Annotated in this window: 111 protein-coding genes (2 of these 111 running past the window's edge); 49 read left to right on the top strand and 62 right to left on the bottom strand. The window is 56.3% G+C overall.

Features of this window, described 5'->3' with window-relative positions; all coding sequences use genetic code 11:
• The 4 genes in view from BJ885_RS07685 to BJ885_RS07670 are tightly spaced (each overlapping or abutting the next) and all read right to left on the bottom strand, a layout consistent with a single transcriptional unit that may run on beyond the window.
• Positions 1–1,169: the 5' portion of a DUF3131 domain-containing protein gene (locus tag BJ885_RS07685; protein ID WP_121931586.1), read on the bottom strand. 226 nt of this gene lie to the left of the window's left edge; 1,169 of the gene's 1,395 nt are visible here — the first part of the coding sequence; the start codon lies at positions 1,167–1,169; its stop codon lies beyond the left edge, outside the window.
• Complete coding sequence (locus BJ885_RS07680) at positions 1,154–2,701, bottom strand: DUF3131 domain-containing protein (RefSeq protein ID WP_121931585.1); 1,548 nt, start codon at positions 2,699–2,701, stop codon at positions 1,154–1,156. Before BJ885_RS07680 ends, BJ885_RS07685 begins: the two co-directional genes overlap by 16 nt.
• Complete coding sequence (locus BJ885_RS07675) at positions 2,698–4,029, bottom strand: DUF3131 domain-containing protein (RefSeq protein ID WP_121931584.1); 1,332 nt, start codon at positions 4,027–4,029, stop codon at positions 2,698–2,700. Before BJ885_RS07675 ends, BJ885_RS07680 begins: the two co-directional genes overlap by 4 nt.
• On the bottom strand, positions 4,026–5,843 hold the full coding sequence (locus BJ885_RS07670) for a glycosyltransferase (RefSeq protein WP_121931583.1): 1,818 nt from the start codon (positions 5,841–5,843) through the stop codon (positions 4,026–4,028). The genes BJ885_RS07675 and BJ885_RS07670 overlap by 4 nt, the downstream gene beginning before the upstream one ends.
• A 281-nt stretch (positions 5,844–6,124) precedes the next feature.
• Between BJ885_RS07670 and opgC the strand changes: the two genes are divergently transcribed.
• Genes opgC through BJ885_RS07645 form a run of 5 tightly spaced genes read left to right on the top strand, consistent with a single transcriptional unit; the run spans position 6,125 to position 10,231 of the window.
• Positions 6,125–7,342, top strand: a complete 1,218-nt coding sequence (gene opgC / locus BJ885_RS07665; protein WP_121931582.1) for an OpgC domain-containing protein — start codon at positions 6,125–6,127, stop codon at positions 7,340–7,342.
• An 11-nt stretch (positions 7,343–7,353) separates the two neighbouring features.
• Positions 7,354–8,253 carry a hypothetical protein gene (locus BJ885_RS07660; RefSeq protein WP_121931797.1) on the top strand — a complete coding sequence of 300 codons (900 nt, stop codon included), beginning with the start codon at positions 7,354–7,356 and terminating at the stop codon, positions 8,251–8,253.
• Between the two features lie 9 nt (positions 8,254–8,262).
• Positions 8,263–9,477, top strand: a complete 1,215-nt coding sequence (locus BJ885_RS07655) for a PP2C family protein-serine/threonine phosphatase (protein ID WP_121931581.1) — start codon at positions 8,263–8,265, stop codon at positions 9,475–9,477.
• A complete protein-coding gene (locus BJ885_RS07650) occupies positions 9,467–9,805 on the top strand; it encodes an STAS domain-containing protein (protein WP_059346775.1) in 339 nt (112 codons plus the stop codon). The genes BJ885_RS07655 and BJ885_RS07650 overlap by 11 nt, the downstream gene beginning before the upstream one ends.
• The gene (locus tag BJ885_RS07645) at positions 9,806–10,231 is read left to right on the top strand and encodes an ATP-binding protein (protein ID WP_121931580.1); all 426 of its coding nucleotides are present in this window, start codon (positions 9,806–9,808) and stop codon (positions 10,229–10,231) included. It abuts the gene before it with no gap.
• A gap of 26 nt (positions 10,232–10,257) precedes the next feature.
• On the opposite strand, the gene BJ885_RS07640 is transcribed toward BJ885_RS07645, so the two are convergent.
• A complete protein-coding gene (locus BJ885_RS07640; RefSeq protein WP_121931579.1) occupies positions 10,258–11,745 on the bottom strand; it encodes a UbiD family decarboxylase in 1,488 nt (495 codons plus the stop codon).
• A gap of 112 nt (positions 11,746–11,857) precedes the next feature.
• On the opposite strand from BJ885_RS07640, the gene BJ885_RS07635 reads away from it, so the two are divergent.
• On the top strand, positions 11,858–12,742 hold the full coding sequence (locus BJ885_RS07635) for a LysR substrate-binding domain-containing protein (RefSeq protein ID WP_121931578.1): 885 nt from the start codon (positions 11,858–11,860) through the stop codon (positions 12,740–12,742).
• Here the strand turns inward: BJ885_RS07635 and BJ885_RS07630 are convergent.
• From BJ885_RS07630 to BJ885_RS07615, 4 genes are all read right to left on the bottom strand, one after another.
• The gene (locus BJ885_RS07630) at positions 12,733–13,644 is read right to left on the bottom strand and encodes a LysR family transcriptional regulator (RefSeq protein ID WP_121931577.1); all 912 of its coding nucleotides are present in this window, start codon (positions 13,642–13,644) and stop codon (positions 12,733–12,735) included. The two genes, BJ885_RS07635 and BJ885_RS07630, sit on opposite strands and share 10 nt — an antisense overlap.
• 1 nt (position 13,645) lies before the next feature.
• A complete protein-coding gene (locus tag BJ885_RS07625) occupies positions 13,646–14,632 on the bottom strand; it encodes an MBL fold metallo-hydrolase (protein WP_121931576.1) in 987 nt (328 codons plus the stop codon).
• 141 nt (positions 14,633–14,773) lie between these two features.
• Entirely contained in the window at positions 14,774–15,523 is a 750-nt protein-coding gene (locus BJ885_RS07620; RefSeq protein ID WP_375714065.1) for a 5'-nucleotidase, lipoprotein e(P4) family, read from the bottom strand.
• Positions 15,524–15,609: 86 nt separating this feature from the next.
• Entirely contained in the window at positions 15,610–16,137 is a 528-nt protein-coding gene (locus tag BJ885_RS07615; RefSeq protein ID WP_029741295.1) for a GNAT family N-acetyltransferase, read from the bottom strand.
• Between the two features lie 132 nt (positions 16,138–16,269).
• Between BJ885_RS07615 and treZ the strand changes: the two genes are divergently transcribed.
• The 3 genes from treZ to glgX are packed head-to-tail and all read left to right on the top strand — an operon-like array spanning position 16,270 to position 22,613.
• Complete coding sequence (gene treZ / locus BJ885_RS07610; protein WP_121931574.1) at positions 16,270–18,057, top strand: malto-oligosyltrehalose trehalohydrolase; 1,788 nt, start codon at positions 16,270–16,272, stop codon at positions 18,055–18,057.
• Complete coding sequence (treY, locus tag BJ885_RS07605) at positions 18,054–20,522, top strand: malto-oligosyltrehalose synthase (RefSeq protein WP_121931573.1); 2,469 nt, start codon at positions 18,054–18,056, stop codon at positions 20,520–20,522. The genes treZ and treY overlap by 4 nt, the downstream gene beginning before the upstream one ends.
• A 15-nt stretch (positions 20,523–20,537) precedes the next feature.
• Positions 20,538–22,613, top strand: a complete 2,076-nt coding sequence (gene glgX / locus BJ885_RS07600) for a glycogen debranching protein GlgX (RefSeq protein WP_121931572.1) — start codon at positions 20,538–20,540, stop codon at positions 22,611–22,613.
• Between the two features lie 2 nt (positions 22,614–22,615).
• Here the strand turns inward: glgX and BJ885_RS07595 are convergent, their stop codons facing one another.
• A complete protein-coding gene (locus BJ885_RS07595; protein WP_023335754.1) occupies positions 22,616–23,161 on the bottom strand; it encodes a winged helix DNA-binding protein in 546 nt (181 codons plus the stop codon).
• A 199-nt stretch (positions 23,162–23,360) separates the two neighbouring features.
• Here BJ885_RS07595 and BJ885_RS07590 point away from each other — a divergent pair, with 199 nt between their 5' ends.
• The 3 genes from BJ885_RS07590 to BJ885_RS07580 are packed head-to-tail and all read left to right on the top strand — an operon-like array spanning position 23,361 to position 26,071.
• Positions 23,361–24,083 carry a DUF969 domain-containing protein gene (locus BJ885_RS07590; protein WP_047647698.1) on the top strand — a complete coding sequence of 241 codons (723 nt, stop codon included), beginning with the start codon at positions 23,361–23,363 and terminating at the stop codon, positions 24,081–24,083.
• Positions 24,080–25,066 (top strand): DUF979 domain-containing protein, encoded by a 987-nt coding sequence (locus BJ885_RS07585; protein WP_121931571.1) that lies wholly within the window; start codon positions 24,080–24,082, stop codon positions 25,064–25,066. Before BJ885_RS07590 ends, BJ885_RS07585 begins: the two co-directional genes overlap by 4 nt.
• Before the next feature lie 9 nt (positions 25,067–25,075).
• On the top strand, positions 25,076–26,071 hold the full coding sequence (locus BJ885_RS07580) for a DUF2891 domain-containing protein (protein WP_121931570.1): 996 nt from the start codon (positions 25,076–25,078) through the stop codon (positions 26,069–26,071).
• A gap of 32 nt (positions 26,072–26,103) precedes the next feature.
• On the opposite strand, the gene BJ885_RS07575 is transcribed toward BJ885_RS07580, so the two are convergent.
• On the bottom strand, positions 26,104–27,507 hold the full coding sequence (locus BJ885_RS07575) for an MFS transporter (protein ID WP_121931569.1): 1,404 nt from the start codon (positions 27,505–27,507) through the stop codon (positions 26,104–26,106).
• Positions 27,508–27,624: 117 nt separating this feature from the next.
• Between BJ885_RS07575 and BJ885_RS07570 the strand changes: the two genes are divergently transcribed.
• A complete protein-coding gene (locus tag BJ885_RS07570; protein WP_121931568.1) occupies positions 27,625–28,530 on the top strand; it encodes a LysR family transcriptional regulator in 906 nt (301 codons plus the stop codon).
• Between the two features lie 3 nt (positions 28,531–28,533).
• On the opposite strand, the gene BJ885_RS07565 is transcribed toward BJ885_RS07570, so the two are convergent.
• Both BJ885_RS07565 and BJ885_RS07560 read right to left on the bottom strand, forming a co-directional pair.
• Positions 28,534–29,988 carry a Cu(+)/Ag(+) sensor histidine kinase gene (locus BJ885_RS07565; RefSeq protein ID WP_121931567.1) on the bottom strand — a complete coding sequence of 485 codons (1,455 nt, stop codon included), beginning with the start codon at positions 29,986–29,988 and terminating at the stop codon, positions 28,534–28,536.
• Positions 29,978–30,661: a copper/silver response regulator transcription factor gene (locus BJ885_RS07560; RefSeq protein WP_032657026.1), complete on the bottom strand. Its 684-nt coding sequence runs from the start codon at positions 30,659–30,661 to the stop codon at positions 29,978–29,980. The genes BJ885_RS07565 and BJ885_RS07560 overlap by 11 nt, the downstream gene beginning before the upstream one ends.
• Positions 30,662–30,823: 162 nt before the next feature.
• Here BJ885_RS07560 and BJ885_RS07555 point away from each other — a divergent pair, with 162 nt between their 5' ends.
• From BJ885_RS07555 to silA, 4 genes are read left to right on the top strand one after another with little or no spacing between them, the layout of a single operon-like run.
• Positions 30,824–32,209, top strand: coding sequence for an efflux transporter outer membrane subunit (locus tag BJ885_RS07555; protein WP_121931566.1), 1,386 nt, complete (start codon positions 30,824–30,826; stop codon positions 32,207–32,209).
• Positions 32,210–32,237: 28 nt separating this feature from the next.
• Positions 32,238–32,579: a cation efflux system protein CusF gene (gene cusF / locus BJ885_RS07550; RefSeq protein WP_121931565.1), complete on the top strand. Its 342-nt coding sequence runs from the start codon at positions 32,238–32,240 to the stop codon at positions 32,577–32,579.
• A gap of 11 nt (positions 32,580–32,590) precedes the next feature.
• A complete protein-coding gene (locus BJ885_RS07545; RefSeq protein WP_121931564.1) occupies positions 32,591–33,841 on the top strand; it encodes an efflux RND transporter periplasmic adaptor subunit in 1,251 nt (416 codons plus the stop codon).
• Positions 33,842–33,851: 10 nt separating this feature from the next.
• Positions 33,852–36,992, top strand: a complete 3,141-nt coding sequence (silA, locus tag BJ885_RS07540; RefSeq protein ID WP_121931563.1) for a Cu(+)/Ag(+) efflux RND transporter permease subunit SilA — start codon at positions 33,852–33,854, stop codon at positions 36,990–36,992.
• A gap of 42 nt (positions 36,993–37,034) precedes the next feature.
• On the opposite strand, the gene BJ885_RS07535 is transcribed toward silA, so the two are convergent.
• Both BJ885_RS07535 and BJ885_RS07530 read right to left on the bottom strand, forming a co-directional pair.
• Complete coding sequence (locus tag BJ885_RS07535; RefSeq protein ID WP_121931796.1) at positions 37,035–37,619, bottom strand: hypothetical protein; 585 nt, start codon at positions 37,617–37,619, stop codon at positions 37,035–37,037.
• Positions 37,620–37,743: 124 nt separating this feature from the next.
• Positions 37,744–38,658: an AraC family transcriptional regulator gene (locus BJ885_RS07530; RefSeq protein WP_121931562.1), complete on the bottom strand. Its 915-nt coding sequence runs from the start codon at positions 38,656–38,658 to the stop codon at positions 37,744–37,746.
• 160 nt (positions 38,659–38,818) lie between these two features.
• Between BJ885_RS07530 and BJ885_RS07525 the strand changes: the two genes are divergently transcribed.
• Positions 38,819–39,919, top strand: a complete 1,101-nt coding sequence (locus BJ885_RS07525) for an alpha/beta hydrolase (protein WP_121931561.1) — start codon at positions 38,819–38,821, stop codon at positions 39,917–39,919.
• A gap of 268 nt (positions 39,920–40,187) precedes the next feature.
• Here the strand turns inward: BJ885_RS07525 and BJ885_RS07520 are convergent, their stop codons facing one another.
• The gene (locus BJ885_RS07520) at positions 40,188–41,096 is read right to left on the bottom strand and encodes a LysR family transcriptional regulator (RefSeq protein ID WP_121931560.1); all 909 of its coding nucleotides are present in this window, start codon (positions 41,094–41,096) and stop codon (positions 40,188–40,190) included.
• Between the two features lie 94 nt (positions 41,097–41,190).
• Between BJ885_RS07520 and BJ885_RS07515 the strand changes: the two genes are divergently transcribed.
• From BJ885_RS07515 to BJ885_RS07495, 5 genes are all read left to right on the top strand, one after another.
• A complete protein-coding gene (locus BJ885_RS07515; protein ID WP_121931559.1) occupies positions 41,191–42,153 on the top strand; it encodes an NAD-dependent epimerase/dehydratase family protein in 963 nt (320 codons plus the stop codon).
• A gap of 76 nt (positions 42,154–42,229) precedes the next feature.
• Complete coding sequence (locus BJ885_RS07510; protein ID WP_121931795.1) at positions 42,230–42,673, top strand: PACE efflux transporter; 444 nt, start codon at positions 42,230–42,232, stop codon at positions 42,671–42,673.
• A gap of 38 nt (positions 42,674–42,711) precedes the next feature.
• Entirely contained in the window at positions 42,712–43,140 is a 429-nt protein-coding gene (locus BJ885_RS07505; protein WP_121931558.1) for a DUF4354 family protein, read from the top strand.
• Between the two features lie 88 nt (positions 43,141–43,228).
• On the top strand, positions 43,229–43,600 hold the full coding sequence (locus tag BJ885_RS07500; protein ID WP_029741274.1) for a VOC family protein: 372 nt from the start codon (positions 43,229–43,231) through the stop codon (positions 43,598–43,600).
• Between the two features lie 149 nt (positions 43,601–43,749).
• Positions 43,750–44,112 carry a DUF4406 domain-containing protein gene (locus BJ885_RS07495; RefSeq protein ID WP_029741273.1) on the top strand — a complete coding sequence of 121 codons (363 nt, stop codon included), beginning with the start codon at positions 43,750–43,752 and terminating at the stop codon, positions 44,110–44,112.
• A gap of 38 nt (positions 44,113–44,150) precedes the next feature.
• Here BJ885_RS07495 and BJ885_RS07490 read toward each other — a convergent pair whose 3' ends face one another.
• Positions 44,151–44,924: a DeoR/GlpR family DNA-binding transcription regulator gene (locus tag BJ885_RS07490; protein WP_121931557.1), complete on the bottom strand. Its 774-nt coding sequence runs from the start codon at positions 44,922–44,924 to the stop codon at positions 44,151–44,153.
• A gap of 86 nt (positions 44,925–45,010) precedes the next feature.
• Between BJ885_RS07490 and BJ885_RS07485 the strand changes: the two genes are divergently transcribed.
• Both BJ885_RS07485 and BJ885_RS07480 read left to right on the top strand, forming a co-directional pair.
• Entirely contained in the window at positions 45,011–45,595 is a 585-nt protein-coding gene (locus tag BJ885_RS07485; RefSeq protein ID WP_121931556.1) for a GDP-mannose pyrophosphatase, read from the top strand.
• A 302-nt stretch (positions 45,596–45,897) separates the two neighbouring features.
• A complete protein-coding gene (locus BJ885_RS07480) occupies positions 45,898–46,590 on the top strand; it encodes a LuxR family transcriptional regulator (RefSeq protein WP_029741270.1) in 693 nt (230 codons plus the stop codon).
• Between the two features lie 14 nt (positions 46,591–46,604).
• On the opposite strand, the gene BJ885_RS07475 is transcribed toward BJ885_RS07480, so the two are convergent.
• Complete coding sequence (locus BJ885_RS07475; RefSeq protein WP_121931555.1) at positions 46,605–47,243, bottom strand: acyl-homoserine-lactone synthase; 639 nt, start codon at positions 47,241–47,243, stop codon at positions 46,605–46,607.
• Between the two features lie 383 nt (positions 47,244–47,626).
• Here BJ885_RS07475 and tam point away from each other — a divergent pair, with 383 nt between their 5' ends.
• Positions 47,627–48,385: a trans-aconitate 2-methyltransferase gene (gene tam, locus BJ885_RS07470; RefSeq protein WP_121931554.1), complete on the top strand. Its 759-nt coding sequence runs from the start codon at positions 47,627–47,629 to the stop codon at positions 48,383–48,385.
• 4 nt (positions 48,386–48,389) lie between these two features.
• Here tam and BJ885_RS07465 read toward each other — a convergent pair whose 3' ends face one another.
• The 6 genes from BJ885_RS07465 to BJ885_RS07440 form a co-directional block, all read right to left on the bottom strand.
• On the bottom strand, positions 48,390–49,580 hold the full coding sequence (locus tag BJ885_RS07465) for a cytochrome c biogenesis protein/redoxin (RefSeq protein ID WP_121931553.1): 1,191 nt from the start codon (positions 49,578–49,580) through the stop codon (positions 48,390–48,392).
• 135 nt (positions 49,581–49,715) lie between these two features.
• Positions 49,716–51,014: an ATP-binding protein gene (locus BJ885_RS07460; protein ID WP_121931552.1), complete on the bottom strand. Its 1,299-nt coding sequence runs from the start codon at positions 51,012–51,014 to the stop codon at positions 49,716–49,718.
• Entirely contained in the window at positions 51,011–51,751 is a 741-nt protein-coding gene (locus BJ885_RS07455) for a response regulator (RefSeq protein ID WP_121931551.1), read from the bottom strand. The genes BJ885_RS07460 and BJ885_RS07455 overlap by 4 nt, the downstream gene beginning before the upstream one ends.
• A gap of 44 nt (positions 51,752–51,795) precedes the next feature.
• The gene (locus BJ885_RS07450; protein ID WP_029741264.1) at positions 51,796–52,791 is read right to left on the bottom strand and encodes an alpha/beta fold hydrolase; all 996 of its coding nucleotides are present in this window, start codon (positions 52,789–52,791) and stop codon (positions 51,796–51,798) included.
• 145 nt (positions 52,792–52,936) lie between these two features.
• Positions 52,937–53,377 carry a GNAT family N-acetyltransferase gene (locus BJ885_RS07445; protein ID WP_121931550.1) on the bottom strand — a complete coding sequence of 147 codons (441 nt, stop codon included), beginning with the start codon at positions 53,375–53,377 and terminating at the stop codon, positions 52,937–52,939.
• A 12-nt stretch (positions 53,378–53,389) separates the two neighbouring features.
• Positions 53,390–53,860, bottom strand: coding sequence for a GNAT family N-acetyltransferase (locus BJ885_RS07440; protein WP_121931549.1), 471 nt, complete (start codon positions 53,858–53,860; stop codon positions 53,390–53,392).
• Between the two features lie 106 nt (positions 53,861–53,966).
• Here BJ885_RS07440 and BJ885_RS07435 point away from each other — a divergent pair, with 106 nt between their 5' ends.
• Positions 53,967–54,515, top strand: a complete 549-nt coding sequence (locus tag BJ885_RS07435) for a GNAT family N-acetyltransferase (protein ID WP_121931548.1) — start codon at positions 53,967–53,969, stop codon at positions 54,513–54,515.
• Here the strand turns inward: BJ885_RS07435 and BJ885_RS07430 are convergent.
• From BJ885_RS07430 to sad, 9 genes are all read right to left on the bottom strand, one after another.
• Positions 54,503–55,417 (bottom strand): bestrophin family protein, encoded by a 915-nt coding sequence (locus BJ885_RS07430; protein ID WP_063142779.1) that lies wholly within the window; start codon positions 55,415–55,417, stop codon positions 54,503–54,505. The genes BJ885_RS07435 and BJ885_RS07430 overlap by 13 nt on opposite strands.
• Before the next feature lie 201 nt (positions 55,418–55,618).
• Positions 55,619–57,070, bottom strand: a complete 1,452-nt coding sequence (locus tag BJ885_RS07425) for a tagaturonate reductase (RefSeq protein ID WP_121931547.1) — start codon at positions 57,068–57,070, stop codon at positions 55,619–55,621.
• A 116-nt stretch (positions 57,071–57,186) separates the two neighbouring features.
• Positions 57,187–57,714, bottom strand: coding sequence for a GNAT family N-acetyltransferase (locus BJ885_RS07420; RefSeq protein WP_047647721.1), 528 nt, complete (start codon positions 57,712–57,714; stop codon positions 57,187–57,189).
• Positions 57,715–57,796: 82 nt separating this feature from the next.
• Entirely contained in the window at positions 57,797–58,762 is a 966-nt protein-coding gene (locus BJ885_RS07415; protein ID WP_047647722.1) for a sensor domain-containing diguanylate cyclase, read from the bottom strand.
• Positions 58,763–58,881: 119 nt separating this feature from the next.
• Entirely contained in the window at positions 58,882–60,321 is a 1,440-nt protein-coding gene (locus tag BJ885_RS07410; RefSeq protein ID WP_121931546.1) for a GGDEF domain-containing protein, read from the bottom strand.
• 113 nt (positions 60,322–60,434) lie between these two features.
• Entirely contained in the window at positions 60,435–60,791 is a 357-nt protein-coding gene (locus tag BJ885_RS07405) for a DUF4186 domain-containing protein (RefSeq protein ID WP_047060875.1), read from the bottom strand.
• On the bottom strand, positions 60,791–61,717 hold the full coding sequence (gene glsB, locus BJ885_RS07400; RefSeq protein ID WP_023311792.1) for a glutaminase B: 927 nt from the start codon (positions 61,715–61,717) through the stop codon (positions 60,791–60,793). Before glsB ends, BJ885_RS07405 begins: the two co-directional genes overlap by 1 nt.
• A gap of 62 nt (positions 61,718–61,779) precedes the next feature.
• Positions 61,780–63,369, bottom strand: a complete 1,590-nt coding sequence (locus tag BJ885_RS07395; protein ID WP_121931545.1) for a methyl-accepting chemotaxis protein — start codon at positions 63,367–63,369, stop codon at positions 61,780–61,782.
• Positions 63,370–63,491: 122 nt separating this feature from the next.
• On the bottom strand, positions 63,492–64,880 hold the full coding sequence (gene sad / locus BJ885_RS07390; RefSeq protein ID WP_121931544.1) for a succinate-semialdehyde dehydrogenase: 1,389 nt from the start codon (positions 64,878–64,880) through the stop codon (positions 63,492–63,494).
• A gap of 98 nt (positions 64,881–64,978) precedes the next feature.
• Between sad and BJ885_RS07385 the strand changes: the two genes are divergently transcribed.
• On the top strand, positions 64,979–65,857 hold the full coding sequence (locus tag BJ885_RS07385; protein ID WP_029741251.1) for a putrescine utilization regulator PtrR: 879 nt from the start codon (positions 64,979–64,981) through the stop codon (positions 65,855–65,857).
• On the opposite strand, the gene BJ885_RS07380 is transcribed toward BJ885_RS07385, so the two are convergent.
• The 3 genes from BJ885_RS07380 to BJ885_RS07370 all read right to left on the bottom strand — a co-directional run bounded on the left by BJ885_RS07380 (position 65,811) and on the right by BJ885_RS07370 (position 67,985).
• On the bottom strand, positions 65,811–66,293 hold the full coding sequence (locus tag BJ885_RS07380) for a GNAT family N-acetyltransferase (RefSeq protein ID WP_029741250.1): 483 nt from the start codon (positions 66,291–66,293) through the stop codon (positions 65,811–65,813). The two genes, BJ885_RS07385 and BJ885_RS07380, sit on opposite strands and share 47 nt — an antisense overlap.
• Before the next feature lie 84 nt (positions 66,294–66,377).
• Positions 66,378–67,169, bottom strand: coding sequence for a PhzF family phenazine biosynthesis protein (locus BJ885_RS07375; RefSeq protein ID WP_121931543.1), 792 nt, complete (start codon positions 67,167–67,169; stop codon positions 66,378–66,380).
• A gap of 27 nt (positions 67,170–67,196) precedes the next feature.
• Positions 67,197–67,985, bottom strand: a complete 789-nt coding sequence (locus BJ885_RS07370; protein WP_047647727.1) for a PhzF family phenazine biosynthesis protein — start codon at positions 67,983–67,985, stop codon at positions 67,197–67,199.
• A gap of 177 nt (positions 67,986–68,162) precedes the next feature.
• On the opposite strand from BJ885_RS07370, the gene BJ885_RS07365 reads away from it, so the two are divergent.
• Complete coding sequence (locus tag BJ885_RS07365) at positions 68,163–69,359, top strand: sugar transporter (RefSeq protein WP_121931542.1); 1,197 nt, start codon at positions 68,163–68,165, stop codon at positions 69,357–69,359.
• A gap of 85 nt (positions 69,360–69,444) precedes the next feature.
• Here the strand turns inward: BJ885_RS07365 and BJ885_RS07360 are convergent, their stop codons facing one another.
• Entirely contained in the window at positions 69,445–70,110 is a 666-nt protein-coding gene (locus BJ885_RS07360; RefSeq protein ID WP_023311775.1) for a MarC family NAAT transporter, read from the bottom strand.
• A gap of 255 nt (positions 70,111–70,365) precedes the next feature.
• Here BJ885_RS07360 and marR point away from each other — a divergent pair, with 255 nt between their 5' ends.
• The 3 genes from marR to marB are packed head-to-tail and all read left to right on the top strand — an operon-like array spanning position 70,366 to position 71,453.
• A complete protein-coding gene (gene marR / locus BJ885_RS07355; protein ID WP_008502236.1) occupies positions 70,366–70,800 on the top strand; it encodes a multiple antibiotic resistance transcriptional regulator MarR in 435 nt (144 codons plus the stop codon).
• 20 nt (positions 70,801–70,820) lie between these two features.
• Positions 70,821–71,201: an MDR efflux pump AcrAB transcriptional activator MarA gene (gene marA, locus BJ885_RS07350; RefSeq protein WP_008502237.1), complete on the top strand. Its 381-nt coding sequence runs from the start codon at positions 70,821–70,823 to the stop codon at positions 71,199–71,201.
• A gap of 33 nt (positions 71,202–71,234) precedes the next feature.
• The gene (gene marB / locus BJ885_RS07345) at positions 71,235–71,453 is read left to right on the top strand and encodes a multiple antibiotic resistance protein MarB (protein ID WP_029741246.1); all 219 of its coding nucleotides are present in this window, start codon (positions 71,235–71,237) and stop codon (positions 71,451–71,453) included.
• 33 nt (positions 71,454–71,486) lie between these two features.
• On the opposite strand, the gene eamA is transcribed toward marB, so the two are convergent.
• Complete coding sequence (gene eamA / locus BJ885_RS07340; RefSeq protein WP_121931541.1) at positions 71,487–72,389, bottom strand: O-acetylserine/cysteine exporter; 903 nt, start codon at positions 72,387–72,389, stop codon at positions 71,487–71,489.
• Between the two features lie 193 nt (positions 72,390–72,582).
• Between eamA and ydeE the strand changes: the two genes are divergently transcribed.
• Positions 72,583–73,776: an efflux MFS transporter YdeE gene (gene ydeE / locus BJ885_RS07335; protein WP_121931540.1), complete on the top strand. Its 1,194-nt coding sequence runs from the start codon at positions 72,583–72,585 to the stop codon at positions 73,774–73,776.
• A gap of 46 nt (positions 73,777–73,822) precedes the next feature.
• On the opposite strand, the gene zinT is transcribed toward ydeE, so the two are convergent.
• The 8 genes from zinT to BJ885_RS07295 all read right to left on the bottom strand — a co-directional run bounded on the left by zinT (position 73,823) and on the right by BJ885_RS07295 (position 81,840).
• Entirely contained in the window at positions 73,823–74,464 is a 642-nt protein-coding gene (zinT, locus tag BJ885_RS07330) for a metal-binding protein ZinT (RefSeq protein ID WP_029741243.1), read from the bottom strand.
• 52 nt (positions 74,465–74,516) lie between these two features.
• On the bottom strand, positions 74,517–75,215 hold the full coding sequence (urtE, locus tag BJ885_RS07325; protein WP_045399259.1) for an urea ABC transporter ATP-binding subunit UrtE: 699 nt from the start codon (positions 75,213–75,215) through the stop codon (positions 74,517–74,519).
• 9 nt (positions 75,216–75,224) lie between these two features.
• A complete protein-coding gene (gene urtD, locus BJ885_RS07320) occupies positions 75,225–76,022 on the bottom strand; it encodes an urea ABC transporter ATP-binding protein UrtD (RefSeq protein ID WP_059346728.1) in 798 nt (265 codons plus the stop codon).
• Positions 76,022–77,095, bottom strand: coding sequence for an urea ABC transporter permease subunit UrtC (urtC, locus tag BJ885_RS07315; protein ID WP_121931539.1), 1,074 nt, complete (start codon positions 77,093–77,095; stop codon positions 76,022–76,024). The genes urtD and urtC overlap by 1 nt, the downstream gene beginning before the upstream one ends.
• Positions 77,095–78,669 carry an urea ABC transporter permease subunit UrtB gene (gene urtB / locus BJ885_RS07310; RefSeq protein WP_059346726.1) on the bottom strand — a complete coding sequence of 525 codons (1,575 nt, stop codon included), beginning with the start codon at positions 78,667–78,669 and terminating at the stop codon, positions 77,095–77,097. The genes urtC and urtB overlap by 1 nt, the downstream gene beginning before the upstream one ends.
• 22 nt (positions 78,670–78,691) lie before the next feature.
• Positions 78,692–79,963 (bottom strand): urea ABC transporter substrate-binding protein, encoded by a 1,272-nt coding sequence (gene urtA, locus BJ885_RS07305; RefSeq protein ID WP_121931538.1) that lies wholly within the window; start codon positions 79,961–79,963, stop codon positions 78,692–78,694.
• 203 nt (positions 79,964–80,166) lie between these two features.
• A complete protein-coding gene (locus BJ885_RS07300) occupies positions 80,167–81,270 on the bottom strand; it encodes a cobalamin-independent methionine synthase II family protein (RefSeq protein ID WP_029739575.1) in 1,104 nt (367 codons plus the stop codon).
• Between the two features lie 156 nt (positions 81,271–81,426).
• Complete coding sequence (locus tag BJ885_RS07295) at positions 81,427–81,840, bottom strand: rhodanese-like domain-containing protein (protein WP_121931537.1); 414 nt, start codon at positions 81,838–81,840, stop codon at positions 81,427–81,429.
• A gap of 73 nt (positions 81,841–81,913) precedes the next feature.
• On the opposite strand from BJ885_RS07295, the gene ftrA reads away from it, so the two are divergent.
• Both ftrA and BJ885_RS07285 read left to right on the top strand, forming a co-directional pair.
• A complete protein-coding gene (ftrA, locus tag BJ885_RS07290; RefSeq protein WP_121931536.1) occupies positions 81,914–82,921 on the top strand; it encodes a transcriptional regulator FtrA in 1,008 nt (335 codons plus the stop codon).
• Between the two features lie 477 nt (positions 82,922–83,398).
• Positions 83,399–83,935, top strand: a complete 537-nt coding sequence (locus tag BJ885_RS07285) for a dihydrofolate reductase family protein (RefSeq protein ID WP_147449213.1) — start codon at positions 83,399–83,401, stop codon at positions 83,933–83,935.
• Between the two features lie 163 nt (positions 83,936–84,098).
• Here BJ885_RS07285 and BJ885_RS07280 read toward each other — a convergent pair whose 3' ends face one another.
• Positions 84,099–84,461: a hypothetical protein gene (locus BJ885_RS07280; protein WP_047647739.1), complete on the bottom strand. Its 363-nt coding sequence runs from the start codon at positions 84,459–84,461 to the stop codon at positions 84,099–84,101.
• Positions 84,462–84,704: 243 nt separating this feature from the next.
• On the opposite strand from BJ885_RS07280, the gene BJ885_RS07275 reads away from it, so the two are divergent.
• Positions 84,705–84,935, top strand: a complete 231-nt coding sequence (locus tag BJ885_RS07275; RefSeq protein WP_121931794.1) for a DUF2554 family protein — start codon at positions 84,705–84,707, stop codon at positions 84,933–84,935.
• Here BJ885_RS07275 and BJ885_RS07270 read toward each other — a convergent pair whose 3' ends face one another.
• Entirely contained in the window at positions 84,936–86,900 is a 1,965-nt protein-coding gene (locus BJ885_RS07270) for a U32 family peptidase (protein ID WP_121931534.1), read from the bottom strand. It abuts the gene before it with no gap.
• A gap of 80 nt (positions 86,901–86,980) precedes the next feature.
• A complete protein-coding gene (locus BJ885_RS07265) occupies positions 86,981–87,508 on the bottom strand; it encodes a helix-turn-helix domain-containing protein (protein WP_121931533.1) in 528 nt (175 codons plus the stop codon).
• Positions 87,509–87,600: 92 nt separating this feature from the next.
• Here BJ885_RS07265 and BJ885_RS07260 point away from each other — a divergent pair, with 92 nt between their 5' ends.
• Positions 87,601–88,767, top strand: coding sequence for a benzoate/H(+) symporter BenE family transporter (locus BJ885_RS07260; RefSeq protein WP_121931532.1), 1,167 nt, complete (start codon positions 87,601–87,603; stop codon positions 88,765–88,767).
• Here BJ885_RS07260 and BJ885_RS07255 read toward each other — a convergent pair.
• Positions 88,747–89,619: a helix-turn-helix transcriptional regulator gene (locus BJ885_RS07255; RefSeq protein ID WP_032657103.1), complete on the bottom strand. Its 873-nt coding sequence runs from the start codon at positions 89,617–89,619 to the stop codon at positions 88,747–88,749. The two genes, BJ885_RS07260 and BJ885_RS07255, sit on opposite strands and share 21 nt — an antisense overlap.
• 174 nt (positions 89,620–89,793) lie before the next feature.
• Between BJ885_RS07255 and BJ885_RS07250 the strand changes: the two genes are divergently transcribed.
• The gene (locus BJ885_RS07250) at positions 89,794–90,690 is read left to right on the top strand and encodes a DMT family transporter (protein WP_121931531.1); all 897 of its coding nucleotides are present in this window, start codon (positions 89,794–89,796) and stop codon (positions 90,688–90,690) included.
• 34 nt (positions 90,691–90,724) lie between these two features.
• On the opposite strand, the gene BJ885_RS07245 is transcribed toward BJ885_RS07250, so the two are convergent.
• A complete protein-coding gene (locus BJ885_RS07245) occupies positions 90,725–91,399 on the bottom strand; it encodes a DUF3313 domain-containing protein (RefSeq protein ID WP_033145514.1) in 675 nt (224 codons plus the stop codon).
• 135 nt (positions 91,400–91,534) lie between these two features.
• Positions 91,535–93,130: an ABC transporter substrate-binding protein gene (locus BJ885_RS07240; protein WP_121931530.1), complete on the bottom strand. Its 1,596-nt coding sequence runs from the start codon at positions 93,128–93,130 to the stop codon at positions 91,535–91,537.
• Positions 93,131–93,241: 111 nt separating this feature from the next.
• On the opposite strand from BJ885_RS07240, the gene pepT reads away from it, so the two are divergent.
• On the top strand, positions 93,242–94,471 hold the full coding sequence (gene pepT / locus BJ885_RS07235) for a peptidase T (protein WP_121931529.1): 1,230 nt from the start codon (positions 93,242–93,244) through the stop codon (positions 94,469–94,471).
• On the opposite strand, the gene tehB is transcribed toward pepT, so the two are convergent.
• Positions 94,468–95,064: a tellurite resistance methyltransferase TehB gene (tehB, locus tag BJ885_RS07230; RefSeq protein WP_121931793.1), complete on the bottom strand. Its 597-nt coding sequence runs from the start codon at positions 95,062–95,064 to the stop codon at positions 94,468–94,470. The two genes, pepT and tehB, sit on opposite strands and share 4 nt — an antisense overlap.
• A 132-nt stretch (positions 95,065–95,196) precedes the next feature.
• On the opposite strand from tehB, the gene ydcK reads away from it, so the two are divergent.
• A complete protein-coding gene (ydcK, locus tag BJ885_RS07225; RefSeq protein ID WP_121931528.1) occupies positions 95,197–96,177 on the top strand; it encodes a YdcK family protein in 981 nt (326 codons plus the stop codon).
• Here the strand turns inward: ydcK and rimL are convergent.
• From rimL to BJ885_RS07205, 4 genes are all read right to left on the bottom strand, one after another.
• Positions 96,172–96,720: a 50S ribosomal protein L7/L12-serine acetyltransferase gene (gene rimL, locus BJ885_RS07220; RefSeq protein WP_121931527.1), complete on the bottom strand. Its 549-nt coding sequence runs from the start codon at positions 96,718–96,720 to the stop codon at positions 96,172–96,174. The genes ydcK and rimL overlap by 6 nt on opposite strands.
• Positions 96,721–96,765: 45 nt before the next feature.
• Positions 96,766–98,421, bottom strand: coding sequence for a glucan biosynthesis protein D (locus BJ885_RS07215; RefSeq protein ID WP_029739590.1), 1,656 nt, complete (start codon positions 98,419–98,421; stop codon positions 96,766–96,768).
• A gap of 242 nt (positions 98,422–98,663) precedes the next feature.
• Entirely contained in the window at positions 98,664–99,437 is a 774-nt protein-coding gene (locus BJ885_RS07210; protein ID WP_025756391.1) for a transporter substrate-binding domain-containing protein, read from the bottom strand.
• 10 nt (positions 99,438–99,447) lie between these two features.
• Positions 99,448–100,617 carry a pyridoxal phosphate-dependent aminotransferase gene (locus tag BJ885_RS07205; RefSeq protein ID WP_121931526.1) on the bottom strand — a complete coding sequence of 390 codons (1,170 nt, stop codon included), beginning with the start codon at positions 100,615–100,617 and terminating at the stop codon, positions 99,448–99,450.
• A 114-nt stretch (positions 100,618–100,731) separates the two neighbouring features.
• On the opposite strand from BJ885_RS07205, the gene BJ885_RS07200 reads away from it, so the two are divergent.
• Positions 100,732–101,574 carry a LysR family transcriptional regulator gene (locus BJ885_RS07200; protein ID WP_059346716.1) on the top strand — a complete coding sequence of 281 codons (843 nt, stop codon included), beginning with the start codon at positions 100,732–100,734 and terminating at the stop codon, positions 101,572–101,574.
• On the opposite strand, the gene BJ885_RS07195 is transcribed toward BJ885_RS07200, so the two are convergent.
• Positions 101,561–103,066, bottom strand: coding sequence for a carboxylesterase/lipase family protein (locus BJ885_RS07195; RefSeq protein WP_121931525.1), 1,506 nt, complete (start codon positions 103,064–103,066; stop codon positions 101,561–101,563). The two genes, BJ885_RS07200 and BJ885_RS07195, sit on opposite strands and share 14 nt — an antisense overlap.
• A gap of 43 nt (positions 103,067–103,109) precedes the next feature.
• Positions 103,110–104,453 (bottom strand): VOC family protein, encoded by a 1,344-nt coding sequence (locus tag BJ885_RS07190; protein ID WP_121931524.1) that lies wholly within the window; start codon positions 104,451–104,453, stop codon positions 103,110–103,112.
• A gap of 529 nt (positions 104,454–104,982) precedes the next feature.
• On the opposite strand from BJ885_RS07190, the gene BJ885_RS07185 reads away from it, so the two are divergent.
• The 8 genes from BJ885_RS07185 (at position 104,983) to BJ885_RS07150 (ending at position 111,518) form a co-directional block, all read left to right on the top strand.
• Positions 104,983–105,168: a general stress protein gene (locus BJ885_RS07185; protein ID WP_063142815.1), complete on the top strand. Its 186-nt coding sequence runs from the start codon at positions 104,983–104,985 to the stop codon at positions 105,166–105,168.
• A gap of 94 nt (positions 105,169–105,262) precedes the next feature.
• Entirely contained in the window at positions 105,263–105,757 is a 495-nt protein-coding gene (locus tag BJ885_RS07180; RefSeq protein ID WP_121931523.1) for a ferritin-like domain-containing protein, read from the top strand.
• 43 nt (positions 105,758–105,800) lie between these two features.
• Positions 105,801–105,983 (top strand): hypothetical protein, encoded by a 183-nt coding sequence (locus tag BJ885_RS07175; RefSeq protein WP_121931522.1) that lies wholly within the window; start codon positions 105,801–105,803, stop codon positions 105,981–105,983.
• Positions 105,984–106,007: 24 nt separating this feature from the next.
• Positions 106,008–106,514 (top strand): ferritin-like domain-containing protein, encoded by a 507-nt coding sequence (locus BJ885_RS07170; RefSeq protein ID WP_024908416.1) that lies wholly within the window; start codon positions 106,008–106,010, stop codon positions 106,512–106,514.
• 15 nt (positions 106,515–106,529) lie between these two features.
• Positions 106,530–107,402: a manganese catalase family protein gene (locus tag BJ885_RS07165; protein WP_063142817.1), complete on the top strand. Its 873-nt coding sequence runs from the start codon at positions 106,530–106,532 to the stop codon at positions 107,400–107,402.
• A gap of 68 nt (positions 107,403–107,470) precedes the next feature.
• The gene (locus BJ885_RS07160; protein WP_121931521.1) at positions 107,471–108,874 is read left to right on the top strand and encodes a cytochrome ubiquinol oxidase subunit I; all 1,404 of its coding nucleotides are present in this window, start codon (positions 107,471–107,473) and stop codon (positions 108,872–108,874) included.
• A complete protein-coding gene (gene cydB, locus BJ885_RS07155) occupies positions 108,874–109,884 on the top strand; it encodes a cytochrome d ubiquinol oxidase subunit II (protein WP_121931520.1) in 1,011 nt (336 codons plus the stop codon). Before BJ885_RS07160 ends, cydB begins: the two co-directional genes overlap by 1 nt.
• A gap of 8 nt (positions 109,885–109,892) precedes the next feature.
• Positions 109,893–111,518: an alpha-amylase family protein gene (locus BJ885_RS07150; RefSeq protein ID WP_121931519.1), complete on the top strand. Its 1,626-nt coding sequence runs from the start codon at positions 109,893–109,895 to the stop codon at positions 111,516–111,518.
• On the opposite strand, the gene BJ885_RS07145 is transcribed toward BJ885_RS07150, so the two are convergent.
• The 3 genes in view from BJ885_RS07145 to BJ885_RS07135 are tightly spaced (at most 17 nt apart) and all read right to left on the bottom strand, a layout consistent with a single transcriptional unit that may run on beyond the window.
• Positions 111,519–112,505, bottom strand: a complete 987-nt coding sequence (locus BJ885_RS07145) for an SDR family oxidoreductase (RefSeq protein WP_121931518.1) — start codon at positions 112,503–112,505, stop codon at positions 111,519–111,521.
• Between the two features lie 17 nt (positions 112,506–112,522).
• The gene (locus tag BJ885_RS07140) at positions 112,523–113,041 is read right to left on the bottom strand and encodes a 2-oxo-tetronate isomerase (protein ID WP_054830210.1); all 519 of its coding nucleotides are present in this window, start codon (positions 113,039–113,041) and stop codon (positions 112,523–112,525) included.
• 11 nt (positions 113,042–113,052) lie between these two features.
• Positions 113,053–113,218 carry the 3' end of a DUF421 domain-containing protein gene (locus BJ885_RS07135; RefSeq protein ID WP_047060810.1) on the bottom strand. 281 nt of this gene lie beyond the right edge of the window, so the window shows 166 of its 447 coding nt (coding positions 282–447); its start codon lies beyond the right edge, outside the window — the gene reads right to left on this strand; its stop codon occupies positions 113,053–113,055.

Here is a 113,218-nt window from a genome sequence, read left to right as displayed (position 1 = left end):
CCTCTCTGCGGATCGTTAAGGTGCTCGGTGACCGACATCAGCACGTCAGTATAAGAGGTATCCCACAAGGCCCACAGAGCAAAAACCGCTTTTGTCGACACCTGCGCGAAGCGGGTGTAATCCCGGCCATCATCGCCAACAGAGTTCCAGGCATAGCCATTTCCCCAGACCGTATCCTGTATATGCCAGGGGGCCTGAGGCAGTGAAAAATCCGCTCTGGCCGTCAGGATCTTATCGGTCTCCCAGCGGCTTTTCTGACTGAGCCAGACGTTTTCCGCCTGCTTGCGCAGGCGCTTTTGCAGATCGGCCGCAACGCCTTCCGGCTCCCAGCCAAACTCCAGGCCCGGCAGCATATAGGGAAGGGTGGTTATCAGGGAGGGCTGCCACGTGGTGCGCGGATCGCGGGCATCCACGGCAAGGCGCCGCTGGGCAATGATGACGTGGTGCATCGGTGGCGTAAACGCTTTATCCGGGGAAAATCCCCACAGATGAAATGCCGTCGCGGCATATTCGCTTTCGCCCAGGCGCAGCTCCTCACGGACCACCGGCTGGCCGTTTTGCAGGGAAGAGGACCACAGTTCGCCTTCACCATCGATGACCGGGCAGAAGTTCCAGCGCAAAATGATTTTATCAAGATACTCGCTGTACTGCGGCTCCCGCTCAGCGGTGAGGCGCAGGGCGAGCATCAGGCGAGCCATGTCGCGTGCGGACCAGCCATTTTTAGCGGGCTTGCCGCTAAAGTCGATCGGCGCCGCCGTCTGGCTGGAATAGAGCCGTCCTGGCGTTCGGGTCTCGGTCAGCATCAGGCGGTTGAGAGTGCCCATCAGCCGCGTCAGGCGGGCGTCATACTCGGCCTCATCAATCAGCCCCAGCTCTTTTGCCGCCAGCAGGGCGATAAGCGTATCGCCCATTTGCCAGAGCGTGACGCGGGGCTGTTTGTCGCTTCCGTTGACCAGGCCCGTTTGCGGCTGGGTATTATTGACGAAATAGCGCCAGGCGATCGCCGCCCATTTCTGTTCTTCCTGCGTCAGGGCAGCGATACGCGCGCTGGAGTGCCAGCCGCCATTGATTAGCCAGCGCCAGCCAGCCCCCTGATGGCCAAACAGAGCAAAGATGACCACACCTGCGAGGATTAATCCCGCGAGCCCTCTGGCTAAGGTTTTAAGCATTGCGCAGTCACCGGAGGCAGTTTAACCGGCTCGTCCGCGCTGCATGACGCGCACTGACAGGCCTGGCAGGCGGGTTTGGTGCGCTGCGTGACGCCGGTCCGGTCGCACCAGCTTTTTACGGCCGGCGTGCTGGCAAGGAACGGGCGGCTGCGCAGGGCGTTGTTCTCTTCAAACTGATCGAGCAGCTTTTGATCCCACAGCGACGGAGCAAAATCCTTGCTTTTCGGGTTGTCGGTATTGAAGGCCAGCAGTTTTCCCTCTTTTTTGAACAGCAGGGCTTCCAGCATGATGCCGTTATTGTTCGCGGTGAACTCCTTGATCGGCCCGTCGCCGTTTTCATACAGCCCTTCGTAATAGCCTTTTCCCTCTTCGTTCGCATTCTCAATGGTGTTCAGCAGGCGGTCGGTATAAGGCGAGTTCCACAGGACCCACATCCCCAGCGCCGCCTTCAGTGAAATGGCGGCAGCGTTAGGGACGAATTGTCCTTTGTCGGTAATGGTGTTCCAGTTGTACCCGTCGCTGAAGACGGTGTCATAGACGAAGTATGGCGCTTTATCGAGCTGGTGCTCAGAGCGCGCGGTGAGGACACCGGTGATGGTATAGCGGTTCTCCTGAGCCTGATAAACCCGATCGGCAAAGTTTTTCATCCACGTCAGGGAGTAGTCGCGCGGGGCGTTATCCTGGTCGGTCGGCTTATCGAAGCCGAACTCCAGACCGTAGAGCAGGTAGGATTCCGTCACAACATAGTTATGCTGCGACGTATTGCGCGGGTCGCGTGAATCATACGGAACCAGCACGCAGTAAATCTCGGCCAGCTCGTACGGCTGCGGACGGCTGGCTTTACAGGTATTAAACCCCCACAGCTGAAAACCTGCCGCTCCGTACTCTTCATAGCCCAGGCGGCCTTCCTGAACATACTTCGGCTGGCCGTTCTCAAGATAGGCCCCGTACAGCGTGCCGCAGGGGTCGATCGCGTGGCTGAAATCCCAGCCCAGCACCACGTTATCAACGCTGTTGCCGTATTCCGGGTAACGCTCTTTGATGATTTTCAGCCAGACCAGCATTCGCCCGATATCCAGGGCCGAGAAGCCAATTTCGCCGGGCTTGTTGGTGTAATCCACCTTCTGGCCGCTGATGGTGTTATAGGCTTTGTTGGGCAGCTCGTTGCGAAACAGCACCAGGGTGTTAAGCGTGGCGAGGAATTTCAGCATCCGGCGGTCGAACTCTGCTTTATCTATGATCCCGAGCTCGCGCGCTGCGGTCATGGCGGCCAGATAGGATGCGCTGTCCCACATGGTGGTGGAGGGATATTTGTTGACCGCATTTACCAGCCCCGTCGTGGGCTGATAGTTGGAGACGAAATACTGCCAGGCGTTTTTCGCAATGGTCATCTCTCGGGCCGTCAGCTCGCCGCTGCGCGGCGAGTAACTTGATGCAGGCAGCTCGGTTTCCGCACGCGCGGTCGATATCGCCAGCCAGCAGATCGTTATTCCCGTGAGCAGGTGGAAAAGGATCGGGGATCTTAGCTTCATGGCGTTGCTCCTGCGGGAGTGGATGAATGGGGGGCCGTGTTAAGGCAGGCCAGACAGAGCATCTGGCCGTGCGCGATGTAGGACAGACTTTCAAGCACGATGGCGTTGGTGTCGGCGTCCACGACGCTATTAACGCTGTTATTAAGATTGAAGCCGCGCTGCCAGCCTTTACCCGGCACCAGAAGCGGCAGAACCTGCTGGCGCAGCGCCTCGCTCCAGCCATTGCGGAACAGGGCATACCAGGCAAACGCGGTGCGGGTGGAGGCGATCGCGACCTTCTCCGGGACCTCTTCGCGCAGGGCGCGCGCCTGAACCGGCTGCCTGTTGGGCAGATCGGTAACGTAATCCGGTGCCGGTTCGGCGTAATCGGTGCTGACAGGTGGTTTTGGGCTGCGCAGACCGTGGCGCCGCTGCTGGAACTGCATAATCCGCCATGCAATTTCAGCGCTCTGTGCGTCAAAACCCAGTTCGAGTCCGGTTAGCAGATAGGGCAGACTGATCAGGGAGGTCTGCTTGCCCCAGGGCGTGCGCAGCCCTTCATCGGGAACCATGATCCCGTCCAGGTCGATCATCTTTTGCCCTTCGGGCGGATTGGTGACCGCCAGTCCCGCCGCACTGTCAATCAAGCGCAGCGTATGGCTGGCATAGAGCCGGTAGCCAAAGCTGTCTCGCTGCTCGTCGGCAGCCAGCGTCCAGTGATGGAGCGGTACCGCCGCCTGGCTTTGGGTGCTGTTTTCCATCAGCGCGCCGGTGCGCCAGACGCTAAACAGATCGCGGATGGCCGCCGCGTGCTGAGGATAGCGCCACAGAATGGTCTGCAGCGCCGTCAGCAGGCGGCTCAGGCCTATTGCGGAGGCGTCAGGTTTTCCCAGAATTTTGAGGGTGTCCGCATGGTAATACGCGGCAGGGAGGCCTTTCTCATTAAGCGGCAGCTGCTCCAGCGTAAACAGGGCCGCGCTGACCCTCTCGTCAAACTCATCGGTGGAAATGATATTGAGCTGCTCTGCGGCAGCGGCCGCAAACAGATAGCTCCCTACGCTCCAGAGGCTCAGCCAGGGCTCACCGTCGCTGGCATTCGCCAGACCATTTGGCTGGGTATTGTTCACATAGTATTGCCAGGCCACCCGCGCCCAGATGGCCTCGTCATAGGTCAGCCCGCGTTTCGCGGGCAGCGGAGGGAAATCTTTACTGAGCGCGATGCCGCCGCTGCTTTCCACGCGCGAAGGCATTTGTTTCTCAACCCATACCACAATGGCAAAACCGAGCAGGAACCCCAGCAGAATAGTGAGATAACTGCGCGCGGAAAGCAGGGCATCACGTATTCTCATTGGGTGACCTCATCGTCTCCGGCGGGCGTCCACATGGCTGCGAATATCAGCGGCAGCATGGCGGCGATGTTCACTCCTCCCCAGAAAATATTGATGACGTAGCCAGAAGGATCGTCGACCTGTCCGCGTGCAACCTGAATGCCTCCCCAGACAAGCCCTGCCAGGGTCAGCACCACAATGGCAATCTGCGGCTTCACCAGATAGAGAAAACGGCCCGTCTGCCTCTCTTTTGGCGTAACGTGAAACTTGATCTGTTCGCCCCGCAGCACCGTATTAAGCGCGCGCAGATTCATGGAAAAGAAGGAGAGGTAGGAGGCCCTGCCGTCCCAGGCCGAAACCCCCCATGTCCCGAACATAAAGGCCAGTTCGGAGAAAATAAAAAAGGGGAGAAAATGGAGATAGAACGGCGTCGACCAGGCCGATACCGGCGGAATGCCGGTGAACAGATAAATAATGGGTGAAATCAAAAATACCGTGTTCCACACGCAGGCCATATAGGACCAGAAGGTCGTGGCATACATCAGCGTCTGGGGAAGTGAAAGCCTGAAGCGACGACGGCTGAAGATGTTGTCATGGAATAAAATATCCAGCGAACCTGCGGCATATTTAAAGCGCTGGATCATCCAGGTCAGCATATCCTGCGGAGAGAGCATCTTCGACTCAACGCGCGGATGCATGACCGAACGCCAGCGTCTTGCGGCGTCACCGTGCAGCAGTACCGAGGTGTAAATATCTTCGGAGACGTGAAACTTGTAGGGCGTGAGTTCGGTGTCAAATGCCACGTGCGGGCGCATCGCCTCCTGGAGCGCGCTCCGCGTTTCGTCATCGCGGATGTCGCGGGTATGGCGATGGATCTCCTCTTCGACGGACCAGACGTAGCTTCTCAGCGCGGCCTGCATGACCGCCTCGCGACGGTGGATGGACGCCGCGCCGCAGCAGAACGCAGCGTTCGCCCAGTTGCGCCGCCGCAGGATCACGTCATAGAACATGCGCGGATCGTTAAAAAACGGGTCGCGGCCAACCGTGACCGGGCCGACACACTTTTGAATCAGCCAGCCCAGGCCATAGCCCACTTTTCCCGCTTTCCGCTTGCCCCAGCGCGACAAACTTTCTCCTTCCGGAAGATCGAAAAACCACTGCGGCGTCTGCACCCAGGCCACGTCCGGGTCGCGGAAATAGCCCAGCGTATGGCTGAGAAGGGTGGGAAAGACCCGGGTGTCGGCGTCGCAGATGACAATAAAATCGCCGTCGGTTTGCTCAAGACCATTGCGCAGGTTACCGGCCTTAAAGCCGATGTTGGTCTGTCGACTGATGTAATTGACGCCTTCCTCATCGCAAACGGCTTTCATCTCCGGGCGACGGCCGTCATCGAGGACGTGGATCCGGTAGTCAATCGGGTACGGGTAATCCATCTTCAGGGCGTCGCGAATGGACAGCCTCACCAGCTCGGTGTCTTCGGAGTAGGTGGCAATGAACAGATCCACCTTAACGGGACGGGGCTCTACGGCCTCCTCCGATAACAGGCAGTCGTTAATCTCGCTCGGAGGTGGACTCTGGGGAGGATCCTGTTCTTTCCATAAGTTGATGGTAAACAGCACGGTACCGATCCAGGCCAGGGTTTCGGCGAGTACCAGCGGTATGGCGTACCATAGCGCGTCCGTATTCAGGGAGGCGGTCCAGCGCCAGTAAATATAATTTGCGCCCAGAATAAGCGCCGCGACCGCTAACACCTGCCAGGTCATCATTACCCAGCGCGGCGTTTTTAACGGTTCCGGAGGTCGACGATGTTCAAAACGGGAAAAATAAAAATCCATAGTTCCGGCGTTCCTGATTCCGTGAAAATGCAGAGCCATTCTGCTGCGCAGGCAGTTGCCCAAAAGCGAAAGAAAATAGCGATTAAACAAGATTTAAGATAAGTGTAGAACGCCGAATAAAAGTGTCCAGCCACGTTTGTGACTATTATTTAGTGGGGGTTAATTAAGATTAAATTCTGCTTAATTCGTCTCATCTGTCCGTGATAAATTGCGGTTACTATTCCTTTAGGCTATCTACTTTATTTAGGCGTTAATTTTCGTTTCCAGGCAAAGGACATCCTATGAGCCATATTGCGCCGTCTATCGCGCAAGAAGATCTAGCCAAATCAACATCATGGCGGTATGCCATTGCAGGGGTCAGGGACCTGAGAATTGACTTTATGCGCGGCATTGCCCTCGTCATGATGGTCGTGGCGCATACGGAGGTTATGTCGGTATTTAATATATTCTCCTGGGAGCGCTTTGGGTTAACAACCGGCGCAGAAGGTTTTGTCATTCTCTCGGGATTTATGTTGGGGATGTTGAATCGCGCTCGCCTGCAAAAAGTGGTATTACTCACGGTTTCGTGGGGGCTTTATCTTAGAGCGTGGAAAATATATCGTGTAAATATCATTATCATAGTGTCTTTTATTCTCCTGGCATATATCCCACATATTAATATTTTCGAGGTCACTCATTTTACCGACCGCTTTTCGGGTGAAAGCTGGTCGCTTTATCCGGTCACGCCGCAAATAAAAGAGACCTGGTTCAACATTATCCTCTATTTGCAGATTGGCCCTCATCAGACCCAAATTCTGGGGCTGTATATCTTTTTGCTGCTCTTCAGCCCACTATTTTTGGGGATGCTACAGAAGGGTAACGTCTGGTGGCTGCTGGGGGCGTCTCTGCTGGTGTACGGCCTGTGGCAGCGGTGGCCGCTCCGGCTGACGCCGTCGGAGTTCGAATTTGCCTTTCCGCTTCTGGCCTGGCAATTCATCTTTGTTCTGGGCATGGCCAGCGGCTGGTATAAAGCCGAACTGATCTCTTTCGCACGCACGCCTGCTGGTAAAGTGGTGGTGGTTGCGCTGGTGATAGTGGCGCTCATTCTGGGGTTCATAGCACAGAACCATACCAACCCGTTTATGCCCCCCGCGCTGCTGATGCACGTGATCCCGCCTGACAGCTTCAACACCCTTTATCACACCTGGGCGGCGAAAAATGGGCTGGGCCCGGTGCGGGTGTTAAACGATATCGCCCTGATGGTTACCGTCTATCTGGTGCTGACATACTGCTGGACGCCGCTCAACCGCCTGCTGGGATGGTTTCTTATTCCATTAGGCCAGCACTCGCTTTATACCTTCATTTTGCATGTGTACGTGGTGCTGCTGGTCAGTCAGTTCATCACCTTCGATTTGTGGCGTCATGCCTGGATAGAAAATACATTAGTGCATGCTGCGGCTCTGGGCATTTTGTGGCTCATGGCAAAATACAACGTCGCCGCACGCTGGATACCTAACTAAGGATGGCGGTTATGCGCGAAAAATGGCTCCTGGCGGGCGTCTTACTCGCCGCAATACCCGCGGCGGATGCGGCGCAAAGCAGTGAGAAAGAGACGTTGCGCGATAAGAACGGCGAACCCGTTCAGGCAGGCGTGTTTACCAGCCGGTGGGGGCGTCTGTTCTCAGGCAATGACAAGAAATTTTCAGGCGCCCTGAGCTTCAGTTCAGGGCTGAAAGAGCAGATGGTGAGCGTGCCCAACAGCTCGGACAGCGCCGCGCAGGCGAAAAAAATTAACCAGACGCTGAATCTTAGTCTGCAGTATTCCCCCTACAGCTTCTGGTTTGCCAACATCACCTCCCGGTTGCCGGTCAGAGATACCAACCGCTATACCGCCGATTTTCGCTACAGTTTTGGCTATGACGACTGGCATGCCAATACGTTCAGCCTGGTCTACGGCAACTACGGCGATAACCACTTCTGGACGTCGGGTAGCCGGAGACACACCTATTTCGAACAGGGCGCCTTTACCCTGGCCTACAAGTTTTCGCTACCGAAACCGGTTGAAAACACGCTCCTGATTAATAAAGGCGACTCTATCATTTGTCAGGTCGGGTACAGCTGGGTTCCGCGCTACTACGACCTCAGCAGCGATGACATCCGTAAAAATAAAAACGTCATGCTCGGCGGCTGCGGCTATACCTTCAAACAACATTTCTTCGTTCGCGCAACGGCGTTCTGGTTCCCGGACAGCAGCCAGCAGCAGCCCTGGAACGGCGATTACAGCTACAGCTTTGGCTATGCGGGCTATACGCCAGGTTCGTTCTCCATCCAGTACGCGAACTATGCGGGGACGCGCTATCCGGGGCACGGCAACGGTAACGCAAAATTCAGGGAAGGGACCGTGAGTCTCATCTGGTTCTTACCGCTATAGGAGGGATACATGTCAGCGCTGCACGTGTTAATCGTTGAAGATTCGCTGATTTATCGTCGGTTACTCTCCCGAATGCTCACCCAGTGGGGGTATATCGTGAGCGAGGCGGAAAATGGTGTCGCCGCGCTGGAAATATTGTCCAGCCAGCCGATCAGTATGGTGATAAGCGACTGGGAGATGCCGGAAATGGACGGGCTTACGCTCTGTCAGACGATCCGCAGCCGTCAGTTTGGCCACTATGTGTATATCATTCTGCTCACGGCCCGCGAGAATGCAGGAGATTTAACGCAGGGTTTTGATGCCGGGGCGGATGATTTTTTAAGCAAGCCCGTCGAACAGGCTGAGTTACGGGCGCGACTCCATGCCGGGGTACGTATTTTGACGCTGGAAGCGACCCTTGCGGCGCATAATAAGCGCCTGAGTGAAGCGTTACGCCAGATTGAACAGGATCTTGAGCTGGCGGCGCGCGTTCAGCACTCGGTTCTGCCATCACACCGGCTGCGCTTCGGGAACTACTTTTCCGACTGGCTTTTCTTACCGTCTGCCTGGGTATCGGGCGATGTCTTCAATATTTTTCCTCTGGACTCTCATCTGGGGTTCTACTGCGTTGACGTGTCCGGTCACGGCGTAGGGGCAGCAATGATGTCCCTCGCCGTGGCACGTCAGTTCCTGCACGGCCGGGTTGTGGACCGTTTTTTGTTTACCGCAGAGGGCGGAATTCAGTCGCCTGCTGAGGTCATCAGGATACTGAACAGCCGCTTTTGCAGTGAAGAAAACGACATCACCAGCTATTTCACCATCGTCTACGGCGTGATCGACCCCGTCAGTGGTCAGGGGTTGTTGTGTCAGGCGGGGCATCCTACTCCCGTGATTGTGAACGCAGAGAGTGCCGTCACTTACGTTGGCGAGGGTGGGCCGCCTGTCGGACTGATGCCCGACCTCAGCTGGGAGGACGTCGCTTTTACCCTCAATCCAGGGGATCGCTTATGCTTATTCAGTGACGGCATCACGGAGTGTGAGAATCGCGAGGGCGAGCAGTTTGGCCCGCAACGTCTGGAACGCTGGCTTCATGAGCATGCCCATCTGCCGGTTGACGAGCTCCTGCCGCGGTTCGGCCAACATCTGACCGGCTGGCGCAATGAAAATAGACATGAACCGACCGCCTTAACCGATGACGTTTCACTGTTAGTTATTGAGCGTCAGGGAGAACAGAATGATTATTAACACTGAACGATTACCGCATGCCAACATTCTCACGCCAGCGGTCCGGCGGCTGGATGCGTCCATTGCCGCGACGTTTAAGGCCTCTGTGACGGAAGAAATTGGCAGCGATCGTAAAGCCTTAATTGTCGATTTTAGCAAAGTGGACTTTATCGATAGCAGCGGGCTGGGGATGCTGGTGTCGTTGTTTAAGCTGATGAACGGGAAAGGCGAAATGGCGCTGTGCTCCCTGAACCCCGGCATCATGAATATGTTTACCCTGACCCGAATGGATCGCATATTCCGCATTTATCCGGATAAAAACAGCGCGCTTGCGCAGCTGGGGCAGTAGATGCTGACGCCGGAGCATGCGGCATTTCCGGCAGAGATCGGCTCCCTGACGCCGCTTGCTGGCTGGCTGGGAGAACGTCTGAGCGCGCTTGCCGTTGACGATGAGTGGCGTTTCGCGCTCGATCTTGCCGTCTGTGAAGTGGCGACGAATATCATCCGGCACGCGCTGCATGAGGATGCCTCACGCGCATTTAGCGTAGAGTTCGACATCCGGGACTATACTGTCCGCGTTGTCTTTACCGACGCGGGTGATGCATTCCCGCTGGAGCGACTTGAGGCCGCCCGACGAGACCGCTTCTGCGAAATCTCGCCGCTGCTGGAGAGCGGCAGGGGGCTGATGCTCATTTTGCTGAGCGTCGATCGTTTCTCGGTGGAGCGAAAGGCGGATAAAAATATTGCCACGCTTGAAAAGAAAATCAGCGTATGACCTGCGGGCCATACGCCCAAACTTCCCTATTTCTTATCAGCAAATAGCTCCGGCGCCCACGGACGCGGATCCACCTCCATAAACGGCGCGCGCTCGAAGCGGTCCTTCAGCGCCCACGGCACCGTGCAGTCGAAGATGGTCTTGCAGGAGATGCCGTTTGCGCGAATCGAGGTGCTGTAATCCGGCGACTGGGACGGATCCAGCTGGTGGCCGCGGATCCCCGGAATATTCGTGATGCTGACATCACCCTGCATGCGGGTGGTCATCGCCCACAGGATGTCGTCGCTGTCGAAAATATCCACGTCTTCATCGACAAGAATGATGTTCTTCAGCTCCGAGTAAGTGGCTAAGGCAATCAGCGCCGCCTGGCCCTGACGACCTTCGTCTGACGGCTGGCGTTTTTTCACCTGCAATATCCCGAGGAACTTACCGCCGCCCGCGGTATGCGCATAGACGTTTTGCAGGAAGCCCGGAATCGCCTCTTCAACGGCATTGCGAATGCTGGCCTCCGTCGGCAAACCGGCCAGCGTGGTATGTTCTTCTCCCGGTCCCACCAGCGTTTGCAGGATCGCGTGGTTTCGCATGGTCACGGCTTTCACTTTGATCACCGGCAGGGACGGGTTCGCCTCGCCGCAGTAGCCCGGGAACTCCGGCATCACGTGGCCGGTATTGGTGTGCTGATCTTCTCTTACCCGCACGCCAGGGAGCAGTTCGCCCTCGATGATGATTTCCGCCCGCGCGATCGCTTTCTCTTTTACCGCCACGCCCTGCACCAGTTCGACAGGCTGCTGGCGCAGCGCCCCGGCGACGCCCAGCTCGTTGTAGCCAAACGGCGTGGTGGGCGCCTCAAAACATGCGCCGATATAGATGGCGGGATCGAGCCCCATGTTAATCGTTACCGGCAGCGGTTTTCCGGCCTCTTCCGCCTTTTTGCGGAAGACTTCGATATGCCGACCGGCGGCAAGGAACATGGAAAGCTCGTCGCGCTCCTGAACGCAGAGGCGGTGAATGGTGACATCCGTCAGCGAGCTGTCTTCCGGATCGCTTGCCAGCACCAGCCCCAGACAGAAGAACGGACCGGCATCAATCGGCGTGTTTGTTGGGGCCGGAAGCAGCTTGCGCAGGTCGAAGTCAGGGTCGTCCGCGTAGAAAACCTGTTCCTGGCAGGGCGCCTGCGAGGCCGGAACGACAACCGGCGCAACCGGCTTTTTCACCGCCTGACCGACGTGTTTTGCCAGCTCAGAGGGCTCGCAGCCCAGAAGCAGCGCCGCGCGCTCGCGGCTGGCGTGCATGCCCACCAGGATGCGGGAGCCAGGATAGCCCTTCACGCTGTTGAACATCATGGCCGGTCCCGTACGGGTGGGACGTTTTACCGTGCCGCCCGCGCCGATATGGCGGTAAACCCCCGCCAGCTCCGCGTTGGGATCGACCGGATAATCGGTTTCAAGATACTGCCCTTCGTGGCGCTGAAGCAGGGCGATGGCGCTGCGGAGATCGTTGATCGGGTTTTCCATATTTTCCTCCCTCGTTTGAATACCTCCATTTTTATGGCAATGACCAATAGCATCAATTGCATCATTACTGCTAAATTGATAAGTAAATTCATATCAAAAAAGGAAGCGTTCCGTGCAGTTTCGTCAGATGCGCCATTTCATCGTCGTGGCCGAAGAGCTCCATATGCACCGGGCCGCCGAGCGTCTGAACATGGCGCAACCGGCCCTGAGCCAGCAGATAAAGGCGCTGGAAGAACGGTTAGGCGTCACGCTCTTTAGCCGGGCGAATCGCCGCTTAACCCTGACGCCCGCGGGTGAAGCGTTTCTGGTGAAAGCCAGGCTCGCCATTTCCCTGACCGAGCAGGCGATTCTCGACGCCAGGCAAACGGCACGGGGCGAGCAGGGGGTATTAAACCTGGGGTGCGTGTCGAGCGCGATGTTCGACGGCAGGCTGCCCGCCGCGCTGCACCAGATGCATACGCGCTGGCCGGCCATTACCATGTCGCTGGTGACGGGAAACGTGCAGACGCTCTACGCCGCCGTGCAGAGCAACCAGCTCGACGTGGCTATTATCCGGGCGCCACTGCCGTCGCTGCCTGACGATCTGCAAAGCCGCCCGTTCACGTCAGAGAAAACGGTGCTGGCACTGTATCGTCAGCATCCGCTAGCGGGATCTTCCGCGCTGACGCTTTCGTCGGTGAAAGACGAAAAATGGATCTCCCTGCGCGACCCGGAGGGAATGGGGCTGGAACAGTACTTTTATGACGCCTGCAGCGGGGCGGGCTTTCAGCCGGACGTGGTGCAAAACGCGACCGACGTGCCCACGGTGATAAGCCTGGTCTCGGCGGGGTTTGGGTTGGCGCTGCTGCCCGCGTCGGCAAAGGCGGTGAGCGTCGAGAATGTGGTTTACGTGGACATCCTCGACCGGCTCCGGGAAAGCGAGCTGACGCTGGTTTGTCACCGGATTATTCGCTCAGAAGTGCTTAAAAAGTTTCTGGTTACGCTCGATCACACCTGACGCCCGGCGGCCTGCAGCAGCTGCTCGCGCAGCCAGACGTTCGCCGGATCCTGGCTGTTTTTCGGGTGCCAGTACATGTTGATGATAATCGGCTGGAGCGGCAGCGGCGGCGCAAAGAGATCCAGCGTGCTGGCAAACTGTTTCAGCATCCGTTCCGGCAGGGTGCACACCAGGTCGGTACCGGCAACAAGCGCAGGCGCCATGGCGTAGCTCTGCGTGGACATCGCAACGTGTCGCTGGTAGCCCAGCCCGGCCAGGGTTTGATCGACAAAGCCGGTAAACGGATCTCCCGCCGATGACACCACCAGATGAGAAAGCGCGCAGTAGCTTTCCAGGTCTAACGCTCCGGTCCCGCGCGGATGGCCTTTGCGCTGGGCGGTGGCAAACGTATCGTCGAGCAGTTTGCGCCTCACCCAGCCGTCATGGGCGCCCGCGCTTACGCCGATGTAGATATCCACATCTCCGTTTTCCAGCTGCTGCGCCAGTTCGGACATCTGTGGCAGGGCGAAGCGCAGGCGAATACCTGGAGCTTCGGTACCCACCTGGTTAAGCAGCCCGGCGCCGAGCATCAGCGCCGGGTTTTCGTGCAGGGCGATGACAAAGGTCCGGGTACTGGTCTGCGCATCAAACGTGGTGGGGGCAAACAGCGCGCTGATGCCGCGCAGCACGCTCTCCACCTGAGGCTTAAGCGCTTCCGCTCGCGGCGTGGGCAGCACCCCACGTCCATGTGGGGAAGGAATAAACAGCGGTTCGCCAAACAGCGTTCGCAGACGCGCCAGACGAGCGGACAGCGCGGGCTGGCTGATGCCCAGCCGCGCGGCCGCATGGGTGATATTCCTGTCCTGAAGCAGGGCGTCCAGGGTCAGGATCAGGTCTATGTCCATGTCAGAGCTGGGCGTCATCTTATTTCGCGCTGCCGGCGTCCCGGTTGGTATAGGTTACAGGGACCCAGGCATAGCCGCTGTTTTCGCCTTTGGTGACATAGCCGATACCCGGGAACGGCAGATGGGGCGCGGCAACCAGGTCTTTATTTTTCACAAAGTCCGCAAACGCATGTTCGCGCACGCTTGCCGCTTTGTTCTGATCTTCATCGTAGGTAATGGTCACGTCAGGCTGCGGGAACTGTATCGCCGCGGCATGAATGATGTCGCCGACAAAGGTGATTTTCTCGCCTTTGCTCGTCAGCGTGTAGAAGGCTGAGCCGGGCGTATGGCCGGGATGAACCGTGCCGGTGAGCCCCGGGAGAATCTCCGAAGTGCCGCTAAACGGCACCACTTTACCGGCGTCAAGATAGGGTTTTAAGGTCTTCTGCGCGACGTCAAAGTAATTCTTGCCGTAGCCGGTTTTTTTCTGATTCTCGTCGTTAAAGAAAAAGTCGACGTCCGGTTTGCCAACGAAAACGCGCGCGTTGCTGAACACCACCTTGCCGTCTTTCACCAGGCCGCCCGCATGATCGGAGTGGGCGTGAGTCAGCAGGACTTCAGTAATGTCCTCGGGTTTAATCCCCTGCGTGGCGAGGCTCTCAATCAGACGTCCGCCGTTGCCGGGGCCAAAGAGCTGGCCTGAGCCTGTATCCACCAGAATTTTATGTCCGGGCATCGCAATCAGGAACGCGTTGATGGATACCTCAGGCGGGTTGGTCTGGAAATTTTTCGCGAGCAGCGCATCAATTTTTTGCGGCGTTGTCCGGCGCAGCAGCTTGTGCAGATCCTGCGCGACGGTCCCGTCCGTAAACGAGGTCACCAGAACGTCGCCGACCTGAACGCTGTATCCGCCCGCCGGTTGTTTAACGACGTGCTGGGGCGTCTCTGCCGACGCCTGCAGCGCAGGGTAAAAAAGCAATGAACTGGAAATCAGCGTGGACAGAGCAAGTTTTTTCACGGTAAGCATACGAGTCTCCTTTGAAAGCGCTCATCTTACTTCTTCGTAAAATTATAAGAACCTGCCCAGAAATGATAGGACCTATAAACGCGGTGGATAGCATAGCGAAGAGGCCGGGTGGCGGTGAAGCCTTTCCCGGCCCGTAAAACGTTATTTTTTCAGCGGCGCGTTCCAGCCGTCCGGCGTGGCTTTCGACCAGGAGCCATAAGCGGCATTTGGCAGCACAATCCAGTCGTTTCCGAAGTGTTCCGCGCTGGCCTCAACCAGCTCGCGCTGCTGCTCGCTCGGCTTTTTGTTTTTAAACTGCACGGCGAAATCCGGCAGGCTATCGCCAAACAGCATCACGATCTGCTGCTTTTTGAGGATGCTCTGGCGACGCTCTTCCTTGCTTACCGTGTCCAGAAGCACGCTTTCATCGGACACCTGCGGAAGTCCCAGGGCTTTTAACGTCCTGAGCGTATCGGCTTTATTTTCCTGCATGCGGTCCGAGACGTAATAGATACGGACCTTGCTTTGATTCACATGGTCAAGAAACGCCTTCGCTCCCGGAATTAAGCCGGGTTTTCCCTGTTTCTCCCAGTCGCTCCAGGTGTCCCATTTGGTAAAGTCGTGACACTGCTCCGTGTCGCGCACCAGCAGAGGGGTGTTATCCAGTACCGTTTCATCCAGGTCCATTACCACGGCGTAATTTTCAGGCGTTTTCAGATCTTTTAACTTTTCGTTGAAACGCTCGGTGGCAAACCGATACGTCTGTAGCTGAAGAGCCATAATCTCTGCCGATTTCTGCTGATAGCGCAGCGCCATTTCGTACGCTTTGGGTTCACACAGCTCGCCCCCGGCGGCCGTCGCCGCTGCCGTTGCACTCAAAACAGGTAATGCCAGCAGTAATGCCTTAGCCATTGAATTCACGCTTTTTTCCTCAACACCCTGGTTAAAATCCCGAAAGCGTAATGAAATTCAATGACAGAAATATGAAGGCCGTGCCGTTAGACCAGCATGTAATACCAGAACAGGGCGATCTCGTCCTTTTCCGGTAAGGCATTGTAGAGATAACGATCGTATCCGCCCAGGGTAAACCCGTAGTTGCGGTAAAAGAGACAGGCAGAGACGTTCACATTTTGTGTTTCAAGCCGTAATCCCGGGGCGTTTACGCTGCGGGCCCACACGTGCGCGGCGGCCATTAATTTTTGCGCGGCGCCGGTTCTGCGTTTCGTGCGCTCTACAGCAATGTAATCCACCGAGATAAATTTATTCCAGCCGATTGACGCGGTAATAAATCCCGCAATTTCCCCGTCATCCGTTTCGGCAATAAGAAATATGGCGTCCGGATTAACGCAGTGGTTTTCAAGAGTTTGGATGTCGAGCTCGTAGGTTTTAATCCAGGGAACGGCGACGGCTTCGATATGTAAATCGCAGTGGATAAAGGGCTCTCGCGCAATGTGGCTAATGGTGAAAGAAAAGTCACAGCATTCAAGGCGCGTGAGGTCGGTACTGAGTCCTTTTCGAATCTGCATAGTATTCCCTGTAGTGAGTTATTTCATAAAGAATAGACGAAGCGGTTAAATTCGCTGGCCTAACACACTTTTAATCCTGAACTAAGCTTGTACTTCGTTCCGCGTAAAATGTGGGTCATTCGAGGACAATGAATGGAATTCAGGACATTTCAAAAGCAGTGGGGTGCTGAGTTTATTTCCGATGACGTTGTACGTTTTCGCGTCTGGGCAGAAGGACAGAAAGAACTTACGCTACGTCTGGCCGCCGCCGACGTGCCGATGACGGCAGCTGGCGACGGCTGGTTTCAGGCAGACGTACCCGGCGTCACGCACGGTGCAGAATATCAATTTGTTCTGCAGGACGGCATGACGGTGCCCGATCCCGCCTCGCGCGCGCAGAAGGGCGACGTTAACGGCCCCTCCGTCGTTATCGATCCCCAACGCTATCAGCCGGTCAACCGGGACTGGGCAGGGCGGCCGTGGGAAGACACGGTTATCTACGAGCTGCACATTGGCACATTTACCCCGGAGGGCACCTTCCGGGCCGCCATCGACAAGCTGCCGTATCTGGCAGAGCTCGGTATTACCCAGCTTGAAGTGATGCCCGTCTCTCAGTTTGGCGGTACCCGCGGCTGGGGGTATGACGGCGTGCTGCTGTACGCCCCGCACTCTGCCTACGGTACGCCGGAGGATTTCCACGCGTTTATCGACGCTGCGCACGGGCTGGGGCTCTCCGTGGTGCTGGATATCGTGCTCAACCACTTCGGCCCCGAGGGGAACTATCTGCCCCTACTGTCGCCCGCGTTTTTTGATGCACAGAGGATGACGCCGTGGGGCAACGGCATCGCTTACGAGCGCGAGCCGGTGAGGCAGTACATCACCGATGCGCCGCTCTACTGGCTGACGGAGTATCGTCTGGACGGCCTGCGCTTTGATGCCATCGATCAGATTAAAGACACCTCGGAGACGCACATTCTGGAGGAGATTGCCGCCAAAATCCGCGAGACGATCCCGCACCGCCACGTTCACCTGACCACGGAAGACAGCCGCAACGTGATTTTTCTACACCCGCGCGATGAACAGGGCAACACGCCGCTGTTCACCGCCGAGTGGAATGATGACTTCCACAATGCCGCCCACGTGTTTGCCACCGGCGAGACCCACGCGTATTACCAGGATTTTGCCTTTGAGCCGGAGAAAAAGTTCGCCCGGGCGCTGGCGGAAGGCTTTGTCTACCAGGGCGAGGTGTCGCTGCAAACCGGCGAATCCCGCGGAGTGGAGTGCCAGACGCAGCCGCCGCAGTTCTTCGTCGATTTTATTCAGAACCACGATCAGACCGGGAATCGCGCCCAGGGCGAGCGGCTTATCACCCTGGCCGGTGCCGACAAGACGCGGGTGCTGCTTGCCGCGCTGCTGCTTTCTCCCCATATCCCGCTGCTGTTTATGGGCGAGGAGTTTGGTGAAACGCATCCGTTCCTGTTCTTCACCGATTTTCACGGCGATCTGGCAAAGGCGGTGCGGGAAGGGCGCGCAAAAGAGTTTACCGGCCACGCCGGGCACGATGAAATCGTCCCGGATCCGAACGACGTGAACACGTTTATCCGTTCAAAACTCGACTGGAATAAGATTGCCACCGACGAAGGTAAAACGTGGCTGCGCTTCACGCGCCACCTGCTGACGCTGCGTCATCGCCATATCGTTCCGCTTCTGCATCATGGCGGCGCCGTTGAGGGCAAGGTAATCAAGACCGCGCCCGGCATGGTGGCGGTGAGCTGGCGCTTCACGTCGGGGACGCTCTCTCTGGCGCTGAATATCGGTAATAAGCCCGTCGCGCTGCCCGAACTCGCGGGTGAGACGCGCTTTGCCTGGCCGGAAGTCACTGACGTTTTACCGCCGAACGGTATTGTCGTTCGCTTTGCTGATGGAGAAGCATCGTTATGATCCCTTCCGCCACGTACCGTATTCAGTTCCGTAACGGCATGACCTTCGACCGCGCTACGGCGCTGGTGCCTTACCTGAAAGATCTCGGCATCAGCCATCTCTACGCGTCGCCCGTGTTTACCGCCACAGCGGGTTCCACTCACGGCTATGACGTAACCAACCCGAATGAAATTGACCCCGCAATCGGCGGACGAGACGGTTTCAACCGCATGGCCGCGGCGCTTAAGCAGGCCGGCATGGGGCTGATTCTGGATATCGTCCCTAACCATATGTCCACCTCGCTGGAAAACCTCTGGTGGCGGGACGTGATTGAATACGGCCAGCAGAGCCGCTATTTCCGCTATTTCGATATCGACGGCTCGCGCCCGCTTACGCTGCCGTTCCTCGGCGACGCCTTTGAGGCGGAGCTGGAGAAGGGGGCCATCACCCTAAGTCGTGACACTGTCACGGGAAAAGCCTCTCTGGTCTATTACGACACGGCGTATCCGCTCAACCCGGGCACGTACAGCGAGGATAAGAGCATCGCTGAGCTGCATGACGCGCAAAGCTGGCGGCTGATGTCCTGGCGGGAAGCGCCGAAGCAGCTCTCGTGGCGGCGCTTCTTTGAGATCACCGGGCTGGTCGGCGTTCGGGTTGAAGACGACGCGGTCTTTGACGATTCGCACCGGCTGATCCTTGAGCTGGTTCACGCGGGCGTGGTGGATGGCCTGCGAATCGACCACATCGACGGCCTGGCCGATCCGCCGGGGTATCTGCAGCGCCTGCGGGAGAAAACCGGGCCCGAGTGCTACATCACGGTTGAAAAAATTCTCGCGAAGGGAGAACAGCTCCCCGCAGACTGGCCGGTATCCGGCACCACCGGCTACGAGTTTATCGCCTCGCTGGCGGAAGTGCTGGTCGACGACGATAACCTGTCGCGCCTGGAGACCATCCACGACGAAACGCTGGGGATAACGGTCGATCGCCACGCGGAACTGCGCGATGCCAAGGGCCTGATGACCGACCGCAATTTTGAGGGGGAATTCACCACGCTTCTTAACCTTGCTGACGATCTGGCCCGCCGCAATGAGGTTGCGCTGCCGCGCGAGGAGATCCGCCACGCGCTGCGCGAGCTGCTTATCGCCTTTCCGGTCTACCGCACCTACGGCACCCGGGAGGGATTAACCCCGCCTGACGTGGCGCTGCTTAACCGCGTGGTCGCCAGCGTGGAGACGTCTGAAGCGGCGCTGAGCCTGCTTGTGCGCATTCTTACCGGCGACCTGCCGGAAGATTGCCGCGAGTCCGCCGCGCTTTTCAGAACCCGCTTCCAGCAGCTTACCGGGCCGCTGATGGCGAAGTCCGTTGAAGACACGCTGTTCTTCCGCCACAACCTGGAGCTGGCGCTCAATGAAGTGGGCGCCGACCCGACGCCGCGCGCGTTTTCATTATCCCGCTTCCACCAGGAGATGCGCATTCGTCTGGCCCGTCAGCCCGACGCGCTGCTGGGCACCTCCACTCACGATACCAAGCGCGGGGAAGACGCCCGGGCGCGACTCTACACCCTGACGGAAGCCCCTGAACGCTGGGGTGAGAACCTGGCCCGCTGGCGACAGATGAACCAGACCCAGGTGCGTTTTCTCAATGACGGCACCGCGCCGAACGCCGCCGATACCTGGATGATCTATCAGGCGCTGGCGGGCGTCTGGCCCGCCACGCAGTCTCCGGACGACGCCGAAGGGCTTAAAGAACTCGAAGCGCGTTTTATCGGCTTCCTCGAGAAAGCGCTGCGCGAGGCAAAACAGCGCACCGACTGGATCGACAGCAACGAGAGCTATGAGAGCGTGGTGTTGAGCTATGCGCGGCACCTGCTTTCGCCGGACAACGCGCTGTTCCTGCAGGATTTTAGCGAGGCGATGCAGCCCTTTATCCGGGCCGGGCTGATGAACAGCCTCAGCCAGACGGCGATCAAGCTGACGGCTCCCGGCGTGCCGGACATCTACCAGGGCAGCGAGGCGCTTAACTTTAGCCTGGTCGACCCGGATAACCGACGGGAGCCGGACTTCCCGACCCTGGTGCACAACCTCAGCGCGGCGGATGCCACGGTGTTTGACAACCCGGCCTGCTGGCGAGACGGGCGCGTTAAACAGTTCGTCACCGCCACGCTGCTGCGGCTGCGTCCGCATTACGCCGCGCTATTCCGCTACGGCGACTGGCTGCCGCTTAAGGTTTCCGGCGATCGCGAGGAGAACCTGATTGCCTATGCGCGCGTTAAGGACGACGAGGCGCTGATTGTTGCCGTGCCGCGTCTGGTTTTTGGTGTCAACGGCAACGAAACGCTGTGGGTTAATACCACGGTAGCGATACCCGACGAACTGGCCGGGAAGCGCTATCGGGATCTGTTCAGCGGTGAAAGCCGCCTTCTGCAAGAGAAGCTGGATTTAACGTCAGAAAAGGGATGTGTACTGGTTCTGCTTACCTGCGAATAATCGTGGAGAACGAAAATGGCAAAGGATAATACGTTTGAAATTCGGGCCGGTCATGGCCAGCAGTTGGGTGCTAATTATGACGGGAAAGGGGTCAACTTCGCGCTGTTCTCCGCTCACGCCGAGCGGGTGGAGCTCTGTCTGTTTGACCCGTCCGGGAAAACCGAAATCGCCCGGCTGGAACTGCCGGAATATACCCATGAGGTCTGGCACGGCTATGTGCCCGATCTGAAGCCCGGTGCGCTGTACGGCTACCGCGTCTACGGCCCCTACGACCCGGAAAACGGTCATCGCTTCAACCCGCACAAGCTGCTTATCGACCCCTACGCCCGTGAACTGGTGGGCGATATTGACTGGAACGACGCCCATTTCGGCTATGAGCTGGGGCATGACGAATTAGATTTAAGCTTTGATACGCGCGACAGCGCGCCGTTCACCCCGAAATGCAAGGTCATCGACCCGAACGCCTTTGACTGGCAGGACAACAGCCGGCCCAATGTGCCCTGGCCGCATACCGTCGTCTATGAGAGCCACGTGAAAGGGTTTACCCAGATGAACCCGGCAATTCCTCCGGAGCTGCGCGGCACGTTTGAGGGGATGGGACACAAAGCCTCGGTCGACTACATCAAGAGTCTTGGCATCACCTCGGTGGAGCTGCTGCCGGTTCACTGGTTCCCGGACGATCGGCATCTGCTCGATCGTGGCCTGAAGAATTTCTGGGGCTATAACACGCTCGGCTTTTTTGCTCCGGCGTCGCGCTACTATGGCCCGGCGGGGATCCAGGGCTTTCGCGACATGGTCCGCGCGTATCATGATGCGGGCATCGAGGTGATTCTGGACGTGGTGTACAACCACACGGCGGAAGGGAACGAGCTTGGCCCCACGCTCTCGTTCAAGGGGATTGATAACTACAGCTATTACCGCACCCTGCCGGACCAGCACCGGTACTACATCAACGACACTGGGACGGGAAATACGGTCAACACCTCGCACCCGCGCGTGCTGCAGATGGTGATGGACTCCCTGCGCTACTGGGCGGAGTCGATGCATATTGACGGTTTTCGTTTCGACCTGGGGACGATACTGGGGCGCGAGCCGGAAGGGTTTGACCCGCGCGGCGGTTTCTTCGACGCCATATCGCAGGATCCGGTGTTATCGAGACTGAAGCTGATTGGCGAACCCTGGGATATTGGCCCCGGCGGATATCAGGTCGGCGGTTTCCCGCCGGGCTGGGGGGAGTGGAACGACAAATACCGCGATACCGTCCGCGAGTACTGGAAGGGCGATAACGTCTCTACCGATTTTGCCGCACGCCTGCTGGGCTCCGGGGATCTGTACGACCTGCGCGGGCGTCGCCCGTGGGCCAGCGTCAACTTCATCACCGCTCACGACGGCTTTACGCTGAATGACCTGGTGTCGTACAACGAGAAGCATAACGCCGACAACGGCGAGGACAATAACGACGGGCATAACGATAATCGCTCGTACAACTATGGCGAAGAAGGGCCGACGGAGAACCCGGATATTATTGCCACCCGCGAGCGGCAGAAGCGTAATTTCCTGACCACGCTGCTGTTTTCCCACGGCACGCCGATGCTGCTGGCCGGGGACGAGTTTGGCCGCACGCAGAAGGGCAACAACAACGGCTACTGTCAGGACAGCGAGATCTCGTGGATCGACTGGAACGGGGTAACCGAAAACGACGATGCGCTGCGCGAGTTTACCCGACGGCTCATTGCGCTTCGCGCATCGCAGCCGTTATTGCGCCGTGAAAGCTGGCGCGACGGGCTGGAGATCCGCTGGTTCAATGCCGGAGGCGGCCCGCAGCAGGCCGAGCAGTGGGATGAAGGCTCAACGCTCGGGGTCTCCATCAGCAGGCCGGATCTCAGGCAGGAGGACGGCATCTGGCACGACGTGCTGATGCTGTTCAACCCGTTTGAAGGCACCGTGCCGTTCCAGATCCCGCAGTTTGGCGAAGGGGGATGGGTGCTGGAGCTGTCTACGGCAGATGGCGCTGCCGCCGGGACAGCGTTCACCGAAACCGTAGAGTACGAACTGGCCGGACGCAGTATTACCCTCTTTAGACGTCCTTAGCTTCAGAGTGATGCCGCCGCGCGGGCGGCGGTGTCATACAGGGAGGAGATCGTGCGTAACAGCTGCGCGGTCTCGCCAATCGACTTCCCGGCAATGCCGCTCTCCGCGTGGATTGCGATCAGACACGCCTCCCGCACGTCCCGGTACTTCATGCACAACGCTTTCCCTTCCTCGGTGGTCGAGAAAAAGAGCTCTTTGCCCGCTTTCTCGCTCGTCACGTAGCCCGCTTTGACCAGCTTTTTCAGGGCGTAGGTCACAACGTGGGTATCTTCCACGTTAAGTACGAAACAGATATCGGCCAGCTTTTTCTTGCGGTCGCGGTGGTTCACATGATGCAGCAGCGAGACGTCAAATGCGCCCATATCCGGTTCACCGGCAGCGGCCATGCAGCGCACCATCCATTTATTGAACGCGTTGCTGGTCATGATCAGCGCGTACTCCAGCTCTGACAGTTCCGCGCAGCGCTCGGACACCAGATGGCGGGAAGAGACGATCCGGCCATCGTTGATATCGTCGCGATCGGGTGAAGCACTCTTTTTCGAGGTCATAACGTTCCTTAGCCAGAAATGTAAACTCATCGATAAAATAAGAACATTTTATTGATAATTTGTTTACATGTTTTTGAGGTTCAGATATAGCTTTTTAGCGCAGGTTTTCCGAAACCTGACGAAAAACACAACATCGCTCGCCGCAAATTAAAAAAATAGCCGTCGGCGCGCAACGCTCACTTTGGATAGGGTAAACGTTATGGACGGTACTACGCTGTTGCCGCTGATCGGGATACCGATCGTGGTTATTGGTTTTGCACTGCGCTTCAACCCGCTGCTGGTGGTCGTGGTGGCGGGGCTGGCGACGGGTCTGCTGGTCGGGATGGATTTCGGGATGCTGCTGGAGACCTTTGGCGAAAAGTTCGTGAATAGCCGATCGCTGGCGACCTTCATTCTGATCCTGCCCGTGATTGGTCTGCTGGAATATTACGGGCTCAAGGAGCGTGCCCAGGCCTGGGTGGCGAAGATCGCCAGCGCGACCTCGGCGCGAATTCTGATGCTCTATTTTGTCGCCCGTGAGGGCACCGCCGCGCTGGGGCTGATGTCGCTGGGCGGTCATGCTCAGACGGTGCGTCCGCTGCTGGCGCCGATGGCCGAAGGGGCGGCGCTGAACGAATACGGCGAGCTGCCGCAGCACATCCGCGACAAAATCAAAGCCCATGCCGCCGCGTGCGACAACATCGCGGTCTTCTTTGGGGAAGATATCTTTATTGCCTTCGGCGCGGTGCTGCTGATCGACGCGTTCCTGAAAGAGAACGGTATTTCGGGCATCGAACCGCTGCATATCGGCCTGTGGGCTATCCCAACCGCCATTGCGGCATTAGTTATTCATATGACGCGCCTGCTGCGTCTGGATGCCAGCATCCGTCGCGACGTCATGGCCTGGCGTGCAGAGCAGGGTACGCAGGGGGCCGCGCAATGATGACGCTTATCACCATTAACCGCGTGTACTACCTGATCGGCTTCGTCGTGATGCTGCTGGTTGTGATGACCCTGCGCGATCGCGCCAATCCGAAGCGCTTTACCACGGCGCTGTTCTGGTTTTTATTCGGCGGGATCTTCCTGTTCGGTGACCTGATGGTGCAGGAGCTGGGGAAATCGCTGGCGTACCGAATAATCGGCGGGGGCGTTATCGCTATCGCGCTGCTGGCGGGCTTTGGCATGGTCGGGAAAGGGCACTATAAAATGTCCACCGAAGATGAACGTCTCGCGTCGTCAAATCGCCTTAAAAACTGGCTGTTCCTGCCCGCGCTGATGATCCCGGTGGTGACGGTTATCGGCACCCTTTTCCTGAAAGGGGTTTCGGTTGGCGGCGTTTATCTTCTCGACCAGAAGCAGCTCACCCTCGCGGCGCTGTGCGTGGCCTGCGTCGCGGCAATCCTCACCGGCTGGTGGCTGACCAAGGGCACGCCGCTGCATGCCATTCGTCAGTCTCGTCGTCTTGTCGATACCATCGGCTGGGCGGTGATCCTGCCGCAGATGCTGGCCATGCTCGGCGGCGTGTTTGTGGCGGCCAATACCGGTGATTCGGTGCAGAAGGTGGTGAGCCTGTTCGTTAACCCGGATAACCGCTTTATGCTGGTGGTGATTTACTGCGTGGGGATGGCGCTGTTTACCATGATCATGGGGAATGCGTTTGCGGCCTTCCCGGTGCTGAGCGCGGGGATCGCCTTGCCGTTTCTGATCAACGTGCATCACGGCAACCCGGCGCCGCTGCTGGCGATTGGCATGTACGCGGGATACTGCGGCACGCTGATGACGCCGATGGCCGCGAACTTCAATATCGTTCCCGCCGCGCTGCTGGAGCTGAAAGATAAGTATCAGGTGATCAAGATCCAGATCCCGACCGCGTTAACCCTGCTGGTGGTGAACGTGTTCCTCATGTATTTCCTCGTGTTTCGCTAAGGAGCTGTTATGGAATTAACGCAACATCAGGCTGACGCGTTTGCCCGCATGCCTTTGACCTATTTGCGCCAGGAATACCCGAACCACATCATGCATCTGCTGAATGATGATGGCGACGTGCTGCCGCCTCGCGAACTGCACCCGATTTTCTACGGCTGTTTTGACTGGCATTCAGCGGTGCACGGCTACTGGCTGCTGCTGCGCTGCGTGCGACTCTATCCGGAACTGCCGAGCCGGGACGCGATCGTCGCGCTTTTCGACGAGCACCTGACGGAAGATAACGTGGCGAAGGAGCTGGCCTATTTCACCGCGCCGTTCCGCGCCTCGTTTGAGCGCCCGTATGGCTACGGCTGGCTGCTGGCGCTGGCCCAGGAGCTAAAACAGTCTTCGCTGCCGCAGGCTGCAGGCTGGTACCGGACGCTTGAGCCGTTAACTCGGGATATTCGTAACCGGCTGGTGGATTACCTCAGCAAGCTCACCTATCCGATCCGCGTCGGTACGCACTACAACACCGCGTTTGCCCTCGCGCTGGGGCTGGACTATGCCCGAGCCGTCGAAGATAGCGCGCTTGAGCAGGCGATTGTCACGGCGGCGGAGCGGTTTTATCTCGCGGACACGCGCTATCCGGCCCACTACGAGCCCGGCGGGGATGAGTACATTTCCGGCGCGCTGACGGAAGCGCTGCTGATGAGCAAGGTGTCGGAGAGCTTCCCGGCCTGGTTTGACGCGTTTCTCCCGGTGGTGGGCTCCATTGCGGCGCTGATGAACCCGGCGGAAGTGAGCGACCGTACCGACCCGAAAATTGCCCATCTCGACGGGTTAAACCTCAGCCGCGCCTGGTGCATGAAGCATATTGCTAAAGCGCTTCCCGCTAACCATCCGGCGCAGCAGCCGCTGCGCGAGGCGGTGGCGAAACACCTGTCGGCAAGCGTTGAGCACGTGGTCGGCAGCCACTACAGCGGCGGGCACTGGCTGGCGAGCTTTGCGCTGCTGGCGCTGGAGTAAACAAACGCGCTGCGCCGCAAGGCGCAGCCGGTTTACGCTGATGCCCGCACCGCAGGGCGCAGCCTGCTCAGGCTAAACAACACCGATCCCGTCGAAGCTATTACGGCTATCCACAGTGCAACCTGGATGGCACGTTGATGGTCCCATCCCGTCGTCGCGGCCAGCAGCACCCCCACCGCGGCGGCACCGAGACACTGGCCGAATGTCCTCATAATCGACAACACGCCTGAGGCGTAGCTGGCATATTCCCGCGCCACGTTAGAGAGCATCTCCCGGTTATTGGGGCTCTGGAAGCAGCCAAACCCAATCCCGCAAACCAGACTGCGCAGGCAGATATTCCATGCGGAAGGATTGTCCGGCAACGTCGCCAGCAGGACCAGCCCACAGACAAAAATCATCAGCCCGACTGTCGAGATCAGCGGCGCGGAAATCGTATCTGCCCAGCGTCCCGCGTGCGGTGCAATCAGCACGATACCAATTGGCCACGGGGTGAACAGCAGCGCGGAGACCACCGGGCTGTAGCCATACACGCTCTGAAACAGGAACGGCAGCGCGACAAAGGTGATGCCCTGACTGACAAACGAGGCCAGCGAGGTCAGGGCTGCGAGGGTAAAGCGTCCGTTTTTGAACATGACGGGCGGCAGTATGGGACTTTGCGCGCGCCGAATCCGCCAGATAAAGGCGAGGGCGCTGGTCAGCGTAAGAATCCCCCAGCCGAGGGTCTCCTGGCTAATGTGTTGCGTCACGCGCTGAAGGCTGTCGGCCAGCATAATCGCCGAACCTAACAGCGCGGCGGAGAGCACGGCGCCCGGCGCGTCAAAGGGCGAGCGGTCAACGGCCGTTTCCCGCGGCAAGGCCCGCCACGCCAGCAGCAGGGCAACGCTGCCCGGAACAATGTTAATGGCGAACAGCCACTGCCAGCTCAGCGCGTCCAGTATGGTTCCACCCAGCACGGGGGCAATCGCCGTGCTGGAAGCGATAAGCAGGGCGTGCAGCCCCAGAATGCGGCCAAGCAGTCGACCCGGAAAAACGGAGCGCAGGATCGCCGGGGCAATACTCAGGGTGGCCGCACCGCCGATACCCTGCAGAATACGCATGCCGGTTAACATTTCCGGGGTTGCTGCCAGCGCGCAGCCGAGCGAGGTGAGCGTAAAGGTGGCAAGCCCGGCAAGAAACACCGGGCGATAGCCCACGCGCGCCGCCAGCGCCGCGAAGAGGGCTAACGTCATTGCCGCTGACAGCAGGTAACCGTTGGCGAACCAGACCGCCACGTTCGCGGGGACCTGCATCGATTTTGCCATGGAGGGCAGCGCGATGTTGATCATGGTGCCGTCAAAGACGCCCATCAGCGTGGTGGTCATGACGGCGGCCATGACCCGGGCGCGTTCATGGCCGGGTAAGCCTTCATCGCCGGGCAGGTTTGAAAATAGCGTCATCGTCGTTACTCCAGATAAGAATAGTGATGACGAAACTATAATCATGCGGTATACAGGGCGGAAGACGCATCAGCTGCACTTAATCGTTGCATATAACGCCTTATCTAAGGAGTCATCGTGGCCGATCCTGACTTTAACCTTCTGGTTGCGCTCGACGTTCTGCTGGCCGAAGCCAGCGTGGCGGGCGCGGCGCGGCGTTTGAATCTCAGCACCTCCGCCATGAGCCGCACCCTGAGCAGGCTGCGGGAGGTGACCGGCGATCCTATTCTGGTGCGGGCCGGGCGTCATATGGTGCTGACGCCCTGGGCCGAAGCCACGAGGGACCGCGCCAGAAGCGCCGTGCATGAGGCGAGGGCTGTGCTACAGCCCTCCACCGACGCGCTGAAGGTGGAAAGTCTCGAGCGGCTGTTCACCATCAGAGCCAACGACGGTTTTGTGGTGGCGTTTGGGCCGCTGCTTATTGCGGCGGTGGCGAGCGTTGCGCCCGAGGTGTGCATCCGCTTCTCGCCGAAACCTGAAAAAACGTCGCGCTATTTGCGCGAGGGGCTGGTCGACCTGGAGATCGGCGTGCAGAGCAATATGGGGCCTGAAATACGGCTGCAAAGGCTCTTTCAGGATCGGTTTGTTGGCGCGGTGCGCAAGGGGCATCCGCTGTCATTACGGCCTGACGTCAGCCTTGCCGATTATGTCGCGTGGGGCCACGTGGTGGCCTCACCGGACGGATCGTTACACGGGTTTGTCGATGACGCGCTGGCGGAACGGGGGATGAAGCGCAAGGTCGCCAGCGTGGTGCCCGGATTTCCGACGGCGCTATCCGTGGCGCTGGCGTCCGATCTGATTGCCATGGTGCCGGCGCTGTATCTGCTCAATCAGCCGATGAACGAGCGCGTACACGTCTTTGAGCTGCCGTTTAAAACCCGGACCATTACGGTGTCACAGATGTGGCATCCGCGTATGGAGCGGGACCCGGGGCATCGATGGCTCAGGGAAAAGGTACTGGAAGTGTGTCGGGCCGTGCGCTGACGCTCAGACCGCTTTTCCCGGCACGGAGAGGGTGAAGCGCGTCGATACCGCATCCGATTCTACCCGGACTTTCCCGTGGTGCGCGGTGACGATGGACTTCACGATGGCAAGCCCGATCCCGCTGCCTTCGCCTTTGCGCTGTCTGGACGGGTCGACGCGATAGAAACGGTCAAACAGCTTTGCCAGATGTTCCTGAGGGATCGGCTTACCGGGATTTTCTATCATCAGTTCAACGTCGTTAGCCTGATTTCTGATGGAAACCGTCACCGCTTTCCCGGCTGGCGTATAGCGCAGGGCATTGGAGAGCAGATTATTTACTGCTCTTCTGAACATCTGCGGATCGCCTTCTATCAGGCAGGGCATCCCGTTAAATTTCAGCGTAACGTTGCGTTCTTCCGCCCAGGCTTCGAAGAAATCGAAGACTTTCATGACCTCCGCACTTAAATCAAACATCACCCGGTCAGGGATCAGCTGGTTATTATCCGCCTGCGCCAGGAAAAGCATGTCGCTGACCATCCGGGTCATCCGGTTGTACTCTTCAAGGCTGGAGTACAGAACATCTTCCAGCTCTTTCTGCGAGCGGTTCTGGCTCAGCGCGATTTCCGTTTGCGTCACCAGGTTGGTGATGGGCGTTCTGATTTCATGCGCGATATCGGCGGAAAAATTCGCCTGGCGGGTAAAGACGTCTTCAATCTTTTCGATCATATGGTTGAAGGAGATGACCAGCTGTTCCAGCTCAACGGGCACGCGGGACGGCTCCAGCCGCGCGTCCAGATTTTCTGAGGTGATATTTTTAATGGCGTTGCTGACGTTACGCAGGGGCAAATGTCCCTGACGAACCGCGATGCGAATGACAAGAATAATCAGCAGGCTGATCGCCGCAGCAATCATCAGGAGATTCTTTTTCAGCGCCTCAAGGTAGTGCAGATGAAAATTAATGGAGAGCCCGATCAGCATGACATAGTTCTGCGTTTTGCCCTGCAGCGTCGCCGTGCCTGAAGAGGCGATAATCCGGTACGTTTCCATTTTCATGTCGGACCCGGCGTGCATGTTTTCGGCAGGGTCTTCAACCGTCCAGAGAAACACATCCCGTGTGCGGCGGTGTTCGCTAAAATCCGCCGTGTTCATCGCAGGGCGCAGTGCCGCCCCTTGCGCCGAGCTGAACAGGGTATTTCCCTGCGGATCCAGAAGCAGGACGGCAACGTTGCGGTAGCTGGCCATCGACTCTTTGATCTTGCTGATTTTCTTTTGGTCAGGATCGACCGGAGACTGCAGTATGCGGTGCATCGCGGTGCTGATTTGCTGCAGGTCGCTGATATCCTGCTCGGCGAAGTGCTTTTCAACGGAATGCAGCATAAACCAGGTAAAGGCGAAAAAGGCCAGTATCGTGGAGAGGCTGATAAAAAAGGTCAGCCGCAGGGCAAGAGAAAAGGGGCGCCTGGCAAGCTTAACGCGCATCCGGTACCTCCAGCATATAGCCCACGCCACGCACCGTCTGGATCAGCTTCGGTTCATAATCGTTATCGATTTTCGCGCGAAGCCGCTTTACCGCCACGTCAATCGCGTTTGTGTCGCTGTCAAAATTCATGTCCCACACCTGGGAGGCAATCAGGGAGCGGGGAAGCACCTCTCCCTGATGACGCATGAAAAACTCCAGCAGGCTGAACTCTTTGCTGGTTAACGAGATACGGCTTCCGGCCCGGCTTACCTTTCTCGACACGAGGTCAACCGTCAGGTCTGCCACCTGAAGCTGGCTTTCCGCGATCACCGTATTTCCGCGTCTTAACAGCGTCCTTACCCGGGCGAGCAGCTCTGCAAAGGCGAAAGGCTTAATCAGATAATCATCCGCGCCCAGCTCAAGCCCTTTAACCCGGTGTTCAATCGTGCCGAGAGCCGTGAGTAACAGGATGGGCATCCCTTTACCGGCAGAGCGGAGCATGCGGACAATGTCCCAGCCGTTCACATCGGGCAGCATGATATCCAGAATCAGCAGATCGTATTCAGCGGTCATGGCGAGATGGTAGCCGTTCAGGCCGTTATCCGCGTGGTCCACCACAAACCCCGCTTCAGTCAGCCCCTTGCTCAGGTACTCACCGGTTTTAATTTCGTCTTCGACGATCAGTATTTTCATCATGCTCCCCTGACTGGCTGCTGATGACATTCTAGTGAGCCTGCGACCGTTAACAATGACTTACGCCAAAAATGACAACATTGTCATTATCCTGTCACCCGTCAAACAGGATGCGTTCCGTAGAGTAACCCTAAAACTACTCTGGACTTCATTTGAACCGTTATGTTCCTGTTAAAACGACTTAGCATCAGCACGGTATTTATTCTGGCAGGCTGCGTCTCGCTGGCTCCGGAGTACCAGCGGCCGGAAGCACCTGTCCCCCGGCTGTTTTCGCTCTCCCGTAACGGCCTGACGCCCGCGGCGGCGGGGTATCAGGACACCGGCTGGCGCAACTTTTTCGTCGATCCTCAGGTTGCGGGGCTGATTACGGAAGCCCTGAAAAACAATCGCGATCTGAAAATGGCCGCCCTGAAGGTCGAGGAAGCCCGGGCGCAGTTCAACGTGACGGATGCGGATCGCTATCCTCAGCTGAATGCCTCCTCGGGCATCACGTACAGCGGCGGGCTGAAAAGTGACAACCCCACCGCGCAGCAGTACGACGCGGGCCTTGCGCTTAGCTATGAACTCGATTTCTTCGGCAAGCTGAAGAACATGAGCGATGCCGACCGACAAAACTTTTACGCCAGCGAAGAGGCCCGTCGCGCGGTGCATATCCTGCTCGTCTCTAACGTGTCGCAGAGCTATTTCAACCAGCAGCTGGCGTATAAACAGCTGCGTATCGCGCGGGATACGCTGAACAATTACCGGCAGTCTTATGCATTCGTTGAGCAGCAGCTGGTGACGGGCAGTACGAACGTCCTGGCGCTGGAACAGGCCCGGGGACAGATCGAAAGCACGCGGGCAGATATAGCCAAAAGAGAGGGGGAGCTGGCGCAGGCCAATAATGCCCTGCAGCTGGTCCTCGGCACCTATCGCGCGCTGCCGGGTGACGGCGGCATGAACGCCAGCGACGTTGCGCCGGTAAAACTGCCTCCTCATCTTTCCTCCGCGATACTGCTGCAGCGTCCGGATATTATGGAGGCGGAGTATCAGCTTAAAGCGGCCGATGCGAATATCGGCGCGGCGCGCGCCGCCTTTTTCCCGTCCATATCTCTCACCAGCGGGCTTTCAACCGGCAGCACGGAGTTGTCCAGCCTGTTCACGTCAGGGAGCGGGATGTGGAATTTTATTCCTAAAATTGAAATTCCCATTTTTAATGCGGGCAGAAATAAGGCCAACCTTAAGCTGGCCGAAATTCGCCAGCAGCAGTCGGTTGTGAATTACGAACAAAAAATTCAGTCCGCCTTCAAACAGGTTGCCGACGCGCTCGCGCTGCGAGACAGCATTAACCAGCAGCTTGCTGCACAGCAGCGGTATCTTGATTCGCTACGCATCACCCAGCAGCGGGCCGGAGGGCTATATTCCAGCGGCGCTGTCAGCTATATCGAAGTGCTTGACGCGGAACGTTCTCTTTTCTCCACTCAGCAAAATATTCTCGACCTTATTTATGCCCGGCAGGTTAATGAAATTAATCTCTTCACCGCGCTCGGCGGCGGTTGGGTCGAATAACGTTATTTAATTAAACAGGAAAAAAACCATGCGCAATTCACTTAAGGCCGTCGTATTTGGTGCGATCTCCATTGTGTTTTCTGCCGGCCTCCAGGCTGAGGTTCATCAGCACGAAATGATGAGTGCTGCCAGCGAAGGGACCTCAGAGCAGCTCATCACAGGAACCGGCATCGTGAAGGACATTGATTTCAAAAATAAAAAAGTCACGATCTCCCATGAAGCCATCCCGGAAATTGGCTGGCCCGCGATGACCATGCGTTTCACCTTTATTCAGGCTGACGAGAGTATTAATTCTTTAAAAGTCGGCAGTCACGTGAATTTCTCGTTTGTTCAGCAGGGCAATCTCTCTTTACTCAAGAGCATTAAATAGCGAGAAACGGCATGGCCTCATTAAAAATAAAATATGCTGCCATGATAGTCAGCAGCCTTATTGCGGGAGGGCTGATATCGGTAACGGCATGGCAGGCGATTCATTCATCTGAGAAAACGGAAAATAGCGCACCAGAAAGAAAGGTGCTTTTCTGGTATGACCCAATGAAGCCAGACGTGAAATTCGATAAGCCCAGCAAATCGCCGTTTATGGATATGGATCTGGTGCCGAAATATGCGGATGAAAACGACAGTAAAAGCAGTGCCGGTATCCGTATTGATCCGACCCAGGTTCAGAACCTGGGATTAAAAACGCAAAAGGTGACGCGCGGAACGCTGAACTATGCCCAGACGATCCCGGCTAACGTCAGCTATAACGACTATCAGTTTGTCATTGTGCAGGCGCGCGCGGAAGGCTTCGTGGAGAAAGTGTACCCGCTGACGACGGGCGATAAGGTGAAGAAAGGCACGCCGCTTATTGATATTACCATTCCTGACTGGGTCGAGGCGCAGAGCGAGTTTCTGCTGTTATCCGGCACCGGCGGAACGCCGACGCAAATTAAAGGGGTTCTGGAACGGCTTCGGCTGGCGGGTATGCCGGATGACGATATTCAGAGGCTGCGTGCGACCCGTACTATTCAGACCCGGTTTACCATCAGGGCGCCGATCAACGGTGCGATCACGGCCTTTGATCTGCGTACCGGCATGAATATTTCCAAAGATAAGGTGGTAGCGCAAATTCAGGGAATGGATCCGGTCTGGATCGGCGCGGCAGTGCCTGAGTCTATTGCTTATCTGCTGAAAGAGACCTCGCAGTTTGCTGTTTCGATACCGGCTTATCCGGATAAATCCTTCCCGGTTGAAAAATGGAGTCTTCTGCCGAGCGTGGATCCAACCACCCGTACGCTGCAGGTGCGCCTGCAGGTCGATAACAAGGATGAGCTGCTTAAACCGGGCATGAACGCCTACCTGAAGCTGAATACCCAAAGCCAGGAAATGCTGCTGATCCCCTCCCAGGCCGTTATCGATACCGGTAAAGAACAGCGCGTGATTACCGTCGATGCGGACGGGAATTTTGTACCGAAAAGGATCCACGTTCTGCATGAATCTCAGCAGCAGTCCGGCATTGGTAGCGGACTGGAAGAGGGGGAGTCGGTAGTGGTCAGCGGTCTGTTCCTGATTGACTCGGAGGCCAATATTACCGGCGCGCTGGAGCGCATGCGTCACGCTGAAGCCGCTGACGACGCGCACTCTGGCCATTAAGGAGACGATGATGATTGAATGGATTATCCGGCGGTCGGTCGCCAACCGTTTCCTGGTCATGATGGGGGCGCTGTTCCTCAGCGTCTGGGGCACCTGGACGATTATTAACACGCCAGTCGATGCCTTGCCCGATCTCTCTGACGTGCAGGTGATTATCAAAACCAGCTATCCCGGCCAGGCTCCGCAGATTGTTGAAAACCAGGTCACCTATCCACTGACGACCACCATGCTGTCGGTTCCCGGCGCAAAGACCGTGCGCGGTTTTTCGCAGTTTGGTGATTCGTACGTGTACGTCATTTTTGAAGACGGCACCGATCTGTACTGGGCCCGTTCGCGCGTGCTGGAGTATCTGAACCAGGTTCAGGGCAAGCTGCCTGCCGGCGTGAGCTCTGAAATTGGTCCTGATGCCACGGGCGTGGGCTGGATATTTGAGTATGCGCTGGTGGATCGCAGCGGAAAACACGATCTCGCTGAGTTGCGCTCATTGCAGGACTGGTTCCTGAAATTTGAATTGAAAACTATCCCGAACGTGGCCGAAGTGGCCTCCGTCGGCGGCGTGGTGAAGCAGTATCAGATCCAGGTTAACCCGTTAAAACTGGCTCAGTACGGCATTAGCCTGCCGGAGGTTAAGCAGGCCCTTGAGTCGTCTAACCAGGAGGCGGGGGGATCGTCAGTTGAAATGGCGGAAGCGGAGTATATGGTCCGGGCCAGCGGCTATCTGCAGACGATGGACGATTTCAATAACATTGTCCTGAAAACCGGAGAAAACGGGGTACCGATTTACCTTCGAGATATCGCCCGCGTTCAAACGGGGCCTGAAATGCGGCGCGGTATTGCCGAGCTGAACGGGCAGGGGGAAGTTGCGGGCGGCGTGGTGATCCTGCGTTCGGGCAAAAATGCGCGCGAGGTCATTACGGCGGTGAAAGATAAGCTGGAGACGCTGAAGGCCAGCCTGCCGGAAGGCGTTGAGATTGTGACGACCTACGATCGCAGTCAGCTAATCGATCGGGCAATCGACAACCTGAGTTCTAAACTGCTCGAAGAGTTTATCGTGGTGGCCATCGTCTGCGCCCTGTTCCTGTGGCACGTCCGCTCTGCGCTGGTCGCGATTATCTCTCTGCCGCTTGGCCTGTGTATTGCCTTTATCGTCATGCATTTCCAGGGGATGAACGCCAATATCATGTCGCTGGGTGGCATTGCCATTGCGGTCGGCGCGATGGTGGATGCCGCCATCGTCATGATTGAAAACGCGCACAAACGGCTGGAAGAGTGGGATCGCCAGCATCCGGGAGAGCAGATTGATAACGCCACCCGCTGGAAGGTGATCACCAACGCCTCTGTCGAGGTTGGCCCCGCGCTGTTTATCAGCCTGCTGATCATCACCTTATCCTTCATTCCTGTCTTTACCCTTGAGGGTCAGGAAGGGCGGCTGTTTGGTCCGCTGGCCTTCACCAAAACGTACTCCATGGCGGGCGCGGCCGCGCTGGCCATCATCGTTATCCCCATCCTGATGGGGTTCTGGATCCGGGGTAAAATTCCCGCTGAGACCAGTAACCCACTGAACAGGCTGCTGATTAAAGCCTACCATCCGCTACTGATTAAGGTGCTCCACTGGCCAAAAACAACCCTTCTGGTTGCGGCCTTATCCATCTTCACGGTGATCTGGCCTCTCAGTCAGGTGGGCGGCGAGTTTTTACCGAAGATCAACGAAGGCGATCTGTTGTATATGCCGTCAACGTTGCCGGGCGTCTCTCCGGCAGAAGCGGCGGCGCTCCTGCAGACCACGGACAAACTCATCAAAACCGTGCCTGAGGTGGCCTCTGTTTTCGGCAAGACGGGTAAGGCCGAAACGGCTACGGATTCCGCGCCGCTCGAAATGGTGGAAACCACCATTCAGCTCAAACCTGAGAATGAGTGGCGGCCCGGCATGACGATTGACAAGATTATTGACGAACTCGACAAGACCGTTCGGTTGCCCGGCCTGGCGAACCTCTGGGTTCCGCCCATTCGTAACCGGATAGACATGCTTTCCACCGGGATCAAAAGCCCGATTGGTATCAAGGTGTCAGGTACCGTTCTGTCGGATATCGACGCCACGGCGCAGAGCATCGAGGCGGTAGCCAAAACGGTGCCGGGCGTGGTGTCTGCCCTGGCTGAACGTCTGGAGGGCGGGCGCTACATTGATGTCGATATCAACCGGGAAAAAGCCTCCCGCTACGGGATGACGGTGGGCGATGTGCAGCTCTTCGTCTCCTCGGCCATCGGCGGGGCGACGGTGGGTGAAACGGTGGAAGGCGTCGCCCGATACCCGATTAATATTCGCTATCCTCAGGACTACCGGAACAGCCCGAGCGCGTTGAAGCAGATGCCTATCCTCACGCCGATGAAACAGCAGATCACGCTGGGCGATGTGGTGGATATCAACGTGGTTTCCGGCCCCACGATGCTGAAAACGGAGAATGCCCGGCCTGCGAGCTGGATTTATATCGATGCTCGCGGCAGGGATATGGTGTCGGTGGTGAACGACATTAAGACGGCCATCAGCCAGAACGTAAAGCTGAGGCCGGGCACCAGCGTCTCATTCTCCGGGCAGTTTGAGCTGCTCGAACACGCTAACAAGAAACTGAAGCTGATGGTGCCGATGACGGTGATGATCATCTTTATTCTGCTGTATCTGGCGTTCCGCCGCGTGGATGAAGCGCTGCTGATCCTGATGAGTCTGCCGTTCGCCCTGGTCGGGGGAATATGGTTTCTGTACTGGCAGGGCTTCCATATGTCTGTGGCAACCGGCACCGGTTTTATCGCTCTGGCCGGGGTGGCAGCAGAATTTGGCGTAGTCATGCTGATGTATTTGCGTCATGCCGTTGAGGCACAGCCGGCGTTGTCCCATCGGGACACGTTCACCGAACAGGGGCTGGATGACGCCCTTTACCATGGCGCCGTGCTGCGCGTGCGGCCAAAGGCAATGACCGTCGCGGTGATCATTGCCGGTCTGCTGCCCATTCTTTGGGGTACCGGTGCCGGGTCAGAGGTCATGAGCCGGATAGCGGCACCGATGATTGGCGGGATGATCACGGCGCCGCTGTTATCGCTGTTTATTATTCCTGCGGCGTATAAGTTAATTTGGCTGCGCAGGCATAAAAAGCCATAAAAAAAACCGCCAGCGATGGCGGGTTTTTTACGGGATGAACGCTTAGCGCGCTGTTTTAGCACGCGTCTGGCTGAGAAGCTTGCGCCAGGCACGATTATGCAGAGTAAACAGCAGCATCTTATAGAAGGCGGTGGAAAGGATACAGCTGCCGCTAAGCAGTAGCATGCCGATACTCACTAGCGCCGCGGTCAGACTGACGCCCGGAGCTGCGCTACCGCTCAGCGCGACCAGCAGATAGGCTGCTGTTAATACCAGGCTTATCACCGCCAGCGTAAGGTGTAACCTCACGGCGCGCATGCTGCCTTTGCCAATCATAAACATCGTCACGCCGTTAAGGCCAGCGAACAGAAGGGCGATCAGGACAACCCAGACGAATACGTGTTCCGCTGGTTGGTTGAGTCCGGCGAGTATGCCATACCCCAGCCACAGCTGAGGAATAGCGAAACTGACAATCACCCCGAGGGTACTAATCGCCGCTGGAATACCCATGGTGTGTAGACCTACAGGTTTGCCCATTTCGTCAGCCAACTCAGTCTTTAGCTGTTGCAGCTGTGTCGGGGAGGCATTGCTTATGCTGGTAGCCACCTCGTTACAGTGTTGCAGGCGACGGGATACTATTTTAATCATATTAATAATCAACGTTTTGTATCTCTCATTCTTTGAGTGCCGGAACAGGATAGGGAATAAGCCCATAGAGTGATAGAAATATCACTTCATATTCTCGCAGTGAAACATGTCAGCTTAGGAAATACTAAAGCTTACCGGCTGACTTTCTCAGCACAGTAATATCCCTCTTAGGCGATTGACCGAACATCCGCGTATATTCCCGGCTGAAATGGGACAGGCTTTCGTAACCGACAGCATAGGCTGCTGTGGTGACATCGTAATGTTCATTCAGCATCAGTCGCCTGGCTTCATTGAGGCGCAGCCATTTCTGATACCGTAGCGGGCTCATTCCCGCAAGCTGCCTGAAGTGTTGGTGGAAAGAGGGCGTGCTCATTTGCACGCGGCTTGCCAACTCCTCGACACGTAAAGGTGACGCGATATGGGTCTTTAACCAGTCGATAGCTTTACCTATACGGTAGCCCTGGCCGTCTACTGCGGCAATCTGCCTGATATGATCGGACCGATCGCTCATCAAAAGCCTGTAATGTATCTCTCTTTGAATCAGCTGCCCGAGAACAGGAATGGCTTGAGGCTCGTCAAGCAAAGAGAGCAGGCGGCAGAAAGGCTCCAGCAAAACATCAGTAACTGTACCGATCCCTACACCCGTTCCCGCCTCTCGTTTTTTGACGGGCGGCAGGCTTCCCTGTGCAATTAATTCCATCAGCACGCGCTGGTCAAGTTTATAGGCTACACCGACACAGGGGCGGGTTGCCGACGCCTGTATTACTTCAGAGCTGGCCGGCAGGTCGAGTGACGTGATCAGGAATTTTTCCGCATTATATTCATAAGGTTCACCACCAACCCACATGATCTTCGCGCCGTCGGCTACCAGAACGATACTGGGAGGGACCAGGCAGCTCACCGGCGAAGCGGGTTCGTTCCGCCGGAATAATTCCAGTCCTTCTACGGCTGTAGGGAAATCACCGGTACAGGGCGTGCGCTGAGCAATCTCCCGGGAAAGCTTACCGAGTAGTTTCTCAACCGACTTGTCTGAAATCATTCTGTAATGCCTCACATTTTACGACGTAATCAACGTAGCAGTTATGAAAACTGAAATATACGCTTTGGCATAAGGTTTAGAGGATCGGGCAAATAATGCAGAGTATTTTAATAACACCTTTAGTTAAAGCCCCCCAAAATAACAACCCTGAATTCACTGAATGAAAGGTTTTAATAGCATGACGACAAAATCTTCAACGCGATTCTTAAATGGCGCACTCCTTGCCGGAGCGATGGCTCTGATTTCAACAGAAGCTGCGTTCGCCCAGCCTGCACCAGGCGCAACAGACTCTTCACCGCGTCTGGTTCAGACGTGGGATAAAACCTTCCCAAGGAGCGACAAAGTGGATCATCAAAAAGTGACTTTTAAAAACCGTTACGGCATTACGCTAGCCGCTGATGTGTATCTCCCAAAAGATCGCGGAAATAAGAAGCTTGCTGCACTTGTTATTTCCGGGCCTTTTGGCGCGGTAAAAGAGCAGGCCTCTGGTCTCTATGCGCAAACCTTAGCCGAGCGCGGATTCGTGACGCTGGCATTTGATCCGTCTTATACCGGTGAAAGTAGTGGGGAACCCCGCAATATTGCTTCACCTGATATTAATACCGAAGACTTTATGGCAGCAGTCGATTTTATTGGACTGCAATCTTATGTGGATCGTGAACGTATCGGTGTCATAGGTATCTGTGGTATGGGGGGGATTGCCCTGAATGCTGTTGCCGTGGATAAACGCGTAAAAGCAGTGGTTGCCAGCACCATGTACGATATGAGCCGCGTGATGTCGAAAGGTTATAATGACAGCGTAACACCGGAGCAACGCGAGCAGGCCCTGGAGAAGATGAGCTTACAGCGATGGGAAGATGCGGCAAACGGCAAACCGGCCTACCAGCCAGCCTACAACAAGCTGAAGGGCGGTGAAGTACAGTTCCTCGTGGACTATGCAGACTACTACATGACTAAGCGCGGATATCATCCACGAGCCGTCAACTCTGGCAATTCATGGTCCGTGACAACGCCAATGTCCTTCATGAATTTCCCGCTGATGACTTACATTAAGGAAATTTCTCCGCGTCCAATCCTGTTCATTCATGGCGAAAAAGCGCATTCGCTTTACTTCTCCAGAACGGCTTATGAAGCGGCAAATCAGCCAAAAGAGCTTCTGATTGTTAAAGATGCCACGCATGTCGATTTATATGATCGTATGGATAAGATCCCGTTCGATAACATCACGGCATTCTTCAATAAATATCTGAATAAAAGATAACTTCCTCAGTAACCGATACAGTGGCCAAAAGGCCACTGTATTGATGTGAGAGGGAAGGCAGCTGTGAGGGTTTTGACTGAACTGAACGGTTTATGGCTTCTTCTCTGATGTTTATATCGCATTTAACATAATATACATTATGCGCACCAATATGGAATCAGAAGAAATCTGGCATCTTATGGGCATCGTTGGCCTGGTTGCTGATGGCCTCTGAGTGTGTCTTCTCAAGTGCTGCTATCGTCACGCTGATCATCTCACAGTGCGTGGCTTACCGTTTTGCCCTGTTGATATAAGCCTGTAAACCCTCAGCAAGAAAATCAAACACCGTTTTACAGGCCTGACTGTGGCGTAAATCCTCATGCATCACCAGCCAGGTGTCCAGATGAAACGCAAAGTAATCAGGCATTATCCTCTGCAACGGCGGAGAAAAATCTGCCAGTTGTACCTGACACATTCCGATACCGGCCCCTGCGCGAATGAGGTTTAATTGTGCAATATCACTGTCGGTCCGCACGGTAAACAGATCGCGGTTTAGCTGTGGGTATTGTTTAAGCGCCTGTAAAATAAAGGGCGTTAAATTATCGAAACCGACAAGCGTATGAGTTAATAACTCATCAATACTTTCCGGAGCACCACGCCGTGACAGATAGGCTGGCGCGGCATGCAGACCTATTTCAACCCTTCCCATCCGACGTGCAATCAGTTGCTCCTGCACCGGCGTCGCCATGCGTACGGCAATATCCGCCTCCCGATTCAGTAAATCCTGAACTCGATTAGACAGAACCAGTTCAACGGTTATTTGCGGATATTCATCCTTTATCTGTGCAATCACGGGAGGCAGAACCTCCGTTCCGATGATTTCACTGGCGGCGACGCGCACCACGCCCCGCAATCCGGTTGCGCCGGAGCTGAAGCTGGCAGCCGACCGCTCAATCATCATGGCCGTATTTTCCATCGCCTGAGCATGACCCTTCAGCTCAACGGCTGCATCCGTGGCCTGCAATCCCGTCTGCGAACGAGTAAATAAAACAAGCCCCAGGGCTGATTCCAGCGCAGCAATATGCCGTCCGGCGGTTGGCTGAGTAATGGCAAGCCTGCGAGCGGCTCCTGACAGTGACCCTTCCTTCATCACGGCCAAAAAGGTGCGATACCATTCCCACGGAATATTTAGCTTCATACAAATATGCATACCTGCTGGCTTATATTATGCAATTACATTTAGCCCGTGTGGCCGCTAAGATGTCAAGCAGATATCCAATAAGGGCCAGACGATGAAAAGCACAAATAAGATACTGATACTGGGCGCAACCGGTGGGATCGGTGGCGAAATTGCCCGTAAATTGATCCGTGATGAATGGGATGTTCGGGCATTGCGCCGCAGCGCCCCTCAACATGACGATCTCAACGAAAGCATGACGTGGATAAGCGGCGATGCGCAGAATGCTGAACGGGTTGAGTCAGCGGCATTAGATTGCAGCGTGATTGTCCATGCCGTTAACCCGCCGGGTTATCGAAACTGGGAACAGCTGGTTTTACCCATGCTGTATAACACCATCAACGCAGCGGAGCGAAACGGTGCATTAATCGTTCTGCCGGGCACGATTTATAACTACGGTCCTGATGCTTTTCCCCTCTTACGCGAGGATTCCCCTCAGGATCCAATTACCCGAAAAGGAGCCATACGCGTGCAAATGGAGAATGCGCTCTCAGCCTATGCTCAGCGTGGCGGTAAGGTGCTCATTTTACGGGCGGGCGACTTTTTTGGTCCCCTCGCAGGCAACAACTGGTTTTCACAGGGACTGGTAAAATCCGGGCATCCACCGAAGGTCATTAAAAATCCCGGGCAAACCGGCGCAGGACATCAGTGGGCTTATTTGCCGGATGTCGCCGAAACCGTTGCGGCACTGCTGGCGCGGCGGGATGAACTCGAAGCGTTTTCCTGTTTCCATATGCGTGGTCACTGGGATCCTGATGGGACAACGATGACCACAGCAATAAAGCACGTCGCGGAGCATGCCGGTATTAAGGCGAAGGTGAAGTCATTTCCGTGGTGGCTGGTCTCTGCAATGAGTCCGTTTAACACCACGCTGCGTGAAATGCGGGAGATGCGCTATCTCTGGGAGCAGACAATAGAGATGGATAATTCAAAACTGATTGCCTTTTTAGGCCATGAACCGCAGACCCCCCTTACCGAGGCCGTGCGTTCTACATTAGCGGGCCTGGGCTGTATTTAACATAACCTGCACGTTTAGAAAGGGTTGAAAGATATCTGATATACTTCAGCTTTTGAAAAACCGCTGCCGTAAGCAAATGGAAATTGAATTAAATAAGAGTGTTAAAGAGAGAGTTTTCCATGCTGTCATTTTTGAAGTGACGGCCAACGTTATCATCGCGGTGTCACTCGCCTGGCTGATGAACGTGTCGGTGCTCCAGTCAGGCTCGTTGTCCGTGATATCCGCCCTTACCGCAACGGTCTGGAATTTTATTTTTAATAAGCTCTTTGACTCCCTGCAGAAAAAACATCAGTTTCAGCGCACATTTCTCGTTCGCGCAATCCATGCGGTTGGTTTTGAAGCGGGACTTATCATCTCCTTAATCCCTGTGGCAATGGTTATGCTGAATCTGACCGTGGCTGAGGCATTTTTTGTTGAGATTGGTCTGGTGCTGTTTTTCCTGCCCTATACGATGCTGTTTAACTGGCTGTACGACTACCTGCGCTGGACGTTCGTTGGACGGAAACGTACGGCGTTATAGCTATAGTAGATCAATGTAAAAAATGAAGAGGAAGAAAAATGCGAAGCCTCCTGACTAAAAGAATTTGTCTTGCGTTAGCGTTATCCGCCGCCGTGACGGCTCAGGCCGCTCAGAAAGAGAGCCATGACGACAAACTCACCGGGATAACCATTTTCGCTCAAAAAGAGTCTCATGGAAGCCAATGGGACAGTACAACGGGCGAAGCAAAATATATGGTTAGCTATAAGGTTACGCTGGATAACGCGTCGGGTAAAAGTATTGAGCCGGGCAAAGATAATAAGATTTGTTTCTTCCTGTTTGATAAAAACGGAAAAACATTTATGAGCACCGGCATTGAGCTTGAGATGTTGAAAAAATATAAACCGCGGGACAATAGAACAGGATTGGTCTATTTTTCCAGCTCAAACCCTGACGTTTTAAATATGCCATTTGTCCGTTTCGGCATCGGGAAAGACTGCATAAATTGATGACTTTCACATTGACACGTTGTTTAGCATGTTCGACCCCACTCTCCTTCTATACTGGTTATTTCTCCAACTCATAAAGGAAGGAACCATGTTCGATCATGTGAAATTCGGCGTCAGTGATTATGAAAAAAGTAAAACCTTCTTCCTCCATGCGCTTAAGCCGCTTGGCGTAGAACTCATCGATGAAGGCACGCCAGACTACGGTGTCGAAATGAGTTCAGGGGATGTTTCGCTCTGTCTTTTTCAGACAAATGAAAAACCAGCCCCTCTGCATCTGGCGTTTGTGGCCAACACGCGCCAGCAGGTTGATGCGTTTTACCATGCCGCCCTGCGCGCCGGCGGACGTGATAACGGCGGGCCGGGGCTGAGGTCATACGGTGACAATTACTATGCCGCGTTTGTCATCTCGCCCGATGGCCACAATATCGAGGCGGTGTGCCATGCGCCGGAAAGTCAGTAGCTCAGCCCTTCTGTCAGAAGCGATTAAATGATCTGCTATGCATCTTTTTGCACGATAATGCACGAAACTATTTCATAACGCGGCGACAATCCCGTAATGTATCGGCAGTAAACGTGCAACTTCATGCAATAACACTGACAGAGGTACCTATGACACAACAGCTAATTTTAATTGCCGGCCCCTATCGCAGCGGAACCGAAGGCGTTCAGGCACGCATTGATGAGAATCTGGCGCGTCTCGAAAGCGCAGCATTAGCCGTTTACCAGCGGGGTCACATCCCGGTCATTGGCGAATGGCTGGCTTTGCCGTTGGCAAAAGCCGCAGGATCGAAAACGGTTGGTGATGAAATCAGTGAAGCGATGCTGTACCCCGTTGCTCACCGGCTCATAGCTAAATGTGATGCCATTTATCGTATTGCCGGTGCGTCTAAAGGTGCCGATATGGACATTGAGGTCGCCCGCAAATATGGCCTGAAGGTTTATACCGCCCTTGAGAACATTCCTGAGGCATAAGGCAGTCCGCCAGCCAGCCTGTGAACACAGGCTGGCTATCAGAGAGTGACACTCTCTGAGGTCAACACGACGGATACCCCCTTTTCCGATACCGCGCGGATCCACTCCTTATCGGTATTGTCTTCAACGATAATGGTGTTCACCGATGACACATCGCCAATCACAAACGAAGACGCTGTGTTGATCTTTTCCGGAGAAGCCAGGACAACCGTCTCCGCGGCTCTGCCGGAAAATGCACGTTTGATGCACGCTTCTTCGAAATCGCCGGTTGTCAGCCCCGCCTCAGGATGGATCCCGGTCACGCCCATAAAGAACAGATCTGCATGAATATTTTCGATGCCTTCGATGGCCGCAGCGCCGACCGCAACAATGGAATGCTTATACAAGCGACCGCCGATCAGAATCACCTCGATGGACGGATGATCTACAAGCCCCAGGGCGATGCTCGGACTGTGCGTAACCACCGTGATGCGCAGGTCAGGAGGGAAAAACGTAATCAGCTCCGAAGTTGTCGTGCCACCGTCAACGATCACCACCTGGCCTGATGAAATCAGCTGTGCCCCTTTCCGGGCCACCCTTTTTTTTGCATCCATCTTCACGGACTGTCGTTCAGCAAATGGCGCAACAGCAGAAGATGACGGCAGCGCGCCGCCGTGAACACGCTGTAAACGCCCTTCTGCCGCCAGCTCGCGTAAATCACGCCGAATGGTGTCTTCAGAGACGTCAAAGAAAATACTTAGTGCTTTTGACTGGACCTGACCTTCGGCGCCAAGCTTTTCGAGGATCAGTTGTTTTCGCTGACTGGTGAGCATCATGAATTCCTGATGTTGCATGTTTTATCTTGAAAGTGCACGGTAATGCTGTTTATGATAATTACTCTACGTAAGGAGGAACAAACGTGCAATCAAAACGTGCAGATGTGCGCATCATTGACAGTGAAACCCTGTCAGATAACTGGTACAACCTTAAAAAGTACACCTTCGACCTGCAGCGCCGTGACGGCGAATGGCAACGACAGCAACGAGAGGTCTACGACCGTGGCAACGGCGCGACTATTCTTCTCTACAACCGTGAGAAAAAAACGGTGATCCTGACGCGCCAGTTCCGCTTCCCTGTCTTTATCAACGGTCATGAGGACGATTTAATTGAAGCCGCGGCGGGACTGCTGGACAACATGGATCCCGAAAGCCGCATAAAAGCAGAAGCGGAAGAAGAAACAGGATTTCTGGTTTCGAGCGTGCAGAAAATCTTTGAAGCCTATATGAGTCCAGGCTCCGTCACGGAAAAACTCTATTTTTATCTTGCCGAGTATCAGCCGAAAGACAGAACCGGCGAAGGCGGCGGGATCAAGGCTGAAGGAGAAGATATCGACGTGCTGGAAATGACGCTTGAAGAGGCATTATGCGGCATTGAAACAGGCAAGATTGTCGACGGTAAAACCATTATGCTGCTTTATCATATTGCTCTTAAAGGCATTATGTAGCCTGCGGGTTAAAATCCTGATGAGAATCAGCTTCGGTACGCTTGTCCGATACTCGAATGTAAAGCGGAAAACCTCCTAAATTTCGCAGCCTACTATATTTAGTGAACTATTTCGGGATTCGACAAAATCGTCAACAATTCGCTGAGTCATCTGCATTTGCCATTTAGAAATGCCAAACGTTCGACAGGCTACCCGCTTAGGTAGCCTGTCTTATCTGTTGACTGGATTAAAATGCGACTCGCTACAGATAACGAAGCATATTATACTTGCTCCTCCACTCGAACAGGAGGCAAGCAACTCACGTGAAGGATACATATTACAACGACATAACGATCAATACGCTAATTCAGAGTGAGCTGGACGCGTTTTTTGAGGACTTCAAAGGGATCGTCTTCGCCTACGCCATTATGAACAAGAAAGATCCTTCACAGATGCGGATAATCAATAACAGCCCCGAGTGGTTTGATATCTACCTCGACAGGAAATATCAGTTCATTGACCCTGTTATCATTCGGGCTTTGCGCTGTGTCGAAGATTTTTTCTGGGAAAGTGATGTCATCCTGTCTGATGGATATAACCTGACGCGTATTTTCAACGAAAGCGTCCAGTATGATATCTACCAGGGGCAGACTTTCCCTCTGCATGACTATCTGAATAATCTTGTCGTCTTATCCGTCATCAGTCCTAAGCATTCTGGTATTGATATAGAAAAATATCGGCCACAATTTCTAAGCTTCCTTGTTCAACTGCATCAGAAGACACTCAATCTGTATAGCCAGCATCAACAGAAAAAGAATGTTTTTCTGTCGCCACGTGAGCGACAAATCCTTAAATGGGTCAGCGCCGGGAAAACCTACGCAGAAATTTCTGTTATTTTGTCTATTGCTGAACGCACCGTTAAATTCCACATGGGCAATGTAATGAAAAAACTCGGTGTGAATAATGCCAGACACGCAATTAAACTTGGAACAGAACTACGATTACTGGACGACTGAGCCTCAGCCACTGGTTATAAGTGGCGTAAATGCTCCAGCATTTCGCGAAGCCAGTGACTGGATTTATCTTTGCTAATAATGTCTTCAATAATGCTGATACTGGCAGGCATAAATATATAATAAATAACCTCCCCTTTTTCAGACACGCCGCGTTGAATAACTTCGACTTTCCAGTTTGCATGGCGAAAAATGGCATACATACCACGACTGACTACTGCGTACATTCCATGATATTTATTGTTAATGCAATAAATATTCATGGCAAGAAACAATGCCTTACTCGCGGGCACGCCCTGCAGACTTGAGGAGTCTCGTCTTTCTTTATCTAAAAATAAACGGCTAATTTCACAGCAGGGAACATCTTCCGGAAAAATAATGGTTTCGGTAAAATAATTGTGAAAAATTTCGCTTATCATCGTCGGATGCGTCGAGTTAATGAATCGTGCACCGCACAACAACTCTCCCTCATACATACCTAACAAGTATGTCGTGTTTGGGTTGTCAAATTGATCCTTTTCCATATCTTCCACGCATTCAACTTTCCAGTCGAGTCGGTCCCGAAAGGTTTTTCTCCTGAGTCGGAAGAGTTCGCGGGCTAATGCTGACGGTAAATCATCGTAATCATGCAAAAAAAACTCAATAACAGAATTCATTGCTCTTATTCCTGATAATAACACCTGAAACTATTATCCCCTGTCTTTTAGGACAGCTTTCATTGTGCATGGTATTCCTTATACTTAAAAAGTACCCGGCCACTAAGTCCTCGTGAAACTCAGTGGCCAGGAGGTCAAAGACCTACGAAACACCAGGGATATATCCATTCATGATTATCTAATATTTATAGTTTCGGGTACAGAGCGTAAGAAGCACTTAGCCGATAAAATATTAAAAAACGATAATCATAAAATAATTACAATTAAAGTATTGCCCCTTAAGAATTTAAGGGGTAATATTTCCTTTTTCTTATTTTTTCCCTATTATCTCTGTTCTTACTGCTGTGCTACTCTTGCAGAAGCATGCAAAACGGAGAACCAAAATGGCCGACTGGAATCCTTCTCTTTACCTGCAATACGGCGCGGAAAGAACGCGTCCTGCCGCAGAACTGCTCGCCAGAATTCCTCTGGATGAGGTCTCCACCATCGCTGATTTAGGCTGCGGGCCGGGAAACAGCACCGCGCTGTTGAAGCATCGCTGGCCTTCGGCGCACATTACCGGGGTCGACAACTCCCCTGCAATGCTCGAGGAAGCAAGAGCCGCATTGCCTGACTGCCATTTTGTTGAGGCCGATATCCGCCAGTACAAGCCTGGCCAGCCGCTGAGCCTGATTTATGCCAACGCTTCGCTGCAATGGGTTCCTGACCACTACGATCTCCTGCCTCATCTCGTTTCTTTGCTCACGCTTAACGGCGTATTAGCGATCCAGATGCCTGACAACTGGCTTGAACCCACTCACGTAGCGATGCGCGAAGTGGCGCTGGAGCAAGATTACCCTGACCGCGGCCGTGAACCTCTCCCGGGAGTGCATGCCTATTACGACATCTTGTCGGAGGCCGGCTGTGACGTGGATATCTGGCGGACAACCTATTTCCACAAAATGAGCTCGCACCAGGCCATTATTGACTGGGTAAGCGCCACCGGTTTGCGCCCGTGGCTCCAGGAACTGAATGAGAGCGAGCAGAAACGTTTCCTGAAACGCTACCATGAACTTCTGGAAGAGCAGTATCCGCTCCAGGAAAATGGGCAGATACTGCTCGCTTTTCCGCGGCTATTTATCGTGGCGCAACGCCAGCCCTGACGGGTTATGATCGGGCTTCTTTCAGCAGTTGCTGGATGACCTTTTCCTGCTGCGCATAATCTCCTTCGCCAAAGGCGGTATAGCGTAGCTGGCCTTTTGCATCAAAATAGTAATGCGCTGGCCAGTACTGGTTCCCGAAAGCGTCCCAGATTTGATAGTTGTTATCCGTCACAACCCGATACGGCAGCTGCCATTTCTCCACCGCGGTTTTTACCGACGAAAGCGGCTTTTCCCAGGGATATTCCGGCGTGTGAACCCCAATCACGACCAGCCCCTGAGACTGATACTTCGTGGCCCAGTCTCTCACATGGGGAAGCGTATGCTGGCAGTTAATGCAATCCCACGTCCAGAAATCAATTAACACCACCTTCCCTCGCAGGGATTCAGACGTGACAGGGTCACCGTTAATCCACCCTGTGCCACCACTTAACGAAGGCAACTGGCTGCTGGGCTCTGTCATCACGACCGGCCGGAGTTTCACCGGCGCGGCTGTGGGTTTCGCCAGCGTCAAAAGTGTTGTCTCCAGACGGTCTGTAACGCCATTTGCTCCTTTCAGAAGCGAAGTCATTCCTGTCGCGTTAAATACGACTGCCGCCAGCATCACCACGCCTGCCCCCTGCCGCAGCCTTTCCATCAGCGCCGATTTTGCTCTTAGAGGTGCCATCAGCGTGCGGCCTCCTAAAACGAGCAGGCTCAGCATCAGCGCGCATCCGCTACCGTAGGCCGCCAGCAGCGCGCCCGTCGCAATGGCCGAGTGGCCCGCGATATTAATGCTGAAAATGGCGCCCAGTATGGGACCGGCGCAGGGAGACCAGAGCAGCCCCACCGCAAGCCCGGCCAGAAAAGCCGATGCCATACCGCGCGTTTTCCCGCTTCGGGCGTTGAGGACGTTTCCCGCGCTGACGGCCGGACCCGCAATACGCTGGGCGAATGACGGAAAAAGTAAGGGCAGCGCGGCCACGGCCAGAATGACGAGGGCGATCCAGCGCCCAACGATGGTTGCCTCGGCGATCCACTCGCTGGCGACGGTGACGACCATCGCCACCAGGGTGAACATCACGATCATCCCCGCGAGCAGGACCAGAATATGCCGTCGCTGTCCCTGAAAACCGGCGAACAGGAGCGGGATAACCGGGAGCGTACATGGGCTAAGCAGGCTTATTACCCCGCCCAGAAAAGCGATTACCAGAAACATAGACACCTCACAATACAAGTCCTGCGACGCTGCAGTGAGGCTATTTCATCGTGCGGATGTGTTCAGGATATGTGTAAAAACGCGGGTTTTGTCTGGCTCTGTATCACCCAGGCCGGGAGATACAAAGCCGTACAATTAACGGCGTGGTAGCGTAATGGAAACATCCAGCCCGCCTCCGGCCCGGTTCGTCAGGTTGAGCTTTCCTTCCAGCTGAGCGGTGAGCTGCGCGGCAATCGCCAGGCCGAGCCCTGTTCCGCCGGTATCGCGGTTGCGCGATGTTTCCACCCGGTAAAACGGCTGTAATACCGCCTCTAGTTCGTCATCGGGTATTCCCGGCCCGCCGTCCGTGATGTGAATCACCACCTCTGTGGAAGACGAATCATCAATTGCAATGACGGCATACTCACCGAACTTAAGGGCATTATCCAGCAGGTTGGTCATCACCCGGCGAAGCGCCTGCGGACGCGTAACGATCGGTAAGCGAGTATCGTTTGCCTGAAGCTGCACGTTTTTACCGATGTCCTGATAATCGCAGGCGATGCTGTTGACCCAGGCGTTCAGCTCCAGCTTCAGCGGGGTCTCTTCCAGTGATTCTGATGACCGGGCATACGCAATACCCTCGCGAACAAGACGCGTCATGCTATCGAGATCGTGCAGGAGCTTGTCGCGAAGTTCAGGTTCCCCTGCCATCTCGACGCGCAGCTTCATGCGGGTAATCGGCGTCTGGAGATCGTGAGAAATGGACGCCAGGATCTGCGCGCGCTCCCGGAGATAAGACTGAATGCGCGCCTGCATCGCGTTGAAGGCATGCGCTGCACGCTGCACCTCAAGCGGACCTTTCTCCGTCATTGGCGTGTTGGCCGCCGGATCCAGTGAATCCACCGCGCGGGTAAATTGTGAAAAAGGCCGCACCACCTGCCGCACGGCAATCCAGGCGCACGCAGCCAGCAGCAGCAACTGCAGGATCAGCACAACGGGCAGCCAGCTGGCGACCGGCGGCATGCGCGGGATCAGGTCAATGGTCAGCGGCGCGCCGTCGCGCAGCGTCAGATGCGCCTGGATGTGTGAAACGGAACCGGGAACGGCGGTGAAGCTGAGCGGGTACTGTGTCGCGAGCGTCGCTTTTAAGGTCCGGATGGCATCCTGCGAACGCTTATCCGTCGGCGCGTTGCCGGGCTCTCCCGGCCCCAGAATATAGCGGTAGTTACCCCGTTCGAGGCGCGGAAGCCAGGCCGCGCGTTCGCTGGCCGGTACGCGGTCTAAAATGGCGACGCTGGTTGCGACGTCGTTTTCCAGGTTACCGAGCATCACCGTTCTGGCGCTGTGCATTCGTTCAATCATGACCAGCGTCAGGCTCAGGCCGTTAGCCAGCAGCAGGCCGGACAGCACGACGAGCAGCAAGCGGGCCAGCAGCGAGCGTGGCCAGAGCGTCATTCGTTAGCCTCTTTGATGGTGACCGGCATCGTAAAAACATAGCCTTCGCTGCGCACGGTCTTGATATAGGCGGGCGTGCGGGCATCTTCGTTCAGGCGCTGACGGACCCGGCTAACCAGCAGGTCGATAGAACGTTCAAAAAGCTCAGCGTCGCGCCCCTGCGTCAGGTTGAGCAGCTGATCGCGGGTCAGCACCCGCTGAGGATGATCAAGGAAAACGCGCAGCAGGCGATACTCCGCCCCGCTTAGCGCCACGATCACCCCTTCCGGATCGATTAAGTGGCGGCCAACGGTATCGAGCTGCCATTCACCGAACATCACCAGCCGCCCGGCTTCCGTCACCTGCAGATTGGGCGGCATCGTGCGAAAACGTCGTAAAATCGCTTTGATACGCGCCAGCAGTTCGCGGGCGACAAACGGCTTCACCACGTAGTCATCCGCGCCCATCTCCAGACCCAGGATCCTGTCCGTCTCCTCATTGCGGGCCGTCAGCATCAGGATGGGCAGATCTTTATATTTACCGACGCGTAGCTCTCGACACAGCGTAAGGCCGTCGTCGCCGGGCATCATGACATCCAGCACCACCAGGTCGATATGCTGTTTATCCAGCACGACGCGCATCTCTTTGCCGTTGGCCGCGCCCGTCGCGCGATAGCCAGACTTACCGAGATAATCGACAATCAGTTCACGAATATCCCTGTCGTCATCGACGACAAGGATATGATCAATATGCTCCACCGAAATCTCCAGACCGAAGGGTAACGTACTGAAAATAGCACATTTCAGAGCTTGTCCGCGTCAACGACGGCCTTGACGAAATCCTGCGGATCTTCCTGGGGCGGATTGTGCCCCACGGTTGCCCCGAAGGTGCGGTGCTCATATTTCCCGGTAAATTTACCCGCGTAGGCCTGCGGTGCCGGATGCGGCGCACCGTTGTTCCCGCCTTCGATGGTGATCGTTGGAACGGTGATATTCGGCAGCGTAGCGAGTTTTTGCTCGTAGCTGTCATATTTGCGCTCGCCTTTTTCCAGCCCTAAACGCCAGCGATAGTTGCTGAGCGTCACGGCGACGTGATCCGGGTTATCGAGGGATTTGGCGCTGGCGTTAAAAACAGCATCGCTAAATTTCCAGTCAGGCGAGGCCTGAGACCAGATTAAGCGCGCGAAGTCATGCGTGTTTTTGGCATAGCCTTCAGCACCGCGCGCGGTGGCAAAATAGAACTGATACCACCACTGCTGCTCCGCTTTTGGCGGCAGCGGCTGTTTGCCAATCTGCTGGCTGCTGATGAGATACCCGCTCACCGATACCAGTGATTTAACCCGCTCTGGCCACAGCGCCGCAACGATATCCGCGGTACGGGCACCCCAGTCATATCCTGCAAATACCGCCTGCTTAATATTCAGGGCGTCCATCAGGTTTACAATATCTTTCGCCATGGCTGAAGGCTGGCCGTTGCGCGGCGTTTTGGCTGACAGAAAGCGCGTGGTGCCGTAGCCGCGCAGAGAAGGCACAATTACCCGATAGCCTTTTGCCGCCAGCGCGGGGGCGACGTCGGCATAGCTGTGAATGTCGTACGGCCAGCCGTGCAGTAAAATAACCGGCTGACCGTTTTTCGGGCCGATGTCGACATAGCCGACATTCAGATCGCCGGCGTTAATTTGCTGTGGATGATCAAAGGCTGCCGCGAAATTTGTGCCGGTAACTTCAGCCTGACAGGACATCACGGTGCCAAGAGAAACGGTCAGTGCGAGAGTTGAGTACGCGAATTTGCTAAACATGTTGGTATCTCCGGTTGAGTACAATTCACGGGGATATAACAACACTGCAATGTATAGCGGATATGTGCGAAAGCGGGTTTATTGCAAGCCTGTGTATGTATCCGGGACGCAGATACAATGTGATACAAACCCAGGCCTTGTCGCCTTAAAGGGAGAGGCGATAGCGGACGTAATCGTCAGCTTCGCCATATTTGTCATAGAGTTTACGCGCCGGGTTATTCTCACGGGTGACCCAGTACAGTTTTGACCACCCTTCGCGCTTGCCTTCCTCAATCAGAGCATCAATAAGCGCCTTACCGGCTCCCGCTCCGCGTTCGTCGGCATCAACAAACAGGTCTTCCAGGTAGCAAACGGGGGCCGTTGACCAGGTTCCTTCGTGAAGAATGCACATCGCGAAACCCACGACCTTTTGGTCCTTCTCGACCACCCGGCAGAACATCGTTGAATGCGCTGAAAGCGCCCTTTCCCATGTCGATGCGGTGACGGATTCCTCGAGGTAACAATTATAAAAATGGGTATAGCCATCCCAAAGCGTTCGCCACCGGGAGTAATCGTCTTCGCATAGAGGTCTTACCGTGACAGCCATGTGTTCCTCACATTACAAATCGATCGCCATTTCGAAACAGCGTAAATCAACACCTGCCATACGCGAGTGATGATAGGTTTCGCGCAGCGTCACAAACCCCAGCTTATGATAAAACGGCTGGGCGTTAGGCGTTGCATCCAGCCTCAGGTGGGTTATCCCCCGGCTACGGGCCTCACTTTTGAGCGCCTCGATTATCCGGGTCGCCATGCCTTTGCCGAATGCCGCGGGCAAGGTGAATATCGCCTCCAGGCAGTGGGTATCCAGATCCAGATAGCCGGTTGCCGCAATATCACCCTTTTCATCTTCCACCACATAAAAAGGGTATTCAACGATCGTCTGCCGAAAGCGTTCGGGCATGAGATCCGGCGTCCAGCGCGCAATGACGTCGGCGTCGTAGCTGGTTTTACAGCCATGGCGAATAGCCTGATTGCGAATATTCCAGAGTATTTCGGCTTCCTGCGGGTTAGCCCGTCTTAATACCATGCTGACCTCTGCAATTGTTAGTAGTATGGAAAAAGCACTCGCTGGGATAGAGTGAAAATACCAGAACGCAATCAAAAACATAACGCTTAAATATGGAGATCAGCGGATGACGATACTGACGCTCACGACAGAACGCTTACTGCTAAAACCGCTGGTTGCCGAAGATGCGGCCCAGATTCAAAAGCTGTATCCGCGCTGGGAGATTGTCCGCTATATGGTCTCTTCCGTGCCCTGGCCCTACCCGGATAATGGCGCGGAAAACTATGTCAACAACGTGGCGCTGCCGGATATGGCAAAAGGGATTGCCTGGTTCTGGAGCATCCGCCGTCGCGAGGTGCCGGACGCGCTAATGGGCATTATCTGTCTGTACGATGTGGAAGATAACAACCGAGGATTCTGGTTGGCCCCGGAGTTTCAGGGTCAGGGATACATGCGCGAGGCCAGCATTGCCGCGACGGATTACTGGTTCAATACCCTAAACAAACCCGTATTACGCGCCCCGAAAGCCGCCGCCAACAGCCGCTCCCGGCGTATTTCAGACAGTAGCGGCATGCGGCTTATCAGAATGGAACAAAAAGCCTACGTCAGCGGCATGCTGGATTCCGAGCTGTGGGAGATCACCCGCGACGAGTGGAATGCCCGTCAGGTCAGCTGATAATGCTTATCCGGCATCAGCCTTTCCGGAATGTTCTCTTCATCGTTCATCTGCAGCAGATCGCGTTCCATCATGTTGCAGATGGCGTCCAGCGGCAGATCGTTATTCTCAGTGCCGAACGGGTCTTCCAGCTCTTCCGCCAGGGTGTCCAGCGAGATAAAGGTGTAGGAGATCAGCGCCGAGACAAAGGGCGTCATGTAGTGCAGATCCACAACCAGCGCAAACGGCAGCATGATGCAGAACAGATACACCGTGCGGTGCAAAATCAGCGTATACGCAAACGGCACCGGCGTTGTCGCAATGCGTTCGCACCCGGAAAGCACGATGGACATATCGTTCAGACGGTTGTTCAGACTGTGGAACAGGATGTCTGAAAGCTGCCCGTTTCGCCGCCGCACGGCCAGCCACTCCCCCATGATCAGTAAAATACGGTTCGCCGGCGAGTTGGCGCTCATCACGTGACGTAAATCATCCGGAGCAAGATAGCGAGAAAGCTGCTCGGCGTTCAGCTCCCGCCGTAGGGTCATGCGCAGGCAGTTGGCAAAAGCAATCTGCAGGCGGACAAATTCCCCCAGGTGCTTATCGTCAGGTAAAGTGTTTTTTACCTCGCGAAACAGCGAGCGTGCCGCTATCATCAGCTGCCCCCACAGCAGGCGAGCCTCAACGTAGCGTGAATAACAGGCGTTGTTTCTGAAACCCAGAAAGATAGCGATCGCTACGCCGAGAATGCTAAACGGCGCCACGGTAAATTTGATGCCCAGCGAGGTATACCACGGCAGCATCAGGATAACGGCAATAGAAAGCAGGAAGTTGAGCAGCAGTCGGGTGTAAATTTTGGGAAGTACCGAACCGTGCCAGACAAAAATCAGTTGGAGCCAGTGCTGTTTAGGACGAACAATCATAGTGAATTTCAGGAAGGAAAAGAGCGTGGCTATTAAACGTGATCTCCCTCACCGTTGCAAGCATGTTAACGGAACATTGTATTTTATGACCTGCCTGGCGATAACCGCACGGTGCTGCATCTGTTTTTAAAAAAAAGAGCATATAGTATGTTGTAACTAAAATGATGTGTAATTAAACCCGGCCGAAGCCGGGTGACGTCATTAGCAAAGGGGGTTCACCGCTGCGCGCATTCCCTTCAGGAGAATGGCGTCAAGATCCAGGGTGACCTGGTCGACAAGTCCGGAGAACTGCGTGAGATCCTGTTCCCAGTGCTCGCTCACGCTCAGTACGGATTTCACCAGCTCACGGGTGCTCAACTGCTGGTCGCGATGCTGTGCCCACAGCTGCTGATAACGTTCCAGCCAGAAGGCATCATCCTGCACCGGATAGTTTTCCCCGTTACGTTCCCCGCGATAAAACGCTATCAGTGCAGCCAGAGCGAACGTCAGACGTGCAGGCAATTGTCCGCTTGCGTTCTGCCCTGCCAGCAGCTGCGGCAGGATGCGGGTGCGATATTTGGTCATGCCGTTGAGCGCAATGGAAAGCAGCTGGTGTCGGATGTAGGGATTACGAAAACGCCCTGTTACCGCACTGGCGAAAGATTCCAGCTCGTCACGCGGCAGATCGAGGACCGGAATGATCTCCTGATAAATTGCTTTTTCGACGAATGCGCAGATCTCTGCATCATTCATCGCCTCGCCCACCGTATCCAGCCCGGCCTGGAATGCCACCGGCACCAGCGCAGTGTGTGCGCCGTTCAGGATAGCGACTTTGCGCTCTTTGTAAGGCCTGATGTCGTCGACAATCAGCACATTCAACGGGTACTTATCCAGGCGGAGTTCCTGAGCAAGGGATGCCGGCCCCTGGATAACGAACAGATAGAAATGTTCAGCCGTATCCAGGAACCCATCGTGATAGCCCAGCTCAGCTTCCAGCATGGCCGCTTCGTCGCACGGGTAACCGGTCACGATACGGTCGACCAGCGTCGAGCAGAAGCTGTTGGCGTCGTTTAGCCACCGGATAAAGGCCGCAGGCAGCGCCCACTCCAGGGCATAGCGCAGGACAAGTTCACGCAGCGCATCACCGTTGTAGTCAATCAGTTCGCACGGAATGATGATCCAGCCTTTATCCGCTGCACCGTTGAAGTGGCTGAAGCGCTCAAACAGCAGTCGCGTCAGCTTCGCCGGGTAGCTCACCGCAGGGGCATCGTCGAATCGGTCACCCGCGTGGTAGCTGATACCCGCTTCGGTAGTGTTCGAGAAAACAAAGCGCATATCCGGACTGTGCGCCAGTTTCAGGAACGCATCATACTGGCTGTAGACGTCGATCTCCCGGTTAACCGAGCGGATAAGACGGCTCTCACTTACCGCTTCATCCTGCCCGTTCAGGCCGCGAATGATAGTGGTATAGAGACCATCCTGAGTGTTCAGCGACGGCGGGAAGTCGCTCTGAATAGGACGGACGATAACCACTCCGGCGTTAAGATCGGTATTTTCATTTAGCAGGTCAATTTGCCAGTCGACAAACGCACGCAGGAAGTTGCCTTCACCAAACTGAATAATGCGTTCCGGGTATTGAACACCGGGAAAATCACGACGGTTGAGCGTGTTCACAGGGATTCCTTTTATGATTAGTCATACAGCCTGATAAGATTGGTACGATAACTTATCAAAACTTAACGACCAGATACCCTGTTTTGATCAATCCACGGCGTAGTTGTACAAAATAATCATAAGAACTTATAGAACACGGACGTGGCCGTCATGGCGCCGTCCGGCATCAGGGCATAGCGTGGGATCTCCCCCACCTTTTGCCAGCCGGCACGCTGGTAGAACGTCTCGGCGCCGCTGCCGGTGGAGGTATCGAGCACCAGAACCGAAATATCTCTGGCCCGCGCCTCCGCTTCAAGCGCTTCCATCAATGCCATCGCGGCACCTTTGCGCCGCGCTTTCTCGTGAACCAGCAGCTTCGCCACATCGGCTCGATGCGGCTGGTTTTCCGGCTGGTCGACGATCAGCTGTACCGTTCCGATGACGCCGTCCTGCGGGTCGATACTGGCCAGCACGAGGCGCTCGTTGCGCCCTACGCTTTCAGCGATGCCGCGCCAGAACGAACGAGCCTTATCCAGACTAAAGGGAAGCATAAAGCTGACAGATGCCCCGCCGTTCACACAGTTTTCGAGGATCCCGGCCAGCGCATCAAGGTGGGTGAGAATGTCGTCTCGGGTGAGGTTTTTGATTTGCAGTGAGGTATTCATTGTTTTTCCTTACGTTGAATACCGTCACTGTGCATTTAACATCTTCTTAACGCAAACGGATCGGACATACGCTTTTGTTATGTTACCGGGCGCGCTGGCGCTGCTGTTTCATGGCATACATCTTTTCATCGGCCTCTTTTAGCCACTGCTGCAGGTCGTTGCCGTTATGATCGAATTCACTTAGCCCCCACGAGAAATGGAGCGACCAGGGGTGAAGCTTCCGGGCGTTATAGCTTTCGACCTGCTCGGCGAGATACTGCATGGCAATCCAGGCGCCCTGCTCATCCGTATCCGCGAACAGCACGGCGAACTCGTCCCCGCCAAAACGCACCAGCAGATCCGCTTCACGGAAAGAGGCGCGCATCAGCTGCGCCATCGCTTTCAGCGCCTTATCCCCCTCTTCATGCCCGAAGCGATCGTTAATTTCCTTAAAGCGATCCAAATCCAGCCAGCCGAGCGTCAGCGGCTCAGCGCGACGCCGGGCAACGGAAAGCGTGAACCGCACGAGCTGATTAAAGCCCCGACGGTTGAATAACCCGGTTAATTCATCCGTAGTCGCCGCGCTGATGGCAGCAAATTCATCCTCTGCCAGCGCGCCAAGATCTCCCAGCACGGCGAGGTCGGCGGCAGAAAACTCCCGGGGAGCGTAATCAATCAGGCACAGCGAGCCAACGCTTGCGCCGTCGCGCAGGCGCAGCGGGAAGCCCGCGTAAAAGCGCACGCGAGGCTCACCGGCCACCAGCGGGTTATCCGCAAAACGATCGTCCTGCAGCATATCCCCCACCACCAGCGGCGCTTCGGTGAGGATCGTATGGCCACAAAATGAGATATTGCGCGGAACGCTGCCGGGCGCCTGGCCGTCGGCCGACTTAACGATCAGCGAATGCTCATCAATGAGATTGACCATCGCCAGCGGCACCTGGAAGAAGCGTTTTGCCAGACGCGTTAAGCGGTCAAACGCCGGGGAGCTGTCGATATCAAGCAGGCCTGATTCTCGTAGCGAGTTGAGTCTGTCTGTTTCATTTTCAGGGGTTGCAGGTGCTTTCATAATGTCTCCTGACGTAAAGCGTTACTAAAAGCGTAGCTTAAACAGAGACATTGTCAGTGTTCTGACATCCTGTTAAGCCGCTTACTATTCACGTCAATGCCTTATGACGATTAACGCAGCTATGTTTCACTCCCGGAGGGCGCGGCAATTTGCTCGTCCGCCACCCGGGCGCTGGTACGGTTTCGACCCGCTTTTTTTGAACGATAGAGATGATCGTCCGCTTCGGCCATGAGCTTGTTGAAGACCTCGGTCAACTGCCAGGACTCGGCCTTTCCGCTGCCGAGGCCAATGCTGACCGTCAGATAGAGCGTCTGGTGACGCCATGTAAAAGGATGGCTGGCAACGGTGGCTCGGATACGTTCAGCCAGTTCAAAACCGTGCTGCGCGTCGCCTGAATTGACCACCACGGCGAACTCTTCCCCGCCCATGCGCGCCACCATGCCGTCTTCCCCGACGACCTGCTGAACCTGTCGGGCAAACGACGCCAGCACGCGGTCTCCGCACTCGTGGCCGTAGTTATCATTAATGCTTTTGAAATAATCAATATCCAGCAGCATGACGGTCAGAAAACGCGTGTGCCGGTACGTCTCTTCATGCTTTAACGCCTCATAAAGCCCGGAACGCGAGTAGACGTGCGTTAAAAAGTCATAATCCGCCCTCAGTGAAACCTGGCGGATCAGGGAATTTATCGCCGCCATGCTGACGGAAACCATCACCGGGCAGATCGCCATCGTGGCGATCCCCAGCCGGGCTGAAAACATCATTGGCGTCGTAAACGGCGTCGCCACGGCAATATTAATAACCGAGTTGGCGACCAGAATAATTTCAGTGGCGCCCGTGATAAACGTCAGCAGACAGGTCGCAGGCAACGAGTAACGAACCGCACACCAGATAAGCGCGGGCAGAGGAAACGAGAGGCTCCCCGCGCCGCCAATCACCACCGACGCGATCACCGAGACGATCAGCGCAATTACCGGCAGCAGCTGCTCCAGACGTAGCCTGAGCTCACGCCCGGGCATACGTAACGTGAGCATACAGGGCACAACAAGCACGCCGGTTGAGAACTGCTCGCTAAACCAGTCGGCAAACAGCGGCCAGAAGGTATGACTGTCAATCCCGACCGACCCTACCGCGCCGAGCAAGGCGCAAAGCAGCGCGGCAATCAGACAGTAGTTAAACAGGCGTAGCGCGTTAAGCGGATCGGGGGTTTTCTTCATCAGCCGCTTGTCGCGCTGGACCAGCACGGCGACGGCGACGATAAAGATCATGTTTGACAGGTTGATCACCACGGAGGCCATACCCCAGTTGGTCGTTACCGCGTCGTACAACAGCATCGCGACATAACAGACCGCATAGTAATGCAGGCGATTCAGGTAAACATAGCGGGCGAATATCCCTGCCATGACGCCATTCAGCGGCCAGAACAGCGACAGGGCCTCAACGAGCCGTAATTCCGCGCCCACAAAATAGAATAAGGTGGTGAGGATGAAGATCGTCGCTGCATTTCGCAGCGGCGTGTCAACCTGAAACGGCCTGAAAGCGGTAAGAGCAGAACGCATTAAATATCATTCCATATGAAAGCTTATGGCAATTATTGCGGTCGTCAGCATGATCGGGACTAACTTGGGATGCATCTATAACACAAATACCACGAGAGCATAACTCGTCAAATTTAGGCGTTCATCTGCAGCACCAGCCAGTGGTGGATGACGCTGACGATATAATTTTGTTGCGGCGCCGTGAGCGTTACGCCCTGTGGAATATTATGCCATTTTGCCAGACAGCCCCGACAACAGGTGGCGGTGGCATGCTGGGCGATAAACACCGGGTGACCGCGCATGGGCGTCTGTTTACCGTCGTTTGCGGGGTGAGCGGGCGCAAGGCGCTTTTCGACAAAATCCGCGGCGTGCCGGTCAATGGTTTCGGGGCCTTTGTCCCAGCAGTACTGTCGTTCCTTATCGCCTAAGCGAAAGCGCGAGCGAAATGTCGATCGCGCCAGGCGGGAAAAGAGAGGATCCAGATCGGACATCAGTATACGGAACGTCCCAGGCGCTGGGTCAGTTTCTCCAGAACCGCCACGCCGGCAAGCGAATTTCCGGTTTCATCCAGTTCCGGGCTCCAGACGGCTATCGCCATTTCATGCGGCACAATCGCCACGACCCCGCCGCCAACGCCAGATTTAGCCGGAAGCCCAACGCGCCAGGCAAACTCACCGGCGTTTTGATACATCCCGCTGGTAGCCATCAGCGCGTTAACCTGCCGAGCCTGAAGCGGAGAAACGACCTCCTGATCGAGATGCGGCGCGTGCCCCTGGTGTGCAAGGAACAGGAACGTCTGAGCCAGCTCAACGCAGCTCATTTTCAGGGCGCAGTAATGGAAGTAGTTTTGCAGCACGGTCGCCACGTCGTTGTGGAAATTACCGAAGGATTTCATCAGCCACGCGATAGCCGCGTTACGGGCGGAGTGTTCAAACTCCGAGCGTGCCACCACCGCATCATAGGCAATATCGTCAACGCCCGAGAGCTGGCGAACAATCTCCAGCATTCGCTGACGCGGTGCGCTGAGGCGACTTTGCAGCATATCGCAGACCACCAGCGCCCCGGCATTGATAAAGGGATTTCGCGGTTTACCCTGCTCAATCTCGAGCTGAAGCAGCGAGTTAAAAGGCTGGCCGGAAGGATCTTTACCGACACGCTGCCAGATCTCTTCTTCTTCATACTGGCGCATCGCCGCAACCAGACTCAGCACTTTCGAGATGGACTGAATGGAAAAACGCTCAGTCGCATCGCCTGCCTGGTATCGCTGTCCGTCGATGGTACAGATAGCAATCCCCAGCTTATTCCCGCTCACCGAGGCAAGGGCCGGAATATAGTCGGCAACCTTCCCCTTTCCAATTAACGGACGAACCTGCGCCAGAATCTCGTCCAACATCTCATTATGGATGACCGCAGCCACACTTTGCTCCTTGCCCTCAGGCTAAAACGGGCTGCGAGTATAACAGAGGCTTATGTATTGCGTCAGGCGCTAAGACGAAAACGCGAAACGGCCTGCAATAAAAGATCGGATTGCTTTTGCAGCCGCTCAGAGGCATCCGAGGCGTCTGAGACCAGCAGGTCCGTCTGACGGGAGACCTGATTCAGCGCCTGAAGCTGGCGCGTCATCTGGTGAATACTGTCTCCCTGGCTGAGCGTGGCGGTGGATATCTCATTAAGCAAACTGCTTAAATTGCCCACCAGACCGGTGACCTGCTGCAAATTCTCCTCCATCAGGTTAACGGCGCGGGAACCGTCTTCAATGCCCTGCAGCGAGCGGTTAATTAGCTCCTGAATGGTCTGCGTCGAGTGGCTGCTTTTTCTGGCCAAAAGCCCGACTTCCCTGGCGACGACGGCAAAGCCGCGCCCCTGGTTTCCGGCATGGGCCGCCTCGATGGCGGCATTCAGCGCCAGGATGTTGGTCTGAAACGCCACGCTGTCGATCATCGCCACGATCCCGCGCATCTCAGAAGATCGGTCGACGATCGCCTGCATGGACGCATTCACGGTAGACATCATCCGGTCGCCGCCCGCGGCCGCATGCCGCGCTTCATCGGCCCTCGAGCTGGCGAGCCTGGCATAGCCGGTATTCCCTTCCACATGGCTTTCCAGCGCCGCGATATGCGCCGTCACATCCTCAAGCTCTTTCGCCTGGCGCGCTGACTGCTGATACAGCTTCTGGTTACCCTCCGCAAGGGAGTCAATGTTCTCCACCATCGTTGCAGTGGCATGGCTGACCTGCGTCACCAGCTGCTGCAGACCGTGCTGCATCGTTGCAATACTGTCGCTAAGCTGACCTATCTCCCGGTTGAAGCGCATGACCTTCGGCGGCGTGCCGGAGAGATCCCCTGCCGCCAGCCGGTTAATATGCGCAATCAATCGACGCAGCGGCGTAATCACCCATCTGGACATGCCGAACCAGACGACAACCGCGATGGCAAGCAACAGCACCGGCGCAAACAGGAACAACGTTTGCAGGCCGGAGAGCTGCGCCATTAAGCTCTGACGTCCCTGCATGGCCTGCTTCTCGCTTACCTGCTGATAGCGCGCATAGTTGTCGTTAAAATCAGACTGAAACGCCTGAGCCGGTACGGCAAAAAAAGCGTCGATGGTATTTGTCTTGATTAGACCGTCTGCCTGCTCTTTGATCGCGTCGTAGAAAAGCTGATAGCTGTTCACCAGGGCATCGTCTTTCGGCGGATTCAGCGCCAGCCAGGCCTTCCACGCCTGCTGAGAAACCGCCAGCGCCTTTTGCGCATCGTCCATCAGGCTGTGCCAGCTTCCGTCGGAGCCGGTCTCTTTATCCTGCATAAACCAGACGCCGGACCGGTTAAGCAGGTCGCTTGCCGCCAGCAGGGAAACGCGGGCCAGATCCAGCTTGCTCTGCTGCTGCCAGGCCAGCAGGTTTTGCTGCTCGTTTCGCTGGGCGTCGTTCAGGGAGGCGTTAAGCAGGAATGAGGAGGAGAGCTGCAGCGCGGAGAAAAGGCCAATAATGCAAAAGATACCCGTCAGCAGGCCAAAGTGACGAGGGGTGAGACGCTGCGCAATACGGCGAAAAATTTGCGTTAGATTCATAATTATCTTCATTAACAATGCGTTAGACGCGTGCGAGTCTACGAAATGAAAATGACAGAACCATTGCAGATAAATGACAACGGCCCTCGTGATGAGGGCCGAAATCACAGGCGGGCGATAAATTACACGCGATCCTTCCAGACCGTCTGCACGTTGCAGAACTCGTGCAGCCCAAAGTGGGAAAGCTCGCGGCCAAAGCCGCTTTTCTTCACGCCGCCGAAGGCCACGCGCGCGTCGCTGGCGCTAAAGCCGTTGATAAACACGCCGCCGCACTCCAGTTCGCGGGAGAATTTATCCGCAAGCGCCGCGTCAGCGGTAAAGACGGTGGCGGACAGGCCAAAGTCGCTGTCGTTGGCAAGCGTCAGGGCATGCTCCGCATCTTTTGCTACCGTAACGGCCGCGACCGGACCAAACAGTTCCTGGCGGAACGCCGTCATCGACGGGGTGACGTTCGACAGCACGGTTGGCGCGTAGTAATTACCCTCTCCGCCGATTTTCTCTCCGCCCAGCAGCAGCGTTGCCCCTTCGGCCAGGGTGGCCTGCACCTGTTGATGCAGTTCATCGCGCAGGTCAAAACGCGCCATCGGGCCCAGGTAGTTCTCTTCTTCTTCCGGCGCGCCCATCTTTAACGCGGCGACGGCGTCGACGAAGCGGCGGGTAAAGGTCTCTGCGATCCCCTCCTCGACGATAAAACGTTTGGCCGCCGCGCATACCTGCCCGGTATTCTGATAGCGACCCGCCACCGCCGCCTTCACGGCTAGATCCAGGTCGGCATCGTTAAGTACGATAAACGGGTCGGAGCCACCCAGCTCAAGAACGCATTTTTTCAGCGCGGCTCCTGCCTGCGCGCCAATGGCCGCACCGGCACGCACGCTGCCAGTGACGGTCACCGCCGCAATACGGCGATCGTTAATCGCCTGGCTTACGCCGTCATTGGTGGCGTTCACCCAGCCGAATACGCCTTCAGGGAAACCGGCATCCGCAAAGATCTGCGCAATAAGATCCGCAGAACCGAGCACGTTTGGCGCATGTTTCAGCAGATAGCTGTTACCTGCCAGCAGAATTGGCACCGCGCCGCGCAGCACCTGCCAGAGCGGGAAGTTCCATGGCATTACCGCGAGAATCGGCCCCAGCGGACGGTATTCAATGACCGCGTTATGGTTTTCCACCAGCGTGGGTTCCGCACGCAGCATCGCCGGGCCATGCTCGGCATACCAGTCGCACAGACCGGCGGATTTTGTCACTTCCGCCCGCGCCTGCAGGATGGGTTTTCCCATTTCACGGGAGATGGTCTGCGCCATCTCTTCTGCGCGGTTTCGCAGCGCTGCGCCGAGATCACGCAGCTTCTGCGCCCGGTGGGACACGCTTTCGCGTCGCCACTGGCGATACCCCGCGTCAGACTGAGAAATCGCGCGTTCAACCTCTTCCGGCGTCGCCCAGGCAAAGGCACCGAGGGTTTCCCCCGTTGCCGGGTTAACGGACAGGGCATGTGTAGCAGATGAATATTTCATGATGTTCTCCACGCATTTCGGTTGATTGATTGTGGCTCACTCTGCTATTTCTTAAAAATGAATAATACTAACCACCTTATTCACGAAACGAGAATGCTATGGACTTAACCCAGCTTGAAATGTTTAACGCCGTCGCGCTGACGGGCAGCATCACCCAGGCGGCGCAGAAGGTGCATCGCGTGCCGTCCAACCTGACGACCCGCATCCGCCAGCTGGAAGCCGATCTTGGCGTTGAGCTGTTTATTCGTGAGAACCAGCGTTTGCGCTTATCCCCCGCCGGCCATAACTTCCTGCGCTACAGCAGGCAGATCCTCGCCCTGGTGGACGAAGCGCGCATGGTCGTCGCGGGTGATGAGCCGCAGGGGCTATTTGCCCTCGGCGCGCTGGAAAGCACCGCCGCGGTGCGCATTCCCGAAACGCTGGCGCAGTTTAACCAGCGCTATCCGCGCATCCAGTTTGCCCTTTCTACCGGGCCTTCCGGGACGATGATTGATGGCGTACAGGAGGGAACGCTAAGCGCCGCCTTTGTCGACGGGCCGCTGTCGCACCCGGAGCTGGAGGGCATGCCGGTCTACAGGGAAGAGATGATGCTGGTCACGCCTGCCGGGCATGCGGAGGTGACGCGCGCTACACAGGTCAGCGGCAGCGACGTTTACGCTTTTCGCGCGAACTGCTCGTACCGTCGACATCTGGAAAGCTGGTTTCATGCGGACAGAGCCACGCCCGGCCGCATTCATGAGATGGAGTCCTATCACGGCATGCTCGCCTGCGTCATTGCGGGCGCGGGCATCGCGCTGATGCCGCGCTCGATGCTGGAGAGTATGCCGGGACATCATCAGGTTGAAGCCTGGCCGCTGGCGGAAAACTGGCGCTGGCTCACGACCTGGCTGGTGTGGCGGCGCGGGGCGATGACCCGCCAGCTGGAAGCCTTTATAGCGCTGCTAAACGAACGTCTTCAACCAGCGCCTTCTCCATAAACAGGCTGAGCGGATCGTCAGCGTACGGGGCAAACGCCGGACGTAAATCGTACCCGCACTGCTCGTACAGACGAACCGCGGCGCGCTGTTTGATGCCCGTCTCCAGTCGCACCGTGTGGCAGTGACGGCTCAGGGCCTCATCTTCCAGGGCGGCCAGCAGCGTTTCACCCAGATGCTGCCCGCGATGGGCTGGATCGATATAGACCCGCTTCATCTCCCCCGTTCCGTCGCCGTTGAGCACAATGGCTCCGCAGCCCACGGCGTGCAGCTGCTGGTCACGAATGACCATCAGGATCAGCGAAGCTTCCGGCAGCGCGGACAGGTCGAGAAGATGATTGCTTTCGGCGGGATAGAGCTCGCTCTGATAGCGGTCAAGCGCCGCGATCAGGTTGAGAATGTCCGGATGACGTGCAGATTCAGAGGTAATGGAATACATGGCAGGCTCCTTGCTGTTTTTATATCAACATAGCTCAGGCCTGCCGGGGTGGTTCATAGTATTAACTTATAGCGCGTCACTCAGCTAGCGCAGGAAGATTCGCCCTTTCATATACAGTGTCGCCTGGCCGCCAATCAGCACGCGGCCGCCCTTCAGCTCGCAGCGCAGATCCCCGCCACGGTATGACACCTGGCGGGCATTGAGCGACGTTTTGCCCAGCTTTTCGCTCCAGTAAGGGATCAGCATGCTGTGGGCGGATCCGGTAACCGGATCTTCCGGCACCCCTTCGCCCGGACAGAAGAAGCGGCTGACGAAGTCATATTCTTCTCCCGGCGCCGTCACGCAGACCATTTTATCCAGCGGAAGCATGGCCCCGATATCCGGCGTTAACGCTTCAACCTGCTGCTGGCTCTCCAGCACCACCATGTAATCGCGTCCGACGCGCACCTCTTTTGCCGCCGTGATGCCCAGCGCGCTAAACAGCACTTCAGGTAGGTTCTCGACAACCTCCGTCGACCACGCGGGGAAGTTCAGCGTCAGCCAGTCGCCGCTGCGTTTGACGGTCAGCTCGCCCACAAAGCGGGTGGTGAAGGTAATTTCGGTATGTGGATAATCAAGGTATTCGAAAATGACGTGCGATGCGGCAAGCGTAGCGTGACCGCAGAGGTTAATTTCATCCAGCGTGGTGAACCAGCGCAGCTCAAACCCGCCGTCGGTGCGTACGAAAAAGGCGGTCTCAGACTGGTTATGCTGCTGCGCCATTTTGAGCAGCGTTTCGTCCGGCAGCCACTCTTCCAGAGGACATACCGCTGCGGCGTTGCCGCCAAAGGTTTTATCGCTGAAGGCATCCACCAGATAAAAATCAATTTCCTGCATTGTCTCTTCCTCTCTTGTTATGGGTTTTTAGCGCAGAAAAACTGTGCCTTTCAGATAAAGCGTGGCCTGCCCGCTCATCAGCACGCGCGAACCTTTCAGCTCGCAGCGTACGTCGCCGCCGCGCGCTGAAACCTGACGGGCAAACATCGTCGTTTTGCCCAGCTTTTCGCTCCAGTAAGGGATCAGCATGGTGTGCGCAGAGCCGGTGACCGGGTCCTCCGGGACGGAAACGCCCGGTGAGAAAAAGCGGCTGACAAAATCATATTCCCCCTCACCGCGCGCCGTAACGCACACCTTATGCTCGCCTGGCTTCATCGCCGAGAAGCGCGGCGCAAGCGCTTCAACCTGCTGGCGATTCTCCAGAACGATCAGCCAGGCGCGCCCTTTACGGGCTTCAACGTAGCGGCTGATACCCAGCGCCGAGAGCATCTCCGGCGGGGGCGTCTCTTCATGGGTTGGACATGCCGGGAAGTCCAGCGTCATCCACTCCCCCTCCCGGCTGACCGTCAGGCGGCCAGAGGCGGTATCAAAGTGGATCCGCGAATCCGGGTAATCCAGCTCGGTAAACAGCACGTGCGCGGCCGCCAGCGTAGCGTGGCCGCAGAGATTGACTTCGGTGAGCGTGGTAAACCAGCGTAGCTCAATGCCCCCTTTACTGCAGACGAAAAAAGCGGTTTCCGACTGATTATGCTGCTGCGCCATTTTCAGCAAGGTCTCATCGGGTAACCATTCCTTGAGCGGGCAAACGGCGGCCGGATTGCCGCCAAATGAGGTATCGCTGAACGCATCTACCAGATAAAAATCAATCTCCTGCATTGTCTTACCGCCTGTTTTTATTGTGTTGTTCTTTTATATTCAATGAAAACAGCGTTCCCGGCTACCGCTTTCATAAGGTAAATATTGAGATCTGCGTCACATAATGGTTGAGTTTTCGCCGTTCAACGTTTTAAGATCGTCTCCTCTTCTTTTCAGCAACGAATCTCCGACATCCCTATGACAACGAACACAGTTTCCCGCAGGGTTGCGTGGCTACGCGTGGTCACGCTGGCCATCGCCGCGTTTATTTTTAACACCACAGAATTTGTTCCGGTTGGGCTGTTGTCTGACATCGCTGAAAGTTTCCAGATGGAAACGGCCCAGGTGGGCATTATGTTGACCATCTACGCCTGGGTAGTGGCGCTGATGTCCTTGCCGTTTATGCTTTTGACCAGCCAGATGGAGCGGCGCAGGCTGCTGATCGGTCTGTTTGTGCTGTTCATCGCCAGCCATGTCCTGTCGTTTATGGCGTGGAATTTTACGGTGCTGGTCATCAGCCGAATCGGCATTGCCTTTGCCCATGCGGTGTTCTGGTCGATCACCGCGTCTCTGGCTATTCGACTCGCTCCGGCAGGGAAACGCGCCCAGGCGCTGAGCCTGATTGCCACCGGTACCGCACTGGCGATGGTGCTGGGACTGCCGATTGGCCGCATCGTAGGGCAATACTTCGGCTGGCGTACGACGTTCTTCGCCATTGGTATGGGCGCGCTGGTTACGCTGGTATGCCTGATTAAGCTGCTGCCCGCGCTGCCGAGCGAGCATTCCGGCTCGCTGAAAAGCCTGCCGCTGCTGATGCGTCGCCCGGCGCTGCTGGGTATCTACCTGCTTACCGTTATTGTGGTGACTGCCCATTACACGGCATACAGCTACATTGAACCCTTTGTGCAGGTGGTGGCGGGCTTTAGCGCCAACTTTGCCACCGTCCTGCTGTTGATCCTCGGCGGAGCGGGCATTATTGGCAGCGTGCTGTTCGGTAAGCTGGGTAACCGGCATGCGTCGACGCTGGTGAGCTGCGCTATCGGTCTGCTGCTGGCCTGCCTGCTGCTGCTGATGCCTGCCGCAGGCAGTGAAAGCCATCTGGCGATCCTCAGCCTGTTCTGGGGCATGGCGATCATGATTATTGGTCTGGGCATGCAGGTGAAAGTTCTGGCCCTGGCACCGGATGCAACGGACGTCGCCATGTCGCTGTTCTCAGGGATTTTCAATCTGGGGATTGGCGCGGGCGCGCTGGTGGGAAATCAGGTAATACTGCACGTATCAATGTCGGCGATTGGCTATCTCGGCGCCATTCCGGCCCTGGTGGCGCTGCTCTGGTCGGTGCTCATCTTCCGTAAATGGCCGGTGGCGCTGGAGCAACAGGGTCAGCACGGGTGAGCCTTCTTGCCGGGTGGCGGCTTCGCCTTACCCGGCCTACAAAACCCGCAGGCCCGTGAAAGCGAAGCGCCGCCCGGCAATCACATCAATGATAGGTCTTAATAATTTCCAGCACGCCGTTAATAATAAACTGCACGCCCATACAGACCAGTAAGAAGCCCATCAGACGGGAAATCGCCTCGATACCGCCCTTGCCTACCCAGCGCATAATGGCGCCAGAACTGCGCAGCGACGCCCACACTATAACCCCGATAATCGCAAAAATCAGCGGTGGCGCAACCGTCAGCACCCAGTCCGGGAAGGTTGCGCTGTCGCGCACCGTTGAGGCGGAGCTGATGATCATCGCGATCGTACCCGGCCCCGCCGTGCTCGGCATGGCAATCGGCACAAAGGCGATATTCGCGCTCGGCTCGGTTTCCAGCTCTTCCGATTTGCTGGCCGCTTCCGGCGACTCATGCGCTTTTTGCGCCGGGAACAGCATGCGGAAACCGATAAAGGCCACAATCAGCCCCCCGGCGATACGCAGGCCGGGGATGGAAATCCCGAAGGTGTTCATCACCACCTGTCCGGCATAGTAAGCCACCATCATGATGGCAAACACATACACCGAGGCCATCATCGACTGATGGTTGCGCTCGGCGCTGTTCATATTCCCTGCCAGCCCGAGGAACAGCGCCACCGTCGTTAACGGGTTAGCCAACGGCAGCAAGACCACCAGCCCAAGGCTGATTGCTTTTATTAAATCCAACATAGTGCGTTGTCGTCCTTATCCATATTTAACACAGCAATTATAGGGTGAAAGTGTGACATTGAGCCATGGGCGCAACGCAACGATTATTTCTGTTCTGGAAAGATAACTCACAGTTATCTATATGATTTGAAAGACCACAAAAAAAGTTCATGAAACGTTTTAGCAATTCGTGGCATCGGCTGACTCATTCAGTTGACTTATACTTGCCTGAGCAATAATATCTGCCGTGACTAACTACTTGCCAGGGCAACCATTGTGAAAAGCACCAGTGATATCTTTAACGACGTTGTTCCGCTGGGTCGTCTTATTCATATGGTAAATCAGAAAAAAGATCGCCTGCTCAATGACTATCTGTCACCGCTGGATATCACCGCAACACAGTTCAAAGTGCTGTGTTCCATTCGCTGCGAAGTGTGTATCACACCGGTTGAGCTGAAAAAGGTGCTCTCTGTCGATCTGGGCGCGTTAACCCGCATGCTCGATCGTCTCGTCTGCAAAGGATGGATAGAACGAAGCCCTAACCCGAATGACAAACGCGGCGTACTGGTGAAGCTGACCAGCGATGGCGCGGCCATGTGCGAGCAATGTCATCAATTAGTAGGACAAACACTGCATCAGGAACTAACAAAAAACTTAACGGCAGATGAAGTGGCAACCCTTGAGCTTCTGCTCAAAAAAATACTGCCGTAAACAGAAAAAGAGGTATGACGATGTCCAGACGCAATACTGACGCTATCACCATTCATAGCATTTTGGACTGGATCGAAGATAACCTGGAATCGCCGCTCTCCCTTGAAAAAGTGTCAGAGCGTTCAGGTTACTCCAAATGGCACCTGCAACGGATGTTCAAAAAAGAGACCGGTCATTCATTAGGTCAATACATTCGCAGCCGCAAGCTGACGGAAATTGCCCAGAAACTGAAAGAAAGCAATGAGCCGATCCTTTATCTGGCGGAGCGTTACGGATTTGAATCGCAACAGACCCTGACGCGTACGTTCAAGAACTATTTTGACGTGCCGCCTCATAAGTACCGAATCACCAGCGTGCCGGGCGAATCCCGATACCTGTATCCGTTAAAACACTGTAGTTAATCATCGCCTGTAACAGACGTAACCGAGGAAATCATGAAAGTTACCGCCTCCGCCGCCCTCGCCTTGCTGGTGCTGTTCTCCAGCCAGACCTTCGCGGAGCAAACCCCTCGTGCAACGCAGCAAAATAATCCTGATACGATGATTTTGCCGTCAGCACATGACCAGTCGCCTTATGATTTCAACCATATGGGTGCTGGTAGCGACAAATCCGACGAATTGGGCGTGCCTTATTATAATCAGCACGGCCTCTGATTCGTTTTTGCCCCGCAGACGCGGGGCTTTTTTTTATGCCTTTCTTACCCGCGTCGCCCGACGCACGCGCAGGCCAAAGACATTAATATACAGCCCGGCCATGATCAGTACGGCGCCAATCAGCTGCAGCGCGCTCAGCGTTTCATCCAGTAAGAGTGCCGCACTGGCAAGCCCCACCACCGGCACCAGCAGGGATAACGGAGCGACGCGCCAGGTTTCATAGCGCCCCAGCAGCGATCCCCAGATCCCGTAGCCCACAATGGTGGCGACAAAGGCCAGATAGACAAGAGAAAGGATTGTGGTCAGATCGATTTCGACCAGACTGTTCAGCATTACATCCGGGCCATCCAGAATAAACGACGACGCCAGAAACGGGATTATCGGGATCAGCGCGCTCCAGACAACCAGAGACATCACCGCCGGGCGCGCCTCGTGCTGCATAATCAGCTTGTTGAAAATATTCCCGCAGGCCCAGCTCAGCCCCGCCGCCAGCGTCAGCATAAAGCCGAGCAGCGCCACATGCTGGCCGTTCAGGCTGGCTTCAATGAGCACCAGCACGCCGAACACCGCCAGCGTAATGCCCGCCAGCTGTTTGCCCTGCAGACGCTCGCCAAACACGAAGGCGCCGAGAATAATGGTAAAGAACGCCTGCGCCTGCAACACCAGCGAGGCCAGACCGGCCGGCATACCGAACTTGATGGCGCAGAAGAGAAATGCGAACTGGCCGAAGCTGATGGTCAGGCCATAGCCCAGCAGCAGCTTTAACGGGATCTTCGGACGGGCAACGAAAAAGAGCGCCGGGAACGCAACCAGCAGAAAACGCAAACCGGCCAGCATCAGCGGCGGCATGTTGTGTAACCCCAGCTTGATGACCACAAAATTGAGCCCCCATACTACGACCACCAGCAACGCCAGCAGCCCGTCTTTACGCGTCATACCCTGCCCCTGAATTATTAATTATTTGTTAACACTTCAAGGTAACAGAAAAAAGCGGGCGGCGAGAAGATCATTAATTCTGGCAGTCAGGCGAAGCACTTAGGGATAAATTAGGCGCTATACAAGCCCCTTATGTCGTGATAATCCTTTTAGGACACAACATAAAAAGCATAAGCATTTGTCGGGCAGGAATATGAAACCATCTCTCAGGCGCTCAACCGCAGCGCTGCTGGCATCGTCATTGTTATTAACCATCGGTCGGGGGGCAACGCTGCCGTTTATGACCATTTATCTCACGCGCGTCTACAGCATGAGCGTCGAGAATATTGGTTATGCCCTGACGATTGCGCTGACTATCGGCGTGGTGTTCAGCCTGGGATTTGGCATTCTGGCAGATAAGTTCGATAAAAAGCGCTACATGCTGATTGCGATCGTGGCCTTTATCGCGGGGTTTGTCGCGATCCCGCTGGTCGATAACGTCACGCTGGTGGTGCTGTTCTTTGCGCTGATCAACTGCGCCTATTCCGTTTTTTCAACGGTGCTGAAGGCCTGGTTCTCCGACGTGCTCACCGCAAGCCAGAAAGCGCACGTCTTCTCGCTTAACTACAGCTTTCTGAACATTGGCTGGACGATCGGGCCGCCGATTGGCACCCTGCTGGTGATGTACAGCCTGCAGCTGCCGTTCTGGCTGGCGGCCTTCTGCGCCGCGCTGCCGCTCGGATTCATCCATTTCTTCGTGCAGAAAAGCGTTGCGCTGGATACCGCCGAGGAGAAGATGCCCTGGCAGCCGTCGGTGCTGCTGAAAGACCGCGCGCTGTTCTGGTATATGCTCTCTGGCCTGCTCGCGTCATACGTCGGCGGATCGTTCGCGACCTGCATTTCGCAATACGTTCTGGCCGCGCATGCGGACAGTAATTTCGCCGAAAAGGTGGTCGCCGTGGTATTGCCCGTCAACGCCGCCGTGGTGGTGACGCTGCAATATGCGCTGGGCCGCAAGATCTCTGCCAGCAATATTCGCCCGCTGATGACCCTCGCCACCCTGTTTTTTGTCGTGGGGCTGGGTGGCTTTATGATCTCCGGGGAAAACCTGGTCTACTGGGGCATCGCTGCCGCCATCTTTACCCTGGGTGAGATTATCTATGCGCCGGGCGAATACATGCTGATCGACAACATTGCCCCGCCGGGGATGAAGGCAAGCTATTTCTCCGCGCAGGCGCTGGGCTGGCTCGGCGCAGCGGCAAACCCGATGATCACCGGTATTATCCTGACCAACCTGCCGCACTGGTCGCTATTTGTCATTATGATGGTCGCCATTGTCATTGCGTGGCTGATGATTTTGCGCGGGATGAGCGTGAAGGCGTGGTGCGAAACGCCCAACGTGGCGTAGCGCTTCCAGGCCGGGTAAGGCGTAGCCGCCACCCGGCAATAAAGCATCAGTGATGCAGCATTTCCTCCACCACCTGCTCTTTGTACATCTCATTGGGATAATAGGTCGGCCAGTTATCCATCTCTTTCAGCAGCGCCTCGTGGGAGGTGTTGCCCATGAAAATGTGAAAATGCGAAGAGGCTTTCGGTGCGATGGTGTGGTCGCTGAACTGAACAAACTTCGGTGCCTTGCTGCCGGCATCCTTACACTCAAACAGATAGCGAACGCCTTTTTTGCCCGATGCGTAGGTCAGTATTTTGTAGCCGCTGTAATCATACTGACAGCGGCTGACCGCTTTGCCCTTATGAAATTCCATCACGTTATTTTCGATGCCGATAGCATCCACGTCCGTCGCATAACCCTTGCGGTAGTACGCTTTCACCTCGTCAAAGGTTTTGCTTTTGTCTTTCTGCGCTTTCTGTTTAAACACCGGATCCAGCGAGCCGTCCAGCAGGAACGGATAGACCGACTGCCAGGTCCCGTCCCAGTCAGACAGCGATCTGTCCTTCACGTCCTTATCCTCAAACACGCCGCTCGCCGCTTTCTGTTCCGCTTCGGTCATCTGATGGCCGTGCGAGTGAGCAAACAGCTGGCCGCTGACCAGCAGCGCCCCCAGAGTCATGGCAAATTTTCCAATATGTGCAGCCAACATAACATCCTCATTCCGTTTGATAAGAATGAAGATGTTATAATATAACATTTCATATCGCAACCAATCCGCGAACGCCCTCCTGCTCCATGTTTTCACCCCGTCCGCGCTGAATAATCGTACCGCGCGACATCAGCAGATAGCTGTCAGCCAGCTCGGCGGCAAAGTCGTAAAACTGTTCGACAAGCAGGATCGCCATGTCGCCTCTGTTCGCCAGGGTGCGGATCACCTGGCCAATCTCTTTAATCACCGACGGCTGTATGCCTTCCGTCGGCTCGTCCAGAATCAGCAGCTGCGGACGGCTCGCCAGCGCGCGGCCAATCGCCAGCTGCTGCTGCTGTCCACCGGAGAGATCGCCCCCGCGCCGATGCTTCATCTCTTTGAGTACCGGGAACAGCTGCCAGATCTCGTCCGGAACCTGCTTCGCCTCGCGGGCGGAAAATCGCGACAATCCCAGCAGGAGGTTCTCTTCCACGGTCAGGCGCGGGAAAATCTCGCGGCCCTGCGGGACGTACGCCACGCCAGACTGCACCCGCTGGTGCGGCCTGCTGTGGGTGATCTTTTTACCCTGCCAGATGACCTCCCCGGTTTTCGCCGGGATCAACCCCATCAGACACTTCAGCAGCGTGGTTTTCCCGACGCCGTTGCGGCCCAGCAGGCAGGTGACTTCTCCGGTGACGGCCTCAAAACTCACGCCGCGCAGGATATGGCTGCCGCCGTAATACTGATTCAGTTCGTTAACCTGTAACATCATCGCTCCTTAGCGCCCCAGATAGACCTCAATCACCTGCTCGTTAGCCTGCACCTCGCGAAGCGAACCTTCCGCCAGTACCCGCCCCTGGTGCAGCACCGTGACGTGGTCGGCGATGGTTTCAACAAAGCCCATATCGTGCTCTACCACCATCAGGGAATGCTTACCCGCCAGCGTTTTGAACAGCTCGGCGGTGTATTCCGTTTCCGCGTCGGTCATCCCGGCGGCCGGTTCATCCAGCAGCAGCAGGTGCGGGTCCTGAACCAGAAGCATCCCGATTTCCAGAAACTGTTTTTGCCCGTGAGAAAGCAGCCCGGCGCGGCGGTCGCGCTCGCTGCTAAGGCGCAGCAAAACCAGCATCTCATCAATGCGGTCGCACTGCTCACCGTTGAGTTTTGCCCGCAGGCTCGCCCAGACGGATTTATCGGTTTTCATGGCGATCTCCAGGTTCTCCCACACCGTCAGGGCTTCAAAAACGGTGGGTTTCTGGAATTTACGCCCGATCCCCTGGCGGGCAATGCTCGCAGGCTCCAGCGCGGTCAGGTCGATGGACTGATCGTAAATCGCCCTGCCGCTCTTTGGCCGCGTTTTGCCGGTGATGACGTCCATCAGCGTGGTTTTACCGGCGCCGTTAGGGCCAATCACGCAGCGCAGCTCGCCCACGCCGATATTCAGCGAGAGATCGGTCAGGGCCTGAAACCCATCAAAATTGACGTTAATGGCCTCAAGCTGAAGCACCGGGTCGGTCTGTTCACGGTAACGATCGCCCGGCAACTGGCGGGTAAATAACCCTTCGGCTGGCTGCATTATTTATCTCCCTTTCGAAACAGACCGTAGACGCCGCGCGGTAAAAACAGCGTGACGGCGATGAAAATCAGCCCCAGGAACAGCTGCCAGTATTCCGGCATCGCGACGGTGAAGAAGCTCTTGGCACCGTTTACCAGCGCCGCGCCAATCACCGGTCCGACCAGCGTGCCGCGCCCGCCCAGCGCCACCCAGATGGCCGCTTCAATCGAGTTGGTCGGCGACATTTCACCGGGGTTGATAATGCCCACCTGCGGGACGTACAGCGCCCCCGCCAGGCCGCACAGCACGGCAGAAAGCGTCCATACCAGCAGCTTGAACCCGCGCGGATCGTAGCCGCAAAACGTCAGGCGGTTTTCGGCGTCGCGAACGGCGGTCAGGATGCGGCCAAACTTGCTCTTCGCCAGGGCAAATCCGGTGCCCAACGCCAGAATCAGCAACAGCACGGTCGCCAGAAACAGCGCGATACGGGTGGTCGTTTCCGTCACCGAAAACCCGAGCAGCGTGGTGAAGCCGGTAAAGCCGTTATTGCCGCCAAAACCGGTTTCATTGCGAAAGAACAGCAGCATCCCGGCATAGGTCAGCGCCTGGGTCATAATCGAGAAATAGACCCCTTTGATCTTTGAGCGAAAGGCTAACCAGCCGAACACCAGAGCCAGCAGGCCCGGCACCATCACAATCAGCACCAGCGCCCAGGCAAAATGCTGGGTTCCCCACCAGAACCACGGCAGCTCGCTCCAGGAGAGAAACGACATAAACGCGGGAAGACCGTCACCCGCGGCCTGACGCATCAGGTACATGCCCATCGCGTAGCCGCCCAGGGCGAAGAAGATACCGTGCCCAAGAGAGAGCATCCCGGCGTAGCCCCACACCAGATCCAGCGCCACCGCAACGATGGCATAGCAGAGGATCTTGCCAATCAGCGTCAGCATCCAGGTCGACAGCGCCAGCGGATGCGTCGCGGGCAGTAAGGCGAAAAACGGTAAGATCAGCAGACACACCACCAGCAGGCTGCCTGCAAGTTGCGTTGTGCGCGGCGCTTTGCGCGCCAGCGTTAAGGTCAGCGGCTGGCTCATCAGTCAATCACCCTCCCTTTCAGCGCAAACAGCCCCTGAGGGCGTTTCTGAATAAACAGCACGATCGCCACCAGAATCACGATCTTGCCCAACACCGCCCCCATCTGCGGTTCAAGAATTTTATTGAAAATACCCAGGCCAAACGCCGCGGCCACGCTGCCTGCCAGCTGCCCAACGCCACCGAGAACGACCACGAGGAAGGAATCAATAATGTAGCCCTGGCCCAGCTCCGGCCCGACGTTACCGAGCTGCGATAGCGCCACGCCGCCTAACCCGGCAATTCCTGAGCCAAGCCCAAATGCCAGCATATCGACGCGGCCTGTCGGTACCCCGCAGCAGGCGGCCATGCTGCGGTTCTGCGTCACCGCGCGCACGTTCAGCCCCAGACGGGTTTTATTCAGAATGAGCCAGGTAAAGAACAGCACCAGCAGCACGAAGCCCAGCACCACGATGCGGTTCCACGGCAGCGTCAGGTTGGCAAAGACCTGCACCCCGCCGGAGAGCCATGCCGGGTTGGCGACCTCCAGGTTCTGGGCGCCAAAGGTCATGCGCACCAGCTGGATAATCATCAGGCTGATCCCCCACGTTGCCAGCAGCGTTTCCAGCGGACGACCGTACAGATGGCGGATCACGGTGCGCTCCAGCACCATCCCGATACCCGCCGTCAGGCAGAACGCGACCGGAAGCGCGATAACGGGATAGAGCGCCAGCCACTGTGGCGCAAGCCCGGCCATCGCCTGCTGCACCATCCAGGTGGCATACGCCCCCAGCATCAGCATCTCGCCGTGCGCCATATTGATGACCCCCAGCAGGCCGTAGGTGATGGCAAGCCCCAGCGCCGCCAGCAGCAGCACCGACCCCAGGGACAGCCCCATAAACGCCTGGCCCAGCAGATCGCCCCACATCAGCCGATGCTGGATCTGGCTAAGGCTCTCCTGCGCGGCGGCGCGAACCCCGGCATCAGGCTCTGTCTGCGCCTGGGTAAACGGAGTAAGTCTGGACTCCACGTCCGGATCGTCAGACTGCCCTAATAACTCGACGGCCTTGCGGCGCACCTCTGCCTGCGGGCTGGAGAGCTGGAGATTCGCCACCGCCAGTAATAGCGCCTGACGTGCCACCGCGTCCGTTTCATCGTTTACCCGCTTTTCCAGAAAAGCGAGCATTCCGGGCTGGGCATCCCGCTGAAGCTGACGAGCCGCTGCCCGCCTTTCTGTGACGCTGTCACTCACCAGCTGATGCGTAGCGATGGCCGTGGCGGCCAGCACGCGCAGCCGGTTGGTCAGACGAACGGCTTTAGCTGCCCCTTCGGTCGACTTCGCGTCACCGAGCGACACCATTTGACCGCCGCGCTGCGCAAAGGCGTGCTTTTGGCTGTCGGTATAGAGGTTTTCTTTTTGCAGTGCCTGCAGCAGCGGCAGCCTCGAGGCGTCCGGCGCGGCGGCCCACTGCGAAAGCAACTCCGCCTGCTGGCTGCGGCTGGCGGCAACAAAACGATCGGCATCCGATGCCTGCGCCATCCCTGGCAGCAGTCCGGAAAGCCATACAAGAGCGATGAACATGCGCATGGCGTTCATGACGTTTCTCCCTGGTGATGGCTTAGTTGCTGGCGGTTTTCATCGGCTGGTCGGGCTTTTTATCGTTTCCGGCGATGAACGGGCTCCACGGCTGGGCGCGTACCGGCTGCTCCGTCTGCCACACCACGTTAAACTGGCCGTTACCTTCGATTTCACCGATCATGACCGGCTTATGCAGATGGTGGTTGGTGGCATCCATGGTGAGCGTAAAGCCAGACGGCGCCTTAAAGGACTGGCCGGCCATCGCCGCACGCACTTTATCCACGTCGGTAGTGCCCGCTTTTTCCACCGCCTGCGCCCACATATGGATCCCCACCCAGGTAGCTTCCATCGGGTCGTTGGTCACCACGGTATCGGCATTCGGCAGCTTGTGCGCTTTGGCATAGGCTTTGTAATCCGCCACGAAGGCCTGGTTGGTCGGGTTATCCACGGATTCAAAGTAGTTCCACGCCGCGAGGTTACCGACCAGCGGTTTGGTGTCGATCCCGCGCAGCTCTTCTTCGCCCACGGAGAACGCCACCACCGGTACGTCTGTCGCCTTCAGCCCCTGGTTAGCGAGCTCTTTGTAGAACGGAACGTTGGAATCGCCGTTGATGGTCGACACCACGGCGGTTTTACCGCCCGCAGAGAATTTCTTGATGTTGGCGACGATGGTCTGGTAGTCGCTGTGACCGAACGGGGTGTAAACCTCCTCGATGTCCTTATCCCCAACCCCTTTCGAATGCAGGAACGCGCGCAGGATCTTGTTGGTGGTGCGCGGGTAAACATAGTCCGTGCCCAGCAGGAAGAAGCGCTTCGCCGCGCCGCCGTCTTCGCTCATCAGGTATTCCACCGCCGGGATGGCCTGCTGGTTCGGCGCCGCGCCGGTATAGAAGACGTTCGGCGACATCTCTTCACCTTCATACTGCACCGGATAGAACAGCAGACCGTTCAGCTCCTCGAAGACCGGCAGCACGGATTTGCGCGATACCGACGTCCAGCAGCCGAATACCACCGCCACTTTATCCTGACTCAACAGCTGGCGCGCCTTCTCGGCAAACAGCGGCCAGTTTGAGGCCGGATCCACCACTACCGGCTCCAGTTTTTTACCCAGCACGCCGCCTTTCGCGTTGATCTCGTCGATGGTCATCAGCGCGACGTCTTTCAGCGGCGTTTCGGAGATGGCCATGGTGCCGGAAAGAGAATGCATGATCCCTACTTTGATGGTATCGGCCGCCTGCACGCCAAAACTCATTCCCATCGCCACGACGGACGCGGATAACGCAAAGGCTTTTAATAAGGTACGACGCTGCATATTTTCACTCCTGAAAAAGAACGCTGTGCGAAAACGTCCGTTACGGCGTGGACGCGGAAAATAAAGATGTCAGCGAAGCAGGAGCAAAAAGGATGCCAGAATGGAGGTAGCGCTATTTCTGGAGGGGGAACGCGGGATGTAAAGAGAACGTCTCAGAATGGCACAGCGCTGCACTTTTATAATGCAGCGCTGAGGTGGAAGTTTTACCAGACTTCGCTGGCGATCTGCGTGACCAGACGGACTTTGTCCCACTGCTGGGTTTCGCTCAGGCTGTTGCCCTCTTCGGTAGAGGCAAAGCCGCACTGCGGGCTGAGGCAAATTTGCTCTTTTGCCACGTATTTCGCCGCCTCTTCCAGACGAGCCTTAATACCCTCCGGGTTCTCCAGCTCTCCGTTTTTGGTGGTGATCAGGCCCAGCACCACCTGCTGCTTGCCCGGGCGAATGAAGCGCAATGGCGCGAAATCACCGCTGCGGTCGTTATCGTATTCAAGGAAGAAGGCGTCAACGTTGACCGTGCCGAACAGCACTTCCGCCACCGGCTCGTAGCCGCCTTCGGAAATCCAGGTTGAACGGAAGTTACCGCGGCAGACGTGCAGGCCGATGGTCAGATCGTCCGGCTTGCCTTCCAGCGCCTTGTTCAGGACGCGGGCATAGATGCGTGCCAGCTCATCGGCATCATCGCCGCGCTCGCGGATCTGACGGCGCTGATCGTCCGAACAGAGATAGGCCCAGACGGTGTCGTCCAGCTGCAGGTAACGGCAGCCCGCGTCGTAAAATGCGCGGATGGCGTCGCGCCAGGTGGTCGCCAGATCGTCGAAATAGTCATTCAGATCCGGGTACACCGTCTCATCGATGTCTTTACGCCCGCCGCGGAAATGCAGGACGCTTGGGCTGGGAATGGTCATCTTCGGCTGAGCATTGCCGCTGATGCTTTTCAGGTAGCGGAAATCTTCGAGCATCGGATGGTCGCCAAAGCCCAGCTTGCCGGTGACGCGCACGCCGTGGGCTTTGGTTTGTACCCCGTTGAACTGGATGCCCTGCTGTGAATCGTAGCGCTCAACGCCCTGCAGACCGTCAAAGAAGTCAAAGTGCCACCAGGCACGGCGAAATTCACCGTCGGTCACGACATGCAGGCCGCACGCACACTGCTGCTCGACGACGTGGCGGATGGCATCATCCTCTACCGCGCGAAGCTGTCCGGCGTCAATTTCGCCGCTGGCGAACTTCAGGCGAGCCTCTTTGATGGCATCCGGGCGTAAAAAACTGCCGACTACATCGGCGCGGTACGGGGCGTGCTGTCGTTGCATGGAAATCTCCTCAGTCTGCCGGCGATAATTGCCCGCAGTGATAATTCATCATTTGAAGTTTTAGACTTCTGGATGTCTAAACATCCAAAAAAGATGTCATACCTGTCCTGTTCCGGCAAACGAGAAAATTTCACGGGTGTTGAAAAAAATTCATGTTCACAGCGCGACGGCAGTTTCGCTGCTGGCAAAGGCGAACTTTTCATCCTCCCATCCGGTGATCCCCCCGAGCATGATTTTGACCGGCAGCCCGAGGCGCGCCAGCTTGAGCGCGGCTCTGTCCGCGCCGTTACAATGCGGCCCTGCGCAGTAAACGACGAACAGCGTGCCTTCAGGCCATTCGGCCATGCGCTCAGCGGTAATCTGGCTCCGCGGCAGGTGCAGTGCGCCAGGTACGTGACGGCGGGCAAACTGCTCCTGGCTGCCCACTACGTGTAGCAGCACGAAGTCCTGCTCATGGTTGACGATGGCGTGATGCACATCCGCACAGTCGGTTTCAACGCTCAGGCGGCGCAGAAAATGGGTAACGGCTTCCTGCGGCTCGGCAGCCGGAAATTCAGTAACATAGCTCATGATCCTTCCTCATCTTTGGCGTTTGTGTTAACACTACTCTACCCACAAATTCAGCCCGTGAATGCGTTCGCTCATGCCAGAAAACAGCAAAAAGATGACAAACTTAAGACAAATTGCCCGCCCGCAGGTGGTCGTGCTGGCGTATGACGGTCTGTGTACCTTTGAGTTTGGCGTGGCGGTGGAGATCTTCGGCCTGCCGCGTCCCGAGCTGGGCGACGAGTGGTATCGTTTTGCGGTGGCGAGCGTGGACAGCGGTGAACTTCGGGCAACTGGCGGGATCCGCATCGTTACCGATGGTGATTTAAGCCTGCTTGCGTCTGCGGACCTGATTGTGGTTCCCGGCTGGCGGGGGCTGGATTCACCGGTTCCGGATGCGCTCTGCGAGGCACTACGCCAGGCCAGCGCGCGAGGGTGTCAGCTGCTCTCCATCTGTTCGGGGGTGTTTGTGCTGGCCGCAACGGGGCTATTGAACGGCCGCAAAGCCACGACGCACTGGCGCTACGTTGACGCGCTAAAAGCCCGTTACCCTGACATCGACGTGGTTGAGGATGTGCTCTACCAGGACGAAGGCGATATTCTGACGTCCGCTGGCAGCGCGGCGGGGATCGATCTCTGTCTGCACGTTGTGCGGCGGGATTTTGGCATGGAAACCGCCAACAGCGTGGCGCGTCGGCTGGTCATTCCCCCTCACCGGGATGGTTCACAGCCGCAACAGCTGAGCCGTCCGGTGGCGCAGCTGCGGGAAAGCCAGCGTCTCGGCCAGCTGTTTGATTTTCTGCACACGCATCTTATCGAGGCGCACAGCGTCGACTCCCTGGCGCGTCGGGTCGGAATGAGCCAGCGCACCTTCCTTCGTCGCTTCGAGGCGGCAACGGGGACGACGCCCGCACGCTGGTTAATCAATGAGCGCCTGCTGAGAGCGAAAGATTATCTGGAAAGCAGCCGGTTAAGCATCGACAGCATCGCTGAACAAACCGGGTTTGGTCAGGCGTCGACACTGCGTCATCATTTTCGCCAGCAGTTCGCGCTTTCCCCGGCTCAGTATCGCAAACAATTTTCACGTCCGGGTACTGCACGCTAACGGTTGAGGGTTCCCCACAAAATAATGCCTGCACGGACGACTCCCTCTCCCTTGTGGGAGAGGGCTGGGGTGAGGGGAACATACGGGTCTGGTGGTCATTCCGTTCACTTTATGTTCCTTGCTACTCTTTAACGACATAACCGGTGAACGTGCCAGGGTGGCTCAATCGCCACCACCCTGGCAACCCGGGCTCCCGGCGGTAAATCGCCGCTTCGCGGTCCCCTCAGCTTATTCCTTCAGGCTATCGGGTCGGGCATGAGCCTGCATCCCTGCAGGCCACGCCCTCTCGGCGCATCCCTGCGCCTCGCCCCGGCCTTACGGAAACGCTTCGGCGATTTACAGCCGGATCAGGGCATCGCTGTAAATCTGTCATTATTCTGAAGACAGTCTTATTGCTTCTGAATACATGTTTACAAAGGGGCCCCTCTCCGCTAAGAGGAAGACTCATTTTTTAATTTTCGTAATACGGAGCACCTGATGGTCACCACACACGTTTTTATCGCGGTTAGTCTTGATGGTTACATCGCCCGACAGAATGACGATATCGACTGGCTGCTGCAGCGCGACGATCCAACGGAAGATCATGGCTATGAGGCATTCATCGCGGACAAAGAGTGGATCGTGATGGGCCGGGGTAGCTATGAGAAGGTACTGACCTTTGACGCATGGCCTTACGATCGTCCCGTGCTGGTGCTCTCCCGACAGCTGGCCGGTACGCCCGTGCCTGAGGCGCTAAAGGGTAAAGTGCAGTTTTCATCCCGGACGCCTAAGGAGGTGCTGGACGATCTCGCTGCGCAGGACGTACATCGCGTCTATCTCGATGGCGGACAGGTGATCCAGTCGTTCCTGCGCGAAGGACTGGTAGCCGATATGGTGATCACGACCGTACCTGTGCTGCTCGGGGAGGGAAAACCGCTGTTCGGAACGTTGTCCCGGGATATTGATTTGACACTGGTATCAAGCCGCTGCTTCCCTTCGGGCCTGGTGCAGTCGCATTATCGGTTGACGCCATAACCCTATCGCGACGGTCGGCGCAAAAAAAACCGCCAAAAAATGGCGGTAAATGCTTGCATGGATAGATTTGTGTTTTGGTCTCTACGTCCCGACACTCCATGGCCGGGCAGCGGATCTCATACAACCTAACACCTGTTGTCTTAACGAATGCTAAACAACCTTATTAACCAGTATGGGTATTGATCTGCAAATAACGCATAAGGCCCTGCTCAGCGCTCTGTTTTGCATCGTCATTAATGGCTTCCAGATAAAAGGAGCGAGCGACACCATAAGGTGCTTTTTCAGAGGGATACACCGCGAACTGGAATGTTTTTCCTCTCGCCCGATGAGTGCAGTCTAATTCCCAACGCTGATCGTTCACTTTTTTGCTGGCGCAGGCAACGCTACCATAATCGCTGGTTAAATAAGAACCCACGCGAATTTCTGCAGATTGAATATATTCTGGTTCGTCATTACCTGCATAACGAACCCCTGCAGCGGCTCCAACAGCCACTGCCAGAAGCGCAAGCGCTATTATTTTTTTCATTTATAAATGACCTGTTCCTTAGCCTAAGATTACTATTATATAAGATTAATCCTTAATGCATACATCCAATTGTGGACCAGAAATGGTAGTTTACAAAGACTCGGATGTTTTTAGGAACTGTCCTAACCGCTATTCCGAACGCACATTATTTGACATTTTCTTTGCGCTAATTTTAACTTTTGAATAATAACCCTAAGAAATAATCGACATGATTACTGCGCATTGTTTTTCAGCGGTGAAACCATGATTAAAAAAGGGTTATCTTTCGTCATGCTTATTTGTGCGCTGTTTTCAGGCCAGCTTATGGCCGGACACAAAGGACACGAATATTTATGGGTCAAGAATGTGGCGCATCAGCTTCGTCATGAAGCCGACAGCGATGAGTTGCGAAGCGCTGCGGAAGAGTCGGCGGAGGGTATGCGCGAACACCACCTGTGGCAGAAGTCGCGCAAACCGGACACGCACGTTCGGTAATTAGCTGCCCTTGCGTTTTGGCAGGGTTTTCATCAGATCGTCCGGACTGACGGACGCCACAATACTGCCGGGCTGCGGCATTTTGAAGATGTGGTTTTTCATCTTACCAATCACATGCATTTCGCAGGGACGGCAGTCGAACTTGAGGGTCAGAACTTCATCGCCGTTTACCAGCTGCATAGGGGTAGCCTTCCAGCTCTTAATGTTCCCTTTCGCCTGCTTAGGACACAGGTTAAACGCAAAGCGCAGACAGTGCTTGGTGATCATCACCGGTACATCGCCCTTCTCTTCATGCGCTTCATAGGCGGCGTCGATCAGCTGCACGCCGTGGCGATGATAGAATTCACGCGCTTTATGGTTGTAGACGTTGGCGAGGAAGGACAAATGGGTGTCCGGGTATACTGGCGCAGGGACGGCTTCCGCTTTACGGCTTCCGCGCGGATACTGTGCCAGGCGCGCGGCATCCAGCATCTCTGCCGTTTCACGGCGGAACGCGTTAAGCAGGCTGTTTGGCACAAACAGCGCATCCGGCAGATTCACGTCGATAGCGCGCGCGTAGTAAATCGTCTGGCCCAGCTTCGCCACGCCATCCTTCAGGCTGTTAAGCGCTTTTTCCGCGTTGTTTGCCACCTCGAAAAGGCCATCGAGCGTATGCGTCACGCTGATGCCGTCTTCACAGGTCATGGTCAGAATCAGCTGCTCTTCCCAGCCGCCCAGCTCAATATCCACGGCGATACGACGTTCGCTGGAGGTTTTCAGCAGCGCCTGCTGCCAGTTATGATCGAGGTTACGGTTAAGCGCCGCGTTCGGCCGCGCCTTGTAGAGATCGGCGGGCATTTCATTCGGCCAGACGCGATAGCGGTTCTCGCCGGTTTTTTCGACCGTATTGGCACGGAAGCCTACGACCTCACGCTTAATCATCACGTTAAGGCCATCGCCGTTCGCCAGCGGTTCCGTCACTTCGACATCAAGGTGATCCTTCGCCACTTTCAGCACTTCACCCACCGGTAAACCGATAAACTTCGGTGAGTCAAACGCGCCGATATCCCCTTTACGGGCATTCACAAAATAGTCCGTGCTGCCGCGGTGGAACGTTTTGTCCGTCGACGGAATAAAGAAATGCTCGGTGCGGCCGGCAGACGCGCGCGCCAGGTCGCCGCGATCTTCGATAATGGCGTCCAGCATCTGGCGATAGTGCGCGGTGATGTTCTTCACGTAGCTCATATCTTTGTAGCGCCCTTCAATCTTGAAGGAACGTACGCCCGCGTCGATCAGCGCGCCCAGGTTGGCCGTCTGATCGTTATCCTTCATGGAGAGCAGGTGTTTTTCGAACGCCACGACGCGGCCCTGATCGTCTTTCAGGGTATACGGCAGACGGCAGGCCTGAGAACAGTCGCCGCGGTTGGCGCTGCGGCCCGTCTGCGCGTGGGAAATGTTGCACTGACCTGAGTAAGCTACGCACAGCGCACCGTGGATAAAGAATTCAATCGTCGCGTCTGTCGCCTGGTGAATATCGCGGATCTGATTCAGGTTCAGCTCGCGCGCCAGAACGATCTGCGAAAAGCCGGCGTCGGAGAGAAACTTCGCCTTCTCGACCGTGCGGATATCGCACTGGGTACTGGCATGCAGTTCAATGGGCGGAATATCCAGCTCAAGCACGCCCATGTCCTGAACGATCAGGGCATCCACTCCGGCCTGGTAGAGATCGGTAATCAGACGTTGCGCAGGCTCCAGCTCATCATCATGAAGAATGGTGTTCAGGGTCACGAACACTTTCGCCCCGAAACGGTGGGCGAACGGCACCAGTTCAGCAATATCGCTCAGGCTGTTGCTGGCGTTATGGCGGGCACCGAAGCCAGGGCCGCCAATGTAGACGGCGTCAGCGCCGTGAAGGATCGCTTCACGGGCAATGGCGGCGTCGCGGGCCGGGCTTAAAAGTTCAAGATGATGGGATTGCAGGCGCATACTTCGTCGTTATCCGTTATGGTCAAAATGGCGGCTATTGTAGTCAGAAGTATGCGTCAGCGAAACAGTTTTGCGTAGCGTCAGCGGGGATAATGAATCAGGGAGTGAAAATGCACCGTCCGGTCGCTGCTGTTGCGGTAGGCGTGCGGTTTATCGCCGGCGAAACGGACGCCCGAATCGGCAGAAATCGTCTGCCACTCGCCGTCAAGCTTCATCTCCAGCTCGCCGCTGATCACCACCACATGTTCAATCACCCCGGCCTCATGCGGCGTGGATTCACTCAGCGCGCCGGGTGCCAGGGTAATGGAGAAATAATCAAACCCAAGCGTCTCGTCCCACGGAAAGAGCGGTTTGACCACCATTGCATGCTGCTGCGGGTCAAACACCGCCTGCCGGTCCGCCTCTGGCGTGATGAACGCGGAAAACGGCACGTTCAGCCCGGTGGCTATTTTCCACAGCGTCGACACCGTCGGGCTGGATTCGTTGCGCTCGATTTGCCCCAGCATCGCTTTTGACACGCCGGTCTCGTCCGCGAGCTTCGACAAACTCCAGCCGCGCGCCTGGCGCAGCGTTTTCAGCGTTGTTGCAAGGTGTAGTGTGATGTCCATGATCCCTCCTGATGGCGATCAGCATACCACTTGTACGCTATAGCGCACAGTGTTACCTTATACCGGACGTTATAACGCACAACGGAGTTTTTATGCGCCCTTCCTCTCACCTTGTTCCAGTCGCACTGGCTGGATTTGTCGCCGTACTGGTCGGTTACGCCAGCTCGGCCGCCATCATCTGGCAGGCCGCCGCTGCGGCAGGTGCCAGCGCACAGCAGATCGCAGGCTGGATGACCGCGCTGGGGATTGGGATGGGTGTCAGCACGCTGGCGCTTTCCTGGTGGTACAAAGCGCCGGTGCTGACCGCCTGGTCGACGCCCGGCGCGGCGCTGCTCGCCACCAGCCTGCACGGCGTGACGCTGCCGGAAACGATCGGCGTGTTCATCTTTGCTAACGCGCTCATTTTACTTTGCGGCATTACCGGGCTCTTCGCCCGTCTGATGAGGCTGATCCCCCATTCGCTTGCCGCCGCCATGCTGGCAGGCGTGTTGCTGCAGTTTGGCCTGCACGCGTTTGCGCATCTGGAGGGTCACTTTCTGCTGTGCGGCAGCATGATTGCGGCGTGGCTGCTGGCTAAAGCGCTGGCGCCGCGCTATGCCATCGTGGTCACGCTGCTGGTGGGCGGTGTCGTGGCATGGGCGGGCGGTGACGTTGTCACGGATAAGCTCACGCTCTCCCTTGTGATGCCCGAGTTTATTGCGCCTACGTTCACCTTCACCAGCATGGTGAGTATTGGCGTGCCCTTCTTCCTGGTGACTATGGCCTCACAAAACGCGCCGGGGTTCGCCACGATGAAAGCCTCCGGTTACCCGCTGGCGGTCTCGCCGCTCATCATCGTTACGGGTGCGCTGGCGCTGCTGTTTTCCCCTTTTGGCGTCTTTTCTATCTGTATCGCGGCCATTACTGCCGCCATTTGTCAAAGCCCGGATGCGCATCCGGATGCCGGTAAACGCTGGCTGGCGGCCATCGCAGCCGGAGGATTTTATCTGCTGGCGGGGATTTTCGGCGGTTCGATTACCGGACTGATGGCCGCTCTGCCGCTCAGCTGGATCCAGACGCTCGCCGGTCTGGCGCTGCTGGGCACCATCAGCGGGAGTTTATATCAGGCACTGAGCCACGAGGCGGAACGCGACGCGGCCATCGTCACTTTCCTGATGACCGCGAGCGGCGTCACGATCCTCGGCATCGGTTCGGCATTCTGGGGGCTGGTGCTGGGCGGCGTATGCTATGCCCTGTTTTCACGCGCTCGCCGCACGTAGCTGCGAAGGCGTCATGCCCGTCGCGCTGCGAAAGCGGTTGCTGAAGTGGCTGGCGGAGTTAAACCCGCAGGCAAGGGCGATATCCGTTAGCGGCGTCGCCGTGTTCTGCACCAGGGCCTTCGCTTTTTCCATTCGCCTCTGCATCACGTACTGATGCGGCGCCAGCCCCGTCGACTGGCGGAACATGCGGGCAAAATGGTATTCGCTGAGGGCGGCCTGAGCTGCCAGTTCAGCCAGCGTCAGGGGTTGCCCAAGGTTCTCTTCAATAAAGGCCAGCACGTTGCGCAGCACGAATGGCGATAGCCCGCCGGTGACGACCGGCAGCTTCCACTGAACGTTAGAGTAGTTTTGCAGCAGATGGGTCAGGAGCAGCGTAGAGGCCGTGCTCAGAGTGAGCTGGTTGGCGTGCTGCTGCCAGTCGCAGCCGAGCAAAAACTGGCGATACAGCGCGGTGATCTTCGGATCGCTACCAAAAATGCGCTCGTCCAGCGTCAGCGAAAGCGGGCGCTTGTCCCAGATCTTTTCCCCCACGTCGCGCAGGTGTTCATCGGTGCAGTACAGATGCACAAACGACAGGTCATCACGGATATCCCACGTCGATTCGCTCTCTTTTGGCATCAAGCAGAAACGGTCTGGTCCCCCGCCGTTCTTCCAGCCGCCCGGCGTTTTTTGGTAGCTTTCGTAGCCGTCCGCCACGTACAGGCTCAGGGTATGGTGGTTACTTTTTACCGTTATTGTATCGTGCTTGTTGTACCACGCTGCCAGCTGAATACCCGAATTCAGCGAGACGGTTTCCCGCAGGACCGCATTCTGTTGGCAAAGCGTTTCAAAGGTATCGTAAGCGTGAGACATGACCGTAAGCGTGTGATTGACTGGAATATCAGTCTAAGAAGAGTTGTCTCCCGTTGCCAGCCCCCGGGAAAGAAAAAAGCGCAAGATTTTGCAAGTCTACCGCAAGCCGGTGAAAGCCCCTGACCGATCTCGCCGCCATACTGTGGGCTTTCGTGGTTTGAGAAGAGAAAAAGTATGAACGCACTATTATACGGACTGGTGGTGGTCATCTGGGGAACCACCTGGATTGCGATTTTCCTGCAGCAGGGGTCCGTGGCGGCGCCCGTCTCTATTTTCTGGCGTTTCGCCGTCGCCAGCCTCACGATGATGGTGGTGTTAATCGCCCTGCGCCGTCTGCGCAAGCTGGCGCTACGGGATCACCTTTTTTGTATGCTCCAGGGATGCTGCGTTTTCTGCTTTAACTTCTGGTGTTTTTACGCCGCAGCCTCGCACATTAACACCGGGCTGGAATCGGTGATCTTCTCCATGGCCGTGCTCTATAACGCCATTAACAGCTTTATTTTCTTCGGGCAGCGCCCGCCCGCGCGGTTCTGGTCGGCGGCAGCACTGGGCCTGACTGGGATCGTCACCCTCTTCTGGGACGATCTGCTGGCCAGCGGCTGGAGCGCGTCGCTCCTGACCGGGATTGGTCTTTCCGCGCTCGGCACCTACGGCTTCTCGCTGGGCAATATGATCAGCATGCGTCACCAGCGCAGAGGCCTTGAAACCATGACCACCAACGCCTGGGCTATGCTCTACGGCACGCTGGTGATGGGCTGCATTGCCCTGTTCAGAGGCGACAGCTTCGCGCCAGAGTGGACCATCAGCTACATTGGCGCGCTGCTCTATCTGGCGCTGTTTGGTTCGGTGATTGCCTTTGGCGCCTACTTCACGCTGGTGGGACGTATCGGTCCCGGCAAAGCGGCCTACAGTACGCTGCTCTTCCCGCTGGTGGCGCTGTCCATCTCCACGGTGTATGAAGGCTACGTCTGGCATATCAACGGTATCGTGGGATTAGTGCTGATTCTGGGGGGAAATATGGTGATGTTTACCAAACCAGAAACCTGGTTCAGACGCTTACGAATGGCGTAAATAAAAAGGCCTGCATTACGCAGGCCTTTTTATTTTATTTCGCGGTCTTTTTCACATCAAACATGGTGGCGTCCGTCGCCATGTCATCAACTACCTGCTTCAGCGTCGCAAAGGTCATCGGCGTACTTTCGTTGTTCAGGTCTTTACCTTCGCCTTTACGCACCACCTTCATGACCGGTTTGTTGGTGGCCGCATCGATCAGTTCGCCTTCAAAGAAGAGATGCGTATCCATGGTGCGATGCCCGGTTGCCATCTGCGTACCTGCTACCACCAGCGCGACCGGCACCACTTCATAGAACTGCAGACCTTCTTTCTGCGAACTCACCCCGGTAATTGCACCGCGGAAAATCAGGCTGTGTTTACCCGGCGTGGTCACAACTGGCTTACGGGTACCAATAGCGGTTTTCATTTTGTTATTGGTGTAATTCAACAGCTCATCAAGCGTTTTTTGACCAATTTGAGTGGTCGGTTTAGGCGCAGGATAATAAGTAATCGGCGTCCAGAGAATACTGTCGTAATTAGCTTCGTTATAAGAAGGATCCACCCAACGCAGCGTTGGTTTTCCCGTCGCAGACGTCGTCTGCTGCAAGCCTGAATAGTCTTTTAAAAAGCCAGAATATTGTTCGGGAGCCGCGACTTTTGAAGAACAGCCCGCCAACGCCAACAGACCAGTAAGCACTGCAACTTTAAAAAAAGTTTGAGTACGCATGATAGTTTTCCATGTTATCTGCAAGTATGCATTTGAAGTTATAGCAAAAGACCGGCGGGTTTGTTGTGACAAAAAATGATGCGGAGAGCACAAATTGCGAAAAGACTGCCCGGAAGCGTACCGGGCAGTGAAAAATTACTGATTTATATCCAGTTGCCAGAACAGATGTTTGCCAAACGGGTCAATTTCATAGCCCGTCACCTCCTTGCGCACCGGTTCGAAAATCGTTGAATGCGCAATCATCACCGCGGGCATCTGGTCATGCATCATTTGCTGAGCCTCTTTATACAACGCCACGCGTTTATCGCGATCGGTCGTTGATTTTGCTTCCGCAATAATTTTATCGAAGGGCTTGTAGCACCATTTCGCCGAATTTGAGCCACCGTTTGCCGAGGTACAGGTAAATAGCGGACCAAAAAAGTTGTCGGGATCGCCCGTTGCGGTCGTCCAGCCCATCAGCGCGGCCTGATGTTCCCCGCCCTTCACGCGCTTAAGGTATTCGCCCCATTCGTAGGTGACGATTTTGGTCTGTACGCCGATTTTCGCCCAGTCGGCCTGAATCATTTCCGCCATGCGTTTCGCATTCGGATTGTACGGACGCTGCACCGGCATCGCCCACAGGTCGACGCTCACGCCGTTGGCAAAACCGGCCTCTTTCAGCAGCGCTTTCGCCTTTTCAGGATCGTAATCGTAATCCTTAAGCTCGCTGTCTGCGCCCCAGACGCCCGGCGGCGGCAGGTTCTTCGCCGCGGTGCCGGTGCCGTGGAACACCGCATCAATAATGGCCGGCTTGTTGATGGCCATCGCCAGCGCCTGACGGACTTTTACGTTATCCAGCGGCGGCTTTTGGGTATTGAACGCCAGAAAGCCGGTATTCAGTCCGGCTTTGCTCATCAGGTTGATGTCTTTGTTCGCCTTCATGCGCGGCAGGTCCGCCGGGTTCGGGAACGGCATCACCTGGCATTCGTTCTTCTCAATTTTGGCAAAACGCACGGAGGCATCCGGCGTGATGCTAAACACCAGCCGATCCAGCTTCGATTTCCCCTGCCAGTAGTCGGCAAACGCCGTAAACAGGATCCGCGAATCCTTCTGATACTGCGCCAGCTTAAACGGCCCGGTGCCTATAGGCTCCATATCCACCTTCTCCGGGGTTCCCGCTTTGAGCATCGCGTCGGCATACTCCGCGGACAGGATCGAGGCAAAATACCAAGCCAGATCGGCGACAAACGGCGCTTCCGGGTGTGCCAGGGTAAAGCGCACGGTGTGGTCATCAACTTTATCAATGCCGGTTATCAGGCTGCCAAACTCCAGGCTTTCGAAGTTGGAATAGCTGCCGTTAGAGACGTTGTGGTAGGGATGATTCACGTCTTTCTGGCGCATAAACGAGAAAATCACGTCGTCGGCGTTAAAGTCGCGGGTCGGCGTGAAGGATTTGTTGCTCTGGAATTTGACGCCCTTACGCAGATGGAAGGTATAAACCTTGCCGTCGTCGCTCACCTCCCAGCGCTCCGCCAGGCTCGGCACCAGCTCCGTGGTGCCGGGTTTGAAATCGACCAGCCGGTTATAGACCGGCACGGCGCTGGCGTCCACGCTGGTTCCCGAGGTGTATAGCTGAGGATTAAAGTTTTCCGGCGATCCTTCGGAGCAATACACCAGCGTTTTCGCGGCAACGGTGGAACTGACCGTGAGTGCAGCAAGCGCCAGCGCTAAAGTTGTGAGTTTGCTTTTCATCATCTATTCCTGTCTTTTTAATTCGACGGCTAATTAATTCTTTTGCCATTTCATAAATAACATTAAAGTGATGTGGCAAACACCTGAAAAATAAATAAGGAACAAATCACTATGGGCTCGCCGCTTTCCAGACAATTAACGCACCGTTTTTTCCGCTATCTCGCTATCACCAGCCAGAGCGATCCCAAAGTCAAAACACTGCCGTCATCGCCGGGCCAGCACGACATGGCGCGGGAGCTGGCGCAGGAGCTGGCACAGCTGGGTTTAGACGACATTGTGATTGATGAATTTGCTACGGTAACGGCGGTAAAAAAAGGCAACGTGCCCGGCGCGCCGCGCATCGGCTTTATTACCCATATTGATACCGTGGACGTGGGATTATCACCGGATATTCATCCACAAATATTAACCTTTACCGGTGAAGATCTCTGTCTGAATAAAGAGAAAGACATCTGGCTGCGGGTGAAAGAGCATCCTGAAATTCTGGCTTATCCCAATGAGGAGATTATTTTCAGCGACGGAACCAGCGTATTAGGCGCCGATAATAAATCGGCGGTCACGGTGGTCATGACGGTGCTGGAAAACCTGACGGCGGAACATCAGCACGGGGATATCGTCGTGGCATTTGTGCCTGACGAAGAGATCGGCCTGAACGGTGCAAAAGCGCTGGACCTTAAGCGCTTTGACGTCGACTTCGCCTGGACCATCGACTGCTGCGAGCTGGGGGAAATTGTCTACGAGAACTTTAATGCGGCAGCCGCTGAGATCCGCTTTACCGGCGTAACGGCGCACCCGATGTCCGCCAAAGGCGTGCTGGTGAATCCCCTGCTGATGGCGACTGACTACATCAACCATTTTGACCGCCAGCAAACGCCGGAGTGCACCGAGGGACGTGAGGGCTATATCTGGTTTAACGGCATTCAGGCCGGGCAAAACGAGGCCATTCTTAAGGCCAATATCCGCGACTTTGACAAGGACAGCTTTGCCGCCCGCAAGCAGCAGATTGCCGACGTTGCCGCGCTGATTGCCGCCCAGCATCCAACGGCCAGGGTGGACTATCGCATTGAAGATACCTACAGCAATATCAGCAATGCGATTGGTGAGGACCGGCGCGCCATCGATCTGATGTTTGAGGCGATGGAATCGCTCGGCATCACGCCGAAGCCGACGCCCATGCGCGGCGGTACCGACGGCGCGGCGCTCTCGGCAAAAGGGCTGCTCACGCCGAACTTCTTCACCGGCGCGCATAACTTCCACTCGAAGTTTGAATTCCTGCCGCTGTCGTCGTTCGAGGCGTCCTACAACACTGCGCTGCAGATCTGCCTGCTGGCCGCCCGTTAAGCGGGCTTGCGTGCCAGCATAGTGGCAAAGCGCAGCTTGATGCGGTTGCCGTTTTCATCGGTGCGGTGCAGTTCGCCAACGTCTTCGTTGTATTTGAGCAACTCCCAGCCTTCATAGTAGTTGCTCAGCTCGCCGCTTTTGAACGCAAACGGGAAGCCGACGGTGCACGGGTAATCAGCCGTGTCCATCGCGGCAACGATCAGGTTGTAGCCGCCGGGCTTGGTGCAGCGCTGCATGTTGGCGATAAGTCCCGGGATGGTTTTTGACTCCAGGAACATCAGCACCACGGTGGAGAGAATGAAATCGTACTCGCCGTCAAAACTCAGGTTGTTGAGATCTTTAATCGCCGTGTGTAAGTTATCGATCCCTTCTTCCGCCTTGATGCGCTCGATATTCTCGATGCTCATCGGGTTCTTGTCCCACGCGGTCACCTCGTAACCGTTGGCCGCCAGATAAAGGCTGTTGCGGCCATTGCCGCAGCCCAGATCCAGCGTTTTACCCGGTTTAATCTTTGCCGCACTGAACAGCACCTCTGAATGGGTGCGGGTTAAGCCATATTTCTCTGTGAAGTAATTCTCGTCGACGGTCATTATTTTTTCCTGAGCCTGCATAAGTTGAAAGTGCATCCTGAATGCCATTTTAAGGCGTTTACCGTCTGGTTGCCAGCCGCTCGAAAACCGAAAAATTTGCTACGTTTAGTTAAGACGCCTATCAGAGACCTAAAAATGAATAAATATCGCCTTAGCGACGAAACACGCCTCTGGCAATGGAAAAACGGCGACACTACTCACTCCGTCACGCTGCGGCAGATTATCGCAACAGTGGATTTTAACGACGTGACGGTCGGTACCAAAGGCGGCTGGATTGACGATGAGCGTGCACTCGCCCAGGACGGCGAATGTTGGATCTACGACGAAAACAGCGTGGTGTTCGCCGGTGCAACCGTGTCCGGCAACGCGCGTCTTACCCTGCCTTGCATCATTAGCCACGATGCGCATATCAGCGGCAGCTGCTGGCTGGACGCGGCAGAGGTCAGCCACGGCGCGCGTATAAGTGACAACGTCACCATTCAGCAATCCTGCGTGCGGGGCGAGTGTCATCTCTACGGCGACGCCCGCATTCTGCACAATAGCGTTATCATTGCCGCCAAAGGACTGACGCCGGACCATGACCAGATCCTGCAAATTTACGATAAGGCGACCGTCAGCCAGTCGCGCATTGTGCACCAGGCGCAAATCTACGGCGAAGCGATGGTGAATTTTGCCTTTGTTGAGCACCGCGCCGAAGTATTCGACAACGCCATCCTCGAAGGTAACGACTTAAATAACGTCTGGGTCTGCGACTGCGCAAAGGTCTATGGTAACGCCCGCGTGATTGCCGGTTTTGACGAGGATGCCATTCCGACGGTGCGCTACAGCTCTCAGATTGCGGAAAATGCCGTGGTGGAGGGAAACTGCGTTATCAAGCACCACGTTCTGATTGGCGGTCAGGCCTGGCTGCGCGGCGGTCCTATCATGCTGGACGATAAGGTGGTGATCCAGGGACGCGCGCGGATAAGCGGGGATGTGCTCATCGAGCACCGGGTTGAAATCACCGATGATGCGGTCATCGAAGCGTTTACCGGGGAGAGCATTCACCTGCGCGGCGAAAAAGTGATCAACGGCGACCAGCGCATCACCCGCACCCCGCTGCTGGGGGCGTTATAGGGCGTAGATCTTCCCGTAGATGTTCACATCGTCAAAGCGGCCATTCAGGTATTCCGCTTCCCGCAGGCACCCTTCCAGCGTAAAACCGTTGCGCACGGCAACGCCGTTGCTGTGCTGATTCGCCACCCGACATTTGATCACAAAACGGCGGATCTCCCCGCGTTCGACGTAGTAGCGCATAAACGCCTGCAGTGACCGGGAGAGAATGCCCTGCCCCTGATGGGCTTCATCCAGCCAGTAGCCGATGTACCCGGCTTTGTTGGCAGGTTCAATCGTATTGAACGACAGTACGCCGACCAGTTCATCACTCTTAAATATCAAAAACATTTTGGCGTAGCCGCGCTGGTGCAGCATCTGGTTGCTCTGCACGTTGCGGCGGGTATCCTCTTCGCTGCCGACGTGCTGCGCCCAGTCAAAGGCGGTTTGCAGAAAGGTTTTGTTTTTGACGACAAGATTATGCAGGTCGGCGGCGTAGCGCTCTTCGACGGCGCGAAGCTCGAGAGCGTCAGATACCAGGATAATTTCGGATGTTGCTGCGGTCATTGCCCCTCACCCTAACCCTCTCCCGGAGGGAGAGGGAATCGTTCGTTAACGCATTATCCGGTCGTCAACGTAGTTACGTTTATCCGGCGCCGGTGGGAAATACTGATACAGCCAGGTTTCACTGATGGCATCGCCCTGGCAGCGCAGGAACAGGCGCATATCCACCGGCTCCGTCGAATCCGAGGTTGGATACCAGTCAAACAGGATGCGATAGCCGTCAAACGGCTCAACGTAGAGGATCTCAACCTGCTTCGCTTCACCGCTGGAGAGCGTAATCACCGGCTCGATGCCTTTTGGCGCAGCGGCCTTCAGGTCGCCACCGACGAAGTCGATAGCAAAGCGACGGGCCCACACTTTCGGGTAATTTTCGCCCGGTGCCCAGCCTTCCGGAAAGCCGCCCATGCCGGTACGGGTGGCGAAGACGTTGGCCAGCGGAGAACGCACCGGCGGCATGGCGCTCCAGTACAGACGATATTTAAAGTCGAGCTCGTCGCCCGCCTTCACCGCTTTTTCCGGCTGCCAGAAGCAGACCACGTTATCCAGCGTTTCACCGGTGGTCGGGATCTCCATCAGGCCAACCGCGCCTTTACCCCAGTCGTTACGCGGTTCAACCCACAGGCTTGGGCGTTTGTTATACCAGCCCATGACGTCCTGATAGTGCGAGAAATCGCGATCGAGCTGCAGCAGGCCGAACCCTTTCGGGTTTTTGTCCATATAGGCGTTGAACTGCAGCTTCTGCGGGTTGTTCAGCGGACGACAGATCCACTCCCCGTTGCCGCGCCACATTGCCAGGCGGTCGGAGTCATGAATTTGCGGGTGAATGGTGTCACACATGCGGCGTTCGTTATTGCCGCAGCTGAACATGCTGGTCATCGGCGCGATGCCGAGCTGCTTGATGTCCTTACGCGCGTAGAGATGGTTTTCCACCTCCATAATCACCTGGCTCTTCTCGCAGTGGATCACGAATTTATAGGCGCCGGTAACGCTCGGGCTGTCCAGCAGCGTATAGACGGTAAAAGTCGTGTCGCCGGGCTTGACGGTTTCAAACCAGAAGGAGGTAAAGTCCGGGAACTCTTCCGGGGTGTCGGTAAAGGTATCTACCGCCAGACCGCGCGCGGAAAGGCCGTACTGGTAGGTGTCATCCACCGCGCGGAAATAGCTCGCGCCCAGGAAGGAGACGATATCGCGACGCGCCAGCTCAGGCGCCTTAAAGGCGCGGAAGCCCGCAAAGCCGAGATCGCTTTGCCCTTCCAGCTGTTTGGTATCCACACCCGTTTCGCCGTAGCTGAACAGCTCCGGACGGAAGTGGATCTCGCGCGCCATAGAGGTAGACTGGTCTAGCGAGAACATCCGCACGCGGCGGCGGAACCCCATCCCCATATGGAAGAACTGCACGTCCAGCTGACGCCCTTCAATGTTGTTCCACAGTGACTGCTTTTCATCGTAGCGGATGGCGTTGTACGCCTGCGGCGTCATCGTTGCCAGCGTCTCCGGCAGCGGACGCGGCGCGCCACCCCACGGGGTTTTCGCCAGATCATGCGCCATGGATTGCAGTACGGAGAAGTCAAAACGACGGCTCTGGCCGTCAGCAATGTCAGAGTCTGCAGCGTATGCCGCTTTGGAAAACAGGGAAGCAAGGCCGGATGTGCCGCTCAGGGCTGCCACTGCCAGCGAGCCTTTTAGAAAACGTCTGCGATTCATGCCTGGAAAAACGTCCTTATGGTCGTGTGAATGTGTTTCGCGCTCGGCGAAATGACGGCAAGAAAGAACGCACAGCCTAAACAAAAATGGTTAAGAATCCAATTGTTGGCCGGTGATTATCTGAACAAAGTGAGAAATATTTTCTGTCGACCAGAACGGCCCGAAAGTGGTGTAAAGAAAGCCTGGAAAATGTGTAGAAAAATGCCCCGGCGCGACATCGTTCGCCGGGGCTAATGAGGCGGTTATTTTACGCTGACATCGATACCCGGAAAGTACTTATCAGCGAGTTTAGCGATCGTGCCGTCGGCACGTACTTTATCAATCGCGGCATCAAGCTGCTTTTTGGTGGCCTCATCACCCTTACGCAACCCAAAACCGATCCCACTGCCGAGGATAGTGTCGTCAGACACCGGTTTGCCGATGAAGCCAAACCCTTTCCCCTGCGGCTTGCTGAGGAAACCTGCCTGCCCGGCCGCGGACATGACCAGCGAGGCGTCGATACGGCCATTCAGCAGATCGCCCCAGGCCATATTCTGATCTTTATAAGACACCACGGTGACACCCTGCTTTTCCCAGTGCTCTTTCGCATAGGTTTCCTGAATGGATCCCTGCAGGACGCCGATGGTTTTACCCTTCAGCCCTTCTGGGGTTGCCTCAACCGCCGTACCGGCCTTGCCGACCAGCTGCGACGGAATACGGTAGATCGGCTGGGTAAAATCAATGCTCTTGCGGCGCTGCTCGGTAATGTTCATCGCCGAGTTGATGGCGTCAAATTTCTTCGCCACCAGGCCCGGGATCAGCGCATCAAACGAGGTTTCAACCCAGCTGCACTTCAGCGCAGCCGCTTTGCAGATGGCATTCCCCAGCTCAACGTCAAACCCTTCCAGTTCGCCCGCCGCATTGCGGCTCTCAAACGGCGGGTATTCCGCTTCCAGACCGTAACGCAGCTCGGTAGCCGCGAAGGAAGAAAAAGTACACAGCAATCCCATGCCGACAACTAACGCGCGTAATTTCATCTAATACTCCTCAGCGTGGTTTAACCCGACACAGGGCCTGGGCACCTGCCCGTAACGTCGCCTCATCTTTCGCAAAAGAGAGACGAATCAATTTATTATCCGTACCGTCCGCATAAAACGCCGACAGCGGAATGGTCGCAACGCCGTACTCAACGATCAGCCGTTTCACCAGCTCGCTGTCGCGCTCGTCGCTGAACTGGCTGTAGTCCGCCAGCATGAAGAACGATCCGGCGCTCGGCAGCAGGGTAAACGGTGAATCGGCCAGCAGGCTGTGCAGCAGATCGCGCTTGCGCTGGTAAAACGCCGACAGCGACAGCCAGGTTTGCGGGTCGACCATATGTTCAGCAAACGCGTGCTGCATTGGCGTATCGGCAGAAAACATTAAAAATTGATGGACTTTACAAATCTCGTCCATCAGTACCGCCGGTGCAACACAGTACCCCACGCGCCACCCGGTGACGTGATAGGTTTTTCCGAAAGAGGAAATAATCACGCTGCGCTCCGCCAGCTGCGGGTGCGTGGCCATCCCGTGGTGCGGCTCATCGTCAAAAACGACGTGTTCGTACACTTCGTCAGACAAAATAATGATGTCGGTATTGCGCGTCAGCGCCGCCAGCTGTTCCAGGTCATTGGCGGAGAAGACCTGGCCGCTCGGGTTATGCGGCGTATTGATGATGATCATGCGCGTGCGCGGGGTGATCGCGGCGCGAACCTCATCCCAGTTGACGGCAAAATCCGGCACGGTGAGCTTGATGGCTATCGGCGTTGCCCCCTGCAGACGGACAATCGGCGCGTAGCTGTCAAAGGACGGCTCAAAGTAGATCACTTCATCACCCGGATGCACCAGCCCGCTTATTGCCGAATAGAGCCCTTCGCTGGCGCTGGCGGTCACCAGCACCTCGCTGGCAGGGTCATACTGCGTGCCGTAGAGCGTGGCGATTTTATCGGCAATACGTTCCTTAAGCGGCTGCAGGCCGGTCATTGACGCATACTGGTTATGCCCCGCCTCCATGGCGCGGGTGACGCCCGCAATCAGCTTCGGGTCGCAGGAAAAATTCGGTGCGCCCTGAGAAAGGTTAATCGCGTTATGCTGCGCCGAGAGCTGGCCGATAACGGTAAAAATGGTGGTTCCCACATCCGGCAGTTTGGAGCGCGTTTGCACAGGCGTTCGTAAAGTCATCCTCTTTCCCTTCTCATGGACATTGCATAACTATTCAAACAACATCTGTGCTGTCGGGACAATCGAATTGTTGTCATAATAGCCATGAGAAAAATGCATAGCTGAGGTGTTTATATGTCGCGCCGTTCGCTCCCCCTTAATGCCATCGACGCATTTTTAGTCACCGCGCGTCACCTCAATCTTACCCATGCCGCGGCGGAACTGTGTCTGACGCAGGGGGCCGTGAGCCGTAAGATTGCCTCCCTTGAGGCGTGGTTTGGCTTTCCACTTTTTGAGCGCCACGCGCGCGGGCTACGCCTCTCGCCGCAGGGCAGCGCCCTGCTTCCGGAGCTGCAGTCCGCTTTCGAGCAGCTGCTGTCCGTGGCCGACCAGGCCCGCAGCCAGCACACGGTGATCCGTCTGAAGGCCCCCACCTGCGCCATGCGCTGGCTGGTGCCGCGCCTGCTGGAGGTGGAGCGCGAGCATCCGGATCTGCAGATCGCGCTGACCACCACCACCGATCACAACGTCAATTTCAAAACCGAATCTTACGACGCGGCCATTGTGTTCGGCACGCACATGAGCGCAGGCGATCTGCTGTTCGAAGAGGCGCTCACCCCGGTGATAAGCCCGGTGCGGGCGGGTGCTGCCTTAGGTTCGCTGACGTTTCTGCACCCGACAAGGGATAAGACGGACTGGTCGCTGTGGCTGACGAAACAGGAAGGCCCGGGCTTTGTCATGCACAAAAATCAACACTTCGATACGATGGATCTCGCCATTACGGCCGCCATTCAGGGGCTGGGGGTCGCCATCGCCGACGAAACGCTGGTGGCAGAAGATGTTCACGCGGGAAGGCTGGTACGGCCCTATGAGACAAGCATAAAAACCGGCGCAAGCTACCGGCTGGTGATGCGCGAAACGCCAGGCGAGGAAAATGGTCTCGCGGCGTTTCGCGCCTGTTTGCTTAATCGAGGCTGACGTGGTGCTTCATCACCCGCTTGAAGAGGCTCATGCGGGCGCGCATAAAGCGGTTTTCAAGCCTGAAAGCTGCATGTTTATTCACACCAATGCGTAACAGAACGTCCCGCCCTTTGCGGCACGCGGGCCAGTGCGTCGGCCCGGGCAGAATGTCGCTAGGACCAGCGTCACGCGCAAAGCTCACCCAGTAATCGGCCACGTGGGCAGCAAACTGCAGATCTCGCTCATTGACGTACTGACGTGAAGGCTCCACCTGGCCGAGCGTATCGAAGACGTAGGGAACTTCGTTGCCGTGCCAGGCACCGTTGATGTACGTGGCATGTTCCGCCTCTGCGACATAGTCAAACCAGTAACGCCAGCACAATCCGCCGACGCGCTGCTGGGCCTGCATCACCACGTAGCCCATGGTGGTAAACGCCATGTCGCGGCACACCTGCCTGCCCAGCTCTTCATCGCCCTTCACGCCCGGATAGAGCAGCTTTATCAGCCCCAGCCCGAAGCGACGCTCGCGCCGAAGCTTCTGAATTTGTCCGGCGAGATCGATGCCAAACACCGCCATCACGCTGGCTTCATCGCTGTTGGAGCCAATCATTACCGGCACCGGATGCTGACGGGCGGCGAAAAAGACGTCCAGCATGGCTTCTGGCAGAACGCAATCTCCAGCGATAGGCGCCGGGGCGACGTTCAGCGGCGCGGTGAGCGGCCAGAACGCCTCGGCCGGAATGGCGCGCAGCTGCCCTGCGGTCGCATTTTCCAGGCCGAAATGGGCGGCCAGCGCTTCCCCTTTTTGCAGGGCCTGCTCGCGCGGCGTGTCCGGCAGGGTGTATCCGCTTTGCACTATCGCCTTATGGAACAATCCTGCCGCCAGCGGCGAGGCCAGCAGAGAGAGCACGCTGCGCGCACCGGCGGATTCGCCAAACAGGGTGACATTGTCGGGATCGCCACCAAACCCGGCGATGTTCTCCCGCACCCATTCGAGGGCGGCGATCTGATCCAGCAGGGCAAAATTATGCACTACGCGCCCTTCCTCGCCTTCCAGCGCGGGATGGGCGAAAAAGCCGAGATGACCGAGGCGGTAGTTGATCGTCACGACAACCACGCCGCGCGTGGCCAGCGCTTTGCCGTTATACGGCGGCAGACCCCCGGCACCAATGGTAAACCCGCCTCCGTGCAGCCAGACCATAACCGGAAGCGGCTCGGCGCGGTCTACGGGGGACCAGACGTTAAGGTAAAGACAATCTTCGGAAAACTGGCCCGGATCGCCGCCGCCTAGCTCCTGACAATACTCGCTGCTTTGCCAGCTTGAGGGAGAGAAAGCCGTGGCCTCGCGCAGGCCATCCCAGCGTTCAGGCGGCCGGGGCGAGCGCCAGCGCCACTCCCCCACGGGCGGCGCGGCGTAGGGAATACCGCACCAGAGGTGGACATTTTCATCGGTTAAACCAGACAGTGCGCCCTGGCGCGTTTCAACCACAGGGGCGGAAGGATTTTGCATAACGACCTTAATTTTTCCATCACACCCCAGCAGAGTAACGATTTCAGAGCAAACCGCAACGCTGTTTGCTGCGCGTTTCAGCCTCCTGGTAGAGCGTAAACTCGTCATATACCGGGCATCCCAGCGCGTCTTCAAACGCATCGCGGCTGGCGTTACCGTGGCTGCGGGCCTGGGTTTCGTTCCCGAGATTGGACTGGAAAATCCCCGCGGCGCTGACCGGGAGGAAATCTTCGTAGGTGATCGGCTGGGCAACCACCCACCCGCGCTCAATCAGCGGCTGCGGATCGTCTCCGGGACGAAACGCGTGACGATGGGCTTCCCCTGATGGCGTCAGGCGATAGCGAAAATAGGCCAGCTCCTGACGCCGCATGAGCATTTCGCTGTCCGGGAAGGCGCCAAAGATCTCCCGCAGATGCAGCTGGTGCGTGAGGTTATCTTTACCGGTACCGGCCTGAGCGAGGAGGCTATCGTACAGTTCCCGGCCTTTCGGGGTCAGCGCCACGCCGCGCTGTTCAATCTCACCGAAGCGCGCGGTGTGGGTGCCTTGATGTTCTCCGGCAAACAGCACCGGCTCTTCGAGCGCCTTGAAGCTGGTTTGACGCAATAAGACGGGCACTTCGCGACGCGGCGGCCCTTCGATCAGAATTTTTGGCTCGATACCGTACTTCGGCATCAGCTCCTGTACCCGGTCAATATCCAGCGTGCGCGGCGTGAGGTGGTTAATATGGCAGCCCGGGAAGCAGACCACGTCGGCAATCAGGCGATGCTCATTGCTCAGGGCCAGATAGGTCTCCTGATCGACCGTCGCATGACGGTGCCAGCGGAAGGTTTCTAACGCTTCGTGCACAAACTCGTGGGCCTGTGCGTCAGTAAAGTGCCCTTCCGACTCGTGAAGGTCGATCAGTTCCAGGCAGCGCGGCGTGAAGATGTTGCGGTGAGACAGGATCTCCGCGGCACGCTCGCGCAGCGCGACGTTTTCAATCAGCTCAAGACGCAGCAGCGAGGTAAAGATACGAAACGGATTCCGGCACAGCGCCGCATCCTCTATCGGACGAAATGCCGTTGAGTGGACGGGCACCCCCGCCTGAGAGAGATCGTAATAGCTGACCGGGTACATGCCCATAATGGCAAACATACGGCGCAGGGTTGAAAGTTCCTGTGCCGTGCCGACGCGGATCGCCCCGTGACGCTCCACGTTAAGGCGCGCAAGCTCATCGGCGTTAGCCAGTTGTTCATGTAATAGTGGATTGTTTTCCAGAACCGCCAGGTTTACGTCCGCAACCAGTTCGAGCAAGGTGCCGTACTGCGGAACTTCCTGCTGGTACATCGCCGACATAGCCTGCGAAAAGTGTTCCCGAATGTCATCAGCCGTGATGGTGTTCGCCATGATGTCATGCCTCCAGTGAATATTACCTGGAGTGTAGAGAAACCCGTTCCTTCCGGGGGGAAGAATTTCTGATTTGTGATCTTAAGACGACAGTGGTAAAACCGTGTGCTACGGGCCCCGGAACAGACCCGAACGGAACCGCCCTTTCGACCTGAATGCTTTTATCCAGGATTTTCCTTATAATTATTTAGGGTTCCGCTTTCTAGCTATAAAGGAGTATTTATTGGCTCTCTCCTGAATGCAAATTAACTAATATGAGTACGCCATTATTTTTATCCTCACCTTTCAAATTTTTAGCCCGAAGTTAGGATTAATCCGAATGGTTGTTTACAAGTCCTTCCTGCCTATCCATATTTCCACTTTAAGCGAAGCGCAAATTTACAAATATTTAAAAATAACGCAACCGCAAATAGCCAAACGCATTTGACGGATGCCGCACAGCGACTAGAGTTATTACTCGAACGACGAGTGATACGGAAATGTTTTCGTATCGTACTGACATAACCAATATATGACTATGAGGTTTAATATGGCAGAGCATCGTGGTGGTTCCGGTAATTTCGCTGAAGACCGTGATAAAGCATCAGAAGCTGGACGTAAAGGCGGCCAGCAAAGCGGTGGGAATTTTAAAAACGATCCGCAACGCGCATCTGAAGCGGGTAAGAAAGGAGGTCAGAACAGTCACGGCGGAGGCCGTAAATCTGATAACTCCTGATCTTATTTAAAACTCTTTTAATAAAACCTGAGAGCATGCTGCGGGCTGAATAGCTCGCAGTAACCTTTCTTTATTTTACCGGAGCGTAATTATTATGAATATGAAAAGCGTCGAGGATGTTTTTATTCATCTTCTGTCGGATACCTACAGTGCGGAAAAGCAGCTTACCCGCGCGCTCAGCAAGCTTTCCCGCGCCGCCTACAGTGAGAAACTGAGCGCTGCCTTTACCGCACACCTTGAAGAAACGCAGGGACAGATCGAACGTATCGACCAGATCGTCGAACAGGAAGACGGTATCAAAATTAAGCGCATGAAGTGCGTGGCGATGGAAGGCTTAATTGAAGAAGCTAATGAAGTTATTGAAAGCACGGAAAAAAATGAAGTGCGTGATGCCGCGTTAATTGCCGCCGCGCAAAAAGTCGAGCATTACGAAATTGCCAGCTACGGTACCCTCACGACATTAGCAGAACAGCTGGGCTATAAAAAAGCCGTTAAACTTCTTGCTGCAACGCTGGAAGAAGAAAAAGAAACCGATCTTAAACTCACAGACCTGGCCGTTGGAAATATTAACCAAAAAGCGCAGAAATGACGCAATAACACAGGTTAAATAAAATGAGCATCAGTCCAGGACAATTAAACGGTGCCATTTAACGGCAGCCATAATATGGTTCATTCTCGCTATCCCCTCCGTAATATGGTGGAAGAATAGCGTGCTATGGGTCATTATCATCAGTATTTACGCCAATATTGTCGGCCATTTATCTGGCTACAGTGCCGCGCGTGCCGATCAGGCTGCTGAAAGTGAGACCAAATAAGCGAACCCTAATGAGGATACAATGATGAATCACGTAGAACACTACCATGACTGGCTACGCGATGCCCATGCGATGGAAAAGCAAGCCGAATCTATGCTGGAATCCATGGCCAGCCGTATCGATAATTATCCTGATGTTCGCGCCAGAATTGAGCAGCATATTAATGAGACAAAACGGCAAATTACCTTGCTGGAAGAAATCCTCGACCGGAATGATATTTCTCGTTCAGTTTTAAAAGATTCGATGAGCAAAATGGCGGCGCTGGGGCAATCCATCGGCGGCATGTTCCCGTCAGATGAAATCGTTAAGGGCTCCATCAGCGGCTATGTTTTCGAACAGTTTGAAATAGCCTGTTATACCTCGCTGCTCGCGGCGGCTAAGAAAGCAGGCGACGTCGCCTCGGTACCTGCCATCGAGACGATTCTGGCGGAGGAACGCGAAATGGCCGACTGGCTAATTCGTCATATTCCGCAGACCACGGAACAGTTCCTGCTGCGTTCAGACGCATCGGGCGTCGAAGCAAAAAAATAATCCGGGAGAATCGCCATGTTCCGACACGTCAAACAGCTGCAATACACGGTTCGCGTTGCCGAACCGAACCCTGGCCTCGCCAATCTATTACTGGAACAGTTCGGCGGGCCACAGGGCGAACTGGCTGCCGCCTGCCGGTACTTTACGCAAGGATTGAGCGATGACGATCCGGGCCGTAAGGATATGCTGATGGATATCGCCACCGAGGAGTTAAGCCACCTCGAAATCATCGGTACCCTGGTCGGCATGCTGAACAAAGGTGCCAAAGGCGCGCTGGCGGAAGGGGTGGAAAACGAGGCTGATCTGTATCGGTCCATGACCGAAAACGGCAATGACAGCCACATTACTTCCCTGCTCTATGGTGGCGGCACCCCGCTCACTAATTCTGCGGGCGTGCCCTGGACCGCGGCCTACGTCGACACCATCGGCGAGCCGACGGCGGACCTGCGCTCAAACGTGGCGGCAGAAGCCAGAGCGAAAATCATCTATGAACGGCTGATCAACGTGACCGACGATCCCGGCGTAAAGGATGCCCTGGCGTTTCTGATGACGCGCGAGGCGGCGCATCAGCTCTCCTTTGAGAAGGCGCTGCAGTCCATTCGTAACAATTTCCCGCCGGGGAAATTGCCGCCAATCGAGGAATTCACCAACAAGTACTACAATATGTCTGAAGGTGGAGAGGTTCGCGGAAGCTGGAACAGCGATAAACATTTCGATTACGTTGAGTCCCCCCAGCCTGCGGTTGATGGCGGCGACGGCAGTGCAAGCGTCACGCTCACGACCGAACAGGCAACCCTGGTCAAGGCGATGTCTGCCCGCACGAAGTCCGATCCACATTCCGACCCGCTGACTGGTGCCGAGCTGGGTGCCGGTAAGACTAAACCGTAATCGGTTTTGCCGGGCAGCCATAAACTGCCCGGCAATTCTCGTGCCCCATCGTTTCAGAGGTACGGACTATGTTCGAACTCGACGCGTTTCATCTGGCCAGAATTCAGTTCGCTTTTACCGTCTCGTTTCATATCCTTTTTCCTGCGATCACCATCGGCCTCGCAAGTTATCTGGTGGTGCTGGAAGGCATGTGGCTGCGCACCAAAAACGACGTCTGGCGTTCGCTTTACCATTTCTGGCTCAAGATATTTGCCGTTAACTTCGGGATGGGTGTCGTTTCCGGGCTGGTCATGGCGTACCAGTTTGGCACCAACTGGAGCGGGTTCTCACAGTTCGCGGGCAGTATTACCGGCCCACTCCTGACCTATGAGGTGTTAACCGCCTTCTTCCTCGAGGCCGGTTTCCTTGGCGTCATGATGTTCGGCTGGAATAAGGTCGGCCCCGGCCTGCACTTCTTTTCAACCTGCATGGTCGCGCTCGGCACGCTGATGTCGACCTTCTGGATCCTCGCGTCCAACAGCTGGATGCATACGCCGCAGGGCTTCACTATTGAGAACGGACAGGTTATCCCGCAGGACTGGCTGGCGATCGTCTTTAATCCCTCCTTCCCTTACCGCCTTATTCATATGGCTATCGCCGCGTTTCTGAGCAGCGCGCTGTTTGTCGGCGCCTCGGGCGCATGGCACCTGCTGCGCGGTAACGATACGCCCGCCGTTCGCACCATGTTTTCCATGGCGATGTGGATGGCGCTGCTGGTCGCCCCCATCCAGGCGGTCGTGGGCGATATGCACGGCCTGAACACGCTTGAGCATCAGCCGGCCAAAATTGCCGCCATTGAGGGACACTGGGAAAACCCGCCCGGCGAGGCCACCCCGCTGCTGCTGTTTGGTCTGCCGGATATGGAGGAGGAGCGCACCAAATACGGTCTTGAGATCCCCGCGCTCGGCAGCCTTATCCTGACGCACAGCCTGGACAAGCAGGTTCCGGCGTTGAAAGACTTTCCGAAAGAAGATAGGCCAAACTCGACCATCGTTTTCTGGTCGTTCCGCGTCATGGTTGGGATGGGGCTGCTGATGATTACTCTCGGTCTGATTGGCGTCTGGCTGCGCTATCGTCATCGATTTTACCACTCTCGCCCGTTCCACTGGTTTGCCCTCTGTATGGGGCCTGCCGGGCTGCTGGCGCTGCTCGCCGGCTGGGTGACCACCGAAGTGGGCCGCCAGCCGTGGGTGGTCTATGGCTATCTGCGCACCATCGACGCGGTATCGCTGCACAGCACCCTGCAGATGAGCATCAGCCTGCTGGCGTTCTTCGTCGTCTACTCGTCGGTGTTTGGCGTGGGCTATGTTTACCTCATCCGGCTGATTAAGAAAGGACCGCAGCCTGTCGAAACGCTGACGTCAAACACCTCGGGCACGCCCGCCCGTCCGCTGTCTGCCGCTGAGTCTGTTCCTGAAGAGGAGAGAACCTGATGGGCGTCGATATCTCAGTTATCTGGTTTGCCATCATCGTCTTTGCCACGCTGATGTACATCATCATGGATGGCTTTGATTTGGGCATCGGCCTGCTGTTCAATTTCGTGGGCGATGCGAAAGAGCGTGATGTGATGGTCAACAGCGTCGCGCCGGTCTGGGACGGAAACGAAACCTGGCTGGTGCTCGGCGGCGCAGGGTTATTCGGCGCTTTTCCGCTGGCCTATGCGGTGATCGTGGATGCGTTGACCATTCCCCTTACCGCCATGCTAATTGGCCTGATCTTTCGCGGCGTCGCCTTTGAGTTCCGCTTCAAAGCCACGCCGTCGCACCGCAAATTCTGGGACTACTCCTTTGCGGGCGGATCGCTGCTCGCGACCTTCAGCCAGGGCATCGTCGTGGGCGCAATGATCAACGGCTTTGACGTTGAGGGCCGACGCTTTGTCGGATCCGCGCTTGACTGGCTCACCCCCTTCAACCTCTTCTGCGGTATCGGTCTGGTCGTCGCCTACACGCTGCTGGGCACCACCTGGCTCATTATGAAAAGCGAAGGCGCGCTGCAGGCCAGCATGCGCGAGCTGACCCGCCACGTGCTGCTGGCGCTGATGGTCGTCATCGCCGTGGTGAGCATCTGGACGCCGCTCGGCTGGCAGTACGTGGCCGACCGCTGGTTTACGCTGCCCAACTTCTTCTGGTTCCTGCCGGTTCCGCTGCTGGTTGGGCTTTTCAGCGTGCTGATCTGGCGCCTCACCCGCAACCCGGCCAGCCACTCTCGCCCCTTCCTGCTGACGCTGGGGCTTATTTTCCTCGGGTTTAGCGGGCTCGGCATCAGCCTCTGGCCGAACATTATTCCGCCGCGCATCACCCTGTGGGAAGCCGCGGCCCCACCTGCCAGCCAGCTGTTTATGCTGGTAGGCACGTTGCTGATTATTCCGGTGATCCTGGTGTACACCGCCTGGAGCTACTACGTCTTCCGGGGCAAAGTGTCGGATACTGAAGGCTATCACTGAGGAACGCTATGACCGACTGGCATACACGAGCCATTATTTATCAGATTGATACCGCGCTATTTTATGATTTGAACGGCGATGGCTGCGGGGACATCGCCGGGATCGCGGCCAAGCTGCGCTATATACGCCGCATGGGGGCGACGGTCATCTGGATCACCCCGTTTTACCTCACGCCCTTTCTCGATGAAGGCTACGACGTCAGCGACCACCTCCAGGTGGATCCCCGCTTCGGAAAGCTGGCCGATATCATCGCCTTTATCGAGCAGGCCCGTGAGCTTGGCATGCAGGTCATTATCGAGCTGCTGATCCAGCACACGTCGGACGCGCATCCCTGGTTCCAGCAGGCCCGCCGTAACCCGGCGTCACCCTATCGTGATTATTACCTCTGGTCGGATAACGACGAAGACGATACGCCCCCCATGTTTCCCGGCGTGGAAAAGAGCATCTGGACCTGGGACGACGAGGCGGGACAATACTACCGGCACATGTTTTATCGCCACGAGCCGGATCTGAACCTCACCTCGCCCGCGGTGCTTAAAGAGATTGAGAACATCATCCTCTTCTGGCTCAAGCTTGGCGTGTCGGGGTTTCGCCTCGATGCCGCATCCCACCTCACCACCCAGGCGGGAAACGGTGATGAAAAAAAGGGTCTGTGGATCCTCGAACATATGCGGCGTCTTATCGAAGAGCGCAATCCAGACGCGATCCTGCTTGGCGAAGTTGACGTAGACGTTGAGACCTATAAAGACTACTTCGGCAATAACGACCGCCTGAATCTGGTGCTCAACTTCTGGCTCAACAAGTATTTCTACGTCAGCCTGGCCCGCAAAAGCGCCCGCCCGCTGCGCAATGCGGTGAAGAAGATGATCGTCCCGCCTGACTCCTGCTGTTTTGCCAACTGGCTGCGCAACCACGACGAGCTGGATCTGGAAGGCATTAGTCAGAAAGACAAACAGCTTGTCCTCGACACGTTCGCCCCTGATGAGGAGATGAACGTCTATCAGCGCGGGATCCGCCGCCGCCTGGCGCCGATGCTCAACGGCGATCGGAAGCGGCTGGCGTTCTGCCACGCGGTGCTGTTTTCCCTGCCGGGTGTCCCGGTGATGCGCTACGGCGACGAGATCGGCATGGGTGACGACCTGGATCTGGAGGAGCGCTACGCCGTCCGCACCCCGATGCAGTGGGCGGGGTCACAGGGAGGCGGTTTCTCCGCGGCCGACCCTGAAAAATTTATCGCGCCGATTATCGACCATGGCCCTTACCGCTATCAGAAAGTCAACGTCGCCGATTCGCTGCTTCACCACAACTCGCTTCTGCACCGGATCATCGATATTGCCACTACCCGCTCGGAGTTCCCCGAAATTGCCGTTGCGCCCTTTCGCCTTATCACAATCGATGATGACGCGGTGCTGGGGATTTATTACGAGACCGACGAGCGCAGCATCCTGACCTTCGTCAACTTCAGCGACGAGCCGGTGCAGTTCACCGCCAAAGGGATCCGCAACGCCACCTGGACCGCCTGTCTCGAGGACAAGCGCTACGATGACGCGCTGATTTGCGGCAAAACCGTTCAGCTCAGCCTTGGCGGCTACGGCTACCGCTGGTTCTGGACGCACCGTAGCGCGCTGCGCTGACTACGGTCTCCGGCGGGTTATCAGACGCGTCAGCACTATTCCCGCCACCGCGAGGGCGCCCAGCGCCACCTTACCCGGCATGCCGGAGGTGACGGACGGCGCGCGGGTTTTCGCCTCGTCAGTAAAGCGGCCATGGATTTTATGCAGATCGTTAACCGGCTGGTCGAGGTAGTCCCGGCGATCCGGCGCGTTGAGATCGTCGGTCATCTGGCCTTCCCACGCCTTTTTCACCATCAGCCGGTCGAGAAAACCGGGGAAGAAAAATTGCCCGACGATGGACTGGATGGTGCTGCTGCCGACCCACAGCTCGCGAACCGGTTTTTGCGCCACCCTGAAGATGGCGCTGGCGGCCACCTCAGGCTCAAAGACCGGCGGCACGGGGCGCATCGCCCAGGCAAACTTATTCCTCGCCCATTCGAACTGCGGGGTATTGAGCCCCGGCATCTGGACCATCGAAAGCTGAACCCGGCTGTTCTCATGCATTAGCTCGGTACGCACCGCATCGGTGAACCCGCGGATCGCCGCTTTGGCCCCGCAGTAGGCTGACTGCAGCGGAATGGAACGGTAGGCCAGCGCGGAGCCCACCTGGATAATCACGCCCCTGTCGCGCGGAACCATAAGTTCGAGCGCGGCGCGGGTGCCGTTCACGTAGCCGAGGTACGTCACCTCAGTCACGCGGCGAAATTCGTCCGGCGTGAGGGTTCGGAACGGTGCCAGAACGGCCCCCATGGCGTTGTTCACCCAGACATCAATCGCGCCGAGGCGATACTCAATTTCGTTAGCGGCCTCCACCACCGCCTGGCTGTCGGCGACGTCCGCCTGCACGGCGTGGGCATTAACGCCATAGCGCCGCAGCTCCTCCTGGGTAGAGTGCAGGCTTGCTTCATCGCGCGCGATGAGCCCGACGTCGTAACCTGCCTTTGCAAAGTGCAGCGCCGTGGCTTTTCCCACGCCCGCCGTTCCGCCGGTAATCACTATGACAGCCATAGAACCTCCCCGTGAGTTTAACCGTTATCCTCGTCAGACAATGCTGCCAGCAGCTCCGCCAGCGAGAAGTGCACCGCTTTTTCCACCACATCCTGACAGTCACCGGAGAAAAGCATGGTGCGGGTTTCCGTCTCGCCGCGTATATTCCACGCAAAGCAGACCGTCCCCGCCGCCGTGCCGTCGTCGCCCCCTTCCGGGCCCGCGTAGCCGCTGATGGCGATGCTGATATCCGCCTGGGCGATATCGCGGATACTGGCGGCCATCTCGGTAACCGTCTGTTCGCTCACGGCAGTAAACCGCTCAAGCGTCTCGGGACGCACGCCGAGGATCCGCATTTTGGCTTCGTCGCTGAACACGACCAGGCCGACATCATAAAATTCGGCGGTATTTTCCTCAGCGCAAAGCGCCACCGAGAGCTTGCCGCCCGTGCAGGATTCCGCGGTGGTTAAGCGAAGCCCGAGATCGGTTAATTTGCTCGCCAGCTTTTTCGTCAGTTCACCAACGGTATTATTGCTGTCGTGAAAAAGATTGCTCATCTTACCGCCTCTTATTTCTCGAAAGGAATGATTGAAATATGACCATTGCGCTCAAGTATGGCATATTTAATGTCGCTTATTTTCGTAATGCCATTATTTTGGCGCGCTGACACCAGAATATCATCACAGGACACGTCAACTTTTTTCAGTTTATCGGCTAACGGCACGCCGTTCTCG

The sequence above is a fragment of the Enterobacter sp. WP_7_1 genome (assembly GCF_003688535.1).
In the GTDB taxonomy this organism is placed as follows: domain Bacteria; phylum Pseudomonadota; class Gammaproteobacteria; order Enterobacterales; family Enterobacteriaceae; genus Enterobacter; species Enterobacter asburiae.
This window is presented reverse-complemented; position numbering and strand designations above follow the sequence as displayed.

What these genes read in the sequence shown, in the direction of transcription:
- BJ885_RS07680 (WP_121931585.1), bottom strand. Translation starts at nt 2,701, where the DNA reads ATGAAGCTAAGATCCCCGATCCTTTTCCACCTGCTCACGGGAATAACG.
- BJ885_RS07675 (WP_121931584.1), bottom strand. Translation starts at nt 4,029, where the DNA reads ATGAGAATACGTGATGCCCTGCTTTCCGCGCGCAGTTATCTCACTATT.
- BJ885_RS07670 (WP_121931583.1), bottom strand. Translation starts at nt 5,843, where the DNA reads ATGGATTTTTATTTTTCCCGTTTTGAACATCGTCGACCTCCGGAACCG.
- opgC (WP_121931582.1), top strand. Translation starts at nt 6,125, where the DNA reads ATGAGCCATATTGCGCCGTCTATCGCGCAAGAAGATCTAGCCAAATCA.
- BJ885_RS07660 (WP_121931797.1), top strand. Translation starts at nt 7,354, where the DNA reads ATGCGCGAAAAATGGCTCCTGGCGGGCGTCTTACTCGCCGCAATACCC.
- BJ885_RS07655 (WP_121931581.1), top strand. Translation starts at nt 8,263, where the DNA reads ATGTCAGCGCTGCACGTGTTAATCGTTGAAGATTCGCTGATTTATCGT.
- BJ885_RS07650 (WP_059346775.1), top strand. Translation starts at nt 9,467, where the DNA reads ATGATTATTAACACTGAACGATTACCGCATGCCAACATTCTCACGCCA.
- BJ885_RS07645 (WP_121931580.1), top strand. Translation starts at nt 9,806, where the DNA reads ATGCTGACGCCGGAGCATGCGGCATTTCCGGCAGAGATCGGCTCCCTG.
- BJ885_RS07640 (WP_121931579.1), bottom strand. Translation starts at nt 11,745, where the DNA reads ATGGAAAACCCGATCAACGATCTCCGCAGCGCCATCGCCCTGCTTCAG.
- BJ885_RS07630 (WP_121931577.1), bottom strand. Translation starts at nt 13,644, where the DNA reads ATGACGCCCAGCTCTGACATGGACATAGACCTGATCCTGACCCTGGAC.
- BJ885_RS07625 (WP_121931576.1), bottom strand. Translation starts at nt 14,632, where the DNA reads ATGCTTACCGTGAAAAAACTTGCTCTGTCCACGCTGATTTCCAGTTCA.
- BJ885_RS07620 (WP_375714065.1), bottom strand. Translation starts at nt 15,523, where the DNA reads ATGGCTAAGGCATTACTGCTGGCATTACCTGTTTTGAGTGCAACGGCA.
- BJ885_RS07615 (WP_029741295.1), bottom strand. Translation starts at nt 16,137, where the DNA reads ATGCAGATTCGAAAAGGACTCAGTACCGACCTCACGCGCCTTGAATGC.
- treZ (WP_121931574.1), top strand. Translation starts at nt 16,270, where the DNA reads ATGGAATTCAGGACATTTCAAAAGCAGTGGGGTGCTGAGTTTATTTCC.
- treY (WP_121931573.1), top strand. Translation starts at nt 18,054, where the DNA reads ATGATCCCTTCCGCCACGTACCGTATTCAGTTCCGTAACGGCATGACC.
- glgX (WP_121931572.1), top strand. Translation starts at nt 20,538, where the DNA reads ATGGCAAAGGATAATACGTTTGAAATTCGGGCCGGTCATGGCCAGCAG.
- BJ885_RS07595 (WP_023335754.1), bottom strand. Translation starts at nt 23,161, where the DNA reads ATGACCTCGAAAAAGAGTGCTTCACCCGATCGCGACGATATCAACGAT.
- BJ885_RS07590 (WP_047647698.1), top strand. Translation starts at nt 23,361, where the DNA reads ATGGACGGTACTACGCTGTTGCCGCTGATCGGGATACCGATCGTGGTT.
- BJ885_RS07585 (WP_121931571.1), top strand. Translation starts at nt 24,080, where the DNA reads ATGATGACGCTTATCACCATTAACCGCGTGTACTACCTGATCGGCTTC.
- BJ885_RS07580 (WP_121931570.1), top strand. Translation starts at nt 25,076, where the DNA reads ATGGAATTAACGCAACATCAGGCTGACGCGTTTGCCCGCATGCCTTTG.
- BJ885_RS07575 (WP_121931569.1), bottom strand. Translation starts at nt 27,507, where the DNA reads ATGACGCTATTTTCAAACCTGCCCGGCGATGAAGGCTTACCCGGCCAT.
- BJ885_RS07565 (WP_121931567.1), bottom strand. Translation starts at nt 29,988, where the DNA reads ATGCGCGTTAAGCTTGCCAGGCGCCCCTTTTCTCTTGCCCTGCGGCTG.
- BJ885_RS07560 (WP_032657026.1), bottom strand. Translation starts at nt 30,661, where the DNA reads ATGAAAATACTGATCGTCGAAGACGAAATTAAAACCGGTGAGTACCTG.
- BJ885_RS07555 (WP_121931566.1), top strand. Translation starts at nt 30,824, where the DNA reads ATGTTCCTGTTAAAACGACTTAGCATCAGCACGGTATTTATTCTGGCA.
- cusF (WP_121931565.1), top strand. Translation starts at nt 32,238, where the DNA reads ATGCGCAATTCACTTAAGGCCGTCGTATTTGGTGCGATCTCCATTGTG.
- BJ885_RS07545 (WP_121931564.1), top strand. Translation starts at nt 32,591, where the DNA reads ATGGCCTCATTAAAAATAAAATATGCTGCCATGATAGTCAGCAGCCTT.
- silA (WP_121931563.1), top strand. Translation starts at nt 33,852, where the DNA reads ATGATTGAATGGATTATCCGGCGGTCGGTCGCCAACCGTTTCCTGGTC.
- BJ885_RS07535 (WP_121931796.1), bottom strand. Translation starts at nt 37,619, where the DNA reads ATGATTAAAATAGTATCCCGTCGCCTGCAACACTGTAACGAGGTGGCT.
- BJ885_RS07530 (WP_121931562.1), bottom strand. Translation starts at nt 38,658, where the DNA reads ATGATTTCAGACAAGTCGGTTGAGAAACTACTCGGTAAGCTTTCCCGG.
- BJ885_RS07525 (WP_121931561.1), top strand. Translation starts at nt 38,819, where the DNA reads ATGAAAGGTTTTAATAGCATGACGACAAAATCTTCAACGCGATTCTTA.
- BJ885_RS07520 (WP_121931560.1), bottom strand. Translation starts at nt 41,096, where the DNA reads ATGAAGCTAAATATTCCGTGGGAATGGTATCGCACCTTTTTGGCCGTG.
- BJ885_RS07515 (WP_121931559.1), top strand. Translation starts at nt 41,191, where the DNA reads ATGAAAAGCACAAATAAGATACTGATACTGGGCGCAACCGGTGGGATC.
- BJ885_RS07510 (WP_121931795.1), top strand. Translation starts at nt 42,230, where the DNA reads ATGGAAATTGAATTAAATAAGAGTGTTAAAGAGAGAGTTTTCCATGCT.
- BJ885_RS07505 (WP_121931558.1), top strand. Translation starts at nt 42,712, where the DNA reads ATGCGAAGCCTCCTGACTAAAAGAATTTGTCTTGCGTTAGCGTTATCC.
- BJ885_RS07500 (WP_029741274.1), top strand. Translation starts at nt 43,229, where the DNA reads ATGTTCGATCATGTGAAATTCGGCGTCAGTGATTATGAAAAAAGTAAA.
- BJ885_RS07495 (WP_029741273.1), top strand. Translation starts at nt 43,750, where the DNA reads ATGACACAACAGCTAATTTTAATTGCCGGCCCCTATCGCAGCGGAACC.
- BJ885_RS07490 (WP_121931557.1), bottom strand. Translation starts at nt 44,924, where the DNA reads ATGCTCACCAGTCAGCGAAAACAACTGATCCTCGAAAAGCTTGGCGCC.
- BJ885_RS07475 (WP_121931555.1), bottom strand. Translation starts at nt 47,243, where the DNA reads ATGAATTCTGTTATTGAGTTTTTTTTGCATGATTACGATGATTTACCG.
- tam (WP_121931554.1), top strand. Translation starts at nt 47,627, where the DNA reads ATGGCCGACTGGAATCCTTCTCTTTACCTGCAATACGGCGCGGAAAGA.
- BJ885_RS07465 (WP_121931553.1), bottom strand. Translation starts at nt 49,580, where the DNA reads ATGTTTCTGGTAATCGCTTTTCTGGGCGGGGTAATAAGCCTGCTTAGC.
- BJ885_RS07460 (WP_121931552.1), bottom strand. Translation starts at nt 51,014, where the DNA reads ATGACGCTCTGGCCACGCTCGCTGCTGGCCCGCTTGCTGCTCGTCGTG.
- BJ885_RS07450 (WP_029741264.1), bottom strand. Translation starts at nt 52,791, where the DNA reads ATGTTTAGCAAATTCGCGTACTCAACTCTCGCACTGACCGTTTCTCTT.
- BJ885_RS07445 (WP_121931550.1), bottom strand. Translation starts at nt 53,377, where the DNA reads ATGGCTGTCACGGTAAGACCTCTATGCGAAGACGATTACTCCCGGTGG.
- BJ885_RS07440 (WP_121931549.1), bottom strand. Translation starts at nt 53,860, where the DNA reads ATGGTATTAAGACGGGCTAACCCGCAGGAAGCCGAAATACTCTGGAAT.
- BJ885_RS07435 (WP_121931548.1), top strand. Translation starts at nt 53,967, where the DNA reads ATGACGATACTGACGCTCACGACAGAACGCTTACTGCTAAAACCGCTG.
- BJ885_RS07430 (WP_063142779.1), bottom strand. Translation starts at nt 55,417, where the DNA reads ATGATTGTTCGTCCTAAACAGCACTGGCTCCAACTGATTTTTGTCTGG.
- BJ885_RS07420 (WP_047647721.1), bottom strand. Translation starts at nt 57,714, where the DNA reads ATGAATACCTCACTGCAAATCAAAAACCTCACCCGAGACGACATTCTC.
- BJ885_RS07415 (WP_047647722.1), bottom strand. Translation starts at nt 58,762, where the DNA reads ATGAAAGCACCTGCAACCCCTGAAAATGAAACAGACAGACTCAACTCG.
- BJ885_RS07410 (WP_121931546.1), bottom strand. Translation starts at nt 60,321, where the DNA reads ATGCGTTCTGCTCTTACCGCTTTCAGGCCGTTTCAGGTTGACACGCCG.
- BJ885_RS07405 (WP_047060875.1), bottom strand. Translation starts at nt 60,791, where the DNA reads ATGTCCGATCTGGATCCTCTCTTTTCCCGCCTGGCGCGATCGACATTT.
- BJ885_RS07395 (WP_121931545.1), bottom strand. Translation starts at nt 63,369, where the DNA reads ATGAATCTAACGCAAATTTTTCGCCGTATTGCGCAGCGTCTCACCCCT.
- sad (WP_121931544.1), bottom strand. Translation starts at nt 64,880, where the DNA reads ATGAAATATTCATCTGCTACACATGCCCTGTCCGTTAACCCGGCAACG.
- BJ885_RS07385 (WP_029741251.1), top strand. Translation starts at nt 64,979, where the DNA reads ATGGACTTAACCCAGCTTGAAATGTTTAACGCCGTCGCGCTGACGGGC.
- BJ885_RS07380 (WP_029741250.1), bottom strand. Translation starts at nt 66,293, where the DNA reads ATGTATTCCATTACCTCTGAATCTGCACGTCATCCGGACATTCTCAAC.
- BJ885_RS07375 (WP_121931543.1), bottom strand. Translation starts at nt 67,169, where the DNA reads ATGCAGGAAATTGATTTTTATCTGGTGGATGCCTTCAGCGATAAAACC.
- BJ885_RS07370 (WP_047647727.1), bottom strand. Translation starts at nt 67,985, where the DNA reads ATGCAGGAGATTGATTTTTATCTGGTAGATGCGTTCAGCGATACCTCA.
- BJ885_RS07365 (WP_121931542.1), top strand. Translation starts at nt 68,163, where the DNA reads ATGACAACGAACACAGTTTCCCGCAGGGTTGCGTGGCTACGCGTGGTC.
- BJ885_RS07360 (WP_023311775.1), bottom strand. Translation starts at nt 70,110, where the DNA reads ATGTTGGATTTAATAAAAGCAATCAGCCTTGGGCTGGTGGTCTTGCTG.
- marA (WP_008502237.1), top strand. Translation starts at nt 70,821, where the DNA reads ATGTCCAGACGCAATACTGACGCTATCACCATTCATAGCATTTTGGAC.
- marB (WP_029741246.1), top strand. Translation starts at nt 71,235, where the DNA reads ATGAAAGTTACCGCCTCCGCCGCCCTCGCCTTGCTGGTGCTGTTCTCC.
- eamA (WP_121931541.1), bottom strand. Translation starts at nt 72,389, where the DNA reads ATGACGCGTAAAGACGGGCTGCTGGCGTTGCTGGTGGTCGTAGTATGG.
- ydeE (WP_121931540.1), top strand. Translation starts at nt 72,583, where the DNA reads ATGAAACCATCTCTCAGGCGCTCAACCGCAGCGCTGCTGGCATCGTCA.
- urtE (WP_045399259.1), bottom strand. Translation starts at nt 75,215, where the DNA reads ATGTTACAGGTTAACGAACTGAATCAGTATTACGGCGGCAGCCATATC.
- urtD (WP_059346728.1), bottom strand. Translation starts at nt 76,022, where the DNA reads ATGCAGCCAGCCGAAGGGTTATTTACCCGCCAGTTGCCGGGCGATCGT.
- urtC (WP_121931539.1), bottom strand. Translation starts at nt 77,095, where the DNA reads ATGAGCCAGCCGCTGACCTTAACGCTGGCGCGCAAAGCGCCGCGCACA.
- urtB (WP_059346726.1), bottom strand. Translation starts at nt 78,669, where the DNA reads ATGAACGCCATGCGCATGTTCATCGCTCTTGTATGGCTTTCCGGACTG.
- urtA (WP_121931538.1), bottom strand. Translation starts at nt 79,963, where the DNA reads ATGCAGCGTCGTACCTTATTAAAAGCCTTTGCGTTATCCGCGTCCGTC.
- BJ885_RS07300 (WP_029739575.1), bottom strand. Translation starts at nt 81,270, where the DNA reads ATGCAACGACAGCACGCCCCGTACCGCGCCGATGTAGTCGGCAGTTTT.
- BJ885_RS07295 (WP_121931537.1), bottom strand. Translation starts at nt 81,840, where the DNA reads ATGAGCTATGTTACTGAATTTCCGGCTGCCGAGCCGCAGGAAGCCGTT.
- ftrA (WP_121931536.1), top strand. Translation starts at nt 81,914, where the DNA reads ATGCCAGAAAACAGCAAAAAGATGACAAACTTAAGACAAATTGCCCGC.
- BJ885_RS07285 (WP_147449213.1), top strand. Translation starts at nt 83,399, where the DNA reads ATGGTCACCACACACGTTTTTATCGCGGTTAGTCTTGATGGTTACATC.
- BJ885_RS07280 (WP_047647739.1), bottom strand. Translation starts at nt 84,461, where the DNA reads ATGAAAAAAATAATAGCGCTTGCGCTTCTGGCAGTGGCTGTTGGAGCC.
- BJ885_RS07275 (WP_121931794.1), top strand. Translation starts at nt 84,705, where the DNA reads ATGATTAAAAAAGGGTTATCTTTCGTCATGCTTATTTGTGCGCTGTTT.
- BJ885_RS07270 (WP_121931534.1), bottom strand. Translation starts at nt 86,900, where the DNA reads ATGCGCCTGCAATCCCATCATCTTGAACTTTTAAGCCCGGCCCGCGAC.
- BJ885_RS07265 (WP_121931533.1), bottom strand. Translation starts at nt 87,508, where the DNA reads ATGGACATCACACTACACCTTGCAACAACGCTGAAAACGCTGCGCCAG.
- BJ885_RS07260 (WP_121931532.1), top strand. Translation starts at nt 87,601, where the DNA reads ATGCGCCCTTCCTCTCACCTTGTTCCAGTCGCACTGGCTGGATTTGTC.
- BJ885_RS07255 (WP_032657103.1), bottom strand. Translation starts at nt 89,619, where the DNA reads ATGTCTCACGCTTACGATACCTTTGAAACGCTTTGCCAACAGAATGCG.
- BJ885_RS07250 (WP_121931531.1), top strand. Translation starts at nt 89,794, where the DNA reads ATGAACGCACTATTATACGGACTGGTGGTGGTCATCTGGGGAACCACC.
- BJ885_RS07245 (WP_033145514.1), bottom strand. Translation starts at nt 91,399, where the DNA reads ATGCGTACTCAAACTTTTTTTAAAGTTGCAGTGCTTACTGGTCTGTTG.
- BJ885_RS07240 (WP_121931530.1), bottom strand. Translation starts at nt 93,130, where the DNA reads ATGAAAAGCAAACTCACAACTTTAGCGCTGGCGCTTGCTGCACTCACG.
- pepT (WP_121931529.1), top strand. Translation starts at nt 93,242, where the DNA reads ATGGGCTCGCCGCTTTCCAGACAATTAACGCACCGTTTTTTCCGCTAT.
- ydcK (WP_121931528.1), top strand. Translation starts at nt 95,197, where the DNA reads ATGAATAAATATCGCCTTAGCGACGAAACACGCCTCTGGCAATGGAAA.
- rimL (WP_121931527.1), bottom strand. Translation starts at nt 96,720, where the DNA reads ATGACCGCAGCAACATCCGAAATTATCCTGGTATCTGACGCTCTCGAG.
- BJ885_RS07215 (WP_029739590.1), bottom strand. Translation starts at nt 98,421, where the DNA reads ATGAATCGCAGACGTTTTCTAAAAGGCTCGCTGGCAGTGGCAGCCCTG.
- BJ885_RS07210 (WP_025756391.1), bottom strand. Translation starts at nt 99,437, where the DNA reads ATGAAATTACGCGCGTTAGTTGTCGGCATGGGATTGCTGTGTACTTTT.
- BJ885_RS07205 (WP_121931526.1), bottom strand. Translation starts at nt 100,617, where the DNA reads ATGACTTTACGAACGCCTGTGCAAACGCGCTCCAAACTGCCGGATGTG.
- BJ885_RS07200 (WP_059346716.1), top strand. Translation starts at nt 100,732, where the DNA reads ATGTCGCGCCGTTCGCTCCCCCTTAATGCCATCGACGCATTTTTAGTC.
- BJ885_RS07195 (WP_121931525.1), bottom strand. Translation starts at nt 103,066, where the DNA reads ATGCAAAATCCTTCCGCCCCTGTGGTTGAAACGCGCCAGGGCGCACTG.
- BJ885_RS07190 (WP_121931524.1), bottom strand. Translation starts at nt 104,453, where the DNA reads ATGGCGAACACCATCACGGCTGATGACATTCGGGAACACTTTTCGCAG.
- BJ885_RS07185 (WP_063142815.1), top strand. Translation starts at nt 104,983, where the DNA reads ATGGCAGAGCATCGTGGTGGTTCCGGTAATTTCGCTGAAGACCGTGAT.
- BJ885_RS07180 (WP_121931523.1), top strand. Translation starts at nt 105,263, where the DNA reads ATGAATATGAAAAGCGTCGAGGATGTTTTTATTCATCTTCTGTCGGAT.
- BJ885_RS07170 (WP_024908416.1), top strand. Translation starts at nt 106,008, where the DNA reads ATGAATCACGTAGAACACTACCATGACTGGCTACGCGATGCCCATGCG.
- BJ885_RS07165 (WP_063142817.1), top strand. Translation starts at nt 106,530, where the DNA reads ATGTTCCGACACGTCAAACAGCTGCAATACACGGTTCGCGTTGCCGAA.
- BJ885_RS07160 (WP_121931521.1), top strand. Translation starts at nt 107,471, where the DNA reads ATGTTCGAACTCGACGCGTTTCATCTGGCCAGAATTCAGTTCGCTTTT.
- cydB (WP_121931520.1), top strand. Translation starts at nt 108,874, where the DNA reads ATGGGCGTCGATATCTCAGTTATCTGGTTTGCCATCATCGTCTTTGCC.
- BJ885_RS07150 (WP_121931519.1), top strand. Translation starts at nt 109,893, where the DNA reads ATGACCGACTGGCATACACGAGCCATTATTTATCAGATTGATACCGCG.
- BJ885_RS07145 (WP_121931518.1), bottom strand. Translation starts at nt 112,505, where the DNA reads ATGGCTGTCATAGTGATTACCGGCGGAACGGCGGGCGTGGGAAAAGCC.
- BJ885_RS07140 (WP_054830210.1), bottom strand. Translation starts at nt 113,041, where the DNA reads ATGAGCAATCTTTTTCACGACAGCAATAATACCGTTGGTGAACTGACG.